The sequence below is a fragment of the Streptomyces sp. Isolate_45 genome, assembly GCF_024721315.2.
GTDB lineage: Bacteria > Actinomycetota > Actinomycetes > Streptomycetales > Streptomycetaceae > Streptomyces.
The window spans coordinates 1-90,871 of the sequence record NZ_JANFAK020000015.1 but is presented as its reverse complement, the minus strand read 5'-3'; the positions used below and the strand labels follow the sequence as shown (position 1 = coordinate 90,871).

Here is a 90,871-nt window from a genome sequence, read left to right as displayed (position 1 = left end):
CGGCCTCGGGGCCGGCGGTGCGCGGGTCGAGCGCCTCACGGGGGAGGAGGCCGAAGGCCGTCGGGTCGAAGCGCGTACGGGCCCAGCGGGTGGCGAGCGCGCGTGCGGCGCGTTTGACGATCACGGCCGGAATCATGCGGCCTGATCATCACTCACGGCAACTCCATTGGCCAACGCTCCGGGGTCGGGTGCCGGGTTCCCCGGCACCCGACGGGACATTTCCGCCGACGGCCGGAGAATCCGGGTTCCCGCGGCGCCCCGACCCTGCCCGCCTGCCCCCCGCCTCGTCGCCGGGGCCGGGTCAGTGCGGCAGCGTCGCCGGGGAGCCGCCGTTCGCCTCGTACCCGGCGACCGCCAGTGCCCGGTACACCGCGTACGTCGCGGCCGGGTCCGGCGCCGTCGACCAGGGGAGCGCGCCGACGTACCCGTCCACGTGCCGCACCTGCTCCATCGCCTCCGCCCAGCGCTCCATGTTCACCAGGAACACCAGCAGCAGGTGCCGTACGTGCGCCAGCATCGGGTCGTCCTGCCGCGCCGTGCGCACCGCGTACATCGCGCCCTCCACCGCCCGCGTCACGACCGCGCTCCGGTAGAAGGTCTGCACCAGGTTGACCTCGGGCAGGTGCTCGTACACCGCGAACAGCGGCAGCGCCGCCAGCAGCGAGCCCTGCGGGGCGCGGGCGGCCGCCGCGTGCGCGAAGGCGTCGGCCTTCTCCCGCGAACCGTGCCACTTCTCGCACCAGTAGTGCAGCGCCGCCAGGTGCGCGCCCATGTGCTGGGGCGCCAGGTCGATGATCCGCGCCCACAGGACGTCGAAGTCCGCCTCCGTGTACCCGAGCGCCCGCGCGACCGCCAGCTCGGTGATGTACGGAACCGGGTCGCCCGGGGCCAGCAGCGTCGCCCGGCGGCACGCGTCGCGGGCCTCCTCCAGGATGATCCGGTGATCGGTGGAACCCACGCCGCCCGAGTGCCGCCACGCCTGCTGCACCAGCAGCTCCGCGTGCACCTGGGCGCCGCCCGCGTCCTTCTCCGCCTCCAGCCGCCAGGCCTTCAACCACCGAGCCCCGGCCCCGGGCTCCCGTACGAGCTCCAGCGCCGCCGCCCCGCCGAAGGACTGCACCCGCTGCCAGCGCTGCTCGCCCTCCTTCGGGGTCCCCGCGAGCAGGGCCGACGCGGCCTGCCAGTGGCCGCTGCGCTGGACGTTGCCCAGAGCGTCCATCAGGTCCTGGTCGGGGCCGGGCACCCGGATGTCCAGCTGCTCCTCCCGTACGAAGCCGTAGTCGGCGGGGTCGGCGGCGTCGGGGCTGCCGGGCGCCACCTGGCGGATGCCGCCGGCGAAACCACCCCGCCTGCGGCGCACGTACGGCATCACGACGGCCACCAGCAGGACCACGGCCATCAGGACCAAGAGAATCTCCATGCCGCCAAGCGAACCAGACACACCGGGCCCAAGGCCAATGGTCTGCGTTCCGCTCGGCGGTCCAGGTCAGGAGGCCAGGTCAGCGGCCCGTCGCCCACCGGTCAGGCCAGAAGAGGACCGCGGCCCGGACGGGGCATAGCATCTGCCCATGAGCGACGACAGCCACGAGCACCAGAGCTTCGAGACCCGTGCGATCCACGCGGGCAACACGGCGGACCCGCAGACCGGCGCGGTCGTACCCCCGATCTACCAGGTGTCCACGTACAAGCAGGACGGCGTGGGCGGTCTGCGCGGCGGTTACGAGTACAGCCGCAGCGCCAACCCCACCCGGACCGCGCTGGAGGAGAACCTCGCGGCGCTGGAGGGCGGCCGCCGCGGCCTCGCCTTCGCGTCCGGGCTCGCCGCCGAGGACTGCCTGCTGCGCACCCTGCTCGCGCCGGGCGACCACGTGGTCATCCCCAACGACGCCTATGGCGGCACCTTCCGGCTCTTCGCGAAGGTCGTCTCCCGCTGGGGCGTGGAGTGGTCGGTGGCCGACACCTCCGACCCGGCGTCCGTGCGCGCCGCCCTCACCCCGAAGACGAAGGTCATCTGGGTCGAGACCCCGTCCAACCCGCTGCTCGGCATCACCGACATCGCCGTGGTCGCCGACATCGCGCGCACGGCCGGCGCCAAGCTGGTCGTCGACAACACCTTCGCCTCCCCCTACCTCCAGCAGCCGCTCGCGCTCGGCGCGGACGTGGTCGTGCACTCCCTGACGAAGTACATGGGCGGCCACTCCGACGTCGTCGGTGGCGCCCTGGTCACCGCCGACCCGGCCCTGGGCGAGGAACTGGCCTACCACCAGAACGCGATGGGCGCGGTCGCCGGACCCTTCGACTCCTGGATCGTGCTGCGCGGCATCAAGACGCTGGCCGTGCGCATGGACCGGCACGCGGAGAACGCCGCCAAGATCGTGGAGGTGCTCACCCGGCACCCGAAGGTCAGCCAGGTCCTCTACCCGGGCCTGCCCGAGCACCCGGGCCACGAGGTCGCCGCGAAGCAGATGCGCAACTTCGGCGGGATGATCTCCTTCCGCGTCGTGGGCGGCGAGGAGGAGGCCGTCGCGGTCTGCGGCCGCACCGAGATCTTCACCCTCGCCGAGTCCCTGGGCGGCGTCGAGTCCCTCATCGAGCACCCGGGCCGGATGACCCACGCCTCGGTGGCCGGCTCGGCCCTGGAGGTCCCGGCGGACCTGATCCGCCTCTCCGTCGGCATCGAGAACGCCGACGACCTCATCGCGGACCTGACCCGCGCCCTCGGCTAGAACCCGCCGGACCGGCCGTCGTCACCCGCCCCCGGAGCGCTACCAGCCTTCCAGGGGCGGGGAGACGCCGCTCGACGGAGTCACCCACGGTCGGGTCAGCGAGGCCCACACCGTGAAGGCCACGGCCGCCGCGAACAGCACCGACCAGCCCAGCCGGCGCAGGGCCCGCCTGCGGCGCAGCAGCCGCCTTCCGTGCGTGGCGGCGGCCGCCGCGAGCCCGGCCGGCACCGCCGGGTGCGGGCCCTCCATCAGCTTCCTGACCTGGTCCTCCTTGCGGTCGAGGGGGCTCACGCCGCCCCCCGCCCGGAGCCGGCACCAGGTGCCGGGCCCGCGGCTCGCCCGGCCTCCGTGCCCCGCCCGGTCCTCGACGCCGCCCGCATGGTGGCGACGGCCCGGTTGCACACGGCCTCGACCCGCTCGGGCGGCAACCCCAGCTGCGCGGCCGTGACCTCCTCGGCGACGCCCTCGTGGACCCGCATGACCAGCACGAGCCGCTCCAACGGGCTCAGCCGCGCGAGCACCCCCGTACCGCCCGGGTGCCGCCAGGCCGTGCGGGCGTAAGCCGCGCACAGCTCCTGCCGGGTGTGGTCGTACGGGTCGTCGTCGCGCAGCCGGCTCCAGTGCGCGTACGTACGGGCCAGCGCGCCGGCGAGCAGCCGGCGCGCGGCGTCGGCCTCGGACGGGGGCTCGGCCGTCAGCAGGACCGCGACGTGCAGGAGCCGCCCCGCCGCGCCCGCGACGAAGGCCTCGAACTCCGGGTCGCGCCCCGAACGCCGGTCCACAGCCCACATCTTGCGGCCGGTGCCACCACCCCGGTCAAGGGGTCGGACGGGCCGGGATCAGCGCGTGGGGGTCAGGAGGCGGGGCCGCCCTCGGCGGCGGCCGCCATCAGCTCCGACAGGGAGAGGTTGAAGCGGGTCAGCAGGGTCGTGAAGGACTCGCGCTCCTCCTCCGCCCAGTGCTCGGTCACCCGTGCCATCAGCTCGCGGCGCGAGGACCGCACCTCCTCCAGGCGGGCCAGCCCGCGCGGGGACAGCGCGAGGACCACGGCCCGGCCGTCCTCGGGGTGCGAGGTCCGCCTGACGAGGCCGCTGTCGACGAGCGGGGCGACCTGTCGGGTGACCGTGGACGAGTCGATGCCCATCCCGCCGGCCAGCGCCTTGACGCCCATCGGGCCTTCCAGGTCGAGCCGGTTCAGGAGCAGGTACGCGGCGCGGTCCATCGAGTTGCGCGCCTGGCCGACGCCGCCGAGGCGGGTCTGCTCGGCCCGGCGGGCGAACACCGCGACCTGGTGCTGGAGCGAGTCGAGGAGACCGGCTCCGGCGGGCGCTTCGGCCGCCGTGGGCAGGTCGGAACTGGCCGGGATGGAGGGCATGGCCGTGGGCTCTCTTCGCGTGGGGCCGACAAGGATGGGGGACAGAGTACGCGGCCGTGCGGCGGCCCGTACGCCGCGTTCGAGAACTGGTGCGGCCCATCGGTCCGGCCGCCCCGGGGTCGTCCCGGATGGCGAGATCTCGCCCCTGTCGGCGTGGACTGCGATCCCCGGGCGGAGCGGGCGGGCCGGCTGTCCGCCCGCTGGTCGTCCCTGCGCCGTGACCTGCGGGGGCTGCGAGACTGGCGGTATGAACTACCGCGTGCCCCAGCCCGTCCCCCAGGTCATCCTCGACGACGTCCGGGGGGCCCAGAAGATGCTGTCCGGCGTTTCCCGGGTCACGCCGATGGAGGGCAGCCGGCACCTCTCCTCGCTCACCGGCTCCCCGGTCCACCTCAAGTGCGAGAACCTCCAGCGGACCGGCTCCTTCAAGCTGCGCGGCGCGTACGTGCGCATCGCCGGCCTGCGCCCCGAGCAGCGGGCGGCCGGCGTGGTCGCGGCGAGCGCAGGCAACCACGCGCAGGGCGTGGCGCTGGCCTCCTCGCTCCTCGGGGTCCGCTCCACGGTGTTCATGCCCGTCGGGGCGCCGCTGCCGAAGGTGGCCGCGACCCAGGAGTACGGCGCCGAGGTGCGCCTGCACGGCGAGGTCGTCGACGAGACCCTGGCCGCCGCCCAGGAGTACGCGGAGCGTACGGGTGCGGAGTTCATCCACCCCTTCGACCACCGCGACATCATCGCCGGCCAGGGCACGGTGGGCCTGGAGATCCTGGAGCAGTGCCCCGAGGTCCGCACGATCCTCGTCGGCATCGGCGGCGGCGGGCTCGCCGCGGGAGTCGCGGTCGCGGTGAAGGCCCTGCGCCCCGACGTCAAGGTCATCGGGGTGCAGGCGGCGGGCGCGGCCGCCTACCCGCCCTCGCTCAAGGTCGGCCACCCGGTGTCGGTGGACAACCCGACCACGATGGCGGACGGCATCAAGGTGGGCCGCCCCGGCGACGTCCCCTTCAAAATCATTGGCGAACTCCTCGACGACGTGCGTACGGTCTCCGAGGACGCGCTCTCCAGCGCCCTGCTGCTGTGCCTGGAGCGGGCGAAGCTGGTCGTCGAGCCCGCCGGGTGCAGCCCGGTGGCGGCGTTGCTGAGCGAGCCCGAACTGTACGGCGCGGGCCCCGTGGTCGCCGTTCTGTCCGGAGGGAACGTCGACCCGCTGCTCCTGCAGCGGATCCTGCGCCACGGCATGGCCGCCGCGGGCCGCTACCTGTCGCTGCGGCTGCGGGTCACCGACCGTCCGGGCGCGCTGGCGGGACTGCTCGGGGTGCTGTCCGGGCTGGACGCGAACGTGCTGGACGTCAGCCACGTACGCACCGACCCGCGGCTGGGGCTCACCGAGGTCGAGGTGGAACTGCACCTGGAGACCAAGGGGCCCAAACACTGTGCGGAGGTGGCGCGTTCCCTGCACAGTGCGGGGTACGCGGTCATCGGCTGAACGCGAGGCCGCCGCCCGCTCACGGTCCGGGGAAAAGCATGGCGGGACGCGATATAACGCGATAGGGTGACGGCCGTCGGGATACCGACCATCCGATGTCACCTCAGGAATTGTGCAGGAAAGTCCTGATTCTTCTGGCCTGAAACCATCCGGCCTGAATTGCTCTGGGAGAATCCGTATGCCAGGCGCCATCTATGCCGAAGGACTCGTCAAGACCTTCGGCGACGTAAGGGCTCTGGACGGCGTGGACCTCGATGTCCCCGAAGGCACCGTGCTGGGCCTCCTCGGCCCCAACGGCGCGGGCAAGACCACGACCGTTCGTGTCCTGACCACCCTCCTCCAGCCCGACAGCGGCAGGGCCGTCGTCGCCGGGATCGACGTGCTCAAGCAGCCCAACGAAGTCCGCCGGGCCATCGGGCTGTCCGGCCAGTTCGCCGCCGTCGACGAATACCTGACCGGCCGCGAGAACCTCCAGATGGTGGGCCGGCTCTACCAGATGAAGGCCAGGGCCGCGAAGGCCAGGGCCGACGAGCTCCTCGAACGCTTCAACCTCGCCGACGCGGCCGACCGCACCGCCAAGACCTACTCCGGCGGCATGCGCAGGCGCCTCGACCTCGCGGCCGCCCTCGTCGTCAGCCCGCCCGTGATGTTCATGGACGAGCCGACCACCGGACTCGACCCGCGCAACCGCCAGCAGCTGTGGGGGATCATCCAGGAACTGGTCGCCGGCGGCACCACCCTGCTGCTCACCACCCAGTACCTGGAGGAGGCCGACCACCTCGCGCACGACATCTGCGTGGTGGACCACGGCAAGGTCATCGCCCGCGGCACCTCCGACCAGCTCAAGGCCCGCACGGGCGGCGAGCGCGTCGAGGTCGTCGTCCACGAGCGCGAGCACATCACCACCGCCCGCGAGGTCCTGGCGGGCTTCGGCAAGGGCGAGGCCACGGTCGAGGAGCACACCCGCAAGCTCACCGTGCCCGTCGCGGGCGGCGCCAAGCTGCTCGCCGAGGTCATCCGCGAACTCGACGGGCGCGGCATCGAGATCGACGACATCGGCCTGCGCCGTCCCACCCTCGACGACGTGTTCATCTCCCTGACCGGCCACGCGGCCGAACTCGCCGCGGAGGAGAACGGCGGGGCGCCGACCGACGGCGAGGCCAAGGGCGACGCCAAGGCGAAGGGCCGCAAGGCGCGTAAGGAGACGGCGCAGTGACCCTCACCTCCCCGAACCCGGGCACCTCCCCGACCCCGGACACCTCCCCGACCCCGCAGCTCGCGGCGCCGCGGCCGCGGGGCGGCATCGTCCAGGGCGTCAACGACTCCCTGGTGATAGCCAAGCGGAACCTCATCCGGATGTCCCGCATCCCCGAGATGATCATCTTCGGCGTGATCCAGCCGGTGATGTTCGTCGTGCTCTTCAGCTACGTGTTCGGCGGCTCGATCAGCGTCGGCGGCAGCACCTCCCCGGCGGACTACCGCGAGTTCCTGATGGCGGGCATCTTCGCCCAGACCGTCACCTTCGCCACGGCCGGCGCGGGCGCGGGCATCGCCGACGACATGCACAAGGGCCTGATCGACCGCTTCCGGTCGCTGCCCATGGCCCGCGGCGCGGTCCTCACCGGCCGCACCCTCGCCGACCTCGTCCAGACCACGCTCACCCTCGTCGTCCTGGCGGTCGTGGCCCTGCTGGTCGGCTGGCGCACCCACACCAGCATCGGCGAGGTCCTCGCCGGCTTCGGCCTGCTGCTCCTGCTCGGCTACGCCTTCTCCTGGATCGGCGCCCTGATCGGCCTGTCGGTGCGCACCCCGGAAGCGGCCACCTCGGGCGGGCTGATCTGGCTCTTCCCGTTGACGTTCATCTCGAACGCCTTCGTCCCCTCCGACAACATGCCGACCTTCCTGCGGCACATCGCGGAGTGGAACCCCTTCAGCGCCACCGTCCAGGCGTCCCGGGAACTCTTCGGCAACCTGCCGGAGGGCTACCCCGTCGCGGACGCCTGGCCGATGCAGAACCCGGTACTGGCGTCCGTGCTCTGGTCGGTGCTGATCATCGTGGTCTTCCGCAGCCTCGCGGTCCGCAAGTACCGCTCGGCGACCGTCTGAGACCGCTCCGCACGTGCGAGAGCCCCCGTCCGGAGCGGTCCGGGACGGGGGCTCTCGCGCGCGTGCGCGTGAGGGGGATCAGCCGTTGAAGGGCTTGACGGCCAGGACCTTGACGGTCGCCTGCTTGCCGTTCGGCAGCTCGTACTGGGCGTCCTCGCCGATCTTCTTGCCGTTCACGCCGCTGCCCAGCGGGGACTGCGGGGAGTAGGTCTCGAAGTCCGACGACGCGTACTCGCGGGAGGCGAGGAGGAACTCCAGGGTGTCGTCCTCGTCACCGTCGAAGGCGATGGTGATCAGGGTGCCGGGGGCGGCCACGCCGTCGGACGCGGGCGCGGTGCCGACCTTCGCCTTCTCCAGGAGCTGCGTGAGCTGGCGCACGCGCAGCTCCTGCTTGCCCTGCTCCTCCTTGGCCGCGTGGTAACCGCCGTTCTCGCGCAGGTCGCCCTCCTCACGGGCGGCTGCGATCTTCGTGGCGATCTCCGTGCGTGCGGGACCAGAGAGGTAGTCCAGCTCGGCCTTCAGCTGGTCATACGCCGCCTGCGTCAGCCAGGTGACGTTATCGCTCGTCTGGGTCACGGGTGCTCCTCGTCGGTACAGGGGTATGCAAAGCCGCCGGCGGCGGGCGAAACCACGAGCCTAACAATTCGGGAAGAAAAGGGGGAGGACACCCGATGGGTGAAGTGTGTCATCGCGTTCCGGATACCCGCCGGGGATCCGGTCCCGAAGGGGAGGGCGTTCGAGCGGTCCGGGGTCAGCCGGCCGGGGTCGAGGCGGTCTGGCAACCGACCAGTTCGACCGCCGTCGCGCGACCCGTCGTCCGCAGGGTGACGACCTCGTCCACGCGCGTGTCGCGCTGCGCGAACGTGAAGTCCGCGCGGCCCACCTCGCCGTGCTGCTCGTCCTGGGAGCTGAGGGTGCAGACACCGGTCACACCGGCGTCCTTGCGGACCTCCAGGTGCACCTTGACCTCGGTGTCCGACAGGATCTGGAACTTGATCATCTCGGCGCTCACGCTCTGCCCGCCGACGTAGTCCCAGCCGATCCAACCGACCACGGCCAGCAGGCCTACGCCCAGCACCGAACCGACCACTTTGAGCCTGCGGTCCGCACGCTCGTCCTCGGACCGTCCGTACCGGCCTTCGGGGAGCCCTTCGCGCACCGCGCCCATGATCGTTCCTCTCAGTGGGGAGGGTGAGGCACCCGTTGGAATTTTCCGACCCCCCGTTCGGTCACTATAGAAGCCGACCGTCGCGCCGAATCACAGAGGATCCCGCCTTGACCGAGCAGCTCCGACTGATGGCCGTCCACGCCCACCCCGACGACGAGTCGAGCAAGGGCGCGGCCACCATGGCCAAGTACGTGTCCGAGGGGGTGCCCGTCCTCGTCGTGACCTGCACCGGCGGCGAGCGCGGTTCCGTCCTGAACCCCAAGCTCCAGGGCGACAAGTACATCGAGGAGAACATCCACGAGGTGCGCGCCAAGGAGATGGACGAGGCCCGCGAGATCCTCGGCGTCGACCAGGCGTGGCTCGGCTACGTCGACTCCGGCCTCCCCGAGGGCGACCCGCTGCCGCCGCTCCCCGAGGGCTGCTTCGCCCTCGCGGACGTGGAGGAGGCCGCCGGCGAGCTGGTGAAGAAGATCCGCGCCTTCAAGCCGCAGGTCATCACCACCTACGACGAGAACGGCGGATACCCGCACCCCGACCACATCATGACCCACAAGATCACGATGGTGGCCTTCGACGGCGCGGCCGACACCGAGAAGTTCCCGGAGGCCGAGTACGGCGCCGCCTACCAGCCGCAGAAGCTCTACTACAACCAGGGCTTCAACAAGCCGCGCACCGTCGCCCTCCACGAGGCCCTCCTCTCGCGCGGCCTGGAATCGCCGTACGGGGAGTGGCTGGAGCGCTGGAAGGAGTTCGAGCGCACGGAGCGGACCCTGACCACGCACGTGCCCTGCGCGGACTTCTTCGAGATCCGCGACAAGGCCCTCATCGCGCACGCCACCCAGATCGACCCGGACGGCGGCTGGTTCCGGGTCCCGATGGAGATCCAGAAGGAGGTCTGGCCCACCGAGGAGTACGAGCTGGCGAAGTCGTTCGTCGACACATCCCTCCCCGAGTCCGACCTCTTCGCGGGCATCCGGGAGAATGCGTAGCTATGAGCGCTACGCAGTCAGCCCTGACCCAGCTCCTCCCCCTGGCCGGCGACACCTTCGACAAGAACAAGGTGACCCCCGGAATCCTGGGCTTCATCGTGTTCGCGGCCCTCGCGCTCGGCGTGTGGTTCCTGATGAAGTCGATGAACCGGCACATGGGCCGGGTGGACTTCCAGGAGGCCCCGGAGCCGGCCGCCGCGGGCCCGAAGGCAACGCCGACGGCCAAGCCGGACAGCACGGGCTGACACCCGCACGCGAACGCCGCCCCGCCCGAGAACCCGACGGGGCGGCTGTTCCGGCGCGGCTACGACCGACCGCCCGGGGCGCCGGGACGGACCGGTGCGCGGGGACGGACCGGGGCGCCGGGACGGGCCGGAAGCGGAGGACGGCCGCTCACGCAGGTGGTGGGACCCGTACCCCCATGACCTCCCGCGAGCGCAGGTTCGGGACCATGCCCAACCGCCACGCCTGCCAGCCCTCCGCGGGGTCCACGCCCCGCCCCAGGATCACCCCGTACGTCTCCAGGCAGTCGTCCAGCCGCCCGTCGCGCAGTGGATGCGGGGCCGCCACCAGCCGGGACAGCTCGGCCCGCGCCTCGTCCGGGTCCGCGGGGTCCGCGTACGGCAGCAGCGTGCACCGCAGGAAGCGGGCCCAGTCCTCGCCGCGCAGGTCCCCGTACGAGGCGAACAGGCGCGCCGCCTCCTCGCACAGACCCAGCGCCTGCGAGGTCCGCGCGTTGCCCGCGTCCACCACCGCCAGCTCCAGGCAGGTCCACGCCTCGCCGTGGGCGAGCCCGATCCGCCGGAAATCGGCCCGCGCGTCCATCAGCAGCTGACGGGCGAAGCCGGAGTTCCGCAGGTTCCCCGTCTGCGCCGCCCGCTGGTCGCGGGTGACCCGGCCCGAGTGGTGCCGGGCGTGCGCCAGCCCGTACACGTCCCGCATCCGCGAGAACATCGTCCGCGCCCGCTCCAGCTCCCGGACCGCCCGGTCCCGCTCGCCGCCCTCCTCCAGCGCCTGCCCGAGGTAGTACAGCGTCCACGCCTCCCCGCGGGTGTCCTCCGCCAGCCGGTGCCGGGCCAGGGCGTCGCTCAGCCGCTCCCGCGCCGGACCCGGATCCCCGTCCACCACCCGGGCCCGGCCCAGCTGGGTCAGCGCCCACGCCCGGCCGCGGTCGTCCCGCGTGCGCCCGTACAGGTCCAGGGCCCGGCCCAGCTCCGCCTCGGCCCGCGGCACGTCACCGAGCCGCAGGTACACCTGACCCAGCTGGAAGTGCGCCCACGCCTCGCCGTGCACGCTCTCGTTCTCCCGGTGCAGCACCAGCGAACGCTCCAGCAGGGCCAGCGCCTCCGCCAGGTGCGCCCGGTCGCGTTCCACCGCCGCCAGCGCGTGCAGTCCCCACGCCCGGTCGCCCGCCAGCTCCGGCGCCTCCTGCAGGGCCAGCGCCTCCCGGATGCGGGTCGCCGCCTCCGGCAGGTTGCCCTGGTGGTGCAGGGTGATCCCGAGCGAGACCAGGGCCATCCCCGCCCCCGCCTCCTGCCGGGCCTCCCGGTACTGGTCGACCAGGGAGGTCAGCGTCGTGCGCGACTTGTCCAGCTCGCCGAGCTGACGTGCCGCGATACCGGTGCGCCACTGCACCGAACGCGCCATCCGCCCCTCGTCCACGGCCCGCGTCAGCTCGTTGATCTCCCCCAGCCGGTACAGGTCCCCGCGCAGCAGACAGAAGTCGCAGAGCGCGCCCAACAGGTCCAGGACCGCCTGCTGGTCCACGTCCTCCGCGTGCCGCAGGGCCGCCGTGATGAAGCTGGACTCCTCGTCCAGCCAGCGCAGCGCCGCGTCCAGAGAGGCGAAACCGTGCCCGCCGAAGTGGTTGGCCCGGGTCGACATCTTCCCGTCGACCATCCGGATCACCGAGTCCGCGAGCTGCGCGTAGTCCCGGATCAGCCGCTCCTGGGCGGCGGCCGCCTCCGCCCGGTCCTCGTCCGCCGCCAGCCGCGCCGCCGCGAACGCGCGCACCGCGTCGTGCATCCGGTACCGCTCCCCGCGTACGAGGTCCAGCAGGCCCGCCTGCGCCAGGTCGCGCAGCAGCCGCCCGGCCTCCGCCCGGTCCGAGCCCGTCAGCGCCGCCGCGGCGGACGCGCCGAGCGAGGTCCGCCCGGCCAGTGTGAGTCGCCGCAGCAGCCGCCGCCGCTCCTGCGGCAGCCGTACGTACGCCAGGTCCAGGGCGTGCTCCAGCGAGCCGTCCCCGCCGTCGGAGGCCCGCGCCGCCCCCAGCGGCGCCAGCACGCGCAGCGCCAGCGGCAGCCCGGCCCCCAGCTCCAACAGCCCCGCCTCGGCCTCCGGGCCCGGAGCGGCCGCGCCCGCCGCCCGGGCGCCCTCCCGCAGCACCTGGGCCGCCTCCGGCTCCGCCAGCCGCTCCACCGGCAGCTGGTGCACCCACGCCGACAGGTCCTCGGGCAGCTCCAGCGGCTCCCGCGCCGTGACCAGCACCAGGCTCTCGGAGCGCTCCGGCACGAGCGTGCGCACCTGCGCCGCGTCCACCGCGTCGTCCAGCACCACCGTCACCGGCAGCCCGCGCAGGTGCTGGTGGTACAGCTCGCCGAGCCGGCGCACCTGCTGGTCCGCCGAGGCCCCCTCCCGGAACAGCAGCTGCTCGCGCGGGGCGCCGAGCCGGTTCAGCAGGTGCAGCAGCGCCTCCCGGGTGGGCAGCGGGGCCTCCGGCGCCGCCGATCCTCCCCGCAGGTCCACCAGGCACGCCCCCCGGAACTGGTCCCGCAGCGCGTGCGCCGCCCGCAGCGCCAGGGCCGTGCGGCCGGATCCCGGCTCGCCGTGCAGCACCACGACCACCGGCCGGGTCTCGGTGCTCGCGCGGGCCGCCTGCACCCACTGCGCGATCCGGGTCAGCTCCGCGCGCCGGCCCGTGAACAGGGCGCCGGCGTCGGGGAGCTGCCCGAACGACTGCTCCAGCATGCTGCGCCGACGGGCCTCCGCGCTGCGGTCCGTGCCGCGCAGCGGGGCGACCCCGCCGGAGGGCTGCTTGCCGAGGACCGCCCCGGCCCCGGGGGCCGTGCGGGCGGCTCCTGTTCCGGCTCCCGTACCTGTTCCCGTTCCTGACGCCGGTCCTGTTCCCGTTCCGGCGCTCGGGCCGGCCCCGGAGCCGTTCACCCCGGATCCCGTCCCCGAGCCGGCTCCCGCCCCGGCCGCGGCCCCGCCGCCGATCGTGGCCCGGCCGCGCGGGGGGACCCGTACGGCCGCCGCCGCGGCGCGCTCCCGCTCCAGGAAGGGCCGTATCCCGCGCACCTCCAGCACCGACAGCCACTGGAGCCGAAGCTGTTCAGGCCCGCCCGGGCGGCCCGCGGCACCGGCGCGCCGGTTCGCGGCCGGTACGTGCAGGGCGGTCACCTTCGCCACGGTCGTGGCCGCCCCCGCGACGCCCACGACGATGCCCGCGCTGACCGCCGTACCCGCGTCGACACCGAACGCCAGGTCCGCGCCCGCCGCGGCGACGGCGGCGACGGCCGTCACCAGCAGGGCCGTCGAGGTGTTCCCCCGCCGGAAGGCCTCCCCGAGGGACTGGTCACCGGCCGCGGCCTCGTCCAGCGCGCGGACGTACGCCCCGTACTCCTCGGCCGCCGCCGCGGCCATCCCGTCCAGGGCCTCCAGCCCGCGCGCCAGCAGTGCCTCCTTGACGGCCGGGGGCAGGGGCGCGCCCGCCACGCCGCGCCGGGCCTCCTCGTCGACGGCCCGGGCCAGCAGGCGTTCGGCCTCGACACGATGGCTGTCCCGCATCGGCATCCTCCTCGGAGAGCTCCGCAAACGTGCGCCAAGTGTCCTGCGGGACGATCCCGAACGCGAGTGAATCTGAGCTAGTTCAGAGGGAGTTGGCGTGCAACCGATCACACCGGTGGGCAGCCGCACCACCCGCACCGCCCGTCCCCCGCGCCCCGCCGTCCCCTCGTGGCACCCGCGCGGGGCGCGGTGGCGTGCGTAAGGATGTGCACATGTCCAACCGACTCGCGCACGCCACGTCCCCGTACCTCCTCCAGCACGCCGACAACCCCGTCGACTGGCGGCCCTGGGAGCCGGAGGCGTTCGAAGAAGCCCGCCGGCGCGACGTGCCCGTGTTCCTGAGCGTGGGCTACAGCTCCTGCCACTGGTGCCACGTGATGGCGCACGAGTCCTTCGAGGACGAGCTGACGGCCGCCTACATGAACGAGCACTTCGTGAACATCAAGGTCGACCGGGAGGAGCGCCCCGACGTCGACTCCGTCTACATGGAGGCCGTGCAGGCGGCCACCGGGCAGGGCGGCTGGCCCATGTCCGTCTTCATGACGGCCGACGGCGAGCCCTTCTACTTCGGCACCTACTTCCCGCCCGAGCCCCGCCACGGCATGGCCTCCTTCACGCAGGTCCTCGAAGGGGTGCGGGCCGCCTGGACCGGCCGCCGCGACGAGGTCGCCGAGGTCGCGCAGAAGATCACCCGTGACCTGGCGGGCCGCGAACTCGGCTCGGGCGCCGGATCCGGACTGCCGACCGCCGAGTCCCAGGCCAACGCCCTGCTCCAGCTCTCCCGGGACTACGACCCGGCGAGCGGCTGGTTCGGGAGCGGCGACACGAAGTTCCCGCCGAGCATGGTCGTCGAGTTCCTGCTGCGCCACCACGCCCGGACCGGTTCGGACGGCGCCCGCGAGATGGCGGAGGGCGCCTGCTGGGCCATGGTCCGCTCCAGCCTGTTCGACCAGGTGGGAGGCGGCTTCCACCGCTACGTGCTGCGCCCGAGGCCGGGCGCGGCCCTGGTCCCGCACTTCGAGAAGATGCTCTACGACAACGCCCTGCTGTGCCGCGCGTACGCGCACCTGTGGCGCAGCACCGGATCCGACCTGGCCCGCCGCGTCGCGTTGGCGACCGCCGACTTCATGGTCCGTGAACTGCGCACCGACCAGGGCGGTTTCGCCTCGGCGCTCGACGCGGACAGCGCGGATCCGGTCACCGGGAAGCACGTCGAGGGGGCGTACTACGCCTGGACGCCGGCCCAGTTGACGGAGGTGCTCGGCGAGGAGGACGGGGCGCTGGCACGGGCGTACTTCGGGGTGACCGAGGAGGGCACCTTCGAACACGGCACCTCGGTCCTGCAGTTCCCCGAGGGCGGCCCCGACGTGGACGCCGACCGGCTGGCCGGCATCGAGGAGCGGCTGCTCGCCGCCCGCGCCGCACGGCCCGCGCCCGGACGGGACGACAAGGTCGTGGCCGCCTGGAACGGCCTGGCGATCGCGGCCCTCGCCGAGTGCGGGGCGTACTTCGAGCGCCCGGACCTGATCGAGCGGGCCACCGAGGCAGCCGACCTGCTCGTACGGGTCCACATGGACGGCAAGGCCCGGCTCGCCCGCACCAGCCGGGACGGGGAGGTCGGTCCGAACGCCGGGGTGCTGGAGGACTACGGCGACGTCGCCGAGGGCTTCCTGACGCTGGCCGCCGTCACCGGTGAGGGGGTGTGGCTGGAATTCGCCGGCTTCCTCGTCGACCTGGTCCTGGACCGGTTCACCGCCGAGGACGGCTCGCTCTACGACACCGCGCACGACGCCGAGCAGCTCATCAGGCGTCCGCAGGACCCCACCGACACGGCCGCCCCGTCCGGTTGGACCGCCGCCGCGGGGGCGCTGCTGTCCTACGCCGCGCACACCGGCTCGGTGGCCCACCGCACGGCGGCCGAGCGGGCGCTCGGGGTGGTGCACGCCCTCGGGCCGCGCGCCCCGCGCTTCATCGGGCACGGCCTGGCGGTCGCCGAGGCGCTCGTCGACGGGCCGCGCGAGGTGGCCGTCGTCGGGCATCCGGAGGATCCGGCGCGGGCCGCCCTGCACCGGACGGCGTTGCTGGGGACGGCTCCCGGGGCGGTCGTGGCGATGGGTCCGCCGCGCGCGGCGGACGGCAGCGGCGGCGAGTTCCCCCTTCTGGCCGAGCGCACACTCGTGCGCGACCTTCCGACGGCGTATGTGTGCCGACACTTCGTCTGCGCGCGACCTACGACCGAACCGGGCGAGCTTGCCGAGCAGTTGGGCACGATTCGCCCCTGAAGCACCCGGAGTACCGTCAATTCCGGTTGTCGCACATCGACTCGGAAACGTGGTTTTTATCCGGGCGGCGCCTCAGCTTCATCTTGGCTGCCTAATCTCAAGGCTTCGGGAGTGACCGAGACCGCGCACTGGGGGGTGCGCACCGGGGGGAAGCGGAGGCGGCGGGCCGGGGGGCCCGCACCGCCTCCGGGGGTTCACCGATCGCCGCCTGGGGTTGCGGCATGTCTGTGGGGGACGTTTTGTACACTTCTGTGTTCATCTGCTCCATATCCTTCGCGCTGTTCTGGATGGCCGCGTTCACCCTGTGGTGGCAGATGCACGCGTGGCGCACGCCCGAGACGCTGGCCTCGACACGGTTCGACCGTCCGGACGGGGGCGGCCGGCTGGCCTTCTCGCTCCTGCTGCCGGCCCGTCACGAACAGGCCGTCCTGGAGCACACCATCGACCGGCTGCTCGAATCGAGCCACGCCGACTACGAGATCATCGTCATCGTCGGTCACGACGACCCGGAGACGGCCGCCGTCGCCGAGCGGGCCGAGGCCGGCGCGCCGGGACGCGCGCGCGTCGTCGTCGACCACCACGAGACCAAGAACAAGCCGAAGGCCCTCAACACCGCCCTCCCGCACTGCCGGGGCGACATCGTCGGGGTCTTCGACGCCGAGGACCAGGTCCACCCGGAGCTGCTCTCCCACGTCGACCACGCGTTCCGCGCCACCGGCGCGGACGTGGTGCAGGGCGGGGTCCAGCTCATCAACTTCCACTCCAGCTGGTACAGCCTGCGCAACTGCCTGGAGTACTTCTTCTGGTTCCGTTCCCGGCTGCACCTGCACGCCGAGAAGGGCTTCATCCCGCTCGGCGGCAACACCGTCTTCGTGCGGACGGAGGTGCTGCGCGAGGCCGGGGGATGGGACCAGAACTGCCTCGCCGAGGACTGCGACCTGGGGGTGCGGCTCTCCTCGGTAGGCAAGAAGGTCGTCGTCGCCTACGACTCCGACATGGTCACCCGGGAGGAGACGCCGGGCTCCCTGATGAGCCTGCTCAAGCAGCGGACCCGCTGGAACCAGGGCTTCCTCCAGGTCTACCGCAAGAAGGACTGGCAGCAGCTGCCCGGGCGCGGACAGCGCTGGCTGGCCCGCTACACGCTGATGACCCCGTTCATGCAGGCGGCCTCCGGGGTGATCATCCCGATCAACTTCGCCGTCGCGGTCTTCCTCGACGTACCGGTCGGCGTCGCGATCATCACCTTCCTCCCCATGATCACGGCGATGGTGACCTTCGTGTTCGAGATCGTCGGGCTGCACGATTTCGGCCGCCAGTACGGCCTGCGGGTGCGGTTCGTGCACTACCTCAAGCTCGTCGTCGGCGGCCCCTTCTACCAGGTGATGCTCGCCGGCGCCGCGATCCGCGCGGTCTGGCGCGAGCAGCGCGGCCGCAACGAGTGGGAACTCACCAGCCACACCGGCGCCCACCTGACCGGGGCGACGGCCTCCACCGTGATCCGAGAGGACAGCCACCGGTGACCGCCACCCTGCCCACGGCCACTGATCCCCAGCCCGGCACCGCCGCCGCCGCCACCGCCACCGCCGTCGTCGAGCCGCGCGTCCCCGCCCAACGCGGTCGCGGCGGCCTGGGCGTCCGTCCGCCCGCCCCGGCCCGCCCGCTCGTCCGCTTCCGCTCCTCCCGCCCCGACCTGCTGCTGTGCGGGACGCTGCTGCTGGCGATCCTCCTCGTCCAGGGCTGGAACATCACCAACTTCCCCACCCTGAGCGACGACGAGGGCACCTACCTCGCCCAGGCCTGGGCCGTCCAGCAGGGCGAGGGCCTCGCCCATTACACGTACTGGTACGACCACCCGCCGCTGGGCTGGATCCAGGTCGCGGGGCTGACGTACCTGCCCTCCCTGCTCGTTCCCGAGTCGATGACCGTCGCGCCGATGCGGTTCTCGATGCTCGCCGTCTCCGCGGTCAGCTCCGTACTGATCTACGTCCTCGCCCGCCGCCTGTGGCTGCCGCGTTGGGCGGCCGGACTGGCGATGGGGCTGTTCGGGCTGTCCCCGCTCTCCGTGGTGCTCCAGCGGGAGATCTTCCTCGACAACCTCGCCGTCATGTGGATGCTGCTGGCCTTCTGCCTCGCCGCGTCCCCCAGCCGCCACCTGTGGCACCACTTCGGGTCGGGACTGGCGGCCGCCACCGCCGTCCTGACCAAGGAGACGATGCTGGTGGTGCTCCCGGCGCTGCTGGTGACGATGTGGCGCCACAGCCACCGCGACACCCGCAAGTTCGCCGTCACCGGAGCCGTCACCGCCTGCGCCCTGATCGGGCTCTCGTACCCGCTGTTCGCCCTCCTCAACGGCGAACTGCTACCCGGCGCCGGACACGTCTCCCTGATCGACGGCATCACCTACCAGATGGGCCGACCCGGCTCCGGATTCATCCTCGACCCCGGCTCCGGCTCGCACGGGGTCTTCCGGTCCTGGCTCTACTACGACACCGTCCTGCCGCTGGGCGGACTGGCCGGCGCCGTTCTCCTGTTGGCCACCACACGGTGGTCCGTCACCGCCCGCGCGCTCGCCGGACCGGCCCTGGCCGTCGTGATCCTCGCGGTCGTCGCGATGCGCCCCTCCGGCTACCTTCCCGCGATGTACGTGATCCAGGCCCTGCCCTTCCTCGCCCTGGTCCTCGCCGCCGCGGCGGCGAGCGTCACGCACGCCGTCCTGCGCCGCCACCGCGCGCCGGGGGAGCGCCGAGCGCTGGTCCACACCCGAAGGGTGCTGATCGGCATCCTCGCCACGGCCGCCGCCCTCTACGTGCTCCCGCGCTGGTACGAGGGCAACCGCACCGCGCTGACCGTCGACGCCAACGCCCCCTACCGCCAGGCCGCCGCCTGGCTCGGCAGCGAGGTCGCCGACCCGGCGAACACCCGCGTCCTCGTCGACGACGCGCTCTGGCTCGACGCCGTCCACCACGGGTTCGAACCCGGACCGGGCGCCATCTGGTTCTACAAGGCCGACCTCGACCCGGCCGTCAGCAAGACCCTGCCGGGCGGCTGGCGGGACATCGACTACGTCGTCTCCTCGCCGACCGTGCGTCGTGACGCCGCGGACCTGCCCACCGTGAAGGCTGCACTGGAGCACTCGACCCCGGTGGCCGTCTTCGGCACCGGGGAGGACCGCATCGAGATCCGCCGCACCGACGCCGAGAGTGGGAGCTGAAGCACCATGAGCGAGGACCTGTGGCCCCCGCACGCCCTGGATGATCCGGAAGCCCCTGCTCCACGGGCTTCCGGGGACGGCGGCGTCACCCTGATCATCCCGACCTTCAACGAGTCCGCGAACATCGCGGAGCTACTGGGCCGGCTCACCGACTCCCTGCCCGCCCACCCGCCCTGCGAGGTCCTGTTCGTCGACGACTCCACCGACGACACCCCCGCCGTGATCGAGAAGGCCGCCGCCGACTGCCCCTTCCCCGTCACCGTCCTGCACCGCGCGAGCCCCGACGGCGGCCTCGGCGGAGCCGTCGTCGCCGGGATCGGACGCGCCGCCTCCGACTGGATCGTCGTCATGGACGCGGACCTCCAACACCCGCCGCACCTGGTCCCCGAACTCGTCGGCGAGGGCAACCGCACCGGCGCCGACCTCGTCGTCGCCTCCCGCTACCTCCCCGGCGGTAGCCGCGCCGGCCTCGCCGGCGGCTACCGCGTCGCCGTCTCCCGGGGCGCGACGTGGCTGACCAAGGGCCTCTTCCCGCGTGCCCTGCGCGGCATCAGCGACCCGATGAGCGGCTTCTTCGCGATGCGCCGCACGGCCGTGACCGCCGACGCCCTGCGCCCCCTCGGCTACAAGATCCTGCTGGAGCTCGCCGTCCGCTGCCGGCCCGCGCGGACCGCCGAGGTGCCCTTCGTCTTCCAGGACCGGTACGCGGGGGAGTCCAAGTCCACCGCCCGCGAAGGCCTGCGGTTCCTCACGCACCTGGCCGCCCTGCGCTCGGCGGCACCCCTCGCCCGGATGATCGGCTTCGGCCTCATCGGACTCACCGGGTTCGTCCCCAACCTGCTCGCCCTGTGGCTGCTGACCCACGCCGGCATGCACTACCTCCCGGCCGAGATCGTCGCCAACCAGGCCGGAGTCCTGTGGAACTTCGTCCTCATCGAGCAACTCCTCTTCCGCGACCGCCGCCACCGCCACCGGGCGGACCGGCTGGGCCGGTTCGCCCTCCTCGCCAACGCCGACCTGCTGCTGCGCATCCCGCTGATCGCGCTCTTCGTCGGCAAGCTCGGCCTGGAGGTCCTGCCCGCCACCGCCCTCGCCCTCGTCACCACCTTCGTCCTGCGCTTCGTCGCCACCGAGGCGCTCGTCTACCTGCCGCGCGGATCCCGCGCGGCGGCCCCCACCAGGAGCTGAGCCGCAACGAAAGGACACTCCATGCGAAGGAAGATCCGACGGAGGGCGGGGCGCCGGGCCGCCCTCCTGGCCGTCGGGGCGATGACCGCCGGCCTGTTGCTCACCGCACCCCAGCAGGCCACGGCCGGACCGCCCAACCTGCTCAGCAATCCGGGGTTCGAGACCGCGGGCGCGGCCGGCTCCGACATGCCCTCCTGCTGGTCGAAATCGGGCTGGGGCGACAACGACTTCACCTTCGCCACCGTCGCCGACGCGCACACCGGCACCAAGGCGATGAAGGTCTCCCTCACCCGCCGCGTGGACGGCGACCGCAAGGCCCTCGTCACCGAGAACACCACCTGTGCCCCGACGGTCGTCCCGGGCCGCCAGTACGACCTGTCCGCCTGGTACAAGTCGAACACCCCGGACGTGTCGGTGACCGTCTTCCGGCACGACACCACCGCGGGCTGGCAGTACTGGACCGACCTGCAGAACCCGCCGGTCAGCGCCGCCTGGGCGCGCACGGAGGTCCGCACGCCCGCCGTCCCGCCCAACACCGACAAGATCGCCTGGGGGCTGTCCGTCTACGGCGTGGGCTCCCTCACCACCGACGACTACGCGCTGGAGGAGGTCGGCGTCGTCCCGCCGCAGCCCACCTGCACGGGCACGGCCGAGCAGTGCGCCAAGGGCGCCTGGCAGGTGATACCGGCCCAGAACCCCGTGCGTTCGATGCACGCCGTCGTCCTGCGCAACGGCAAGGTGCTGCTGATCGCCGGTTCGGGCAACGACATCGACCGGTTCAACGCGGGCAGCTTCACCTCCGCCGTGTACGACCCGGTGGCCGGCACGTTCCGGACCATCCCGACGCCCGTGGACATGTTCTGCTCCGGGCACGTGCAGCTCTCGGACGGCCGGGTGCTGGTGATGAGCGGCAACAAGGGATACCCGTCCGCGGACGGCACGGTCGGCTACCAGGGCCTGAAGGACAGTTACGTCTTCGACCCGGCCACCGAGCAGTACACCCGGACCAACGACATGAACGGCGGCCACTGGTACCCGTCCGCCACCATCCTCGGCAACGGCGACGTCATCTCCTTCGGCGGCCTCAAGGAGGACTCCACGGGCAACGTCACCGCGGAGAAGTTCTCGGCCGCGCAGAACAAGTGGCTGCCGATGAACCAGGTCAACCAGACCTGGTCGTACTGGGGCCTGTACCCGTCGATGATCCTCATGCAGGACGGTCGGCTCTTCTACTCGGGCAGCCACACCTTCGGCAACGGCACCCCGGGCACCGGCGCCTCCGTCTACGACTACGACGCCAACACCATCACCGACGTACCGGGCCTGCGCGACAAGGACCGGCGGGACGAGTCGGCGAGCGTCCTGCTGCCCCCCGCCCAGGACCAGCGGGTCCTCACCGTCGGCGGCGGCAACAACGAGACCAACCCGGCGGCCAACCGGCTCACCGACATCATCGACCTGAAGCAGCCCGCACCCGCCTACACGGCCGGCCCCGACCTCCCGCAGGGCCTGGTCGACACCGGCACGGGCAAGCGCCCGCAGACCGGCGCCGAGGGCAAGATGTACGTCTCCGCCGTCCTGCTGCCCGACGGCAAGGTGCTGGAGACCGGCGGCGGCCTCCACGACCGCGCCGACCCGGTCTTCGAGGCCTCCTTCTTCGACCCCACCAGCAACACCTACCAGGCGGGCCTGGCCACCGACCCGATCCCGCGCACCTACCACTCGGGCGCGTTCCTGTTGCCCGACGGTCGGGTCATGTCCGTCGGCGACAACCCGGGCAACGGCACCTACAACCACGCCGTCTCGATCTACACCCCGCCCTACCTGTTCAAGGGCCCGCGCCCGCAGCTCACTTCGGTGATCGACACGCAGTGGGTGTACGGGGACACGCAGCGGATCACCGTCGACCGCCCCATCGCCAAGGCCGAACTGATCCGCCCCGCGGCGGTCACCCACTCCTCCGACCCCAACCAGCGGTTCGTCGACCTCCCCATGACCGTGGTCAACGGCACCACCATCGACCTCAACGTCACCAGCAACCCCAACCTGGCGCCGCCCGGCTGGTACATGCTGTTCGGGGTCGACGCGGCCGGCGTCCCCTCCGTCGCCACCTGGGTCCACCTGGGCGGCGCCCCGCTCCTCGCGGCCCGCGACGAGCAGCCCGCCGCACACGAGCACACCTTCGCGAACGAGCTGGCCGCCCCGAAGAAGAACCCCGCCCCGCGGGACTCGGCGCCCGTCGCGCCGAGCGTGGCCGGCTGCGACCGGCACTACGGGACGGCGACCGTCTGCGTACCGACCCGCTTCCCGGCGGAGGTGAAACCGACGACGAAGGCCCGCTGCGAGTGGCTGGCCTCCCACCGCTACCCGAAGCGCATGAAGGTCAACGGCAGCGACCCCCTGCGCCTCGACCAGGACGGTGACGGCCGCACCTGCTGAGCCCGCGGCCCGCAACGAGGGGGCCCGCAACGAGGGGGCCCGCAACGAGGGGGCCCGCAACGAGGGGGCCCGCAACGACGGGGCCCGCAACGACGGGGGCCCGGCCGCGTCACCGCGACCGGGCCCCCGCACGCGCCGCGCGTCAGTGCTGGTAGGCGGCCATGGAGATGCCGACGTAGTGCGCGACGAAGGCGGCCAGGGTCAGTGAGTGGAAGACCTCGTGGAAGCCGAAGAAGCGGGGGGAGGGGTTGGGGCGCTTCATGCCGTAGATGACGCCGCCCACGCTGTAGAGCAGTCCGCCGACGATCACCAGGACGAGCACGGCGATGCCGCCGGTCCGCATGAAGTCCGGCAGGAAGAAGACCGCCGCCCAGCCCATCGCGATGTAGCAGGGGGTGTAGAGCCAGCGCGGGGCGCCGACCCAGAAGACGCGGAAGGCGATGCCGGCCGCGGCCGCGATCCACACCGCCCACAGCAGGGTCCGCCCCGTGGAGGGCGGCAGCAGCAGGACGGTGAGCGGGGTGTAGGTGCCCGCGATGATCAGGAAGATGTTGGCGTGGTCGAGGCGTCGCAGGATGGCCTCGCCGCGCGGGCCCCACGTACCGCGGTGGTAGACGGCGCTGACGCCGAACAGCAGGCAGGCCGTGAGGATGTACACCCCGCAGGCCACCCGGGCCTCGGTCGTGTCGGTGAAGGCCATCAGCACCAGCCCCGCCACGATCACGGCGGGGAACATGCCCAGGTGGAGCCAGCCGCGCAGCAACGGCTTGGCCTCCAGGGCGGACTCGACCGCCTCGACGGCCTCGACGACCGGGGAGGGCTCGGCGGCCGGAACGGCGGCGTCAGAAGTCATGGCCAACATGCTACCTACGGGTCCGTAGGTCACCGGTAGCCGTCTTCACGCGATCTTCGGAAGGCCGTCTTTACGGAAGATTGACGGGAGTGGCCATGCTCACGTGAGAGGCCCCCTGGACATATGCGCACATCCACCGGATGATCAGATGAGTGCGGTCGGCACCGGATGAGCGGAGCGCGAAGCGTCCGGGTCGCAGCCCCCACGGGGCAAACACCAAACAAACCCCTCAACAAGGAGCAATCGTGGCGCGCGACAACGCGGCTCCCACTTCCGTACCGACGAATCACGAGGCGCTGATCTCCTGGGTGGACGAGATCGCAGCCCTCACCCAGCCGGACCGCGTCGTCTGGTGTGACGGCTCCGAGGCCGAGTACGAGCGCCTGTGCGAGGAGCTCGTCGCCAAGGGCACGTTCAAGAAGCTCGACGGGACCAAGCGCCCCAACTCGTACTACGCCGCCTCCGACCCCTCCGACGTCGCGCGCGTCGAGGACCGGACCTTCATCTGCTCCGAGAAGGAGGAGGACGCGGGCCCGACCAACCACTGGAAGGCCCCCGCCGAGATGAAGGAACTCTTCATCGGCGCGGAGGGCGGCCAGGGCGAGCAGGGCATCTTCCGCGGCTCCATGAAGGGCCGCACGATGTACGTCGTCCCCTTCTGCATGGGTCCCCTCGGCTCCGAGCTCTCCGCGATCGGCGTCGAGATCACCGACTCCGCCTACGTCGCGGTCGCCATGCGCACCATGACCCGCATGGGCAAGGCCGTCCTCGACGAACTCGGCACCGACGGCTTCTTCGTCAAGGCCGTCCACACCCTCGGCGCTCCGCTCGCCGAGGGCCAGGACGACGTGCCGTGGCCCTGCAACACCACCAAGTACATCTCGCACTTCCCCGAGACCCGCGAGATCTGGTCGTACGGCTCCGGCTACGGCGGCAACGCCCTGCTCGGCAAGAAGTGCTACGCCCTGCGCATCGCGTCCGTCATGGCCCGCGACGAGGGCTGGCTCGCCGAGCACATGCTGATCCTCAAGCTCACCCCGCCGGCCGGCGAGGGCGGGGCCGAGGCCGCCAAGTACCTGGCCGCCGCCTTCCCCTCCGCCTGCGGCAAGACGAACCTCGCCATGCTGGAGCCCACGATCCCCGGCTGGACCGTCGAGACCGTCGGTGACGACATCGCCTGGATGCGCTTCGGCGAGGACGGCCGGCTCTACGCGATCAACCCCGAGGCCGGCTTCTTCGGCGTCGCCCCCGGCACCGGCGAGCACACCAACGCCAACGCCATGAGGACGATGTACGCCAACACCGTCTTCACCAACGTCGCGCTCACCCCGGACGGCTCCGACGTCTGGTGGGAGGGCATGACCGAGGAGGCCCCGGCCGAGCTCATCGACTGGAAGGGCAACCGCTGGACCCCGGAGTCCGACGCCCCGGCGGCCCACCCCAACGCCCGCTTCGCCGTCCCCGCCTCCCAGTGCCCGACGATCGCCCCCGAGTGGGAGGACCCCAAGGGCGTCCCGATCTCCGCGATCCTCTTCGGCGGCCGCCGCGCCTCCGCCGTCCCGCTGGTCACCGAGTCCTTCGACTGGAACCACGGCGTCTTCATCGGCTCGAACATCGCCTCCGAGAAGACCGCCGCCGCCGAGGGCAAGGTCGGCGAACTGCGCCGCGACCCCTTCGCCATGCTGCCGTTCTGCGGTTACAACATGGGCGACTACATGGGCCACTGGGTCGACGTCGCCAAGGACAAGGACCAGTCCAAGCTCCCGAAGATCTACTACGTGAACTGGTTCCGCAAGAACGACGCGGGCAAGTTCGTGTGGCCCGGCTTCGGCGAGAACAGCCGCGTCCTGAAGTGGATCGTCGGCCGCCTCGACGGCACCGCCGAAGGCGTCGAGACCCCGATCGGCGTCCTGCCGACCGTCGACTCCCTCGACACCGACGGCCTGGACCTGCCCGCCGCCGACCTGGAGTTCCTCCTCACGGTCGACAAGGACATCTGGCGCGACGAGGCCGCCCTGGTCCCCGAGCACCTGAACACCTACGGCGACCACACCCCCAAGGAACTGTGGGACCAGTACCACGCGCTCGTCGAGCGCCTGGGCTGACCGCCCCGCCCCGCCACTGCCGGGGCCACGAACGTGGGAGCCCCCGACCAAGCGGTTCCCACCGCTGCACACCGACCTGCCTGGTCTGTCAGGAGCGTCCGCGCTCTTCCAGATAGGTCGTGTGCGTCTGCTGACGGCGGGCCTCTGCTTCGCGGAGGTCCGCCGTCAGGCGTTCCGCCTCGTCGAGCAGCACCGACAGCTGCCGCTCCAGGTGCCGCTCCGGCGGCTCGCCCCCCGCCGCCAGCCGCGTCCACCACCGCGTCCGGTTGTAGGTGTCCACGCACTCCGGGACGTCCGTGCGGATCGCCCGCGACAACGCGTGCACGGCCTCCGGATCACCGGCCAACACCTCGGTCACCCAGCCCGGCGCGAGCAGCGCCCCGTACAACTCCGTCAGCTCCGACAGCCTTCCCCCGGCCCCGGCCGGCAGCTCCACCTCCGCCAGGTACTCCCGCAGACGCCCGAAGTCCCCGCGCAGCACGCCCAGTTGCTCCGCCGGATCCGGGACCGTCGGCAGCGGCACCCGCTCCGGCGGGGCGAGCAGCGCACCCGCCCCGTACAACCCGGCGACCACCACCGGCCAGTACGGCCCGGCCACCCCGACCAGCGCGAGCCCCACCCCGAGCACCCCACAGGCCGAGCCGGCCAGGTTCTTCCTCGACTCCAGGTAGCCGAGCGCCCTACTGGTAGCCACGGATCTCCTCGAAGGCTCCGTCGAGCGAGCCGTTGCCGTCGGTCGCGTCGAACAGCCGCCCGCCGGTCAGCTCCGTGATGTGGGTCAGTTCCTTGCGGTCCGAGTCACCGAACAGCACCGCGAAGACCGGCGTGTGCTTGCGGCCTTCGGGAAGGCCGGCGTAGAAGGAGTCGAAGTCCTGCACCTTGTCACCGCTCTGCCCGTCCGTCATCAGGACGATCGAGGTGAACGCGTCCGCGTTCCCCTGCCCCAGGTGCTGGTACGCGGCCTTCAGACTGCCGTACACGGCCGTGCCCCCCTCCGGCCGGAGGGACGCCACGTCACCACGGATCGCGTCCAGGGAGGCCCCCGGGCTCCCGGGCTCGACGACGTGCGTCAACACCTTCTTCACCTTGTCACCGAAGGGCAGCAACGTCACCTCCTCGCGGTCCCTGAATCTGTGACCCGGCCCCGAACTCCCGCTCCCCGTAAGGTCGGTGAGCGCCGCCTTCAGCCGCCCGATCCGGTCCTCCTCCGCCATCGACCCCGAGGTGTCGAGCACGTACACCGTCCGCGAGGGACGCCGCAGCTCGTTCTCGTACGAGGCCAGCAGCCCGTCCGCGACCGCCCGCGAACCGGGGAACGGCAACTCCCGCCGCACCGCGGGGTCCAACCCCGCCGCCGGAGCCACCCCGGCCGCCACCGGCCGCCGGAACGTCCCCGTCGTGATCGCCTTCTGCGCGTCGGCGCCCCGCAGGTACTCCGTCAGCGCCCGCCCCGACTCCCGCGCCCCGGCCGGGGCCGACGTCAGCAGCGTCAGCGGATAGTGCGCCGTGACCACGCCGTCCTTCGGCCGGATCACCGTCAGCGGCTCCTTCGCCCGGTCGTTCATCGACAGCAGCACCGACTCGTAGTTCACCAGCGCGTCCACGTCGCCGCGCTTCGCGTACGCCGTCACCAGCCAGCCCGAGGAACCCGACGTCAGTTTCTGCCCGTTGAAGAACCCCTTCAGCCTCGGCTGCGCCGTGCGCACGTCCTCCTCCGTCAGCGCCGCCTGCGCCCCCGACAGCCCCGAGGCCACCGAGACCAGCGCGGAGAACCCCGAGTTGGAGCGCACCGGGTCCGTCATCCCGTACGTCAACTTCCCGGCGGCCACGGCCTCCTCGACCGCCGACCAGGTCACCTCCTGCGGCTTCCACCCCAGCCGTGCCAACGCCTGCGGCTTCACCCCGACCGCCACCGGCGAGGACATCACCGGGGTCTCGTTGGCGAGCTTCGCGGAGGCCTCCGGGCGCAGCCTCAGGTAGTCGTTGGAGGACAGCCAGATCGCGTCGTACCGCCCGTCGGCCTTCCCCGACGCGACCTGCTCGACCGCGTCCAGCGTCCCCGACCAGGTGAAGTCCACCGACACCCCGGTCGCCGTCTTCGCCGCCTTCAGGACCGGCTCCATGTCGGTCAGCTCGCTGGAGGCCAGTACCCGCAGCCGGCCCTCCTTGTACGCCGTCGGCTTCGCCTCCCCGGAACCGCCGGGGCCGCCGGAGGAATCGTCCGAGGTGCAGGCCGTTCCCCCGAGCAGGGTCGCGGCGAGCGCGACCGCCGCCGCCATCCGCCTACGCAGGAGCGCCGCACGCAGGTGCGCGGCACGCGGTCGTCCCGTACGGCCGTTCATCGGTCCCCGCCTTCCAGTGCGCTCGTCGTACGGGTACGGGCCAGGTACGCCGACGCCGACTGCAACTCCCCGGTCAGGGACTCCACCGTCGCCGCCATGTTCTCCGTCGCCCGCACCTTGTAGGAGTCGATCGCGTCGAGCGTCCGGTAGATCTGGGCGAAGGCCGTCCGCAGCGTCTCCGCCCCGACCGCCGGATCCGCGGCGATCCGCTGGATCTCCCCGCTCTGGGTCGCCAGCATGTCCGCGTTGCCGCGGATCAGGTCCTCGGTCGTCCCGCGCAGCGCGTCGACCTGCTCGGTCACCCGACGCTGGTTGTCCAGGGCGGACGCCAGCATCACCGCGATCCGCAGCGCCGAGACCGTCGTCGTCGCGGCCCGGTCGACGCCCTTGATCAGCTCGTCGTTGTTGCGCCGCACCACGTCCATCGCGAGGTAGCCCTGCGCGCACACGGCCAGCTGGGTCAGCAGGTCCTGGTGCTTCTGCCGCACCGGGAACAACACGTCCGCCCGCAGTACGTCCGCGGCCTGCGGATCCGTGTGCCCGGTCTCGGCGATCCGCTGCTCGACGGCCGCGTCCAGGGCCTCGGTGAGGACGGCGTACTCCTGGAGCTTGCCCATGGTCTCCCAGAGCCGGGCCCGCTCGGTGTGCAGGGCCGCGTTGTCGCGCCGCAGCTCGTCCTGACCGCCGCGCAGCGCGCCGACGATCCGGTTGAGGGACGTCTGCGAGGAGGCGTACCGGGCCACGTGGTCGCGCAGCTTGTTGCCGCCCGGAAGCTTGGCGAGCAGCCGGCGGGCCCCCTTGACGGGCGCGTCCCGCGGGTCGAGGTCCTCGACGGTGCGGCGCAGCTCGACGAGCGAGGAGGCGACCCGGGCCTGGGCGTCGCCGTCGCCGTCCCGGCCGAGCGAGCGCACGGCCCGCTCCAGCATCCGGTTCGACTGCTGGGCGGCGCTGCGGACGTCGGCGGAACCGAGCCCGGCGATCTCCCCGATCCGCCCCGCGAACTCGGGGGAGCGGGCGTCGATCGCGGCGAGCGAGTCGACGTACTCCCCGGCCCGGCGGGCCATCTCCTCGCGGACCCCGTCCTGCAGCGGGACGAGGCCGGCGGCCTGCTCCCGGCGGACGGGGGCGACGGGCTCGGGCGCGGTGAGGACGAGCGGGGCGTCCTCGCCGCCGGTGGGTGGTGTCGGTGTCACGGTGCGTCCCCCTGCCCCTTGGCGCGGGCGGCCAGCGCCATCAGGACCTTGACGGTCGGCGCGCCGACCTGCCGGATGCCGGTCAGCCCCGCGTTGAGGTAGCCGGAGTGCGGCGCGGTCGCGGCGGTGAACTCGGCGACGCCCTCCTGCGGGCGGAACCCGTGGCGCACCGCCAGCTCGCGCAGCTTCGGATCGTCGACCAGGAGCGTCCCGAGGTCCTTGGCCGCCTCGCTGATCGGTACGAAGGTGTGCGGGGAGTTGACCGTGGTGTCCGGGTAGAGGACGACCATGTCGGCGGCGTTCCCCACGGCCTGCTTCTGCAGCATGAGCGAGGCGACCTGCGACTCGTACGCCAGGATCAACGGCTCCCCGCTGCCGCTGATGAACGCCCGGAACGGGTCGTCGGTGCTCTGCTCCAGGGCGCCCTGTACGGAGATCAGCTTCCGCATCAGCGGGGCGGTCCGGGCGATGCCCGCGTCGTCGGCGACGACGGTGTTGCCGTTGGCGACGTTGGAGGCGGCGGCGATGAAGAGCGCGCCCGAGTTCGAGGTGGCCGGATCGGTGGTCTTGATGAACACCGTGCCGGTCAGCTCGGCGTGGGCGGCGGAGCCCGGCAGCTGCTGCCAGGTCCGGTCCTCGCCGGCGGCCTTCAGGTAGGGGGCCATCAGGAGGGTGCCGGAGTTCTTCCCGGTCATCCTCGCGAGCCCGTTGTCGGTCAGTACCCGGGCGACGTTGGCGCGGGCGATGACGACGAGCGGGGAGAAGAAGGGCTTGCTGGTCTGCGCGCCCTTGACGCCGGCCGCGGCCTCGATCTCCTTCGCGGGTTCACTGCTGCTGGGGAAGGCGAAGTCGAACTCCTTGAGGGCCAGTTGGTCCATGGCCCAGGAGCCCGAGGTCTCCGTCTTCACGGTGTAGCCCTTGTCGGCAAGGGCTTTGACGACGTCCGGATCGCGGAAGAAGTCGGACTTCTCCGATCCGATGACGCCACGCACGGTCTTCGTTGCCGTGCCCTCTGCTTCGCGGCCCCCGATGGCGATGACGGCGATAACGCCGCCGATCAGGAGGACCGCCAGAGCGATTCCCAGGATGCGTCTCACGGGTGCAGCGTGCTCGCGGAAACCCACATTCCGCGCGGCGTTGAATGAACGTCAGGTGTCCAGGCGGTCCCACTTCGAAATGCTGTGTGGGCCCGCGGGTGCTGGTGGGCGGGGCGGGCTGCCGGGAGGATCGTCCCATGGGCGTGACGGCATTGAAGTGGCAGGGCTGGCTCGTCGGTCTGGTGGGGCTGGCCGGGCTGCTGGTGTTCGCCCCACTGGGGCTCTACGTATGGGCCAGCGGCGAGGACCGCCCCGCCGCGCCGCCGCCGGGCCCGGTCCTCCAGGACGTACGGGTCACCGCGTGCCGCGTCGACCCGGTGAGTCGGCGCGTGGTGGGCGTGGTCGAGGTGACGGGCCGCCGGGACGCCGGCGCGGGCGGGTACGTCGTCACGGTGGAGTTCCGCGACCGGGAGGAGCCCGGCGGCCGGGCGGCCCAGGCCCTGGTGAAGATCCCCGGGGTGGCCCCCGGCGCGACGGAACGCGGCGAGGCCCTCGGCCCGGTCTGGCCCCCGGCCACGGTTCCCTGGTGCGGGGTCGCGGCGACGGAACCCGTTCCGGAGCCCCGCTAGGGGGCTTGTGACAAACTCTGCTTCCCGCTCGGCTCCGGCCGCGCCCGAGGCCGCAGGATCACCTGTATGGACAGCCAGACCTTGCACATCGAAATCCGGGCCCTGACCGACCGCGCCGAGATCACCGACCTGTTCGACCGCTACCTGCGTTCCCTCGACGAACGGAAGTTCGACGGAGTGTGGGCGGCATCGCTGTTCACCGAGGACGCGAGCATCGAGACCCCCGCGGGACTCGTGCGCGGGCGCGACGCCGTCCTTGAGAACGTGCGCACCGCGATGCGCGCCTTCGACCGGACCGTGCACTTCGGGAGCAATTACGTCATCGAGGTGGACGGCGACCGCGCGACCCTGCGCGGGAACCAGCTCAGCACCCATGTGCTCGCCGGTGACGGCGGCCTGTTCCTCTCCGGTGGCCGCACGGACAACGAGCTGGTGCGGACCTCAGCCGGCTGGCGGCTCCACCGCGCCGACCTGCACATCACCTGGACGCAGGGCAACCCGCCGGTACTGCCGCCCGGGCTCGACGGGGCCGCCGTGCTCTGAGCGACGGCGGTCGAGTTCGTGGCACCCGGTCCGGAGCCTCCGCGGCCCCGGACCGGGGCCGTCAGTGGGCGCCGGCCAGGTCGACGGAGTCGAGGGCGGCGGCGTGCGCGTCCATCCGCTGGGCGGCGAGGATCGCGGCGGTGGTGTCGGCGCGGGACGCGGCGACGACGAGGGCGCGGGCGGCGAGGTCGTGGGCCCGGCGGTGCAGCGCGACGGAGTCCTCGGGGGAACCGTGTGCGGCCCGGGTGGGCCGGGACCCGCGCAGGCGTGCCACCTGGTCGGCGATGCGCGTGGCGCTCTCGTCGAGGCCGAGCTCGTCGGTGACGGCGAGCAGGGCGGCGAGGTGGCCCGCCAGCTGCGTGTCGAGGGCTTCGCCCCGGCTGCTGTGCGGGTAGTCGGACCGGTTGCCGCCCATGCGGTGGACGACCGGCTTCGTGCGGATCGGCTCGTACATGAGGAGGCCTCCTGCGTGGTCAGGAGACCATCCTACATTGGATCCGTTCTAAAGTTGAGCTGAATCCGGGACCAGGTCCGGGAGGTCGGCTACGGCTGGCCGTAGCCGTCCAGGAAGTTGCCGATCCGGGTCACCGCGTCCGCCAGGTCCTTCGCGTTCGGCAGCGTCACGATCCGGAAGTGGTCGGGCTCCGGCCAGTTGAAGCCCGTGCCGTGCACGACCATGATCTTCTCGGCCCGGAGCAGGTCCAGGACCATCTGCCGGTCGTCCTTGATCTTGTAGACGGACGGGTCGAGCTTCGGGAACGCGTACAGCGCGCCCTTCGGCTTGACGCAGGTCACGCCCGGGATCTGCGTCAGCAGGTCGTAGGCGACGTTGCGCTGCTCCAGGATCCGCCCGCCCGGCAGGACCAGGTCCTCGATCGACTGCCGGCCACCGAGCGCGGTGGCCACGGCGTGCTGGGACGGCATGTTCGCGCACAGGCGCATGTTCGCGAGGATCGTGAGGCCCTCGATGTACGAGGAGGCGTGCTTCTTGGGCCCGCAGACCGCCAGCCAGCCGGACCGGAAGCCGGCGACGCGGTAGTTCTTCGACAGCCCGTTGAAGGTCAGCGTCAGCAGGTCCGGCGCGATGGCGGCCGTGTTCGTGTGCGTGACGCCGTCGTAGAGGATCCGGTCGTAGATCTCGTCCGAGCAGACGACCAGGTTGTGGCGGCGCGCGATGTCCGTCAGCCCGCGCAGCATCTCGTCGTCATAGACGGCGCCGGTCGGGTTGTTCGGGTTGATGATCACGATGGCGCGGGTGCGGTCGGTGATCTTGCGCTCGATGTCGGCGAGGTCGGGCATCCAGTCGGACTGCTCGTCGCACCGGTAGTGCACGGCCGTACCGCCGGCGAGCGAGACGGAGGCGGTCCACAGCGGGTAGTCCGGCGCGGGGACCAGCACCTCGTCGCCGTCGTCGAGCAGCGCCTGCATCGACATCTGGATCAGCTCGGAGACGCCGTTGCCGAGGTAGATGTCCTCGACGTCCAGCTCGATGCCCTTGGTCTGGTAGTGCTGCATGACCGCGCGGCGCGCGGAGAGCAGCCCCTTCGCGTCCCCGTAGCCGTGGGCGGTGCCCAGGTTGCGGAGCATGTCCTCAAGGATCTCCGGCGGGCACTCGAAGCCGAAGGCCGCGGGGTTGCCGGTGTTCAACTTGAGGATGCGATGACCTGCCGCTTCGAGCCGCATCGCCTCTTCGAGGACGGGTCCGCGGATCTCGTAGCAGACATTGGCGAGTTTCGTTGACTGGATCACCTGCATGACGGGAGCTTACGGGGCCCCGCGCCACACCGCTCGGCCTTTCGGGCGGGGATCGGTGGCGGTAATTGTCCCGTTTCGCGTGATGGGAGGGTGGCACCCCGCTCCCCCCTTGGAAACGGCGACCGGGCGACGGGTACGGCCTACGGAATGGAAGCAGGGGGGAGGGGGAGCGGCGGGGGTGTTGCGCTCGTCACCTTGGGGGGTGGGGGCTTCGGTGAGGGGTGGGTTGGGTGGGGGGGGTGTGTTCCCTCGGTCGGGGTCGGGTGTGGTCCGGGGGCTGCCCGCCGGTCCACTGTCCTTCCGTGTCGGGCCGGTCCCTCAAGGGCGCTCCCTGCGGTCGCGTGGCTTCGCGATGGCCTTCGGCCACCCTTGACCGACCGGCCCGCCCCGGAATGCCGAAGACTGTCGGGAAGCCCCCGAAGGAACGGCATGGGGGATCCATGGCCAGGAGCGGGTCCGTCAGGACGAGACGAGGCGCCGGGGGTCGGTAGGCCGGGCATGCGGGCTCGCCCGGAGGGCCTGCGGCCGGGCCACGGGCGCGGCAAAGGGCCCCGGGCCCTACCTGACCGTCAGAACGACGACATCGGCCTGGGGCGCAGGTGGGCGGGGACACGCGCCGGATCTACTCCGTGCATCGCTCGGTTCGGCGTCCGACGACCGCCTTGAGCAGGGGGAATGGGTTCAGCGGGTGCGTGAGGGAAGGGGCTGCTCTAGCGTCGAATGCAGGAGGGGGAGTCCTGTCGAGCCGGATCCGGCGCCTCCAGGTCCCGGGCCGCTCAACGATCCCGGAGAGCAGGTGCGTCCATGCGCACGTCCACCCGTATCGCAGGTGTCCTCAGCGGTCTGGCCCTCGCGGTCGGCGGCGTGGCCTTCACGGCTCCCGCCGCCCACGCGGACGTCACGGCCTGCATCAACCAGGTCGAGCGGGAGCTACAGGGCGGCGAGGCCCCCGACTCCATTCGCATGGCGTGTTACGTCGGCCTGACCGGCGACCATGCGAAGTGCGTGACAGGCCTGACCGAAGGCGGCGTGACCAACGGAACCGCAGTGACCGCCTGTCGAGTGGCCCCCAACTAGCCCGACCTCCCCGTAAAACACCCCAGGACGACCGCCGGACGCCGAACCGAGCGACGACCCATTGGCGATCCGGCGCGTCGCCCCGCTCGATCGCATTCCCGGTCGGCGTCGTCGTGGTGGGTGAGTAGGGTCCTCGGTCGGGCCCCCGGCCCTGCCAACAGGGCCTGTGACGTGCCCGTATGCCCGGTGGTCCGATCCCCGGCCCCTCGTCTCGTCGCTGAGAGACCCACTCCCGCCCCCCACCCCCCACCCCGCGAACTGCGCCCGCTTGACGCCGAGATGACACTCCACAGCCATGGCCCTTGACCTCAACTCGACTTGAGGTAAGAGGATTCGGTCATGACTACGGAAGCCACGTCGCGCGCGACGGAAATCGATGCGATCCACCAGCTCGTCGCCACCGTTGAGCACTCCCAGCGGAACAAGGACCCCGAGGAGTTCCTCTCCCTCTTCCACCCGGAGGCGATCTGGACGACGGCCCACGGCAAGATCCTCCTCGGCTTCGACGCCATCGCGGAGTTCACCCGCAGCGTCCTTCCCGCCGCCAGTTGGGACGGCGAGGTCAGCTACGAGGTCGCCCACGTGCTGTTCATCCGCCCGGACGTGGCGGCCGTCAAGGTCAGCCAGATCTACCGGTCGGCGGACGGCGAGAGCCGGGGCGCCCCGCTGTACGTGGTCTCGAAGCAGGACGACGGCCGCTGGTTGCTGACCGCCTGCCAGAACACGGGTGTCGTCGCCGACTAGCCCCTCACGGCGGTGGGAGCATCGGCCCATGCGCTACCGATACGCCACCGAGGCCGACGCGCCCGCCATGGCCGCGCTGTTCGCGGCCAATCACCACGACGCACTGACGCCCGAGCAGCGCTCCCGTCAGGGCTTCGTGCAGGGGGCCTTCGGAGTCGATGCCCTGCGGGACATGGCCGCGGGCGGGGAACTGCTCGTCGCGGACGACGGCGACGGGACGGTCGTGGGGCTTCTTGCCCTGTCGGTGGCCGCGGACCTGCCCGCCCCTCCGCCCGCGGTCCGGGGGTTGCTGGCGGCCCAGGACGTGCTGCGGTGGGAGGGGCGTCCGCTGCGCGAGGTGCGGTGGCTGCTGTACGGGCCGGTGGTGGTCGACGCCGCGCACCGCGGCCGCGGCGTCGCGCGGGGGCTGTTCACGATGGCCGTCGCGGCGGCGGCGGAGCGCGCCGAGGCGGTGGTGGCGTTCATCGAGGCGGGCAACGTGCCGTCCTGGAAGGTGCACGTCGACGGGTTCGGGATGACGCCGCTGGGCGACTACGTCGCGGAGGGCCGTACCTACGGCGCGGTGGCCACCGCGGCGGGCGTGTGACCCCGCCGGGGCGGGCGAGCCGGTAACCCCGCCCGCCCCCGCGCCCGGTCCCGGCCGAACGGGTGGTGGTGCGCGGACGCGCCGGTGGGTGCCCGCGGCGGATCGATTCGTCGCGGGTCGGGCCTCCTAGGGTCGGGCCCGCAGCAACCCCTCGACCGCCCGCTCGTCCCCGGAAGGGATCCACCCGTCATGAAGCTCCGCAACACCGTCGCCGCCACCCTCGGCGCCCTCACGCTGGTCCTCTCACTGCCCGGCTCGGCCCTCGCCGCCACGGGAGAGTTCAGCTACAAGTACGTCACCGACCTCGGCCACGAGGAGCGCATCACCCTGAACGACCCGCACAGCGGCAAGTGCATCAACCTCTTCGCCGTCGGCGACGACGAAGTGCCGCCCGGCTACGGCCCGCACAACCGGACGAACACCCCGGTGACCGTCTACTCGGGCGCGCTCTGCACGGGTCGCGAGTGGCGGCTCCGGGCGAACGGCAGCCCGGCCACGGACCAGCTGGAGGTGCGCTCGGTGCGCTTCGACGCCCCGGCCGCCTAAAGCCCCGGCCGCCCAAAAGCCCCGGCCGCCCGGAACCTGTCGTCGCGCGCCCCGCCCCCCTCGACGATCACCAGCGGCAGCTCGCGCGGCCACGCCGAGGCCTGGTGGTCGTCGAAGAGGGGCCACAGGGCCGTCATCGCCTCCCAGTACGTCTCCCGCTCCGCCCGGTCCGCCGTGCGGGCCCGGCCGGCGAGGACGCGCGGGCCCACCTGGAGGCGGACCTCCGGGTGGGCGGTGAGGTTCTCGTACCAGGCGGGGTGGTGCGGACCGCCCGAGGCGGCGGCCACGAGGAGGTGCCGGCCGGCGTCCCGGCCGTAGATCAGCGGGGTGCGCACGGTCCGACCGGTGGCACGGTCGACGGTGGTCAGCAGGAGGGTGGGGACGCCGCGCCAGAGGTGGCCGTCGGCGCCGCCGCTGCTCACGTAGGTGCGTACGTGGTCGAGCCGCGGTCCGGGGCGCGGGTCCGTGGGGTGGTCCCAGTCGACGGCGACGGTGACGCTGTTCATCTTTCCTGACCTCCGTAGGGCGGCCCCCCGGACGGCTAACGAGCCTCCCTCGATTCTGGATGCGGCACACCCGTAGCGCATGCGCACAGGTCTGGACCAAGCTCGGACCATGGATCTGGAGTTGAGGCACCTCAAGATCGTCAGGGCCGTCGCCGACGCCGGGAGCCTGACCCGCGCCGCCACCGCGCTCGGGCTCGCGCAGCCCGCGCTGAGCGCGCAGCTCAAGCGGATCGAGCGGGCCCTGGGCGGGGCGCTGTTCCTGCGCGGGCGGGACGGCGTACGGGCCACCGCGCTCGGGGAGTTGGTGCTGGAGCGGGCCCGGGTAGTGCTGCCCGCGGTGTGCGAGTTGCAGGAGGAGGCGGTGCGCTTCGCCCGGCAGGGGGCGGCCGGCTACCGGCTCGGGGGGACGCACGGGCCGCTGCTCGGCGGCCTCGTCGACCGGATCGCCGGGCAGGAGCCCGGGGTCTCCGTGACGACGTACACGTCCTGGTCGGAGCGCGAGGTCGCGGCGGGCGTCGCCGCCGGGCGGTTGGACTTCGCCCTGGTCGGGGTGTGCGGCGAGAGCCCGCCGCCGGAGCCGGGCCGGCTGGCCTGGATGGAGGTGGCGCGGGACCCGGTGCACGTGATGCTGGCCGAGGACCACCCCCTGGCCCACCGGGCGGAGATCGAGCTGGCGGAGCTCGCCGCCGAGGCCTGGACCGACGTACCGGGCGACGGCTGCTTCGGGGACTGCTTCGCGGCGGCGTGCGTGCGCGCCGGGTTCGCGCCGGCCTGCGTGTACGAGACGGACACCGCCTCGTGCGTGCACCTCGTCCAGGTGGGGCGGGCCGTGGGGCTGTGCCGGGCGACGTTCCCCGTGACCCCGGGGGTGCTGACCCGGCCGCTCGCCGGGAGCCCGCTGGTGTGGCGGCACCTGCTGGGCTGGCATCCGGCGGCGCCGGTCGCCGCCCGGGCGGCGACCGTGCTGGAGCACGCCCGGACCGCGCACGCGGACGCCCTGGCCAGGTCGGCCTCGGCCGTGCCGCCCGTACCGCCCCCGGCTCCCGCGGTCCCCGCCCCCGCCGCCGGGCGGGGGGTCGGGGGCGGGGGTCAGCCCAGCGGGGCGGCCTTCTCGATCACGACCGGGACCAGCGGGACGTCCCCGTGCCCGCCCGCCCGGCCGGTGCGGACCGCGGCGATCGAATCCACCACGTCCTGGCCCTCCGTGACCACGCCGAAGACCGCGTAGCCGTACCCGCCGGGGGTGGTCGAGGTGTGGTCCAGCGCCGGATTGTCGGCGGTGTTGACGAAGAACTGCGAGGTCGCCGAGTGCGGCGCGCTCGTCCGGGCCATGGCGACCGTGTACCGGGTGTTCCGCAGCCCGTTGTCCGCCTCGTTGCGGACGGGTTCACGGGTCGGCTTCTGCCGCATGTCCGCGGTGAGCCCGCCGCCCTGGTTCATGAAGCCGGGGATCACCCGGTGGAAGACCGTGCCGTCGTAGTGGCCGCTCTCCACGTACGCGAGGAAGTTCGCGACCGAGGCCGGGGCCTGCTCGGCGTGGAGGTCGATGACGAAGGCGCCGAGGCTGGTGGTCAGCTTCACCTGAGGCATGCGGGTCGGGTCCCTTCTGGGGCTGGAACGTGCCACACAGCATCGCAGAGGGTGACCGGAAGGCCACGGCCCGGGGTGTGCGCCCCGGGCCGGGCCCACAGCAGCGTCATCGGCCGCCCGCGGGGGCGGGGCCGGCTACGGCAGGTAGCGCTCGATGACCTGCGGACCCTCCTTCTCGATCATCTGGCGCGCCTTCTCGATCCGCTCCGGAGTCGGGTCGTGGCCGGTCGCCATCACAAGGTCCTCAGGGTCGTACGGCCGCTCCCCACCGGTGAAGAGCCGGTCCGACCGGGTGGGCTGCTGGTCCGATTCACTGTCCATCGCGTACCCCTTCCACTGCCCCCTTGGCCCCCATCGTGCGGCGGCCGCTCCATGAACGCACCTCGGCCGGCCCGTGGCCGGCCCACGACCGGGCCCCGGATGCCGGCGCGGACCGGCCATACCACCGGGGGAGGGGCCAACCGACGGCTCCCGCAAGGCGGTTCGGATTCCTACGGTGTCGAGGACCCCCACCGAACCGAGGAGATCCCCCATGCTCAAGCGACACGCCCGCACGGCGTGTACCGCCCTGGCCGCCGCCGGGCTGCTGCTGGCCGCCACCGGCGGGGCCACCGCCGCGGACGCGCCGAGTCCGCCCGCCGCCTCGGCCGCCGAGACCCTGCGCACCGCCGACGCCCAACCCGAACTGCTCGCCGCCATGCAGCGCGACCTCGGCCTGACCCCCACCCAGGCCAGGACGCGGCTCGCCCACGAGGCCGAGGCCGGGGCCACCGCCGCCCGGCTCCGGGACCGGCTCGGCGCCGCCTTCGCCGGGGCCTGGCTGGACGGGGCCGACGCGGGCACCCTGACGGTCGCCACCACCCGCGCCGCCGACACCGCCGCGATACGCGCGGCCGGAGCCGAGGCGAGGCTCGTCGGCCGTTCGCTGGCCGACCTGGACGCGGCGAAGGCCGCCCTGGACCGGGCCGCCACCGCCGAAACGCCGGTGCGCTACGTCGACACCCGCACCAACGCCCTGGTCATCGAGGAGACCCGGCCCGGCGCCGCCGCACGGCTGCTCGCCGCCACCGGGACCGACTCCGCCCTGGCCACGGTCGTCCGTACCGCCGAGGCGCCCCGGCCGCTGTACGACCTGCGGGGCGGGGACGCGTACTACATGAACGGCAGCGGCCGCTGCTCGGTCGGCTTCCCCGTCACCAAGGGCACCACGCAGGGCTTCGCGACGGCCGGCCACTGCGGCCGGGCCGGGACCACCACCAGCGGCTTCAACCAGGTCGCGCAGGGTTCCTTCCAGGCGTCCGTCTTCCCCGGCAACGACATGGCCTGGGTCGCCGCGAACGGCAACTGGACCTCGACCCCCTTCGTCAAGGGCAGCGGCGGGGCGAACGTCCAGGTCACCGGCTCGGTGCTGCAACCCGTCGGGTCCTCCGTGTGCCGCTCCGGCTCGACCACCGGCTGGCACTGCGGGACCGTCCAGCAGCACAACACGAGCGTCACCTACCCCGAGGGCACCATCTCGGGCGTGACCCGGACGACCGTCTGCGCCGAGCCCGGCGACTCCGGCGGCTCCTACATCTCCGGCAGCCAGGCCCAGGGCGTGACCTCCGGAGGCTCCGGCAACTGCTCCAGCGGCGGGACCACCTTCTTCCAGCCGCTGAACCCGATCCTGTCCGCGTACGGGCTCACCCTGAAGACCGCCGGCAGCGACCCGGGCCCCGGCCCCGGCGACCCCGAGCCCGGCGGCACCTGGAAGGCCGGCGGCGTCTACGCCACCGGAGCCACCGTCACCTACGGCGGCGCGACGTACCGCTGCCTCCAGGGCCACCAGGCGCAGACGGGTTGGGAGCCGCCGGCGGTCCCGGCGCTGTGGCAACGGCTGTAGCCGCCGCGCGACCCGCGTGAACAGGAGGCGCCGTGACTGCCGAGGGGGGAGTCACGGCGCCTCCGCCGTGCGCCGCGACCCGTCCGTCGGCCCGTCAGAACGTGAGCAGCGCCGCGACCGAGACCACCGCGCCGAAGGCGGTCAGCGCACCGCAGATGGCCAGGTTCACCCTGCGGTGCTCCCAGAACACGGCGACGAACTCGCGCAGCGTGGCGGTCGGCAGGAAGTAGCGGGCGGTCGGCGAACCCACGACCTGCCCGTTCACCCCGGACTTGCGGGCCATCATCGCGGCCCGGAACGCGTGGAAGTTGTTGGTGACCACCACGCACCGGTAGCCGGGCACCTCCGCCTCCATGATCTCCCGGCTGAACAGCATGTTCTCCTCGGTCGTGCGCGACCGGTCCTCCAGCCGTACGTGCTCGGCCGGCGCGCCCTGCCCGATCAGCCAGTCCGCCATCGCACGGGCCTCGGAGACCCTCTCGTCGGACCCCTTGCCGCCCGACACCAGCAGCACCGGCGGCCTGCCGCCGCGCGCCACCTGGGCGTCGTGGATCTGCTGCCCCTTGCGCAGGCGCGAGGCCAGCAGCGGCGGCACCCGGTCCCCGCCGATCAGGCCCGAACCGAGCATCACCACGTGGTCGACGTCGCCGCGCACCTTGATCCGGCCGTAGAGGAAGGCGTACCCGATGAAGGACAGGAACACGAAGGAGACGTACCCGACGACCAGGGCGAGGGTGGCGACCGCCCCCGTGAGGGCCGCCGAGTCGGAGACGCCGACGGAGACCAGCAGCGCGATCATCGCGAAGATCCCGAGGCCGGCGAGCAGGGACAGCAGGTTGGGCAGCCGCGTGCCCTCCTTGCGGACCATCGTCACGCCGTTGCCGATGAGGAAGACCCCGGCGGCCACCAGACCGAAGGTGGGCACGGTGAGGACGAGCAGCAGGGCGGCGACCGCCACCCAGCCCGGCAGCGCCGCGACTTGCAGCAGCACGGCGAAGGAGAGCGCCACGCCGGTCAGCCCGAGCAGGACGGCGTTGCGGAAGCGGCGGCGGTCCCTCCGGGCGCTTATGCCGAAGGCGACGAAGAGGAGGGCGGCGAGGACGAAGGCGACCATGGCGCCATCGTAGGTGTCAGCCGGGAGGCGTCGTCCGGCGCACGGCGCGCCCGGCCAGCACGTCCGTCCTGCGCCCGTCCCGCATGACGAAACGCCCGTCGATCAGCACGTACGGGATGCCGGTCGGCAGCGTCCGGGGCCGCTCGTACGTGGAGCCGGCGGCGACCGTGTCCGGATCGAACAGCACCAGGTCCGCGCGGTGGCCGACGCGGACCAGGCCCCGGTCGGGCAGCCGCAGCCGGGCCGCCGGGCGGCCGGAGAGGTGGGCCACGCACTCCTCCAGCCCGAGGACGCCGAGCTCGCGGACGTACCGGCCGAGGTAGTGCGGGAAGGTGCCGTACGCCCGGGGGTGGGGTTTGGCGCCCTGGAGGATGCCGTCGGAGCCGCCGGTGTGGACGCGGTGGCGCATGATCGCGCGGACGTTGTCCTCGTGGCCGACGTGCTGGAGGACGGTCGGTGCGAGCCGGTCGTCGAGCAGCAGCCCGCGGGCGGTGTCCCAGCCGTCGAGGCGGGTGCCGACGTACCCGGCGAGGGCGGGGTCGCCGACTCCGGATATCTCGATCGTCGACCAGTCGACGGGGACGCCGTGGCAGCCGTCGGCGCCCTCGACCTCCAGCGCGTGGCGGATCCGTTCGGCCCCGGTGTCGTCGCGCAGGCGGGCCAGGACGGCCTGCGGGCCGCCCTCGTTGGCCCAGCTGGGCAGCAGCGCGACGAGGGTGGTGCAGCCGGGGGTGTACGGATAGGTGTCGAGGGTGATGTCGGCGCCCGCGTCGAGCGCCGCGTCCAGCAGGGCGAGGAGTTCGGGGGCCCGGCCCTCGTTCTCGGCGAAGTTCATGGTGGCGTGCGCGAGGTGCAGGGCGCAGCCGGCCCGCCGGGTCAGCTCCACCATCTCGGCGTAGGCGGCGAGGGCGCCGTGGCCGTAACTGCGGTGGTGGGGGCAGTAGTAGCCGCCGTACCGGGCCACGACCCGGCACAGTTCGGTGAGTTCGGACCCGGAGGCGTACATGCCGGGGGTGTAGGTCAGGCCGGAGGACATGCCGACGGCGCCCTGTTCGAGGCCCTCGGCGACGAGCCGGCGCATCCGGTCCAGTTCGGCGGGGGTCGCGGGCCGGTCGTCCCAGCCGAGGGCGAGGGCGCGGACGGTGCCCTGGGGGACGAGGTAGGCGGCGTTGACGGCGATGCCCCGTCCGCCGTGGGCCCGGTCCAGGCGGTCGAGGTAGCCGCCGACGGTGCGCCAGTCGAAGTCGACGTCGTCGCCGGGGCCGTTCCAGCCGGTGATGGCGGCCCGTACGCCTTCGAGGGTGCGGTCGTCGACGGGCGCGTACGACAGGCCGTCCTGGCCGAGGACTTCGAGGGTGACGCCCTGGGCGGCCTTCGCGCCGTGGTCCGGGTCGCGGAGCAGCGCGAGGTCGCTGTGGGCGTGCATGTCGATGAAGCCGGGGGCCAGGACGAGGCCGTGGGCGTCGAGGGTGCGTCGGCCGCCGCCGGGGATCCGGCCGATCCCGGCGATGCGGCCCTCGTGCACGGAGACGTCCGCGGTGTACGAGGGTCCGCCCGTGCCGTCGGCGACGCGGGCCCCGCGGATGACCAGGTCCACGGCCGGCGCCTAGAAGAAGGTGCGGACGTAGTCGGTGACCGTTCCGTCCGCCCGGACGACCGGGATCAGCGGCCACTTCTCGAAGATCGTGCAGGGGTGGGACATGCCGAGCGCCACCCAGTCGCCGACCTGTACGTCCTCGGCCGAGTCGGTCTCCAGCCAGGCGTGCTGGTCGGAGAGCTTGACGATCCGGACCCCGGTCGCGGGCCTTTCCTCGCCGGTGAGGGCGTCGCGGACCAGTTCGGCCTCGGGCAGACCGAGGTCGTAGGCGACGTCGCGCTTGCCCGCGTTGACGAACGCCTGGGTGGGCGAGGGGCGGGAGACGACCTGGGTCCACAGCCGGAAGGCGGGGCGCAGGCCGCCCTCCTCCGGGATCCGGTTGAAGGGGGTCAGGCGGCCGTACCAGCCGTGGTCGTGGGAGACGTACGCGCCGGACCGCAGCAGCCTCAGGACCGGCCGGGAGAGCTCCGGGAGCTCGGCGAAGACGTCGGCGACGGAGTCGAACCAGGCGGAGCCGCCGGCGCTGACGACGATCTCGCGGACGTCGGGGGAGTACCGTCCGGCCTTGTCGAACTCGACGGCGAGGGCGGTCAGCCGGCGCAGGTAGGCGTGGACGTTCGACGGGTCGGCGCCGGGGACCTCGGCCTCGTAGCCGGCGACGCCGACGAGGCGCAGGGTGTCCGTGGCGGCGACGGCGTCGGCGACGGCCCGGCAGTCCTCGTCGCTGCGGGCGCCGGTGCGGGCGCCCTCACCGGCGCCGAGCTCGACGACGACGTCGATGACGGCCGGCTGCCCGGCCAGCGCCCGGTCCATGAGCTGGACGCCGCGCACGGAGTCGACGTAGCAGACGAAGCGGAAGTCGGGGTCGGCGGTGAGTTCGGCGGCGACCCAGCGCAGGGCGGCGGGGTCGACGAGCTCGTTGGCGAGGAAGATCCGCCCGATGCCGAAGGCGCGGTAGACGCGGGCCTGGTGGGGGACGGCCGCGGTGATGCCCCACGCGCCGTGTTCCAGCTGGCGCCGGAAGAGCTGCGGCGACATGCAGGTCTTGCCGTGCGGGGCGAAGGCCAGCCCGTGGCGCTTCGAGTATTCCCCGAGTGCGGTGAGGTTGTGTTCCAGCGCGTCCGCGTCGAGGGTGAGCACGGGCGTGGTGAACCCGCCCGTGTGCAGGTTGCGGGCCTCGGCGGCGAGGGCGCCGACGGTCAGGCCGGCGCGCTCGGCGTCCGGGGGGAGGCCCTTGAACCGGTGGTCGACCGGTTCGTCGGCGAGGGCCTGGACGGGGTCGCTGGGCATGTGCGGGTGCCTCCCGGGCGTGTTGCGCGTACCGCAACGGTCGTTGCGTATGTCGCTGCATGCTGTCTAACATCCCGGATGACGGCGGGTCAACGGGCGAAGCCCGGTGCGGCGCCGGAACCCGCCGCCGCGCGGGCGGACGGAGGAGAGGACACGGCGTGAGCCAGTCGGTGGAGCGTGCGCTGCGGATCCTGCCGGCGCTCGCGAAGGGCCCCGCCGGGCTCGGGGACGTCGCCGACGGGCTCGGCGTGCACAAGAGCACCGCGCTGCGGCTGCTGCGGACCCTGCACGCGCAGGGGTTCGTGTACCGGCAGCCGGACGGCCGCTACCGACTCGGCGCGGGCCTGTTCGCGCTGGCGGCGGAGGCGGTGGAGAACCTGGACGTGCGCGAGGTCGCGCACCCGCACCTGGTCGAGCTGAACCGGCTCACCGGGCACACCGTCCACCTGGCGCTGCACCAGGACGACGAGGTCGTCTACATCGACAAGGTCGACAGCCGCTACCCGGTGCGGATGTACTCCCGCATCGGCCGGCCCGTCCCGCTGACCGTGGCCGCCGTCGCCAAGGTGATCCTGGCCGACCTGCCGGAGGCCGACCGGCGGAGTCTGGCCGCGCGCATCGAATACCCCCGCTACACCGCCCGCTCCACGCCGGACGCGGACGCCTTCCTGACCGAGCTGGCCCTCGTGCGCCGGCAGGGCTGGGCCGCCGACCTGGGCGGCCACGAGGAGGCGCTCAACTGCGTGGGCGCGCCCGTGCGCGGCCCGGGCGGGCGGGTCGTCGCCGCCATGTCCGTCTCGGCGCCCGGTGTGGTCGCGGGCCCCGACGAACTGCTCGAACTGCTGCCCCTGGTACGCCGTACCGCCGACACCATCAGCCGGGAGTACTCCGGCTCCGAACCCAGCGAGGACGCTCCGTGACCGAGAAGACCGCCATCGCCCCCGACACCCACACCGCGCCGCCCGCGAGGTTCTCGCACGGTGTGCGCAAGGGCAACATCCTCCAGGTCGCCGGCCAGGTCGGCTTCCTGCCCGCGGTGGCGGGGCAGGCGCCGACGCCGGCCGGGCCGACGCTGCGCGCGCAGACCCTGCAGACGCTGGAGAACGTCCGGTCCGTGCTGGAGGCGGGCGGGGCGACCTGGGACGACGCGATGATGATCCGCGTCTACCTGACGGACACCGCGCACTTCGCCGAGATGAACGAGATCTACAACGCCTACTTCGAGGAGCAGGGCCTCAAGGAGGCGCCGGCCGCCCGCACCACGGTCTACGTGGGCCTGCCGGCCGGGCTGCTGGTCGAGATCGACGCGCTGGCCGTCCTGGGCTGAGCGCGCCGAGGGGGCGCCCCCTGGCGGCGGGGCGCCCCCTCGGGCCGTACGGCCGGCAACCCGTCAGGTGCAGTACTGGGCTTCCTTGCCGATCGAGCGGTACATGCAGTCCGCGTTCTCCAGGAGTTGGAGCACGGCCTCCTTGTTGCGGGAGGTCTCGCGGTCGATCACCTCGTCGGGCGGGTAGAAGCCGCCGCCGCCCGAGCTCGACGGGTACAACTCGAAGGTGTAGGCGAAGATCTTCTGGCTGCCCCACAGCCAGTCGTCGATCGTGCCGTCGGTGATGTAGAGGTCGCTGGACTGCTCGGGCGTGTAGCCGTTGCTGGCCGCCATGCCGGTGCCGACCTTCTTGAAGGCGGCGAGGTCGTCGGCGGTCAGGCCGGGCGCGGTGTCGTTGTACGTCCAGCCGAAGGGCCAGAGCACGAGCTGGCTGTACGTGTGGAAGTCGATCGAGGCCTTGATCTGCTGCTTGCCGCCGACGACGCGGCTGCGGACGAAGTCGGAGACCACCTTCACCTCGGGGGCGGACTCGGCGGCCGGGCCCCGGTAGGTCTCGGAACTCTTGCTGCTGCTGGAGCCGCCGCAGCAGCCCCACTTGTAGTTCCAGTTCCGGTTCTGGTCCGTGCCGACGTAGGAGGAGCCGGAGTTCGGCTGCCGGTTCTTGCGCCAGGAGCGGTAGGAGCCGGTGGCGATGTCGTACTCGCCGCCGTCGGGGTTGAGGTCCGGCACGATCCAGATCTCGCGGTTGTTGACCGTGTTGGTGATCCGGGACTCCGTGCCGTACTTGGAGCCGAACTCCTTCAGCAGGTACAGGGCCATCTCGACGGTGAGGTGCTCGCGGGCGTGCTGGTGCGCGGTGAAGAGCACCTCGGGCTCGGCCTCGTCGGTGGCGACGTTGTCGCTGATCTTGATCGCGAACATGTCCCGGCCCTGGTACGACTTGCCGATGACGCGCTTGCTCATGATCCCGGGGTACTGGGCGATGCGCTGGTCGATCTCCGCGGTCGCCTCGGCGTAGTTGTGGTACTTCGAGTCGGCGGACGGGAAGTCCATGGTCCCGGAGGCGATGCCGGGCTCGGAGCGGTCCGGGGGGCCGGGCAGGGCGGTCAGTTGGTAGCCGCGCTTGCGGAGGTCCTTGGCCTGCATGGTGTCGGCGCTGACGACCACGGTGTGGTCGTCCACCTCGTCGATCGACACTCCGGTGCGCAGCAGGGCCGTCCGGTCGGCGACGGTGGACGGCCCGTGGATCCGGTACTGGACGATGGCCTCGTCCTGGGTGGCGGTGGACGGGGTGGGTGGCGGGGCTGCCGTCGCGCTCATGCCGTAGGCGGGTGCGCCGAGCGCGAGCGCCAGCAGGGCCGCCGTGACGGCGGACCTCCGGCGGGTGTGGAGCCGCATGCGTTCTCCTGGGTCGGGAGTGTGGGGGTAGCCGTGCGGACGCGCACAGCGTGCTCTCATGGCATGTCCGGGTCAAGAACCTGCCGGGTGCGCCGACCTGAATCGGCCACCCCCACTCGTACCGCCTACGGGAGTGCGTGGACCTTGGGACCCACCGCGTTGGACCAGGCGCTACCCGCCTTGGCGTCCCAGTTGGTCGACCAGGTCATCGCCCCGCGCAGACCCGGGTAGGTCTTCGACGGCTTGAAGGATCCGCAGTTCGTCCCGCGGGCCAGGCAGTCCAGGGCGTTGTTGACGATGGTCGGCGACACGTAGCCGCTGCCGGCGCCGCTGGGCGAGGCCGGGACGCCGATGCCCACCTGGGACGGGTCGAGGCCGCCCTCCAGCTGGATGCAGGCCAGGGCGGTCAGGAAGTCCACCGAGCCCTGCGAGTAGACCTTGCCGTCGCAGCCGTTCATCGCGCCGCTGTTGTAGTACTGCATGTTGACGACGGTCAGGATGTCCTTCACGTTGAGCGCCGTCCTGAAGTAGCCGCCCTGCGTGGACTGCATGTCGATCGTCTGCGGCGCCATGGTCAGCACCATGGACGGGCCGGCCTTGGCCGACAGGGCGCGCAGCGCCTGCGTCATGTAGGTCGGGTTGAGGCCGTTCTCCAGGTCGATGTCGATGCCGTTGAAGCCGTACTCCTGCATCAGCGCCCAGGCCGAGTTCGCCAGATTGTTGGCCGATGCCGAGTCGTTGACCGAGATCGTGCCCTTCTCGCCGCCGATGGAGAGGATGACCGACTTGCCCGCGGTCTTCTTCGCGGCGATGTCCGCCTTGAACTGGGGCACGGTGTAGCCGTTCAGGCCCGCCGAGTCGAGGTTGAAGGTGATGGCGCCGGGCGTGGTCGTGGCGTCGGCGAAGGAGACGGCGATGATGTCGTACTCGTTCGAGACGTCGGAGAGCTTCTGGACGGTCGCGCCGTTGTTGAAGTTCTGCCAGTAGCCGGTCAGCGCGTGCTTGGGGACGGACGGGTTCGGGCCGGGACCGGGGCCGCCGCCCGTCGTCGTACCGGTCACCGGCGCCGACCTGGTGCCCTCGCCGGCCGCGTTGTACGCGCTGACCTGGAAGGAGTACGAGGTCGCCGCCGCGAGCCCGGTGATCTGGGCGGAGGCGTCCGTCACGGACTTCACCCGGACCCCGTCCTGGTAGACGTGGTAGCCGGCCGCGCCACCGACCGCGTTCCACGAAAGGGTGAGCGCGCTCGCGCTCTGGCCGGAAACGGCGGTCCCGGCGGGGGCGCCCGGGATGCTCGGGCCGGGGTCGGTGCCACCGCCACCGTCGGGGCCGACGACGCTGAACTCATCGATCACGTAAGGGGTTTGGCCGTACCAGCCGTGGGTCCAGACGCTGACCTGGGTGGTGTTCGGGCCGGTGGAGAAGGTCGTGGAGAGCTTCTGCCAGCCGGCGCCCGACCCCGGGGTCCAGGTGGAGACGTCCTGGGTGCCGGTGCCGGTCGCGCCGAGGTACACGTAGCTGCCCTGGACCTGGGTGCTCAGGGTGTACGTCGAATTCGGCTTGACCGTGACGGTCTGGCTGCAGCGGGCGTTGTCCTGGCCCGCGGGGGCGGCGCGCAGCGCGCCCGCACCGGCGAAGACCGGGGAGGAGACGGAGGCGCCGCTGCCACCGGAACAGGACCAGTTGGCCAGGCCGGATTCGAAGCCGCCGTTGCGCACGACGTTGACGTCGGCCGCCTGGGCGATGCCGGGGGCGAGGGCCGTGAGGCCGCCCGCGGCGAGGGTGGCCGCGCCCAACAGGGCAAGGGAGCGTATGCGGTTCACGTGGGCTCCGTGGGGGGAGGAAGGGATAAGCGGAATGAGGGGGAGTGGGGGGTCCCCGCGACCAAGTGCTGGCGCAGCCAAGTTGGTCCAGACCAATCCCCGTGTCAAGGGTCTTTGCGAAGTGGCTTGAAATGAACGGGCCCCGAATCCCGGTTGTCCGGGTTTCCCGCCACCTGTGACACCTGCTCAGGGCACGGGAATCCGCAAGCCCCTGCCTCACCAGGGAGGTCGCGGATATGGTGCTGGGGCAAGGGGGAAGCACGTCGGGAGTTTGCGGTCGCGCAGTACGTGCGCGTACGTGACGGCCACGGGAACGTGCGTGGTGTACCGGGTGAACGGGGGGATTCGGGTGCCGACCGCCATCGCTGTCACCAGCGCCGACCTGGTACTGCCGGCCCCTGACCGGCACACCCCGGGCGCCGCCGTCCTGCGCCCGCCCGGCGAGGCGGACCTGGAGGGCGCCCTCGCCGAGACCACCGCCCTGCTGGACCGGCACGGCCACCTCGTGGTCGTCGTACCGTCCTGGCTGCCGCCGGCCACCGCGCGCCGCCTGCACACCGTCCGGGCCATCCTGGAGACCGACCGGATCGCGCTCCTCGACATCGACCTCCCGCCGCTGGGCACCGCCGTGCTGGTCCGTCAGCTGCGCCAGCTCAGCGTCTGCGACTTCAGCCCCGGCGTCCTCGCCTCGGCCGCCCGCCTGCTCTCCCACTACATCTGGGCGGGCGCCCTGCTCGGTACGGTCGCCAAGCTCGACCGGGTTCCCGTCGGCCTCAAGGCGCACGCCAGGTCCTGGTCACCGAGCGCCCGGTTCGCCGTACTGGCCCACCCGACGCCGCACCTCGCGAAGCTCGGCCCCCAGGGGGCGGCGGGCGCGCGCGAGGGCGTGCTGCCGCCGGGACCCGGCTTCGCCACCCACCTCACCTTCGCCCGCGGGCAGTCGTCCTCCGACTGGGTCGCGGCCGAACTGGCCCCCGCCTGGCAGGTGCAGGGCGTCATGGAGAACCCGCTGCCGGCCGACTCGCCGGGCTGGTGGGCCACCCCCAAGCTCGTCGAGTTCGCCGCGGCCATCCCCGACCCCTCCGTGCTCTACCAACTGGTGTCCTCCGTACGCCGCGAGGAGTGCCGGTGGTGCGGCTTCGAGCTCATCGGCGACCGCTGCGGATTCTGCGCCGCCCCGCTCGCGGCGCCGCCGCCCGAAGCGGGCGCCCGCTCCAGATCCTGACCGGCCCGAACGAACGAAGAACGGCGAGGTAGTACGGCTCATGAACTCACGCCAGCGCCGCGGCGTCATCCTGCTCCTGCTGTCGGTCCTGTGCGCCCTCGCGGCGTTCGGCGGGGTCCTCGTGGTCATCGGCGACGTCAATTCGAAGGTCGGGTCCGAGGTCGTCGCCTACCGGGTCAAGGGCGACATCGCCCCCTACAGCGCCCTCGGCGCCGGCCAGTTCGAGGAGGTCACGGTCCCCAAGCGCTGGCTGTCCGACACGGCCGTCACCGACCTCGGCGCCCTCAAGGACAAGATCGCGCTCACCACCCTGAAGAAGGGCTCGCTGCTCCAGACGGACATGTTCGTCGACAAACCGCAGCTCCAGACCGGTGAGCAGGAGATCGCCATCATGATCGACGCGGCCACGGGCGTGGCCGGCAAGATCACCTCCGGCGCCAAGGTCAACATCCTCGCCACCTTCAAGGGCGCCAAGGACACCGACCCGTCCCGGTCGGTCATCATCGTCGCCAACGCCCGCGTCCTCGGCGTCGGCAAGCTCACCGCCCTGGAGAAGAACAGCGACCGCACCGGCCCGACCGAGGCCGTACCGATCACCTTCGCCCTGACCACCAAGGACACCCAGCGCGTCGCCTACGCCGAATCCTTCGCGGAGCACGTACGCCTGGCCCTGGTGGCCCCCGGCACCGACTCGGCGCCCGGCCCGAGCGAGCGCACGTACACCCTCGAAGGGGACAAGTGAGGCGCGGATGACCACTCGGATCCTGCCCGCCGCCGGTGACGCGGACGCCGCCCGCGCCATCGTGGCCCTGCTCAGCCAGCTCCCGGACGCCGAGCCGGCCGCTCCCGTACCCGATTCCACCTCCCTCCTCGACACCCTCGGCCGGATGGCCGCCGAATCCGTCGACGAACTCCCCGAGGTCGTCCTCGTCCACGAACGGATCGGCCCCGTCCCCGCCCTGGAACTCATCCGCGAGGTCGCCCTGCGCTTCCCGGCGGTCGGCGTGGTCCTGCTCTCCTCCGACGCCGGGCCCGGGGTCTTCTCCGCCGCGATGGACTCCGGCGCGCGCGGCCTCGTCGGGCTGCCGCTGGGCTACGAGGAACTCGCCACCCGCGTCCAGGCCGCCGCCCAGTGGTCCGCGGGCGTACGCCGCCACCTGGGCCGGGGAGCCGACGCGCCCACCGGCCCCGGCGGCCGGCTCGTCACCGTCACCGGCGCCAAGGGCGGCGTCGGCACCACCTTCACCGCCGTCCAGTTCGCCCTCGCCGCGGCCGCCTCCGGCCGCCGCACCGCCCTCGTGGACCTCGACCTCCAGGCCGGGGACGTCGGTTCGTACCTCGACGTCCAGTTCCGACGCTCCGTCGCCGACCTCGCCGGGATCCAGGACATCTCCCCGCGCGTCCTCCAGGACGCCGTCTACGAGGACCGCACCGGCCTGGCCCTGCTGCTGGCCCCCGCCGAGGGCGAACGCGGCGAGGAGGTCGACGACCGCGCCGCCCGCCACGTCATCGCCGCCCTGCGGGCCCGCTACGAACTCGTCGTCGTCGACTGCGGGACCCAGGTGACCGGCGCCAACGCCACCGCCGTGGAGATGGCCGACGTGGCGGTCCTGGTCGTCACCCCGGACGTGGTCTCCGTACGGGCCGCCAAGCGGATGGTCCGCATGTGGGAACGGCTCCAGGTGCGCAAGGCCGAGGACACCACCGTGGTCGTCAACCGCTGGAGCAAGCACACCGAGATCCAGCCCGCCCTGATAGAGAAGATCACCAAGACCCGGGTCGCCCGCACCCCCGTCCCGGCCGCCTTCAAGGAACTCCAGGGCGTCGTCGACGCGGGCCGCGTCCAGGACCTCGACAACCGCTCCACCGTCAAACAGGCCCTGTGGACCCTGGCCGGCGAACTGGGCCTGCTCGCCGTCCCCGACGAACCCAAGGCCGGCCCCGGCCACGCCCTCGCCGTCCGCCCGTCGGGCCCGGTGGCCCGGCTGCGCCGCGGCCGGGAGGGCTGACGGATGGCCGCCCGGCGGTCCGTGCGCACCGGCTCCGACCGCGGGCAGGTCGCCGTCGAGTTCGTCGGCATGGTCCCGCTGATCCTGCTGCTCGTCGCGGCGGTGTGGGAATGCGTACTGATCGGCTACGCCTTCTCCCTGGTCGGCAACGCGGCCGACGAGGCGGCGCGGGCGGGGGCGGTCAAGGGGGACGGGGCCTGTCGGGCGGCGGCGGGCGAGCACATCGGCTCCGCCTGGTCCATGGAAGTGGACTGCGAACCGGCCGGGGACGTCTTCAAGGCGACGGTGAAGCTCAAGATCCCCGTGTTCCACCCCGCCCTGAACTTCGGCACCATCACGGGCACGGGCGGCGCAGCTACGGAGAAGGAGGCGAACTGACTTGGACCGCCGGCGCATCCGCTCCGACCGGGGCCAAGTGGCCCTGGAGTACATCGGCTTCGTACCGATCCTGCTGTTCGTCGCGCTCTGCGCGATCCAGCTGGGCTGGATCGCCTACGCGGAGGAGCAGGCGGGCACCGCCGCCCGCACGGCCGCCCGTGTCGAGGCCCGCAACCCGGACCGCGGGGAGGCGGCCGGAAGGGCCGCGATCAGCGGCGGCCTGGCCTCCGGCGCCACGTTCGCCTGGAGCACGTCGGCGGACGCGGTCAGCGTGACCGTCACCCTCACCGCCAATTCGATCATCCCCGGGATCGGCCCCCACCAGGCACGGAGTACCGCCGTGATGCCCAACGACGACCCGAACCCGATCGGAGCCCGCCCATGAGCCTGCGCTCCCGGGTCAACACCCCCGACGACCGCCACAGCCCCCGCGAGGACGGCCGGCTGGTCTCCTCGTACCGCGCCAAGCTGCTCGAAGAGATCGACCTCGCCGAGATGTCCGCGCTCGCGCCCGCCGAGCGCCGCGCCCGCCTGGAGCGCGTGCTCGGGCACATCATCAGCCGCGAGGGCCCGGTCCTGTCCACCGCCGAGCGGGCCCAGCTGGTGCGCCGCGTCGTCGACGAGGCCCTCGGCCTCGGCGTGCTCGAACCGCTCCTCGAAGACGCCTCGATCTCCGAGATCATGGTCAACGGCCCGGACCAGATCTTCGTCGAGCGGGCCGGCCGCGTCGAGCAGCTCCCCATCCGCTTCGCCTCGCACGAGCAGCTCATGCAGACCATCGAGCGCATCGTCTCCACCGTCAACCGCCGCGTCGACGAGGCCAACCCGATGGTCGACGCCCGCCTCCCCAGCGGCGAGCGCGTCAACGTCATCATCCCGCCGCTCTCCCTGACCGGCGCCACCCTCACCATCCGCCGCTTCCCGCGCGCCTTCACCCTGCACGAGATGATCGGCCTCGGCTCCCTCGACGAGCAGATGCTCCTGCTGCTGTCCGGGCTGGTCCAGGCGAAGATGAACGTGATCGTCTCCGGCGCCACCGGCACCGGCAAGACCACCCTCCTCAACGCCCTCTCCGGACTCATCCCGGAAGGCGAACGGGTCATCACCATCGAGGACTCCGCCGAGCTCCAGCTCCAACAGGCGCACGTCATCCGCCTCGAATCCCGGCCCCCGAACGTGGAGGGCAAGGGCCAGATCACCATCCGCGACCTCGTACGCAACTCCCTGCGCATGCGCCCCGACCGCATCATCGTCGGCGAGGTCCGCGGCGGCGAGACCCTCGACATGCTCCAGGCCATGTCCACCGGCCACGACGGCTCCCTCGCCACCGTCCACGCCAACAGCTCCCAGGACGCGCTGATGCGCCTGCAGACCCTCGCCTCCATGTCGGAGGTGGAGATCCCCTTCGAAGCCCTCCAGGACCAGATCAACAGCGCGGTCAACGTCATCGTCCAGCTGACCCGCTTCGGCGACGGCTCGCGCCGCATCACGGAGATCTCCATCCTCGACTCCCACGGCCGCGAGCCCTTCCGCATCACCACCGTCTGCCGCTACGTCGCCCAGCCCATGGGCGCCGACGGGCGCGTCCACGGCCACTTCACGTACCACCCGCTGCCGCGCCGGATCGCGGAACGCCTCTACATGAACAGCCAGCCGATTCCCCAGGCCTTCGGGGTCGCCCTGTCGGACGAGCGGTACGAGCCGTTCGACCCGCTCACCTCTCGGACCGTCCTGTGAACAACCTCGTCCTCCTCACCCTCGGCGCCACCCTGCTGGCCGGCCTCTTCGTGGCCCTCGGCGTACACGCCTACGCGTCCGGACACGCCCAGCGCGCCGCCCTCATCGAGCGCCTCTCGGCGAGCGGAGCACCCGAACCGACGGGCCGCCGACGCCGCTTCCCCGCCGTGGACCGCCGACTGCGCGGAACCCGGTTCGGACGCCGCCTCGAACTGAAGCTGGCCACCACCGGCATGGACCTCACCCCCGGCGAGTTCTTCGTCTACATGCTGATGGCCGTCGCGGGCGTCTGGCTGGTCTCCGCCTCCCTGCTGGCGCCCTTCTTCGGCCCCCTCGCCGGCCTGATCGGCATCTGGGCCGCCAACGCCTTCCTCAACTGGCAGCGCGCCCGCCGCACCGAACGCTTCATCAACCAGCTCCCCGAACTCGCCCGCATCCTCGCCAACGCCACCCAGGCCGGCCTGGCCCTGCGCACCGCCATCGGCATCGCGGCCGAGGAACTGGAGGCGCCGGCCGGCGAGGAACTCTCCCGCGTCGCCGACCGCCTCGCCGTCGGCCACTCCATCGAGGAGGCCCTGGGCGAGATCGTCGACCGGCTGCCGTCGCGCGAACTCGTCGTACTCGTCTCCACCCTCGTCCTGTCGGCGCGGGCGGGCGGCGCCATCGTCGGAAGCCTGCGGAACCTCACCGTCACCCTGGAACAGCGCAAGGAGACCCGCCGGGAGATCCGTACGCAGCTCTCCCAGGTCACCGTCACCGCCTACCTCGTCCCCGCGATCGGCCTGGGCTCGCTGCTCCTGGTGAACGCGATGATGCCCGGCGCCCTCGACCGCATGACGGGCGCCTTCATCGGGCAGGTGGCGGTGCTGGTCTCCCTCGGCCTCTTCGCCCTCGGCTTCGTCCTCATCCGCCGCCTCTCGAAGATCGACGTGTGAGGCGGACGACCACATGACCTCGCTGCTTCCCCTCGCCCTCGCCCTGGCCCTCGGCCTCGCCGTCTTCGGCATCCTCCACGGCATCCGCCTCTACCGCGCCGACGTCAAACTCCCCACCGACCTCGCGCTCGCCCTGGAGGTCGGCGCCACCCGCGCCACCGCCGTCGGCTCCCTCGTCGACCGCCTCGGCATCCGCTGGGCCCCGCTCGTCCTGCGCCTCATGGGCCCCAAACAGGTCGCCCGCAAACGCCGCCAGATCGACATGGCCGGCAACCCGTCCGGCCTGACCATCGACCGCTACGCCGCCCGCCGCGCCGTGTACGGATTCCTCGGCGGCCTCGGCGCCCTGGCCATGCTGATGAACGGTCGGCTCGTGCCGGCCCTCCTCATGGTCGCCTTCGGCCTGTTCTGGGTCGAGGCCGGCCTGTGGTCCGCGATCCGCGTCCGCCGCGACAACATCGAGCGGACCCTGCCCGACTTCCTCGACGTCCTGGCCGTCGTCGTCAGCGCGGGCCTCGGCTTCCGGCAGGCACTGGAGCGGGTGTCGCACAAGTACGAGGGCCCCTGGGCCGACGAGGTCCGCATCACCCTCCAACAGATGGACATGGGCGTCAGCCGCCGCCAGGCCTTCGACGAACTGCGCCGCCGCAACGACTCCGAGCAGGTCGCCCAGTTCGTCACCGCCCTCCAGCAGGGCGAGGAACTCGGCTCCCCGATCGTCGAGACCCTCATCGCCATCGCCGAGGACATGCGGCGCACCGACGCCCAGAACGCCCGCCGGCGCGCCGCCCGCGCCGTCCCCAAGGCCACCTTCGCGGTCACCATGTTCATGCTGCCGGGCACGCTGATCCTGCTGGTCTGCGGCTTCGTCTACGGCGCGGACGTCGACTTCGGCGCCCTGCTGGGAGGCGGCTGAGCCATGATGCCGATCCGCGTCCTCATCGCCGACGACAACCCGGTCGTCCGGGCCGGCCTCGCCGCCCTGCTGGCCGCCACCGACGACCTCCACGTGGTGGCCGAGGCCCGCGACGGCCGGGAGGCCCTGAGCCTGACCCGCATGCACACCCCGGACGTGATCCTGCTGGACGTCCGCATGCCGGGCGTCGACGGCATCTCCGCCCTCCCGCACCTGGTGCCGCTGGCCCCCGTCCTGATGCTGACGCACAGCCGCGAAGCCGACACGATCCGCGAGACCCTGCTCCTGGGCGCGGGCGGCTACCTGGTCCACGGCGAGTTCACGGCGGACGACCTGATCCGCGCGGTCCGCGACGTCCGCGCAGGCCGCGCCCACTTCTCGACGTCGGTGGCGACGACCTTGCTGGAAGACCTCCGAACCTCTTCGCAACCGCAACGAAATGTGGCATCCTCTACGGAGCGCATGCACAACTCCGTTCCGTATGGGCTGAGTTCGCGGGAGACAGAGATCATGGACTTGATCGCGTCCGGAATGAACAATCAGCAGATCGCCGGCGCCTGCTTCATCAGCGAGAAGACGGTCAAGAACCACATCAACCGCATCTTCGCGAAGCTCAGGACCACCACCCGCAGCGAAGCCATAGCCCGCTGGCTGGGAACCGCCCGTCCGGGAGTGAGCGGCCATGGCTAGCCGCAGGACGCAGTGGGTCCGCATTTGGGCCCCGGGACCCTTGGTTATCACCCGTAACTCCCCGTACCGTCCGCCCATCAACAGTGGCACCGGCCCGGGAGGGGACCCCCATGTCACACAACTCGCTGCTGAAGGCCACGATTCGCCTGAACACCTGGACGGACACGGCGATCACCCGACTCCGCAAGCGCTACGCCAACCAGGACCGGGGCCAAACGGCATTCGAATACCTGGGCATCATCCTGGTGGTCGTAGTGATCATCGGCGCGATCGTCGGCTCGGGCATCGGCACGTCCATCACGAACCGTATTGCCCAGGCGGTCGAGGACATCACAGCGGGGTGATTCGGAGCAGGTCGTCTGATGGGGGGCAGGCGTTTCCCATCTACGTCGTGACTGTGGCCTGTCTGCTCTTCGCTGCGCTCGCCTTCTTCGTGATCGGTCAGGCCTCGGTGACGCGCAGCAATGGGCAGGGTGCGGCGGACGCGGCGGCGCTGGCAGCCGCCCGCGATCTGAGGGATCAATTGGCCCCCGGGCTAGATCTCGAGAGCCTCACGGCTGCTGACTGGGAGGCCCTTCTCGCGGGAAACCGGTTCGACGTGGAGGGGGCGTGTGGAGGCGCCGAGAGTTTCGCAGCGCAGAACGATGCGGTGGCGACATGCGTACGTCGTGGCCTGACGTTCAAGGTCGAGGTCACCACGAACGGCACCGTTGGCGATTCGATCATCCCCGGAACGTCTGGTGTGCATGGCAAGGCGAAGGCTACTGCTGTGGTGGAGCCCTTGTGTCGTCTCGGCTCGGTGGTTGTTCCGCCCGAGGTTGAGCCGACCCCCACTGGGTCACCGACCCGTGAGCCGGCCCCCAGCGCGTCGGCGCCTGAGCCGGAGCGTCCGGGACCGATCACCATCGATTGCGGCGGCGACGACATCAGCTTCGACCCGTCAAAGCCCGAACGGTGGGACAAGCTGGCCAGGCGCCTGTTCAAGGTCCGTTTGGACAGCTGATAGTGGACGACAGAGATAAGGAAGCGGCTCAGATGAGGATTCGGCACGTGGTGAAGGTGCGTTCGGGGGCTGGCGCTGCTGCGGCAGCCATGGTTCTTGCCTTGGCCGGGTGTGGTGCTGATGGAGGGGATGGCAAGGCGCCGGCATCCTCGCCTCCGCCGGCTTCCTCGGGCGGCTCTCCGGGGTCTTCTCCCAGTGCTGGTCAGAGCACGGCTCCTGTCGAAGTGATCGCGACGTCGGCAGGCCCGGACGGCATCGTTCTCACGTTGAACTCCGCGGTTCGGGATCAGGGCGGATTCCTCACGGTCAGTGGTCAGATCAAGAACGGTGGATCGGCTGCCTTCGTGCAAACGGCAGCTTGGCGCGGAGACGAGAAGAGCGCGAGTGCGGCTTCAGTGGCTGGCGCCACGCTGACCGATAAGGCAGGAAAGAAGCGTTACTACGTTCTCAGGGATACCGAGAGCCGGTGCCTTTGCACGGTCGGTATCACTCGCATCGGGGCTGGAGAAACCATCCCGTTCTTTGCTCAGTTCCCGGCTCCGCCGGCCAGTAGTACCGAGGTGGAGTTCAACCTGCCCACGTTTGCCACGGCTACCGTCAAACTCTCCGGGTGACGTCATGACAACACGCAATCGAGTCGCTGCAGTTACAGCCATTTCGGCTCTGGTGATCGCTGGCGCTCACGTCATCGGTGCTACCAGCGCTCATGCCGATGACGTGAAGCCGTCCGTTCCCCCCGGTACGGAGCCGTCCGCCGCCGCGCCCGTGGCGATCGACTCAGCGTCCCCCGGGCTCAAGATCCCGCAAGGCGGGACGCTCGCGCCCGTCAAGGTGCTCGACATCGCCGAGGTCGTCGAGGACCTCGGTGGGGAGCAGCGGCGGCAGGAGACGAATCAGACCGTCATGATGGCGTTGCAGTCCGAGGTGCTGTTCCCCGAGAACAGTGCGGTCTTCAACGCGCAGGCGGCGGCCCGGATACAGGCCATCGCCAACGAGATCAACCAGCAGAAGGCCACCCGCGTGCGCGTCTTCGGCTTCACCGACGACCAGGGCAGCTACGAGCACGGCAAGGAACTGTCCAAGCAGCGGGCCGACGCCGTGCAGACGGAGCTGGTGAAGACCGTCACGAATCCCTCGGTCACCTTCGACGTGCGGGGTTACAGCGAGGACTACCCCATCGCGGACAACGGCACCGAGGAAGGCCGCAAGAAGAACCGTCGCGTCGAGATCACCTTCCCGCGCGGCGCGAGCTAGGCGCGGGCGGCGCCGGTGGATCGGCCCAGGAGGGTGCGGGCCGCCGCCGCGGCGTGGTGGGCCGGGGCCGGCCCGGGGTCGAGGGCGGCCACCACCGTCGCGCCCTCGACCAGGATCAGCAGCTGGTCGGCGAGGCCGGGCGGGTCGGCCGGGACGGTCAGGCCGGCCAGGACGTTGCGTAGCTCCGCCTTGTGGCGGTGGACGACGTCCAGCACGCCGGCCGGGCCCGCGCCCAGTTCCCCGTAGGCGTTGAGGAACGCGCAGCCGCGGAAGTCCGGCTCCGAGAACCAGGCCGCGAGCCAGTCGAAGACCGCCGCCACCGGGTCGGGGGCCCCGTCGACCGCTTCGCGCAGTCCGGCGATCCAGCGCCGGTCCCGCCGTTCCAGGTAGGCCGTGACCAGGGCCTCCTTGGCGGGGAAGATCCGGTACAGCCGCTTCAGCGGGACGCCGGATTCGGCGCGGATGCGGTCCATGCCGACGGCCTGGATGCCCTCCGCGTAGAAGAGGGACTCCGCGGCGTCCAGCAGCCGGGTCCGTGCCTCGTCATCGTTCGCGGGGGAGTCCATGCGGGCAGCGTAGTGCAGATTCACTTGCGGAGAAAACGATCGTTCTCTACGGTGAGAACGATCGTTCTCGCCATTCGGATCGCCTTCGAGAGGTCTTGTCATGGGTACTGCCGCCGTACGCCCACCCCTGCCCCCGTTCACCGAGGAGTCCGCCCGGGCGAAGGTCCGGGCGGCGGAGGACGCCTGGAACAGTCGTGACCCGGAACGGGTCGCGCTCGCCTACACCGAGGACTCGGTCTGGCGGAACCGCGACCGATTCCTCACCGGACGGGACGAGATCCGGGCCTTCCTCGCCGACAAGTGGGAGCGGGAACTGGACTACCGGCTTCGCAAGGAGCTCTGGGCGTACACCGGCAACCGGATCTCCGTCCGCTTCGAGTACGAGTGGCACGACGCCTCCGGCCAGTGGTGGCGCAGCCACGGCAACGAGCAGTGGGAGTTCGACGAGGCCGGCCTGATGCGCCGCCGGGAGGCCAGCATCAACGACGTCCCGATCACCGCCTCGGAACGCCGTCTCGACCGGCCCGCCTGACCGCCCCTACGCCGCGCCGGGCGCCCCCGCGTGCCGTCGGGGGCGCGGGCGTCAGTCGGTGAGGAGGTGGTCGGCCTTGCCGGCCTTGATGTCCCGGATCAGTTGGCGCAGCGACTCCGTCGAGTCGGTGAGGTACGCGGATTCCGCTCCCGCGACGGCGATGTAGCTCTTGCCGTCCCCGTCCACGCCGATCCGGTAGCAGCTCGCCCCCTCGCCGCAGAACGCCTCTTCCCAGGTGATGTCGGCCATCGGATTCCTCTCAGAGCTGGCGGGCCACGGTGTGGATGAAGTCCCGCGACGCCTCGGGGGAGAGGCTCAGCTTTTCCATCCAGTCCAGCTGGGCCCGGTACTTGGCCAGTTGGGCTTCCGTGTGCAGGAAGTCGGGTCCGTGCGTGCTGTCCACCTGGACCGTGTCGAGCCGTGGGACCGCCCCTTCGAGGTAGTTGACGGTCTGGCCCGCTCCCGGGAACCCACCCGCCTCGAAGGTCAGCACGCGCAGGACGACATTGTCTCGTTCGGCGGCGGTGTTCAAGTGTTCCAATTGGGCCCGGGCCACCTTGCGGCCGCCGAACTGCATCCGGAGCGCCGCTTCGTGAATGACCGTGACGTACTGCGGCGCGGCCTCGCCCTCCAGTACCTGCTGGCGCTCCAGCCGGTGGGCGAGTCGCAGGGCGATCTCGTGGTCCGGCAGGGCGGGGAGGACGAGTCGAAACAGGGCGAGGGCGTGGTCGCTGGTCTGGAGCAGCCCGGGGACGTGTACCGAATGGGCGCACCGCATGCGTGTCGCGTGGGCCTCCAATTCGGCGATGTCGAGCACCGGGGCCGACAGTGAGCCCCGGTAGCGCTCCCACCAACCGCGCTTGCGGGGCTGTGTCATGGCGGCGAGGGCGTCCAGGTACTCCTCGTCCACACAGTCGCAGTGGCAGGCCAGGGTGCGCAGCCGCTCCTCGCTGATGGCGCGGATGCCCTGCTCGATGGCGGAGACCTTCGATCGGTCGACGCCGAGGAGTCCGGCCGCGGATTCGGCCGTCACGTCGGCGGCCAGCCTCATCCTGCGCAGCTCGGCGCCCAGTCGCTTCTGCCGTTCGGTCGGTGCGGTGCGTGGCGGCATGGATGCAGTCTGCCGTGTGCCGACCTCGCGAAGCCACGTGTGGGCTAACTCCACAGTGAAGGTGGCTAAATGGCCACCATCGCCGCTACCTTTAGTGACGTACCGCTCACGCAAGGGAGTTGAAGTGCATCGCCGCGCCATGCCCCCGAACGCGGGGTCGGTCCGGTGACGAGCCACACCCCGCTTCGCGTCAGTCGTCCGTGCGCGTCGAACTCGCCTCCTGCGAAACCGACTTAAGGGAGCCTGCGATGTCCAGCCCGTTCCTGTCCTGCCCTCCGCCTCCGGTCGTGTCCGCCTCCGGCGAGCCGCCCGCGCTCGACACCCTCTCGTGCAGCCTCACCGTCCCCGGGGCCCCGTCCAGTGCCCGGATCGCGCGGGCAGCCGTACGGTCCGTCCTGCATGCCTACCGGCTCGATCCCCTCGTCCCCTGCGCCGAGCAGGTCGCCGGGGAACTGATCGCCACCGCCTGGCAGTTGGATCCCGGGCGGAGCCTCTACCTCGCCGTTCGCTTCCGCGAGGACATCCTGCGGCTCAGCGTCTACGACGGTCACCCGCCGCACCCGCACCCCCGCCTCGCCGCCCACTGCGAAGCCCGTCGGCGGGCCTCCCTGCGGGTCATGGCGGCCGTCGTGCGGGACTGTGGCGGGTCCTGGGGGTTCGGGGAGTCGCGGGAGCCCGGCGGTGGGACGCGGACCTGGGCCGGGTTGCCCCGGGCCGGCGCCTCCGGGTACCTGAGCGAATAGGCGGGACGTGCGAACGGCCCCCGCGCGGAGGGTGCTTCGGCGGCCCGCCGGTGGCCGCCGGCATCGGGACCGGACGGGCCGGCCCCGGCGGCGGGCCCCCGTGGCAGCCGTCGACCGAGCTTCGGGCCCGGCCGGTGCCGGGTCGGGTCAGCCCAACTGCTCCGCCAGGGCCTCGGCCAGGGCGCCGACCTGCTTGCCGTTCAGCGCGGACCGGCCGTCGGAACCCGCGCCGAGGAGCAGGACCGCGTCCCCGTCCCCGTCGAGCTCCAGCCGGACAGTGGCCACGTTGCCGCTCCCGGTCGCGACGGGCTCGCCGATCCGGGCCTTGCCCACCTGGTCGATGTAGGACTTCAGCGCGTCCACGGAGGAACCGGAGGTCTGCTGCACGATCGGCGCGAGGGGCGCCACGGCCGTCGGCTGACGCGTCACCGCGGTGTGGGCGACCACGTCCTCCTGCCCTATGTGGAAGGTGCAGCTCACCAGCGCGCCCGGATTCTGCGCGAGCGGCGTGCCCGCTTCGGCCCGCTTGCCGCCCTCGGCCGTGGCCGCCGGCGACCCGGGGTCCTTCGCCGAACCCGGCGCCGCGTCCCCGTCCACGCCGGCGGCCTTCGCGGCCTTGGCGATGTCGAAGGCGAGCGGGCACTTCGCCGCCCCCTCCGCGGGGACGGCGTCGGCGGTCCCGGTCAGGCCGCTCAGGCTCAGCGCCGCGGCGCCGCCGCTCTGGCACCCGGCCAACAACGCCGCCGCTGCCGCCGCGACGACCAACGCCCCGTACCTGCCGTGCCCGCCGTGCTGCCTCATGTGTCCTCGCCGCCCATCGTGTCCACCGGGGTCCCGCGCGTCCGCGCGGAGCGCGACCGCGTGAACGATCATGCGGCAAGGGGTGCGGTGGAAGCGACGGGCGACCGAGGGACGGGACGCCCCGCAGAGCCGGTTGCTCAGCGGGCCGAGGGCCTGCCGAGGGCGCGCCCGCATCCCCGCCGAAGGCCCACCGAGCCGCGCGTCGCGCCCGTCCCGGCCCTCGCCGAGCCGCGCTACCGACTACTCGCCCTCGTGGTGCGCCTGCGTGATCAGGTCCGTCGCGACCTGTAGCGCCGCCTGCCGGGTCTCCTCCGGGTCGCCCTCCACGTGCTGGAGGAACATCATCCCCGCGTGCAGCGTGAACAGGGCGCTCACGCAGCGGACCTGGTCCGTCAGCGGGCCCTCCTCCGTGCGCAGCAGTTCCACCAGGGTGAACAGGCGCCGCTTCACGGTCTCGCCGATGCTCAGCTCCCGCATCGTCGCCTGGTTCTCCTGCATGAAGCGGTACAGCTGCGCGCCCGCCGCCATCGCCTCGCTGTAGCGGCGCAGCACCTCACGCTTCGTCTCCAGCGTCGGCGGCTGCTCCTGCGCCCACTCGATCAGCTCGTCGATCGGCCGCGTCGTGTCGTCGAAGACGCTGATGATGATGTCTTCCTTGGTCTTGAAGTGGTAGTACAGCGCCGCCTTCGTGACCTCCAGCCGCTCCGCGATCTCGCGCAGCGACGTCTTCTCGTACCCCTGCTCGGCGAACAGCTCCAGCGCGACGTCCTGGATGCGCTGGCGCGTGTTGCCGCGCCGCTGCTGCGGACCGCCGCTGGAGCTGTTGGACATGGCTCTCCCCACACTTACGTACGACACATGTACTTACTTGACGACCGGCTAGTGACACGTCTACCTTCCCCAGTGTAGTGAACTAGCCGGGCGGCAAGTAAGTTCCCGGCGGGTGTGAGTCGAAGTGTCGGTGCCAGGGGAGTGGCCATGAGCGAGACAGTCAAGACGGCCGTACCCGTGGAGGAGGTGGAAACGGGACCGAAGCCGCGCAGCGTGCGCGTCGTCCTCATGGCCCTCATGATCGCGATGTTGCTCGCGATGCTCGACAACATGATCATCGGTACCGCGATGCCGACCATCGTCGGCGAGCTCGGCGGCCTGGAGCACCTTTCCTGGGTGGTCACCGCCTACACCCTCGCGACCGCCGCCTCCACCCCCATCTGGGGCAAGATCGGCGACATGTACGGGCGGAAGGGTTCCTTCCTCGCCTCGATCGTCATCTTCCTGATCGGCTCCGTGCTCAGCGGCATGGCACAGGACATGGGTCAGCTCATCGGCTTCCGCGCCATCCAGGGTCTGGGTGCCGGCGGCCTGGTGGTCGGCGTCATGGCGATCATCGGTGACCTGATACCGCCCCGTGAGCGCGGCAAGTACCAGGGCATGATGGCCGGCGTGATGGCCCTCGCCATGATCGGCGGTCCGCTGGTCGGCGGCACCATCACCGACCACATGGGCTGGCGCTGGTCCTTCTACATCAACCTGCCGCTCGGCGCCGTGGCCCTCGCCATGGTCTCCGCCGTGCTGCACCTGCCCAAGAAGCGGTCCAAGAGCAAGATCGACTACCTGGGCGCGGCGCTGCTGACCATCGCCATCACCTCGACGGTCCTCGTCACCACCTGGGGCGGCACCGAGTACGCCTGGGGCTCCGTCGAGGTCCTCGGTCTGATCGCCGTCGGCATCGCGTCGACCGCGGCCTTCCTCTTCGTCGAGACCAAGGCCGCCGAGCCGATCATGCCGCTGCACATCTTCCGCAGCCGCAACTTCGCCCTCATGTCCGTGATCGGCTTCCTCGTCGGCTTCGCGATGTTCGGCGGCGTGTTCTACCTCCCGCTCTTCCAGCAGGCGGTCCAGGGCGCCTCCGCCACCAACTCGGGCCTGCTGCTCCTGCCCATGCTGCTCTCGATGATGCTCGTCTCGCTCATCGCGGGCCGGGTCACCACCAACAGCGGCAAGTACAAGATCTTCCCGATCGTCGGCGGAGCCCTCATGGTCGTCGGCCTGTTCCTCCTCGCGACGATGGACACCGACACCTCGCGCCTGGTCTCCGGCGTCTACATGGCCGTCCTGGGCGCCGGCCTCGGCTTCCTGATGCAGATCACCATGCTCGTCGCCCAGAACAGCGTCGAGATGAAGGACATGGGCGTGGCCTCGTCCTCGGCCACCCTCTTCCGCACCCTCGGCGGCTCCTTCGGCGTCGCCCTCATGGGCTCCCTGTTCACCACCCAGGTCACCGACACCATGGTCGAGCGCCAGGGCGCCCAGGCCGCCGCCGCGGCGGGGTCGGCCCAGTTGGACGCGGCGAGCCTCGCCAAGCTCCCGGAGGCCGTGCGCGACGCCTACCAGCACGCGGTGGCCGCCGGTACCCACTCGGCGTTCCTGCTCGGCGCGGGCGTCGCCGTACTGGGCTTCGTGGCGGCCTGGTTCGTCAAGGAGGTCCCGCTGCGGGGCGCGGGCCCGGCCCCCCAGGACCCTCCGGCGCACTGACGCGCTGACGCACCGACCCACCCGGCGCGCATCACGCGCATCACGCGCCTCGCACCACACACCACGGACACCGGAACGGCGGGTCCGGCACGGGGATCAACCCCCGCGCCGGACCCGCCGTTCGCGTGTGGTCGTGATGGCGAAGGGGTTGCCGGGGTGTCCGGGTCCACCGGGATCACCGTGGCTGTCGAGTCCGGAGCGTCTGTCGTGTCATCTGCGGCTATGAAGGACGAAAGTCCTTATTACCTGCAATTTATAGGGCAATTGGGTGGAACCCAATCAAGTCCGAAGGCGTCATGACCCACGTAACCCTTTCAAGGGCGGATGGGGAGTGGACACATGACGCATACGCAGAAGCTCGGTCTCCGGGGCCGGATAGCCGTCGCGGCTTCGGCCGCGGCCGTCGGCGCGACCGTCTGGGGAGTCACCGCACTCGTCGGAACGGACGGCCACCACACCGACCCCATCGCGGCCCCCGGCGCCCCCGCGGCCCCCGGATCCCCCGGCCCGGTGGTCCCCGAGAGCATCGCGCACGCCTCGGAGGGCGGCGGCAACGCCGTCAACATCACCATCGACGACGGCCCCGATCCCCGCTGGACCCCCAAGGTCCTCGACGTCCTGGCCGCGCACGACGTGAAGGCGACCTTCTGTATGGTCGGCCCCCAGGCCAAAGCCCACCCGGACCTCGTGAAGAAGGTCGTCGCGGGCGGCCACCGGCTCTGCGACCACTCCATGGACCACGACACGAAGATGGACAAGAAGCCCGTCGCCTATCAGCAGGCGCAGATCCTCGACGCGAAGAGGCTGATCGAGGAAGCGGCCGGAGCGGGCGCGAAGGTCGAGTACTACCGGGCCCCGGGCGGGGCCTTCACCCCCGACAGCCGACGCATCGCCGCGGCCAACGGGATGCGCCCGCTCGGCTGGAACGTCGACACCAAGGACTTCGGCAAGCCCGGCGCGGCCGCCATCGTCGCGGCCGTGAAGCGTGAGATCGGCAACGGTCCGACGGTGCTGTTCCACGACGGGGGCGGCGACCGCCGGCAGACCGTCGACGCCCTCGACCAGGTGCTGACCTGGCTGAAGGAACAGGGCCGCCCCACCGGCTTCCCGGTCCGCACCGCCCCCGACCCGTCCTGACGTCCGCCCGTCCCGACGACCGCCCCCGGCCGCCCCGCCCCTGACATGCCGTCCGGTGGCGAACGGGTGAGGGTCGGCGCCCCGGAGCCGCCCCCGGTGTTCCCTGGTCGCGCGCAGCGGACCCGTACGAGGTCCCGTACGCACGACCAGGAGGCTCCCGTGATCGACCCGGCCCAGCTCACCGACCCCACCGTCCGCGCCTTCGTCGCCGCCGTCAACGCCGGTGACCGGGCCGCCTTCGAGGCGGTCCTCGCCCCCGGCGCGACCATGTCCGACGACGGCTCGGACCGCGACCCCGCCCAGTGGAGCGACCGCGAGATCTTCTCCTCCGGCGGCCACATGGCAGTGACGTCCGAGGCCGACGGCGGCCGCTCCCTCGTCGTCGACTACCGCAACGACACCTGGGGCGAGATGCGCACCGCCTGGCGCTTCGACGTCACCGCCGACGGCCACGTCAGCCGCTTCGAGACCGGCCAGGCCTGACCACACCGACCTGACCTGACCCGACCCGACCCGGCCCGCTTCGACCCGACCCGATCGCTCCTCCCCGCACACCGGGGATCATGTGCGTGGACCGATCCGGCACCACAGGGGTAGGGGAACCATGGTCGCGTTTCACTCATCCGCGCTGGACGGAGTCGCGGCCAACCCGGCGCTGCCGACACCGTTGCTACTGAGGCTGCTGCGCTCAGGCGTCGGCGAGGGCCCCGGGGGCAGCGGCGAAGGCCCCGGCCCCGGCGGCATCGACGGTCCGCCCCGCCAAGCCGTCCAGCGCGCCGGGCTCCCCGGGACGGCCGTGGCGCTGATCCTGGCCCATCCCGATCCGCGCGTCCGGATCGACTTCGCGCTGAGCGCCGGGGCCGAGCCCGGACAGCGGGCCCGGCTCGCGGACGATCCGGTACCCAAGGTGCGGGCCGCCCTCGCGTACGGCCCCGAGTGGCACGACCCGCGTACGACCGTCCCGCCGCTGCCGTACGCCGTGTGCGCCCGGCTGCTCGACGACCCCGAGCCTTCCGTACGGACCGCCCTGCTGGAATCCCCCCACCTGCCGCCCCCGTTCACGGCGTCACTGGCCACCCACCACGAACCGGCGGCGCGCTTGCGCGCGGTGCGTACGTGGGAGCGGCTGACGCCGGGCCGGCGGTCGGCGCTGTCGACCGATCCCGACCCCGGGGTGCGGCGGGCCGCCGCCCTGCGGGAGTGCGGGCGGGACGCCCGCCTCACCACCGAACTCCTCCAGGACCCGAAGTCCGCCGCCGAGGCGCTGCGCCGCGGGCTCCTCGTCCGGGCCGACGCCGAACGGTACGTCGCCGAGCGGACGCACCTCGCAGCCCTCGCCGAGAACCCGTCGCTGCCGCCCGACCTCGTGGAGCGGCTCGCCGTCGACCCCGACGAGGACGTCCGGCTCGCGGTCTCCCTCAGACCCGAACTGGAGGAGGAGCGGCGCACGGCGATCGACTTCACGGTCGGCGCCCTGGACCGGTGGGACGTGCAATGGGTACGGGACGGCCTCGCCGACCCCGACGTGCTGCGGCGGGCCGCGACCTCCGCCCACCCGGTGCTCCGCCGCGCCGCCGCCCGGAGCCCGCACCTGCCGCCCGACCTCCTGCGCCTCCTCGTGCGCGGCGAGGACCCCGTGGTGGAGGCCAACCTGGGCATCCACCACCCCGACACCCCGCAGGACGTCCTGATGCGCGTGTACGCGCGGCTCGGCGGGACGTTCTCCGCGTGGATGGCGGAGACGCACCCCCGCTTTCCCCGCGAGGGACTCGCCGCGCGCTACGCCGACCACCCGGACGGGCACCACCGTCGGCTGGCGCTCCGGGACCCCGCCGCCCCGCCCGCACTGGTCGAACGGCTCAGCCACGACCCCGAGGTCTGGACGCGTCAGGCGGCGGCCCGCGACCCGCGACTGCCGCTCCACCGACTCCGCGAGGCCCTCCACCTCCGCGAACTGGCCGCCGCCGCGGGCGGGAACCCGGCGCTCCCCGTGAACGAGATGGCCGCCGTCCTGAGCCGGGCCGGCGTCCCCGCCTGATCAGCCCCACCGAGGGGCAAGGGCTTCTCCGGAGGCGGCTCAAGGTGATCACCGACGCCCAACAGGGGTCGCCCGAGGGAGGATCTGCTTGCCGTTGCCGTTGCCGTCGCCCCCGGGCGCGGGCAGCTCGGGCATCGGCCGCGGCTACGCCCCGCGCGCGACCTTCAGCACCGCCGCCGTCAGCGGGCCGTTCTCCGGGGCCTTGCCGCCCGGGAAGCCGTAACGGCGGCGGGTGTACCCGTACGCGATGCCCGTGACCGGGTCGGCGAAGCCCAACCCGCCCGCCGCGCCGCAGTGCCCGAACGCCTCCGGGCCCACCGCGTGCTGCCGCTCGAAGCCGAACCCGAAGTGGTCGACCTCCGAGGTCACCCGGTCCACGCCCGGTGTGTGCGGGCGGGCGACGTCGGCGGCCGTCGCCGGCTCCAGCAGCGCGGGCCGGTCCTCCGCCCCGCTGATGGCCGCCGCGTACAGGGCGGCCACGCCGCGCGCCGTACCGACGCCGCCCGCCGAGGCCGGGCCCAGCGCCAGCACCCGCGGATGGTTGGCGTACGTCACCGGGTCCATCGGCGTCCCCCCGTTCGCGTTGAAGCCGACCCGCATCAACTCCGGCATCGGTCCGCCCGCCGCGAGGACGGCCACCTGCGCGGGCGTCGGCAGCATCTCCAGGACCGGCTTCCACCGACCCTCGGACTCCCGCGGCAGCCCCATGTACAGGTCCAGCCCGTACGGGGCCCGCACGCGCTCCTCGTAGATCTCCCGGAGGGCCCTGCCCGTCACCCGCCGCACCACCTCACCGGTCAGCGCGCCGATGACGAAGGCGTGGTAGCCGTACGCCGTACCCGGTTCCCAGTACGGCTTCTGCCCGACCAGCCGGGCGGCGATGGCGGCGTCGTCCGCGATCTCCTCGTAGGCGAAGCCCCCGTCGACACCGATCAGTCCGGAGCCGTGCGCGACCAGCTGCCGCAGGGTCAGCCCCTCCTTGCCGTGCCCGGTGAACTCCGGCCAGTACGAGGACACCGGACGCTCCGGGTCCAGTACGCCCTCCTGTGCCAGCAGCGCCACCACCAGGTGGGTGGCGCCCTTGATGAGGGAGAAGACCCCGCTCAGGGTGTCCCCGTCGGTGTCCTCGCCGCCCCACAGGTCGACCACGGTGCGCCCGTGGTGACGTACCGCCAACTGGGCCTCCGGCGAGTGCGGTTCCGCCGTCACGAACGCCTCGAAGGCTTCCCGGACCGGCTCCCAGCCCGCGGCCACCGTGCCGCCCACCGTCACACCCATGACATCCCCCTATCGGTGGCGCTTCGTTCCGCGCCCTCAACGGCAGCCAACCAGGTCCGCCGGGGTCGCCCTCCCGCCCGGCCCGGAGTTCGTCACCTGCGGGTGTCGTGCCCGCTCCGTACGGGTGAACGCGCCCGGGGCGTCGTTCCGGCCCGCCGCGGCGCCCCGTTGGGCGGGGCATGAACCGCACCCGTACCGCCGCCCTCGCCCTCGCCGCCGCCGTGGCGGCCCTCGCGCCCGCCCTCGGACAGGGCGCCGCCACGGCCGCCCCGAGCAGCCCGTACCTACAGGACCCGGCCGGCGGTGAGAAGGCCATGAAGTCGATGTGGACCAAGGACGACATGCACAAGGTGGAGGGCCGACTCCGGTTCCACCCGGGCGTCCAGTACAGGACGGTCACCGGCCCGGGCCCCGAGGGCGCCCGCGAGTACGAACGGCAGGTCCCCGACCCGAAGACGCTGGCCTGGCTGCCCTCGTACGAGTTCGCCTGGTCGGTGTCCGACTCGAAGCTGCTGAAGAAGGCGCTGACCACCAAGGACGGCAAGCACCCGATCGTCGTGCACGCGGTGCTGCGCACCGCGAAGGGCGCCAAGGCGGGGGAGGTGCGCCGGGAACTGACCGAACAGCCGGCGACGGGGAGCCAGAGGGTCGAGGGGGGCAAGCGGATCGCCTGCGACACCGGCGAGTACACGGTGGAATGGTCGCTCACCCGGTCGGGCTACGGAACGCTCACGGGCACGCTGCGCTGGGACTCCGACTGCGGTCAGTACCGGACGGCGTTCTCCACCGAGAACGGGCAGCGCTGAACCGGCCCCGGACGGGGGGAGGGGGAGCGGGAGGGGGAGCGGAGGCAGGAGGCCGGTCGCCCCGCGCACCTTGTGGGTGCTCGGCGGGCGACTGGGCCACGGCCTTGGATCAAGAGCCGTCAGCCATTCTGCCGCACGGGATGCGGTGGGGCAGGGAGGCGAAGGTCCCGTCTTCGATGGGTCCTTCGGGTCCTTCGGGTCCTTCGGTCCTTCAGTGCTTCTTGCCGGCCTCGTTCGCCTTCGTGGCGATCTCGTCGAGCACGGTCTTCGGGTCGACGGAGGGCTCCACGGCGCGGCCGATGTTCCGCTTGATGGAGTCGCTGACGGTCACCCACGACGGGTCGTTCACCGGGTAGAGCTGCGCGCCGCGCAGGGCCGTCAGGAACGCCTCGTCGGTGGAGGCGAGTCCGCCGCCCGCCGGGGTGCGCGAGGCCGTGACCGTCGACGGCAGCAGGTGGTAGCGGCCGGCGAAGTCCGACAGGGTCTTGTCCTGGTAGATGAAGTCCAGGAACTTGCCGATCTGGTCGCGCTTGCCGTTCTGCTTGAACCCCATCATCCAGTCCGCCACGCCCACGGTCGGGGTGCTCTCCCCGGAACCCAGGTCGTCCGACACCGGCATCGGCACGGCCTTGACGCCGATGCCCTTCGCGCTCGCCTCGTGCAGGAGGGACGGGTAGCCGTTGACCATGCCGACCTCGCCCCGCAGGAAGGCGGCGAAGGCGTCGGCGCGGTTGAGCTGCGCGGGCGGCGTCGGGCCGACCAGACCCGGGACGATCAGGTTCTCCTTGATCCAGCGGAACGTCTCGACGTTCTGCTCGGAGGCCAGGCTGTAGTTGCCGCTGCTGTCGGCGAACCCGCCACCGTTGCTCAGTTCCCAGATCATCGCCTCCGCGTGCGCCTCCTCCGGGCCAAGCGGCATCGCGTACGGGTACTTGACGCCCTTGTCCTTGAGCGCCTTGGCGTTGGCCTTCAGCTCCGTCCAGGTCTTGGGGGCGGACTGGATTCCGGCTTTGGTGAAAAGGGACTCGTTGTAGAACAGGAGGCGGCTGCTCGCCACGAACGGCAGGCCGTAGAGGGTGCTGCCGACCGTGCCGGCCTCGGCGAGCGGCTGGAGGAAGTTCGCCTCCGCGGAGATGGGGAGGAGCTCGTCGGCGGCATACAGCTTCCCCTGCGCGGCGAAGTCCGAGTACGAGCCCATGAGGGCCATGTCGGGAGCCTTGCCGGCGCCCACCATGCGGGTGACCTCGCGGTCGATGTCCGCCCACGGGAGGAGCTGGACCTCGACCTTGATGTCCGGGTTGGCGGCCGTGAAATCGCGGGTGGCCTTGTCCCAGAAGGCCTTGGAGCTGGTGGCCGGCGTCGTGCCGTACTCGGCGGCGACCAGGTGCAGGGTGTCGTCGTCGCCCGAACCGCCGCCCGAACCTCCGCAGCCGGACAGCGGTAGCAGGAGGCCGAGCACGGCGGCCGAGGCGGCCGGGCCGAACATTCTTCTTCGCACGGTGGGTTCCCCTGATTTTCTTTTGAGTCCCGTTATTACTTATGAGTTGCTCGGGGCCGGGGTGTCCCGCCGTGGCCCGTTGGCCGGAATTCTCTCCTGCCGACGGGGTGGCTGATTCCATTGGGTCGGAAGTTATGTCCAATGCTCCAAATGCTGGTTTTCCCGCTGGTGTTTTCCGATAAATGATCGAGAAATTGGACGCGCGTAGACACACCAAAAAGCCCGTTTCCGGCCACGGAAACGGGCTGTGGGTGTCCTGAAAGAATCAGTCGGCGAACTCGCCCGCGTACGGGTCGGGCTCGCCCGTCTCGGGATTGCGGCCCTCCTGCCAACGCCGCTGGGCCTTGCGCCAGTGCACGAAGCTCAGGTGCCCCGCGTCCCAGAAGGTGATGCTGACGGGGCTCACGTCGAACTCGTCGGAGCACAGCAGCAGCAGGAATTCGGCCATGCCGTACGGGTGCACCGCGAAGGAGTCGGCCGTGTGCCGCCCCACCACCAGCACCGGCCAGCGGTCCGGATCGGGGTCGGAGGTCAGCCAGCACAGGATGTCGGACCCGCCCGTGACCCCCCAGGCGATGATCGACTCGGGATCCACGTCGAAGGCGGCCCGGCCGCCCTCGACCTCCCACACCTGACGCGCGTTGCCGGTCTCCTCGGCCATCTCCGCCGGGTCCCACTGCAACCCCGGCTTGGGCAGCGGCAGCAGCACGCTGGCCTCACCGTTGATGGAACCCGCGCCGAACCGCCCCATGAAGGCCACGTAATCGGCCGGGAACCGGGTCCCCCAGACGGCCTCCGCCGCCTGCCAATCGATGTCCTCGTCGGCGCCGTGCGTCGCCGGCATGATCTGCTCCAGCGCCTTGATGTGCGCGTTCTCCGTCATGCCGCTCATGCCGCTCCCCTGCCACCCCAGCTCAACCGCCCCAACCTACCGCCCGTGAGCCCCGGGCCCCCGATCGTGTCGGCAAAGTCCCGCCCGTCGGACGCCGGCTCCGCCCGCGCTCAGGCGCCGTTCAGCTCCACGCGGCCGCCCGGCCGGACGCCCCACCGTGCCATGGCGCCCGCCTCCGCCTCCAGGACGTACCGGGCGCGCGGGCGCGGCAGGCCGAGCCGCCCCGGGACCATCGTGCGGACGGCGAGGACCCCGAAGTGCCGGTCCAGGTACGCCACGTCGATCGGGAAGCGCATCCGGAACGTGTGCACGCTCGCCGCCGGGGTGAGCAGCAGGGCCCCCTCGATCCCGTCGCGCCCCAGCAGCCCCCGCGTGCGCGCCCCGTACGAGGCGGCCACCTCCAGCGCCACCGTCACGTCCCCGGCCCGCAGCGTCCCGTAGCCGTCCGCCCACTTCCCCATGCGGCCACCTTGCCGGGTCCCGGGCCGCGGGGCCAGGGTGCGCGGGGCCCGGGTGCGCGGACCGGGCGCGCGGACCGGGCGCGCGGGGCACCGGGCCCCTCCACGCGGCCCGACGCCACCGCCTACCGTCACGGCATGGGCATCCTCGCGGCCATCCTCGCCGCCTCCTACGGCGCCGCCACGGGGCTCCTGCTGCCCCGCGCCGCGTACCGGCTCTCCGTGCCGCCGGAGACGCCCTGGCGGGCGCACTGCCCCGACGGGCACCCGATCCCCGGCTGGCTCGGGTCCGCCCGGTGCGGCCCCGACCGACGCCGGGGACACCGGTACGGGCCCACCCGGCTCGGTGCCGCCACGGCCGCCGCCGTCACCGCCGCGGCTTGCGCCGCCCTCGCCGCCGCCGGGGCGCCCCGCCCCGAGGCGGCCGTCTTCGTCGCCCTCGCGCCCGTCCTCGTCCTGCTGGCCCTCGTCGACCTCGCCGTGCACCGGCTCCCCGACGTACTGACCCTCCCCCTCGCCGCCGCCACCGCCGGCCTCCTCGGCTGCGCGGCCCTGCTCCCCGGCGCGGCGGGCTCGTGGCGGCTCGCACTGCTGGGCGGGGGCGCGCTCGGGGCGGCGTACCTCGTGCTGTTCCTGATCAACCCCGCCGGCATGGGCCTCGGCGACGTCAAGCTGGCGCTCCCGCTGGGGGTCGCTCTTGGGTGGTACGGGTGGGGGGTATGGACGGCCGGTGCGTTCCTGGGCTTCCTCTACGGCGCCCTGTACGGGCTCGGCCTGCTGCTGAGCGGCCGCGCCAACCGCAAGCAGGGATTCGCCTTCGGACCCTTCATGGCGGCCGGAGCGCTCACCGGAGTGCTGCTGGGCGGATTCGGAGCGTAATCATTTCGCGCCGATGCACGCAGCATGCTTTACGAAGGGTTATGGTGGAACCCCCCCCTCGGGCCGGTCCGTATCCCCCCCACGGACCGGCCCGTTTTTTGTTTTCCGCGCCCGCACCGCAGTGGTGCGTCATCGCCGCAGGTCAGCCGCGCTGGGCCCAGATGTTGGTGCCGGGGGTGGAGACGGCGAAGGAGTCGATCTCCTTCAACTCCTGCTCCGACAAAGGCGCCGCCGCCAACGCGGCCACGTTCTCCTCCAACTGCCTGACGCTCGACGCGCCGATCAGGGCCGACGTCATCCGGTCGTCCCGCAGCACCCACTTGAGCGCCAGCTGCGCCAACGACTGCCCGCGCCGCGCGGCGATCTCGTTCAGCCCGTTCAGGCGCCGGACGACGTCCTCCGAGAGGAGCGCCGGGTTCAGGGACTTGCCCTGGGTGGCCCGCGAGCCCGCCGGGATGTCCTTCAGGTACTTGCCCGTCAGGAGCCCCTGGGCGAGCGGCGCGAAGGAGATGCAGCCCATGCCGGCCTCCTCCAGGGTGTCCAGCAGCGCGTCCTCCTCCGTCCAGCGGTTGATCATGGAGTACGAGGGCTGGTGGATCAGCGGCCGCACGCCCATGTCCGTCAGGATCCGGGCCGCCTCGGCCGTCTGCTCGGCGGTGTACGAGGAGACGCCCACGTACAGCGCCTTGCCCTGCCGGACCGCGGACGCGAGCGCGCCCATGGTCTCCTCCAGCGGGGTCTCCGGGTCGAAGCGGTGCGAGTAGAAGACGTCGACGTAGTCCACGCCCATCCGCTTCAGGGAGGCGTCGAGCGAGCCGAGCAGGTACTTGCGGCTGCCCCACTCCCCGTACGGGCCGGGGTGCATGAAGTAGCCGGCCTTGGTGGAGAGCACCAGCTCCTCGCGGTGCGCCGCGAAGTCCTGCGCGAAGATCTTGCCGAAGTTGAGCTCGGCCGAGCCCGGGGGCGGGCCGTAGTTGTTGGCCAGGTCGAAGTGGGTCACGCCGAGGTCGAAGGCCCGACGCAGGATCGCCCGCTGGTTCTCCAGGGACGCGTCGTCGCCGAAGTTGTGCCAGAGGCCGAGGGAGACGGCGGGGAGCTTGAGGCCGCTGCGGCCGGTGCGGCGGTACTCCATGGAGTCGTAGCGCGAAGGCTCTGCCCGATAGGGATTGGTATCAGTCACGATGTCCTCCCTATCACGGACTTGTGACAGACCGAGTTGGGTACCCGATCCCACCGCGCAGTAATGTGGCGGACTCGGGGGAGACCGCAATTCGCTCGGGGGCATTGCACGGAGGGGCTCGAAGATCGTGAAGCTGCGCGACCTGGTGTACAGGCTCTACGCACGCCGGGTGGAAGGCCGCCTCGACCATGACGCGTCGCCGAAGCACATCGGCGTCATCCTGGACGGGAACCGGCGCTGGGCCAAGGCGTCGGGAGGCACGACGGAGCAGGGCCACCAGGCCGGGGCCGACAAGATCTCGGAGATGCTGGGCTGGTGCACCGAGACGGACGTCGAGGTCGTCACCCTGTGGATGCTCTCCACGGACAACCTGGACCGGCCCGAGGTCGAGCTCCGCCCGCTGCTCAACATCATCGAGAACACGGTCCGGGGCCTCGCGGCGGACGGCCGCTGGCGCGTCCACCACGTCGGGAACCTCGACATTCTGCCCTCGCGGACGCAGTCCGTGCTCAAGGAGGCCGAGCAGGCCACGCACGACGTCGACGGGATACTCGTCAACGTCGCGGTCGGCTACGGCGGCCGCCAGGAGATCGCCGACGCGGTCCGCTCCCTGCTGCTGGAGCACCACGAGAAGGGCACCTCCATCGAGGAGCTCGCCGAGATCCTGGACATCGACCACATCTCCGAGCACCTCTACACCCGGGGCCAGCCCGACCCGGACCTGGTGATCCGCACCAGCGGTGAGCAGCGACTGTCCGGATTCATGCTGTGGCAGAGCGCGCACTCCGAGTACTACTTCTGCGAGGTCTTCTGGCCGGCCTTCCGCAAGGTCGACTTCCTGCGCGCGCTGCGCGACTACGCGGCCCGGCACCGGCGCTACGGCAGCTGATTTCCCGGGGCCGGAATTCCGGCGGCCGGCGCCCCCCTCGGAGTGCCGGTATCCCCTCTGCCCCCGTTCGTCCCCCGCGCAAGGCCTTCACCAGGGGTTCACCGAGCGTCCGTCATATGCCATGGCATGGCCGCGCATGTTCGAGGGCATAACCCTGGCAGGTCGACGTCCGATCCACGGGTGTCGAGTCTCAGCGGACGGCACAGGGCCGTCCGCCCGGGAGGCCCTTTGCACCAGGACGCGCGTGCGGTTCGCACGGTCGGATTGGAGGGCCGGAATGCGGCCCTTGCATTGGCGCCGTTGACCGGTCCGGTCTTCATGGCCCGACCTCTTCCGAGGGGGTACGTCCTTCCGTGGTGACCAGCACAAAGCGCCGCCTGCCCGACAGGCGCACCTACGTCCTCGACACCAGCGTCCTGCTGGCAGACCCCAACGCGATCTCCCGCTTCGACGAGCACGAGGTCGTGCTCCCGATCGTGGTGATCACCGAGCTGGAGGCAAAGAGGCACCATCCCGAACTCGGCTACTTCGCGCGCCAGGCCCTGCGCCTGCTCGACGACTTCCGGGTCCGGTACGGACGTCTCGACGCCCCCATCCCGCTGGGCGATCTGGGCGGCACGCTGCGCGTCGAGCTCAACCACTCCGACCCGGGCGTCCTGCCGGCCGGCTTCCGGCTGGGGGACAACGACTCGCGGATCCTCGCGGTCGCCCGCAACCTCCAGGCCGAGGGCTACGACGTCACGGTCGTGTCGAAGGATCTTCCCCTGCGCATCAAGGCCTCCTCCGTGGGGCTGCTGGCGGAGGAATACCGCGCCGAACTCGCCATCACCGACGGCGGCTGGACCGGCATGAGCGAGCTCGCCCTCTCCGGCGAACAGGTGGACCTCCTCTTCTCCGAGGAGCGCCTCTACGTTCCCGAGGCGGCCGAGCTGCCCGTCCACACCGGACTGGTCCTCCAGTCCGAGCGCGGCAAGGCGCTGGGCCGGGTCACGGCCGACGGCAACGTGAAGCTCGTACGGGGCGACCGCGAGGCCTTCGGGCTGCACGGACGCAGCGCCGAGCAGCGCATCGCCCTCGACCTGCTGCTCGATCCGGAGATCGGGATCCTCTCCATGGGCGGCCGGGCGGGCACCGGGAAGTCCGCGCTCGCCCTGTGCGCCGGCCTGGAGGCCGTCCTGGAACGGAGGCAGCACCAGAAGGTGATGGTCTTCCGGCCGTTGTACGCGGTCGGCGGCCAGGACCTCGGCTACCTGCCGGGCGACGCCTCCGAGAAGATGAGCCCCTGGGCGCAGGCGGTCTTCGACACCCTCTCGGCCGTCGCCGGTCGTGAGGTCATCGAGGAAGTGCTGAACCGCGGCATGCTGGAGGTCCTGCCGCTCACGCACATCCGCGGCCGTTCGCTGCACGACGCCTTCGTGATCGTGGACGAGGCGCAGTCCCTGGAACGCAACGTGCTCCTGACGGTGCTCTCCCGGATCGGCGCCAACTCGCGGGTCGTACTGACCCACGACGTCGCACAGCGGGACAACCTGAGGGTCGGCCGGTACGACGGAGTCGTCGCCGTCGTCGAGAAGCTGAAGGGGCATCCGCTGTTCGCGCACATCACGCTGACCCGCTCCGAGCGCTCCCCGATCGCCGCGCTGGTCACCGAGATGCTGGAGACACTCTGATCCGCAACGGGCCAAAAGCCCCATAACCGCAGCACGAGTTGGCGCCGCCCGGCAAAAGGCTCAGAGCCTAGCCGGGCGGCGTCGTGCTGCACAGCCCTTTGTCGCAAACAGCTGCCGCATGCCAGGTGTGACCTTTCCCACGCAACGCGGAATTGCCCTGCGGCGTCGGGGTCCGGCAGAGTCTGTTTCCCGTCAGGCCCCGCATACGGCACACCTGTACCTCCCGTGAGGTACGCGCAGCACCACAACTCCAGAACCGTTGGCCGTATGCCGCCCGAGCTTCACGCGGCGATTCCCGCAGGGGAGTTGCCCACGGGCCCGCGCCTCCAGTGACCGCACCACCGCGGAGGCCAGTGTCGAGGGCACTCTTGCGCCCGCGCGGTCACTGCGGACGCTGCTGGAAGGACACCGTGTGAGCCGGATCTCGGTTCGGGGTTTCGCAGTGGCTTCGGCCACCGCGGTCACCACCGTCGGCGCAGTCGTGGGCGTTGCCACCGGCGACCCCTCCTCGAACGACCTTGAGACGACCGCTTCCGGCGCGACTCTCCTCGCTGAAATCCCGGTCGACGAGCAGGCCCAGGTCCAGAGCGCCACCCTCGCGCAGCAGGCCGACGCCATCGCCCACGCCGCCGACACCGACGCCAAGCGCTCGACGGAGGAAGCCGCTCGCGTCCAGGCCGCCGAGGACGCCAAGTCCAAGAAGGCCGAGGCCGAGAAGGCCGACAAGGCGAAGAAGGACAAGGAAAAGGCCGACCTGGAGGCCAAGGCCAAGGCCGAGCGCGAGGAGGAGGGCGAGATCGCGAGCCGGTCCGCGGCCCGTGACTCCGCGGACTTCCCCGTCCAGGGCTCCTACACGGTCGCCCAGGTCAAGGCCATGGCCCAGCAGATGGTCCCGGCCGGGCAGTTCCAGTGCTTCTCCAACATCATCAACCACGAGTCGACCTGGAACTACAAGGCCGTCAACGCCTCCTCGGGCGCGTACGGTCTGGTCCAGGCGCTGCCCGGTACGAAGATGGCCTCGGCCGGCGCCGACTGGCGCACCAACCCGGCCACCCAGATCAAGTGGGGCCTGAACTACATGAACGAGCGCTACGGCAGCCCGTGTGGCGCCTGGAGCTTCTGGCAGGCCAACAACTGGTACTAGTCGGCCCGCCCGACCCCGAGCAGCCCCGCACCGTCCTACGGTGCGGGGCTGCTCGCGTGTACGGTCGTGCGGGGCGCGGCCGCACGGGGCACGCCGACGCGGTGGGCGGGGGGAAAGGAACGACATGGCGAAGACGGCAGGCTGGCTCGGCCGGCTCGGGAGCAGACTCAGCCGGATGGAGGCGCGCCTGGACGAGCGGCGCGCCGAGGTCCAGGCCGAGGCCGAGGGCGCCGGCGAACCGCCGCTGCCCGCCCCCGCGGTGACCGCCGAGGCGCAGACCGCGGCCGCGCGCGCCGGCACGGGCCCGGGCGGGGCGCCGGAGCGGCCCGATCCGGTCAGCGTCATCCCCTGGGGGGTGCGCGTCGCCGCGGAGGCCAGCTGGCGGCTGCTGCTGCTCGCCGGACTGCTGTGGGTGCTGATGAGGGTGATCAGCGAAGTGCGCCTGGTCGTCCTCGCCTTCGCCGCCGCCATGCTGGTGACCGCCCTGCTCCAGCCGTTCGTGGTCCGGCTCCGCCGGCTGGGGCTGCCGCGCGGACTGGCCACCGCCGTCACCGCGATCCTCGGGTTCGTCGTGATCGGGCTGGTCGGCTGGTTCGTCGTCTGGCAGGTCATGGACAACCTCGACGACCTCTCGAACCGTCTTCGCGAAGGCATCAACGAGCTCAAGACCTGGGCACTGGACAGTCCGTTCCACGTGACCGAGAAGCAGATCAACGACATCGCGAAGAACCTCAGCGAGACCATCGGCACCAACACCGAGGAGATCACCTCCGCCGGCCTGCAAGGCGTGACGGTGCTCGTCGAGGTGCTGACGGGCATGCTGCTCGCGATGTTCTCCACCCTCTTCCTGCTCTACGACGGCAAGAAGATCTGGACCTGGGCCCTCGGCCTGGTTCCCGCCGCGGCCCGTCCCGGGGTCGCGGGCGCCGGTCCGCGCGCCTGGCGCACGCTGACGGCGTACGTGCGCGGCACCGTGCTCGTCGCGCTCATCGACGCCGTCTTCATCGGCCTCGGGCTCTACTTCCTCAACGTGACGATGGCCGTGCCCCTGGCCGTCTTCATCTTCCTGTTCGCCTTCATCCCGCTGGTCGGCGCCGTGATCTCCGGGGCGCTGGCGGTGGTCGTGGCGCTGGTGACCGAGGGGCCGTTCACCGCGCTGATGGTCGTCCTCGTGGTGCTGGCGGTGCAGCAGATCGAGGGCCACGTCCTGCAGCCCTTCATCCTCGGCAGGGCCGTACGGGTCCACCCGCTCGCGGTGGTGCTGGCGGTGGCCGCCGGCGGGATGGTCGCGGGCATCGGCGGAGCGGTGGTCGCCGTGCCGCTGGCCGCCGTCACCAACACGGTGGTCGGCTACCTGCGGGCGTACTCCCGCGAACAGCGCGGGATCCCCGCCCTGAGCGGACCCGGGCCGCACGGGGCGACCGCGGTGGAAGTGGCCGTACGGGAGGCCGGGGATGATCAGCGAGCCTGAGCTCGAAGGGGAGTGGACCTCCGAGCGCCCGGCCGAGGCCGCGCGGCTCCTGGAGGTCGAGGACGGAGCCGGGCCGAAGGGGCCCCGCAGGGCGTGGTGGTGGGCCCTGGGCGGGGCGGTGGTGGCCTCTGCCGTGTGGGCGGGGGTCCTGGCCGTGCAGGATCGATTCGCCGACGGTCCGCCGCTCGCCTACCGGCACACCGAGGACCTGTGCCAGGACGCCGAGCTGAAGGCCCTCTCCGGGTTCGCGGGGAACCTGGACCGCGGGCCGAAGCGGCAGGGGCGGAGCCCGGCGTTGGACTGGTCGTTCTGCTCGTTCTCCAGCGGCTGGGAGGACGAGAGGACCAGCTACTTCGGCCACGTGCTCGTCGAACTGCACAAGCGGACCGACCCGGCGACCGAGTTCGGAGCGGGGCCCGCGCTCGACGCGCGGACGGCGACCGATCCCACCGACGCGCAGGAGGTGCCGGGGCTGGGGGAGCGGGCGCTGCTCTTCCGGCACGTCATGGCTCCCCGCATCCAGGTCCTCGCCGGGGGCGCGGTCTTCACGATCGCGCTTGAATGGCACACCGCCGGGACCGACGTCGCCCCCGACTCGGAACCCGACGAGGACGCCCTCGCCGCGGCCCTGATCGAGGACGCCCGGGCCCTGATGAGCCGGCTCGAGAAGTGAACGAAGGGGCCCCCGCGGCCGGGAACGGCGGCGGGGGCCCCTCACGTGTGAGGCGTGCGGTCACTCGGCGGCGAGGGTCGCTTCCGCGTCGAGGGTGACGGCGACGGCCTGGATCACCGAGGCGACCTTGAAGGCCTCCTGGACCGTCTCGCGGTCGACGCCGGCCTTGCGCAGGACCTGCTCGTGCGAGTCCAGGCACTGGCCGCAGCCGTTGATCGCGGAGACCGCGAGGGACCACAGCTCGAAGTCGACCTTCTCGACACCGGGGTTGCCGATGACGTTCATCCGCAGGCCCGCGCGCATCGTCCCGTACTCCGGGTCGGAGAGCAGGTGGCGCGTGCGGTAGAAGACGTTGTTCATCGCCATGATGGCGGCGGCCGACTTGGCGGCGGAGTACGCCTCCGGGGTCAGCGCCGCCTTCGCCTCGGGCTCCAGCTCACGCAGGACGCGCGGGGAGCGGGCCGCGATGGCGCAGGCCAGCACGGTGCCCCACAGCTGCTGCTGCGAGAGGGTGTCCTGATTGCCGATGACCGAACCGAGGTTCAGCTTCAGGTCCTTGGCGAAGTCCGGTATGGCCGACTTCAGGGTGTCGAGGGACATCCGTCACTCACCGGCCAGCAGCGCGCCGGCGTCGAGGGTGGTCTCGCCCTTGGTCCAGTTGCAGGGGCACAGCTCGTCGGTCTGCAGGGCGTCGAGGACCCGCAGGACCTCCTTGGGGTTACGGCCCACGGAGCCGGCGGTCACCATCGTGAACTGGATCTCGTTGTTCTGGTCGACGATGAAGACGGCGCGCTGCGCGAAGCCGTCGGCGCCCTGGACGCCGCAGTCGCGCATCAGCTCGTGCTTGGAGTCGGCCAGCATCGGGAAGGGCAGGTCACGCAGGTCGGCGTGGTCCTTGCGCCAGGCGTGGTGGACGAACTCGGAGTCGCCGGAAACGCCGAGGATCTGGGCGTCGCGGTCCAGGAACTCGTCGTTCAGCTTGCCGAAGGCGGCGATCTCGGTCGGGCAGACGAAGGTGAAGTCCTTCGGCCAGAAGAACACCACGCGCCACTTGCCCTCGTAGGTCTTGTGGTCGATCTGAGCGAACTCGCTGCCCGCTTCGAGCGAGACGCAGGCGGTCAGATCGTAGGTGGGGAACTTGTCACCGACAGTGAGCACGAACTCTCCTTGCGAAATGGAAAGTGACCCTTTTGGGGGCTTTCCGAAGGGGTTGGACGGATCTCACATGCTGACACAGCTGCATTGATTACGGAAATAGCTAGTCTTGTGCCGGGTGATCGGAGGTACCTATCAGTGGCTGTCAGTAGTAGAGGACCGAAGCAGCCGACGCTGGCGCAGCTGCGCGCCTTCGCGGCGGTGGCGGAGCACCTGCACTTCCGGGACGCCGCCGCGGCGATCGGAATGAGCCAGCCCGCACTGTCCGGGGCCGTTTCCGCGCTGGAGGAGGCCCTCGGGGTGCGGCTGCTGGAACGCACCACGCGCAAGGTGCTGCTGTCCCCGGCGGGCGAGCGGATCGCCCTGCGGGCGCGGGGCGTCCTCGACGCGATGGGCGGGCTGCTGGAGGAGGCCGAGGCGGTACGGGCCCCCTTCACCGGGGTCCTGCGGCTCGGCGTGATCCCCACGGTGGCGCCGTACCTGCTGCCCACCGTCCTCGGGCTGTTCCAGCGCCGCTACCCCGGGATGGACCTCCAGGTGCACGAGGAGCAGACGGCCTCGCTGCTGGAGGGGCTCTCGGGCGGCCGGCTGGACCTGCTGCTGCTCGCGGTCCCGCTGGGCGTCCCCGGGGTCACCGAACTGCCCGTATTCGACGAGGACTTCGTCCTGCTCGCGCCCCGCGACCACCCGCTCGCCGGGCGCCGGGACATCCCCCGCGAGGAGCTGCGCGGCCTCCAGCTGCTGCTGCTCGACGAGGGGCACTGCCTGCGGGACCAGGCCCTGGACATCTGCCGCGACGCCGGGCGGACCGTCGGGGCGGACGTCACCACGACCGCCGCCGGACTGTCCACGCTCGTACAACTGGTCGCCGGGGGACTCGGGGTCACCCTGCTGCCGCGCACCGCGCTGCGACTGGAGACCGCCCGCAACGAGCACCTGTCCACCGGGTACTTCGCCGAGCCGGCCCCCTCCCGCCGGATCGCCCTGGCCATCCGTACCGGCACGGCCCGGGGGGAGGAGTTCCGGGCCATCGCGGGAGCCCTGCGCGAGGCGGTGCGCCCGCTCCCGGTGTGGCCCACCGACTGACGGCCCGCGCCCCGGGGGCAACCCGCCGGGGCGCGGACCGTCGGGGCTCCGGAACGGGGGCCCTCAGGGCTCCGGGGTGTTGCGCGGGCGGCCGCGCGGTCTGATCGGGGCGGCCCCGCCCGGCAGTCGGCCGGAGTCGGACAGGGCCCTGCGGAGCAGGAACTCGATCTGCGCGTTCGCGCTGCGCAGTTCCTCCCCCGCCCAGCGGGCGAGGGCGTCGTACACCTGGGGGTCGAGGCGCAGCAGCACCTGCTTGCGCGCCTGCTTCCCGGCCCGGGGCTGCCGGCCCCGCGCCGCGGCGTCCGGCGCGGGGGCGCCCCGGTCCGGCTCCGGGGCGTCCGCCTCGCCGCCGGGCCGCGCGCCGCCTGCGGGGCTCACTGGTAGAGGGTGCCCGTGTTGATGACGGGCTGGGCCGCGCGGTCACCGCAGAGCACCACCATCAGGTTCGACACCATCGAGGCCTTCCGCTCGGCGTCCAGGTCCACGATGTCCTCCTCGGCGAGGCGGGTGAGGGCGAGTTCCACCATCCCGACCGCGCCCTCGACGATCTGCTTGCGGGCTGCCACGACGGCCCCGGCCTGCTGGCGCTGGAGCATCGCGGAGGCGATCTCCGGAGCGTACGCGAGGTGCGTGAAGCGGGACTCGATGATGTGCACGCCCGCCGCCTCGACGCGGGTCGCCAGCTCGACGGCGAGCTTCTCGGTGATCTCCTCCGCGTTGCCGCGCAGGGAGAGGCCGGCCTCGTCGTGGGAGTCGTAGGGGTACTCGATCGCGATGTGCCGGACCGCCGCCTCGGTCTGCGTCTCGACGAACTCGGTGAAGTCGTCGACCTCGAACACGGCCCGCGCGGTGTCGGCGACGCGCCACACCACGACCGCCGCCAGCTCGATCGGGTTGCCGTAGGCGTCGTTCACCTTCAGGACGGCCGTCTCGTGGTTGCGCACCCGGGTGGAGATCTTCTCGCGGGAGGTGAGCGGGTTGACCCAGCGCAGTCCGTCCGCGCGGATCGTGCCCCGGTAGCGGCCGAACAGCTGGACGACCCGGGCCTCGCCCGGCGCCACGGTGTTGAGCCCGCTCATGGCGACGATCGAGAGGAGGGTCAGGAGGATGCCCAGCAGGATCAGGGAGACCTGGACGGCGACGGTCGAGGCGTTCGCGCCGACGACGATCACCGCCGCCCCCGCGACCACCCCCAGCAGTCCGCCCAGCAGGGCCAGTCCGCCGCCGACGCTGCGCGCCGCGAACTCCCGTACCTCGCTCGGTCGCGTGCCCTCTGTCGCTGTCATGGAATACCCCCGTTTGTTGCTCGGCGTCCGGTCGGAACGGACCGGAGCGTCTAGCAAAGTGATATCAGTTTTTGCGGAGTCCGCAACCCTTCAGGCATCGTGAGCGTCGGTTCCATTGGAGTGGGTGCTGATTCTCACGTCCGAATTGACCGGTATTGATCAGGGATGACCAATCTTTGACACAGCCTGCGGTGTTAGTTTTCTGAGCTGACGTCGGGGGGGTAATCGAGCGGAGCGGGAGCGATGGGCCGAGCAGAATCGCGACGAGCGCAGCAGCGCAGCGGTGCGCGGAATACGCCGCGCGGGCGCGCCACTGGTGGCGCCGGCAAACCAACCGGCATACGCCGCTTCTTCACCTGGAAGAAGATCCTCGGCGCCTTCTTCGTGATGATCCTGCTCGGCATAGGCACGGTCGTCCTCCTCTACTTCCTCGTGGACGAGCCCACCGACCCGAACAAGACGGCGACGCTCCAGAGCAACACGTACAAGTACGCCGACGGCTCGGTCATGGCCCGCACCGGCGAGGTCAACCGCGAGAATCTCCCGATCGACAAGATCCCGGAGGACGTGCGCAACGCGTTCATCGCGATCGAGAACAAGTCCTTCTACAAGGACCGCGGCATCGACCTGATGGGCGTGGGCCGAGGCCTCTTCAACACCCTCCGGGGCAAGGGCACCGCCGGTGGCTCGACGATCACCCAGCAGTACGTCAAGAACTACTACCTGACGCAGGACCAGTCGCCCACCCGCAAGGTCCGGGAGCTGATCATCTCCCTCAAGGTCGACCAGCGGATGGAGAAGGACGACATCCTCGCCGGTTACCTCAACACCAACTTCTACGGCCGCAACGCCTACGGCATCCAGGCCGCGGCCCAGGCCTTCTACGGCGTCGACGCCGAGAAGCTGACCCTGGAGCAGGGCGCCTACCTCGCCGCCGTCATCCAGGCCCCCAGCCAGTACGACTGGGCGACCGCCGGACCGAACGGCAAGAACCTCGTCATGATCCGCTTCAACGCGGTCCTCGACAACATGGTCGAGATGGGCGAGCTGGACGAGGCCAAGCGCAAGACCCTGAAGTTCCAGGAGCCGATCAAGCCGAAGCCCCGCCCGGGTATGGAGGGGCAGAAGGGCTACCTGGTCCAGGCTGCCGAGATCGAGCTGAACAAGCAGAAGATCACCGACGCCGACATCGCGGCCGGCGGCTGGACGATCGTCCTCAACATCGACAAGAAGAAGCAGGCCGCGCTGGAGAAGGCGGTCCAGGACGAGCTGGAGTCCAAGCTCGACCGGAAGAACACCAAGGAACGGCCCGTCGACCAGAACGTCCAGGCCGGCGCCACCTCGGTCGACCCCAAGACGGGCGCGATCGTCGCGATGTACGGCGGCCAGGGCCTCACGGAGAAGTCCGCGAGCAACGCGCTGCGCACCGACTACCAGCCCGGCTCGACCTTCAAGCCGATCGTGCTGGCCTCCGCCCTGGAGACCGATGCGACCACGCAGGACGGCAAGGAGATCTCGCCGAACGCCCTGTACGACGGCACGAGCAAGCGCAAGGTCGTCGGCAGCGACATCCCGTTCAACCCGCAGAACCAGGACGACTTCAACTACGGCGACCCGATGATGACGGTCCAGGACGCCACGAACGCCTCCGTCAACTCGGTGTACGCGCAGATGATCGTCGACACGAAGCCGAAGAACGTGAAGAAGACCGCGCTCCAGCTCGGCATGGTGGACCGCAAGGGCTGGGACGAGAACCAGCCGGCCATGTCGCTGGGCACCATGAGCGCCAACACCGTCGAGATGGCCGCCGTCTACGCCACACTCGACAACCACGGCAAGAAGGTCACCCCGACCATCATCAAGTCGGCCGAGCACAAGGACGGCGAGTTCACCCCGGTCAACCCGATCGGCGGACAGGCCATCTCCCGCCAGACCGCCGACACCGTCACCAAGGTGCTCACCGGGGTCGTCGCCGAGGGCTCCGGCCAGGCCGTGCGCAGCGGCGCCTACCAGGCCGCGGGCAAGACCGGCACCGCCGAACTCAACGTCGCCGCCTGGTTCACCGGCTACACCCCGGAACTGGTCACCATCGTCGCGATGTTCGGTGAGGACCCCGTCTCGCACAAGCAGGTCACCCTGACCGGCACCGCCGGCAAGGGCCGAGCGGGCGGTTCCAGCTTCCCCGCCGAGATCTGGAAGGCCTACACCCTCGCCGCGCTCAAGGGCGTCGACACGGCCGAGTTCAACCTGACCGAGGCGAGGATGGGCGTCCCCGTCGCGCCCAGCCGCAGCACGTCCCCGTCGGCCCCCTCGACCTCGGCCTCGACCAGCCCGTCGCCGAGCGCCAGCTCCAGCCGGCCGTCGACCTCGCCGACCTCGTCGCAGAGCAGCACCAAGCCCGACCCGACGAAGTCGACCGGCCCGACGAAGTCGACGGACCCGACGAAGTCGACGGACCCGACGAAGACGGCCGACCCGACGAAGTCGTTCATCTTCCCCCGGCCGAACCCGCCGCAGGAGGAGTAGCCGACGGTACGGCCCGCCCGTACCGGCTCGGACGCACCACCGCCCCGCGGCGTGATCGCCGCGGGGCGGTGGTGCGTCCGGATCCTCCTCGGCGGCCTCGGCGGCCGGTCAGGAGCCGGTCAGGCCTGCTCGAACCGCGCGGCGATCCGGTCGCCGACGCCCTTGTCGACGGCGCGCCAGTACTGGAGGGCCCGCGCCAGCACCGGGGCGCTCACCCCGTCCGCCAGGTGCCCGGCCACGTTCGACACCAGCCGGTCCCGGGCCGCGTCGTCCATCACCTGACGCACCAGCGTGCCCGGCTGACCCCAGTCGTCGTCCTCGGCGCGCAGGCTGTACGCCTCCCGCACCATCTCGCCCGCCGCCGCCCAGCCCGCCGGCTCGCCGGAGCGGGCCGGATCGGCCGCCGGACCGCCGTAGGAGTTGGGCGCGTACGGGCGGGCCGCCGCCGAGGCGTCGTAGCGCATCGCGCCGTCCTTCGCGTACGAGGACACCGGCGACCGGGGCCGGTTCGGCGGCAGCTGCGTGTAGTTCGCGCCGATCCGGTAGCGGTGCGCGTCCGGGTACGAGAACAGTCGGCCGAGCAGCATCTTGTCGGGCGACGGGCCGATGCCCGGCACCAGGTTCGAGGGCTCGAAGGCGGCCTGCTCGATGTGGACGAAGTAGTCCTCGGGGTTGCGGTCCAGCGTCATCCGCCCGACCTCGATCAGCGGGTAGTCCGCGTGCGGCCACACCTTCGTCAGGTCGAACGGGTTGAACCGGTAGTCCGGGGCGTCCTCGAACGGCATGACCTGGACCTTCAGGGTCCAGCCCGGCGCCTCCCCGCCCGAGATCGAGTCGAACAGGTCCCGCCGGTGGAAGTCCGGGTCCTCACCCGCGATCCGGTCGGCGTCGGCCTGCGTCAGGAACTCGATGCCCTGGTCGGTCTCGAAGTGGTACTTCACCCAGAACCGCTGACCGCCCTCGTTGACCCACATGTAGGTGTGCGAGCCGTAGCCGTTCATGTGCCGGTAGCCCCGGGGAATGCCCCGGTCGCCCATCAGCAGCGTCACCTGGTGCGCCGACTCGGGGGACAGGGTCCAGAAGTCCCACTGCATGTCGTGGTCGCGCAGCCCGTTGTCGGGGCGGCGCTTCTGCGAGCGGATGAAGTCCTGGAACTTGCTCGGGTCACGGACGAAGAAGACCGGGGTGTTGTTGCCGACCAGGTCGTAGTTCCCGTGCTCCGTGTAGAACTTCAGCGCGAACCCGCGCGGGTCGCGCCAGGTGTCCGGGGAACCCTGCTCCCCGGCGACGGTCGAGAACCGGGCCAGCATCGGCGTGCGCCGTCCGGGCTGGAAGAGGTCCGCCCGGGTGAACTGGCTGACGTCGTTGGTCACCCGGAAGTCGCCGTACGCGCCCGCGCCCTTGGCGTGGACCACCCGTTCGGGAACCCGTTCGCGGTTGAACTGGGCCATCTTCTCGATCAGGTAGTGGTCCTGGAGCAGAACGGGACCGTCCGGGCCGATGGTGAGCGAGTGCTCGTCGCTCTCCACCGGGATTCCGGCGTTGTTCGTCGTGTGCGGGACCTTCGGCGCGTCCTGGGTCACGAGCGGCCTCCCCTGGGGTCGGTGGGATCACTGGCAGCCCCCCGACTCACGCCGGATGGGGCACCCTCCCGCGCGTACCCAGTCAACGCCGCTCATGCGCACCCGGCAACGGGAGCTCGAACCAGACCACCTTTCCGCTGCTCAGGCGGGTGGCGCCCCAGCGCCGTGCCAGCCGGTTGACCAGGAACAGGCCGCGCCCGCCCTCGTCGGTGTCCCGGGCCCGCCGCTGCCGGGGCAGCTGCGGGGAGTCGTCGCCGACCTCGCAGCGCAGCACGTCCGTGCGCAGCAGCCGCAGCGTCACGGGCCGCTCGGCGTACCGCACGGCGTTCGTGACGACCTCGCTGACCAGCAGCTCCAGGGAGTCGCTGAGCTCCTCCAGACCCCACCGGGTCAGGGCCCGGCGGGCGAAACGGCGGGCCCGGCCCGGAGCGGTCTCCTCCGGGTCCAGGAACCAGTACGCGACGTCGCTCGGCGCGATCCCGTCGAACCGGGCCGCCAGCAGGGCGATGTCGTCGTCCCGGTCGCCCGGGCCCAGCATGTCCAGCACGTCGTCGCAGAGGGCCTCCAGCGGCGGCGGGTGGTCCAGCCCGGTCAGCTGGGCGGTGGTCGCCAGCCGTTCGCGGAGCTGCTCGATGCCGGTCCACACGTCCCGCAGCCGGGACTCCACCAGCCCGTCCGTGTACAGCAGCAGGGTCGCCCCGGCCGGGGCGTCCAGCTCCACGGCCTCGAAGTCGACGCCGCCCACGCCGATCGGGGCGCCGGGCGGCACCCGCAGCACCTCGGCGCGGCCGCCCAGGTGCAGCAGCACCGGCGGCGGATGGCCGGCGTTGGCGATGGTGATCCGGTGCGAGACCGGGTCGTAGACCGCGTAGAGGCAGGTGGCCATCCGGTCGGAGCCCAGCCGCTGGGCCTGCTCGTCCAGGTGGTGCAGGACCTCCGCGGGCGGCAGGTCCAGCTGCGCCAGGGTCTGCGCCGTGGTGCGCAGCTGGCCCATGATCGCGGCGGAGGTCATGGAGTGGCCCATCACGTCGCCGACGACCAGCGCGACCCGGCTGCCGGGCAGCGGTATGGCGTCGTACCAGTCCCCGCCGACCCGGGCCGTCTCGGCGGCCGGCAGGTAGCGCGAGGCGAGCCGGACCCCGGTGGGCTGGGGCAGGCTGTCGGGCAGCATCGTGCGCTGGAGCTCGTCGGCGATGTACGCCTCGCGGCCGTACAGCACCGCCTTGTCGATGCCGAGCGCGGTGTGGGTGGCCAGCTGCGCGGCGACCAGCAGGTCGTTCTGCTCGAAGGCGTCCCGGTCGGGCGTGCGCAGGAACACCGCCGCGCCGATCACCCGCCGGCGGCCCCGCAGCGGGGCCAGGATGGCCCGCTGGCCGCGCGGCACGGGATGCTCGGAGCCCAGGAGCTCCGGCAGCGCGTCCTTGGCGCCGGCGGCCGACCCGAAGACGGGCCGTACGCCGCGCAGCACCTCGGCGAGGGCCCCGCCGGGGCGGATCTCGCACAGCTCGGCGGCCGGCAGGTCACCCTGCGGGCCGACGAGCGGGAGCTGGCTGAAGTCGAGCTCCCCGGCGGCCCCCGGGGCCCCCGCGGCCCCGGCGGTCGCCGCGGGCTCGCCGGCCCCGCTGTCGGTGAGGTCGTCGATCGGCCGGAGCCGGTCGGTCCGCCGGAGCCTCAGGACGACCGGCCCGACGGGCCGCTCGTCACCGACGGGCAGCGGATCGCGCAGGTAGACGAGGATCGCGTCGGAGAAGGTCGGCACCGTCGCCCGGCACAGGCCGAGCACGATCTCGTCCAGGTCGATGCCGCGGGCGATGCGCCGGGTCGCGGCGCCGACGAAGCGCAGCCGGTCGCCCTCGCGGCGCGCCGCCGTCACCTCCCCGGTCCCGGAACCCGCCGGCGGCGCCCCGCCGACGGGGGAGAGGCCGCCGGCGCCCGACAGCGGCTCGGGAGCGCCCGAGGGGAGCAGAGGGGCCGTTCCGAGGGGAACGCGGGGACCGGGCGGCCCGGCGCGCCCCGGTCCGGAAGCTCGCGTCCAAGATGCGCTTCGTCTCCGTCCAACTGGAGGCGCTGCTCGCCAAGGACCTGTGGCTGCGCAACGCC

86 protein-coding genes and 2 pseudogenes are annotated in these 90,871 nt (G+C 71.9%); 50 read left to right on the top strand and 38 right to left on the bottom strand.

Features of this window, described 5'->3' with window-relative positions; all coding sequences use genetic code 11:
- Window positions 1-301: 301 nt before the first annotated feature.
- Window positions 302-1,420: a hypothetical protein gene (locus NOD94_RS08090; protein WP_281205059.1), complete on the bottom strand. Its 1,119-nt coding sequence runs from the start codon at window positions 1,418-1,420 to the stop codon at window positions 302-304.
- A 148-nt stretch (window positions 1,421-1,568) separates the two neighbouring features.
- On the opposite strand from NOD94_RS08090, the gene NOD94_RS08085 reads away from it, so the two are divergent.
- Window positions 1,569-2,726: a cystathionine gamma-synthase gene (locus tag NOD94_RS08085; RefSeq protein WP_281205058.1), complete on the top strand. Its 1,158-nt coding sequence runs from the start codon at window positions 1,569-1,571 to the stop codon at window positions 2,724-2,726.
- A 39-nt stretch (window positions 2,727-2,765) separates the two neighbouring features.
- Here the strand turns inward: NOD94_RS08085 and NOD94_RS08080 are convergent, their stop codons facing one another.
- From NOD94_RS08080 to NOD94_RS08070, 3 genes are all read right to left on the bottom strand, one after another.
- Complete coding sequence (locus NOD94_RS08080) at window positions 2,766-3,017, bottom strand: hypothetical protein (RefSeq protein WP_281205057.1); 252 nt, start codon at window positions 3,015-3,017, stop codon at window positions 2,766-2,768.
- The gene (locus tag NOD94_RS08075; RefSeq protein ID WP_281205056.1) at window positions 3,014-3,517 is read right to left on the bottom strand and encodes a sigma factor-like helix-turn-helix DNA-binding protein; all 504 of its coding nucleotides are present in this window, start codon (window positions 3,515-3,517) and stop codon (window positions 3,014-3,016) included. Before NOD94_RS08075 ends, NOD94_RS08080 begins: the two co-directional genes overlap by 4 nt.
- Window positions 3,518-3,579: 62 nt before the next feature.
- Window positions 3,580-4,101 carry a MarR family transcriptional regulator gene (locus tag NOD94_RS08070; RefSeq protein ID WP_281205055.1) on the bottom strand — a complete coding sequence of 174 codons (522 nt, stop codon included), beginning with the start codon at window positions 4,099-4,101 and terminating at the stop codon, window positions 3,580-3,582.
- Window positions 4,102-4,348: 247 nt separating this feature from the next.
- On the opposite strand from NOD94_RS08070, the gene ilvA reads away from it, so the two are divergent.
- The 3 genes from ilvA to NOD94_RS08055 all read left to right on the top strand — a co-directional run bounded on the left by ilvA (window position 4,349) and on the right by NOD94_RS08055 (window position 7,687).
- Window positions 4,349-5,581 (top strand): threonine ammonia-lyase, encoded by a 1,233-nt coding sequence (gene ilvA / locus NOD94_RS08065; protein ID WP_281205054.1) that lies wholly within the window; start codon window positions 4,349-4,351, stop codon window positions 5,579-5,581.
- A gap of 178 nt (window positions 5,582-5,759) precedes the next feature.
- A complete protein-coding gene (locus NOD94_RS08060) occupies window positions 5,760-6,797 on the top strand; it encodes an ATP-binding cassette domain-containing protein (protein WP_281205053.1) in 1,038 nt (345 codons plus the stop codon).
- 86 nt (window positions 6,798-6,883) lie between these two features.
- A complete protein-coding gene (locus NOD94_RS08055) occupies window positions 6,884-7,687 on the top strand; it encodes an ABC transporter permease (RefSeq protein ID WP_281205066.1) in 804 nt (267 codons plus the stop codon).
- A 78-nt stretch (window positions 7,688-7,765) separates the two neighbouring features.
- On the opposite strand, the gene greA is transcribed toward NOD94_RS08055, so the two are convergent.
- Both greA and NOD94_RS08045 read right to left on the bottom strand, forming a co-directional pair.
- A complete protein-coding gene (gene greA / locus NOD94_RS08050) occupies window positions 7,766-8,263 on the bottom strand; it encodes a transcription elongation factor GreA (RefSeq protein ID WP_281205052.1) in 498 nt (165 codons plus the stop codon).
- Window positions 8,264-8,438: 175 nt separating this feature from the next.
- On the bottom strand, window positions 8,439-8,855 hold the full coding sequence (locus NOD94_RS08045) for a DUF4307 domain-containing protein (RefSeq protein ID WP_281205051.1): 417 nt from the start codon (window positions 8,853-8,855) through the stop codon (window positions 8,439-8,441).
- 107 nt (window positions 8,856-8,962) lie between these two features.
- On the opposite strand from NOD94_RS08045, the gene mca reads away from it, so the two are divergent.
- Both mca and NOD94_RS08035 read left to right on the top strand, forming a co-directional pair.
- Window positions 8,963-9,844, top strand: coding sequence for a mycothiol conjugate amidase Mca (gene mca / locus NOD94_RS08040; RefSeq protein WP_281205050.1), 882 nt, complete (start codon window positions 8,963-8,965; stop codon window positions 9,842-9,844).
- A 2-nt stretch (window positions 9,845-9,846) separates the two neighbouring features.
- Window positions 9,847-10,089 carry a hypothetical protein gene (locus NOD94_RS08035; RefSeq protein ID WP_281205049.1) on the top strand — a complete coding sequence of 81 codons (243 nt, stop codon included), beginning with the start codon at window positions 9,847-9,849 and terminating at the stop codon, window positions 10,087-10,089.
- 148 nt (window positions 10,090-10,237) lie between these two features.
- On the opposite strand, the gene NOD94_RS08030 is transcribed toward NOD94_RS08035, so the two are convergent.
- Window positions 10,238-13,630: a tetratricopeptide repeat protein gene (locus NOD94_RS08030; protein WP_281205048.1), complete on the bottom strand. Its 3,393-nt coding sequence runs from the start codon at window positions 13,628-13,630 to the stop codon at window positions 10,238-10,240.
- A gap of 212 nt (window positions 13,631-13,842) precedes the next feature.
- Between NOD94_RS08030 and NOD94_RS08025 the strand changes: the two genes are divergently transcribed.
- From NOD94_RS08025 to NOD94_RS08005, 5 genes are all read left to right on the top strand, one after another.
- Window positions 13,843-15,912, top strand: a complete 2,070-nt coding sequence (locus NOD94_RS08025; protein WP_281205046.1) for a thioredoxin domain-containing protein — start codon at window positions 13,843-13,845, stop codon at window positions 15,910-15,912.
- A 239-nt stretch (window positions 15,913-16,151) separates the two neighbouring features.
- The gene (locus tag NOD94_RS08020; RefSeq protein WP_281205045.1) at window positions 16,152-17,432 is read left to right on the top strand and encodes a glycosyltransferase; all 1,281 of its coding nucleotides are present in this window, start codon (window positions 16,152-16,154) and stop codon (window positions 17,430-17,432) included.
- Window positions 17,433-17,539: 107 nt separating this feature from the next.
- Window positions 17,540-19,123: a phospholipid carrier-dependent glycosyltransferase gene (locus NOD94_RS08015; RefSeq protein ID WP_281205065.1), complete on the top strand. Its 1,584-nt coding sequence runs from the start codon at window positions 17,540-17,542 to the stop codon at window positions 19,121-19,123.
- Between the two features lie 6 nt (window positions 19,124-19,129).
- Window positions 19,130-20,311: a glycosyltransferase family 2 protein gene (locus NOD94_RS08010; protein WP_281205044.1), complete on the top strand. Its 1,182-nt coding sequence runs from the start codon at window positions 19,130-19,132 to the stop codon at window positions 20,309-20,311.
- A 21-nt stretch (window positions 20,312-20,332) separates the two neighbouring features.
- The gene (locus NOD94_RS08005) at window positions 20,333-22,750 is read left to right on the top strand and encodes a galactose oxidase-like domain-containing protein (RefSeq protein WP_281205043.1); all 2,418 of its coding nucleotides are present in this window, start codon (window positions 20,333-20,335) and stop codon (window positions 22,748-22,750) included.
- A 142-nt stretch (window positions 22,751-22,892) separates the two neighbouring features.
- Here the strand turns inward: NOD94_RS08005 and NOD94_RS08000 are convergent, their stop codons facing one another.
- Window positions 22,893-23,609 carry a hemolysin III family protein gene (locus NOD94_RS08000; protein WP_281205042.1) on the bottom strand — a complete coding sequence of 239 codons (717 nt, stop codon included), beginning with the start codon at window positions 23,607-23,609 and terminating at the stop codon, window positions 22,893-22,895.
- A gap of 239 nt (window positions 23,610-23,848) precedes the next feature.
- Here NOD94_RS08000 and NOD94_RS07995 point away from each other — a divergent pair, with 239 nt between their 5' ends.
- Window positions 23,849-25,708, top strand: coding sequence for a phosphoenolpyruvate carboxykinase (GTP) (locus NOD94_RS07995; RefSeq protein WP_281205041.1), 1,860 nt, complete (start codon window positions 23,849-23,851; stop codon window positions 25,706-25,708).
- 88 nt (window positions 25,709-25,796) lie between these two features.
- On the opposite strand, the gene NOD94_RS07990 is transcribed toward NOD94_RS07995, so the two are convergent.
- From NOD94_RS07990 to NOD94_RS07975, 4 genes are read right to left on the bottom strand one after another with little or no spacing between them, the layout of a single operon-like run.
- Complete coding sequence (locus NOD94_RS07990) at window positions 25,797-26,402, bottom strand: hypothetical protein (RefSeq protein WP_281205040.1); 606 nt, start codon at window positions 26,400-26,402, stop codon at window positions 25,797-25,799.
- Window positions 26,389-27,987 (bottom strand): VWA domain-containing protein, encoded by a 1,599-nt coding sequence (locus tag NOD94_RS07985; RefSeq protein WP_281205064.1) that lies wholly within the window; start codon window positions 27,985-27,987, stop codon window positions 26,389-26,391. Before NOD94_RS07985 ends, NOD94_RS07990 begins: the two co-directional genes overlap by 14 nt.
- A gap of 59 nt (window positions 27,988-28,046) precedes the next feature.
- Window positions 28,047-29,243 (bottom strand): toxic anion resistance protein, encoded by a 1,197-nt coding sequence (locus tag NOD94_RS07980; protein WP_281205038.1) that lies wholly within the window; start codon window positions 29,241-29,243, stop codon window positions 28,047-28,049.
- Entirely contained in the window at window positions 29,240-30,340 is a 1,101-nt protein-coding gene (locus NOD94_RS07975) for a substrate-binding domain-containing protein (protein WP_281205037.1), read from the bottom strand. The genes NOD94_RS07980 and NOD94_RS07975 overlap by 4 nt, the downstream gene beginning before the upstream one ends.
- A gap of 137 nt (window positions 30,341-30,477) precedes the next feature.
- Between NOD94_RS07975 and NOD94_RS07970 the strand changes: the two genes are divergently transcribed.
- Both NOD94_RS07970 and NOD94_RS07965 read left to right on the top strand, forming a co-directional pair.
- Window positions 30,478-30,909, top strand: coding sequence for a hypothetical protein (locus tag NOD94_RS07970; RefSeq protein ID WP_281205036.1), 432 nt, complete (start codon window positions 30,478-30,480; stop codon window positions 30,907-30,909).
- A gap of 66 nt (window positions 30,910-30,975) precedes the next feature.
- Window positions 30,976-31,452 (top strand): nuclear transport factor 2 family protein, encoded by a 477-nt coding sequence (locus NOD94_RS07965; protein ID WP_281205035.1) that lies wholly within the window; start codon window positions 30,976-30,978, stop codon window positions 31,450-31,452.
- 61 nt (window positions 31,453-31,513) lie between these two features.
- Here NOD94_RS07965 and NOD94_RS07960 read toward each other — a convergent pair whose 3' ends face one another.
- Window positions 31,514-31,906 (bottom strand): hypothetical protein, encoded by a 393-nt coding sequence (locus NOD94_RS07960; protein ID WP_281205034.1) that lies wholly within the window; start codon window positions 31,904-31,906, stop codon window positions 31,514-31,516.
- Window positions 31,907-31,995: 89 nt separating this feature from the next.
- Window positions 31,996-33,207 carry a pyridoxal phosphate-dependent aminotransferase gene (locus NOD94_RS07955; RefSeq protein ID WP_281205033.1) on the bottom strand — a complete coding sequence of 404 codons (1,212 nt, stop codon included), beginning with the start codon at window positions 33,205-33,207 and terminating at the stop codon, window positions 31,996-31,998.
- A gap of 804 nt (window positions 33,208-34,011) precedes the next feature.
- Here NOD94_RS07955 and NOD94_RS07950 point away from each other — a divergent pair.
- From NOD94_RS07950 to NOD94_RS07935, 4 genes are all read left to right on the top strand, one after another.
- Window positions 34,012-34,284: a hypothetical protein gene (locus tag NOD94_RS07950; RefSeq protein WP_281205032.1), complete on the top strand. Its 273-nt coding sequence runs from the start codon at window positions 34,012-34,014 to the stop codon at window positions 34,282-34,284.
- Between the two features lie 339 nt (window positions 34,285-34,623).
- Window positions 34,624-35,028, top strand: coding sequence for an SgcJ/EcaC family oxidoreductase (locus NOD94_RS07945; RefSeq protein WP_281205031.1), 405 nt, complete (start codon window positions 34,624-34,626; stop codon window positions 35,026-35,028).
- Between the two features lie 28 nt (window positions 35,029-35,056).
- Window positions 35,057-35,614 carry a GNAT family N-acetyltransferase gene (locus NOD94_RS07940; protein WP_281205030.1) on the top strand — a complete coding sequence of 186 codons (558 nt, stop codon included), beginning with the start codon at window positions 35,057-35,059 and terminating at the stop codon, window positions 35,612-35,614.
- Window positions 35,615-35,803: 189 nt separating this feature from the next.
- Window positions 35,804-36,160, top strand: a complete 357-nt coding sequence (locus NOD94_RS07935) for a hypothetical protein (RefSeq protein ID WP_281205029.1) — start codon at window positions 35,804-35,806, stop codon at window positions 36,158-36,160.
- On the opposite strand, the gene NOD94_RS07930 is transcribed toward NOD94_RS07935, so the two are convergent.
- Entirely contained in the window at window positions 36,157-36,666 is a 510-nt protein-coding gene (locus NOD94_RS07930; protein WP_281205028.1) for a nitroreductase/quinone reductase family protein, read from the bottom strand. The two genes, NOD94_RS07935 and NOD94_RS07930, sit on opposite strands and share 4 nt — an antisense overlap.
- A gap of 109 nt (window positions 36,667-36,775) precedes the next feature.
- Here NOD94_RS07930 and NOD94_RS07925 point away from each other — a divergent pair.
- Window positions 36,776-37,681: pseudogene (locus NOD94_RS07925) on the top strand (LysR family transcriptional regulator); the annotation flags it as partial.
- Window positions 37,682-37,755: 74 nt separating this feature from the next.
- Here NOD94_RS07925 and NOD94_RS07920 read toward each other — a convergent pair.
- The gene (locus tag NOD94_RS07920) at window positions 37,756-38,256 is read right to left on the bottom strand and encodes a peptidylprolyl isomerase (RefSeq protein ID WP_348652321.1); all 501 of its coding nucleotides are present in this window, start codon (window positions 38,254-38,256) and stop codon (window positions 37,756-37,758) included.
- Between the two features lie 135 nt (window positions 38,257-38,391).
- Entirely contained in the window at window positions 38,392-38,577 is a 186-nt protein-coding gene (locus NOD94_RS07915) for a hypothetical protein (protein ID WP_281205026.1), read from the bottom strand.
- Window positions 38,578-38,788: 211 nt separating this feature from the next.
- Here NOD94_RS07915 and NOD94_RS07910 point away from each other — a divergent pair, with 211 nt between their 5' ends.
- Window positions 38,789-40,138: a carbohydrate-binding protein gene (locus NOD94_RS07910; RefSeq protein WP_281205025.1), complete on the top strand. Its 1,350-nt coding sequence runs from the start codon at window positions 38,789-38,791 to the stop codon at window positions 40,136-40,138.
- A gap of 94 nt (window positions 40,139-40,232) precedes the next feature.
- On the opposite strand, the gene NOD94_RS07905 is transcribed toward NOD94_RS07910, so the two are convergent.
- Genes NOD94_RS07905 through NOD94_RS07895 form a run of 3 tightly spaced genes read right to left on the bottom strand, consistent with a single transcriptional unit; the run spans window position 40,233 to window position 44,139 of the window.
- Window positions 40,233-41,252 carry a YdcF family protein gene (locus tag NOD94_RS07905; protein ID WP_281205024.1) on the bottom strand — a complete coding sequence of 340 codons (1,020 nt, stop codon included), beginning with the start codon at window positions 41,250-41,252 and terminating at the stop codon, window positions 40,233-40,235.
- Window positions 41,253-41,268: 16 nt separating this feature from the next.
- On the bottom strand, window positions 41,269-42,849 hold the full coding sequence (locus NOD94_RS07900) for a D-aminoacylase (RefSeq protein WP_281205023.1): 1,581 nt from the start codon (window positions 42,847-42,849) through the stop codon (window positions 41,269-41,271).
- A 9-nt stretch (window positions 42,850-42,858) separates the two neighbouring features.
- On the bottom strand, window positions 42,859-44,139 hold the full coding sequence (locus tag NOD94_RS07895; protein ID WP_281205022.1) for an amino acid deaminase: 1,281 nt from the start codon (window positions 44,137-44,139) through the stop codon (window positions 42,859-42,861).
- A 158-nt stretch (window positions 44,140-44,297) separates the two neighbouring features.
- Between NOD94_RS07895 and NOD94_RS07890 the strand changes: the two genes are divergently transcribed.
- Entirely contained in the window at window positions 44,298-45,059 is a 762-nt protein-coding gene (locus NOD94_RS07890; protein WP_281205021.1) for an IclR family transcriptional regulator, read from the top strand.
- The gene (locus tag NOD94_RS07885) at window positions 45,056-45,466 is read left to right on the top strand and encodes a RidA family protein (protein ID WP_281205020.1); all 411 of its coding nucleotides are present in this window, start codon (window positions 45,056-45,058) and stop codon (window positions 45,464-45,466) included. Before NOD94_RS07890 ends, NOD94_RS07885 begins: the two co-directional genes overlap by 4 nt.
- Window positions 45,467-45,529: 63 nt before the next feature.
- Here NOD94_RS07885 and NOD94_RS07880 read toward each other — a convergent pair whose 3' ends face one another.
- Both NOD94_RS07880 and NOD94_RS07875 read right to left on the bottom strand, forming a co-directional pair.
- Entirely contained in the window at window positions 45,530-46,864 is a 1,335-nt protein-coding gene (locus NOD94_RS07880; protein ID WP_281205019.1) for a M14 family metallopeptidase, read from the bottom strand.
- A gap of 125 nt (window positions 46,865-46,989) precedes the next feature.
- Entirely contained in the window at window positions 46,990-48,660 is a 1,671-nt protein-coding gene (locus NOD94_RS07875) for a glycosyl hydrolase family 18 protein (protein WP_281205063.1), read from the bottom strand.
- Between the two features lie 376 nt (window positions 48,661-49,036).
- Here NOD94_RS07875 and NOD94_RS07870 point away from each other — a divergent pair, with 376 nt between their 5' ends.
- From NOD94_RS07870 to NOD94_RS07810, 13 genes are all read left to right on the top strand, one after another.
- Window positions 49,037-49,912, top strand: coding sequence for a hypothetical protein (locus NOD94_RS07870; protein ID WP_281205018.1), 876 nt, complete (start codon window positions 49,037-49,039; stop codon window positions 49,910-49,912).
- A 40-nt stretch (window positions 49,913-49,952) separates the two neighbouring features.
- Complete coding sequence (cpaB, locus tag NOD94_RS07865; protein WP_281205017.1) at window positions 49,953-50,654, top strand: Flp pilus assembly protein CpaB; 702 nt, start codon at window positions 49,953-49,955, stop codon at window positions 50,652-50,654.
- Between the two features lie 7 nt (window positions 50,655-50,661).
- A complete protein-coding gene (locus tag NOD94_RS07860) occupies window positions 50,662-51,921 on the top strand; it encodes an AAA family ATPase (RefSeq protein ID WP_281205016.1) in 1,260 nt (419 codons plus the stop codon).
- A 3-nt stretch (window positions 51,922-51,924) separates the two neighbouring features.
- Entirely contained in the window at window positions 51,925-52,299 is a 375-nt protein-coding gene (locus tag NOD94_RS07855; RefSeq protein WP_281205015.1) for a TadE/TadG family type IV pilus assembly protein, read from the top strand.
- A 1-nt stretch (window position 52,300) separates the two neighbouring features.
- Window positions 52,301-52,684, top strand: a complete 384-nt coding sequence (locus tag NOD94_RS07850; protein WP_281205014.1) for a TadE/TadG family type IV pilus assembly protein — start codon at window positions 52,301-52,303, stop codon at window positions 52,682-52,684.
- Window positions 52,681-54,036, top strand: coding sequence for a CpaF family protein (locus NOD94_RS07845; RefSeq protein ID WP_281205013.1), 1,356 nt, complete (start codon window positions 52,681-52,683; stop codon window positions 54,034-54,036). Before NOD94_RS07850 ends, NOD94_RS07845 begins: the two co-directional genes overlap by 4 nt.
- Window positions 54,033-54,971 (top strand): type II secretion system F family protein, encoded by a 939-nt coding sequence (locus tag NOD94_RS07840; RefSeq protein ID WP_281205012.1) that lies wholly within the window; start codon window positions 54,033-54,035, stop codon window positions 54,969-54,971. The genes NOD94_RS07845 and NOD94_RS07840 overlap by 4 nt, the downstream gene beginning before the upstream one ends.
- Window positions 54,972-54,984: 13 nt before the next feature.
- Complete coding sequence (locus tag NOD94_RS07835; protein WP_281205010.1) at window positions 54,985-55,887, top strand: DUF5936 domain-containing protein; 903 nt, start codon at window positions 54,985-54,987, stop codon at window positions 55,885-55,887.
- Between the two features lie 3 nt (window positions 55,888-55,890).
- Window positions 55,891-56,577 (top strand): response regulator transcription factor, encoded by a 687-nt coding sequence (locus NOD94_RS07830; protein ID WP_281205009.1) that lies wholly within the window; start codon window positions 55,891-55,893, stop codon window positions 56,575-56,577.
- 110 nt (window positions 56,578-56,687) lie between these two features.
- On the top strand, window positions 56,688-56,921 hold the full coding sequence (locus NOD94_RS07825) for a hypothetical protein (protein WP_281205008.1): 234 nt from the start codon (window positions 56,688-56,690) through the stop codon (window positions 56,919-56,921).
- Complete coding sequence (locus NOD94_RS07820) at window positions 56,918-57,580, top strand: pilus assembly protein TadG-related protein (protein WP_281205007.1); 663 nt, start codon at window positions 56,918-56,920, stop codon at window positions 57,578-57,580. Before NOD94_RS07825 ends, NOD94_RS07820 begins: the two co-directional genes overlap by 4 nt.
- 224 nt (window positions 57,581-57,804) lie before the next feature.
- Window positions 57,805-58,194 (top strand): hypothetical protein, encoded by a 390-nt coding sequence (locus NOD94_RS07815; RefSeq protein ID WP_348652320.1) that lies wholly within the window; start codon window positions 57,805-57,807, stop codon window positions 58,192-58,194.
- 4 nt (window positions 58,195-58,198) lie between these two features.
- Window positions 58,199-58,834, top strand: a complete 636-nt coding sequence (locus tag NOD94_RS07810; RefSeq protein WP_281205006.1) for an OmpA family protein — start codon at window positions 58,199-58,201, stop codon at window positions 58,832-58,834.
- Here NOD94_RS07810 and NOD94_RS07805 read toward each other — a convergent pair.
- Window positions 58,831-59,400: a TetR/AcrR family transcriptional regulator gene (locus NOD94_RS07805; RefSeq protein ID WP_281205005.1), complete on the bottom strand. Its 570-nt coding sequence runs from the start codon at window positions 59,398-59,400 to the stop codon at window positions 58,831-58,833. The genes NOD94_RS07810 and NOD94_RS07805 overlap by 4 nt on opposite strands.
- 100 nt (window positions 59,401-59,500) lie before the next feature.
- On the opposite strand from NOD94_RS07805, the gene NOD94_RS07800 reads away from it, so the two are divergent.
- On the top strand, window positions 59,501-59,932 hold the full coding sequence (locus tag NOD94_RS07800) for a nuclear transport factor 2 family protein (RefSeq protein ID WP_281205004.1): 432 nt from the start codon (window positions 59,501-59,503) through the stop codon (window positions 59,930-59,932).
- Window positions 59,933-59,983: 51 nt separating this feature from the next.
- Here NOD94_RS07800 and NOD94_RS07795 read toward each other — a convergent pair whose 3' ends face one another.
- Both NOD94_RS07795 and NOD94_RS07790 read right to left on the bottom strand, forming a co-directional pair.
- Window positions 59,984-60,181, bottom strand: coding sequence for a hypothetical protein (locus tag NOD94_RS07795; protein ID WP_281205003.1), 198 nt, complete (start codon window positions 60,179-60,181; stop codon window positions 59,984-59,986).
- A gap of 10 nt (window positions 60,182-60,191) precedes the next feature.
- Entirely contained in the window at window positions 60,192-61,043 is an 852-nt protein-coding gene (locus tag NOD94_RS07790; RefSeq protein ID WP_281205002.1) for a helix-turn-helix transcriptional regulator, read from the bottom strand.
- Between the two features lie 248 nt (window positions 61,044-61,291).
- Between NOD94_RS07790 and NOD94_RS07785 the strand changes: the two genes are divergently transcribed.
- Entirely contained in the window at window positions 61,292-61,786 is a 495-nt protein-coding gene (locus NOD94_RS07785) for an ATP-binding protein (protein WP_281205001.1), read from the top strand.
- Between the two features lie 147 nt (window positions 61,787-61,933).
- Here the strand turns inward: NOD94_RS07785 and NOD94_RS07780 are convergent, their stop codons facing one another.
- Together NOD94_RS07780 and NOD94_RS07775 are read right to left on the bottom strand one after the other, a co-directional pair.
- Window positions 61,934-62,587, bottom strand: a complete 654-nt coding sequence (locus NOD94_RS07780; protein WP_281205000.1) for a hypothetical protein — start codon at window positions 62,585-62,587, stop codon at window positions 61,934-61,936.
- 240 nt (window positions 62,588-62,827) lie between these two features.
- Entirely contained in the window at window positions 62,828-63,418 is a 591-nt protein-coding gene (locus tag NOD94_RS07775) for a TetR/AcrR family transcriptional regulator (protein WP_281204999.1), read from the bottom strand.
- Window positions 63,419-63,565: 147 nt separating this feature from the next.
- On the opposite strand from NOD94_RS07775, the gene NOD94_RS07770 reads away from it, so the two are divergent.
- The 4 genes from NOD94_RS07770 to NOD94_RS07755 all read left to right on the top strand — a co-directional run bounded on the left by NOD94_RS07770 (window position 63,566) and on the right by NOD94_RS07755 (window position 68,297).
- Entirely contained in the window at window positions 63,566-65,122 is a 1,557-nt protein-coding gene (locus NOD94_RS07770; RefSeq protein ID WP_281204998.1) for an MDR family MFS transporter, read from the top strand.
- 339 nt (window positions 65,123-65,461) lie between these two features.
- Entirely contained in the window at window positions 65,462-66,259 is a 798-nt protein-coding gene (locus NOD94_RS07765; protein WP_281204997.1) for a polysaccharide deacetylase family protein, read from the top strand.
- Between the two features lie 159 nt (window positions 66,260-66,418).
- Complete coding sequence (locus NOD94_RS07760) at window positions 66,419-66,742, top strand: nuclear transport factor 2 family protein (RefSeq protein WP_281204996.1); 324 nt, start codon at window positions 66,419-66,421, stop codon at window positions 66,740-66,742.
- Between the two features lie 121 nt (window positions 66,743-66,863).
- The gene (locus NOD94_RS07755; protein ID WP_281204995.1) at window positions 66,864-68,297 is read left to right on the top strand and encodes a Mucin-2; all 1,434 of its coding nucleotides are present in this window, start codon (window positions 66,864-66,866) and stop codon (window positions 68,295-68,297) included.
- Between the two features lie 144 nt (window positions 68,298-68,441).
- Here NOD94_RS07755 and NOD94_RS07750 read toward each other — a convergent pair whose 3' ends face one another.
- Window positions 68,442-69,575 carry a serine hydrolase domain-containing protein gene (locus NOD94_RS07750; RefSeq protein ID WP_281204994.1) on the bottom strand — a complete coding sequence of 378 codons (1,134 nt, stop codon included), beginning with the start codon at window positions 69,573-69,575 and terminating at the stop codon, window positions 68,442-68,444.
- 179 nt (window positions 69,576-69,754) lie between these two features.
- Between NOD94_RS07750 and NOD94_RS07745 the strand changes: the two genes are divergently transcribed.
- Entirely contained in the window at window positions 69,755-70,381 is a 627-nt protein-coding gene (locus NOD94_RS07745) for a hypothetical protein (protein WP_281204993.1), read from the top strand.
- Between the two features lie 211 nt (window positions 70,382-70,592).
- On the opposite strand, the gene NOD94_RS07740 is transcribed toward NOD94_RS07745, so the two are convergent.
- The 3 genes from NOD94_RS07740 to NOD94_RS07730 form a co-directional block, all read right to left on the bottom strand.
- On the bottom strand, window positions 70,593-71,867 hold the full coding sequence (locus tag NOD94_RS07740) for an extracellular solute-binding protein (RefSeq protein WP_281205061.1): 1,275 nt from the start codon (window positions 71,865-71,867) through the stop codon (window positions 70,593-70,595).
- A gap of 277 nt (window positions 71,868-72,144) precedes the next feature.
- Entirely contained in the window at window positions 72,145-72,771 is a 627-nt protein-coding gene (locus tag NOD94_RS07735; protein WP_281204992.1) for an SMI1/KNR4 family protein, read from the bottom strand.
- Between the two features lie 110 nt (window positions 72,772-72,881).
- Window positions 72,882-73,232, bottom strand: a complete 351-nt coding sequence (locus NOD94_RS07730) for a DUF192 domain-containing protein (protein WP_281204991.1) — start codon at window positions 73,230-73,232, stop codon at window positions 72,882-72,884.
- Window positions 73,233-73,367: 135 nt separating this feature from the next.
- On the opposite strand from NOD94_RS07730, the gene NOD94_RS07725 reads away from it, so the two are divergent.
- A complete protein-coding gene (locus tag NOD94_RS07725; protein ID WP_281204990.1) occupies window positions 73,368-74,108 on the top strand; it encodes an A24 family peptidase in 741 nt (246 codons plus the stop codon).
- A 142-nt stretch (window positions 74,109-74,250) separates the two neighbouring features.
- Here the strand turns inward: NOD94_RS07725 and mgrA are convergent, their stop codons facing one another.
- On the bottom strand, window positions 74,251-75,288 hold the full coding sequence (mgrA, locus tag NOD94_RS07720) for an L-glyceraldehyde 3-phosphate reductase (protein WP_281204989.1): 1,038 nt from the start codon (window positions 75,286-75,288) through the stop codon (window positions 74,251-74,253).
- 127 nt (window positions 75,289-75,415) lie between these two features.
- On the opposite strand from mgrA, the gene NOD94_RS07715 reads away from it, so the two are divergent.
- From NOD94_RS07715 to NOD94_RS07695, 5 genes are all read left to right on the top strand, one after another.
- Entirely contained in the window at window positions 75,416-76,177 is a 762-nt protein-coding gene (locus tag NOD94_RS07715; protein ID WP_281204988.1) for an isoprenyl transferase, read from the top strand.
- Between the two features lie 353 nt (window positions 76,178-76,530).
- On the top strand, window positions 76,531-77,847 hold the full coding sequence (locus NOD94_RS07710) for a PhoH family protein (protein WP_281204987.1): 1,317 nt from the start codon (window positions 76,531-76,533) through the stop codon (window positions 77,845-77,847).
- A gap of 394 nt (window positions 77,848-78,241) precedes the next feature.
- Window positions 78,242-78,991: a transglycosylase SLT domain-containing protein gene (locus tag NOD94_RS07705; RefSeq protein ID WP_281205060.1), complete on the top strand. Its 750-nt coding sequence runs from the start codon at window positions 78,242-78,244 to the stop codon at window positions 78,989-78,991.
- A 124-nt stretch (window positions 78,992-79,115) separates the two neighbouring features.
- The gene (locus tag NOD94_RS07700) at window positions 79,116-80,462 is read left to right on the top strand and encodes an AI-2E family transporter (RefSeq protein ID WP_281204986.1); all 1,347 of its coding nucleotides are present in this window, start codon (window positions 79,116-79,118) and stop codon (window positions 80,460-80,462) included.
- Window positions 80,446-81,135 carry a hypothetical protein gene (locus NOD94_RS07695; RefSeq protein WP_281204985.1) on the top strand — a complete coding sequence of 230 codons (690 nt, stop codon included), beginning with the start codon at window positions 80,446-80,448 and terminating at the stop codon, window positions 81,133-81,135. Before NOD94_RS07700 ends, NOD94_RS07695 begins: the two co-directional genes overlap by 17 nt.
- Window positions 81,136-81,195: 60 nt before the next feature.
- Here NOD94_RS07695 and NOD94_RS07690 read toward each other — a convergent pair whose 3' ends face one another.
- Both NOD94_RS07690 and NOD94_RS07685 read right to left on the bottom strand, forming a co-directional pair.
- The gene (locus NOD94_RS07690; RefSeq protein ID WP_281204984.1) at window positions 81,196-81,735 is read right to left on the bottom strand and encodes an alkyl hydroperoxide reductase; all 540 of its coding nucleotides are present in this window, start codon (window positions 81,733-81,735) and stop codon (window positions 81,196-81,198) included.
- A 3-nt stretch (window positions 81,736-81,738) separates the two neighbouring features.
- Window positions 81,739-82,293: a peroxiredoxin gene (locus NOD94_RS07685; protein ID WP_281204983.1), complete on the bottom strand. Its 555-nt coding sequence runs from the start codon at window positions 82,291-82,293 to the stop codon at window positions 81,739-81,741.
- Between the two features lie 135 nt (window positions 82,294-82,428).
- Here NOD94_RS07685 and NOD94_RS07680 point away from each other — a divergent pair, with 135 nt between their 5' ends.
- A complete protein-coding gene (locus NOD94_RS07680) occupies window positions 82,429-83,376 on the top strand; it encodes a hydrogen peroxide-inducible genes activator (protein WP_281204982.1) in 948 nt (315 codons plus the stop codon).
- 63 nt (window positions 83,377-83,439) lie between these two features.
- On the opposite strand, the gene NOD94_RS07675 is transcribed toward NOD94_RS07680, so the two are convergent.
- Both NOD94_RS07675 and NOD94_RS07670 read right to left on the bottom strand, forming a co-directional pair.
- Window positions 83,440-83,754: an AT hook motif protein gene (locus NOD94_RS07675; protein WP_281204981.1), complete on the bottom strand. Its 315-nt coding sequence runs from the start codon at window positions 83,752-83,754 to the stop codon at window positions 83,440-83,442.
- Entirely contained in the window at window positions 83,751-84,662 is a 912-nt protein-coding gene (locus NOD94_RS07670) for an SPFH domain-containing protein (protein ID WP_281204980.1), read from the bottom strand. Before NOD94_RS07670 ends, NOD94_RS07675 begins: the two co-directional genes overlap by 4 nt.
- A 243-nt stretch (window positions 84,663-84,905) precedes the next feature.
- Between NOD94_RS07670 and NOD94_RS07665 the strand changes: the two genes are divergently transcribed.
- Window positions 84,906-87,188 carry a transglycosylase domain-containing protein gene (locus NOD94_RS07665; protein WP_281204979.1) on the top strand — a complete coding sequence of 761 codons (2,283 nt, stop codon included), beginning with the start codon at window positions 84,906-84,908 and terminating at the stop codon, window positions 87,186-87,188.
- A gap of 119 nt (window positions 87,189-87,307) precedes the next feature.
- On the opposite strand, the gene NOD94_RS07660 is transcribed toward NOD94_RS07665, so the two are convergent.
- Together NOD94_RS07660 and NOD94_RS07655 are read right to left on the bottom strand one after the other, a co-directional pair.
- Window positions 87,308-88,771 carry a catalase gene (locus NOD94_RS07660; protein ID WP_281204978.1) on the bottom strand — a complete coding sequence of 488 codons (1,464 nt, stop codon included), beginning with the start codon at window positions 88,769-88,771 and terminating at the stop codon, window positions 87,308-87,310.
- 82 nt (window positions 88,772-88,853) lie between these two features.
- Window positions 88,854-90,635, bottom strand: a pseudogene (locus tag NOD94_RS07655) (ATP-binding SpoIIE family protein phosphatase); the annotation flags it as partial.
- Window positions 90,636-90,871 lie beyond the last annotated feature (236 nt).

Excerpts from the sequence above, each read along its gene's own strand:
- NOD94_RS08090 (WP_281205059.1), bottom strand. The coding sequence starts at position 1,420 with ATGGAGATTCTCTTGGTCCTGATGGCCGTGGTCCTGCTGGTGGCCGTC.
- NOD94_RS08085 (WP_281205058.1), top strand. The coding sequence starts at position 1,569 with ATGAGCGACGACAGCCACGAGCACCAGAGCTTCGAGACCCGTGCGATC.
- NOD94_RS08075 (WP_281205056.1), bottom strand. The coding sequence starts at position 3,517 with ATGTGGGCTGTGGACCGGCGTTCGGGGCGCGACCCGGAGTTCGAGGCC.
- NOD94_RS08070 (WP_281205055.1), bottom strand. The coding sequence starts at position 4,101 with ATGCCCTCCATCCCGGCCAGTTCCGACCTGCCCACGGCGGCCGAAGCG.
- ilvA (WP_281205054.1), top strand. The coding sequence starts at position 4,349 with ATGAACTACCGCGTGCCCCAGCCCGTCCCCCAGGTCATCCTCGACGAC.
- NOD94_RS08060 (WP_281205053.1), top strand. The coding sequence starts at position 5,760 with ATGCCAGGCGCCATCTATGCCGAAGGACTCGTCAAGACCTTCGGCGAC.
- NOD94_RS08045 (WP_281205051.1), bottom strand. The coding sequence starts at position 8,855 with ATGGGCGCGGTGCGCGAAGGGCTCCCCGAAGGCCGGTACGGACGGTCC.
- NOD94_RS08035 (WP_281205049.1), top strand. The coding sequence starts at position 9,847 with ATGAGCGCTACGCAGTCAGCCCTGACCCAGCTCCTCCCCCTGGCCGGC.
- NOD94_RS08030 (WP_281205048.1), bottom strand. The coding sequence starts at position 13,630 with ATGCGGGACAGCCATCGTGTCGAGGCCGAACGCCTGCTGGCCCGGGCC.
- NOD94_RS08025 (WP_281205046.1), top strand. The coding sequence starts at position 13,843 with ATGTCCAACCGACTCGCGCACGCCACGTCCCCGTACCTCCTCCAGCAC.
- NOD94_RS08010 (WP_281205044.1), top strand. The coding sequence starts at position 19,130 with ATGAGCGAGGACCTGTGGCCCCCGCACGCCCTGGATGATCCGGAAGCC.
- NOD94_RS08005 (WP_281205043.1), top strand. The coding sequence starts at position 20,333 with ATGCGAAGGAAGATCCGACGGAGGGCGGGGCGCCGGGCCGCCCTCCTG.
- NOD94_RS07985 (WP_281205064.1), bottom strand. The coding sequence starts at position 27,987 with ATGGCGGCGGCGGTCGCGCTCGCCGCGACCCTGCTCGGGGGAACGGCC.
- NOD94_RS07970 (WP_281205036.1), top strand. The coding sequence starts at position 30,478 with ATGGGCGTGACGGCATTGAAGTGGCAGGGCTGGCTCGTCGGTCTGGTG.
- NOD94_RS07965 (WP_281205035.1), top strand. The coding sequence starts at position 30,976 with ATGGACAGCCAGACCTTGCACATCGAAATCCGGGCCCTGACCGACCGC.
- NOD94_RS07960 (WP_281205034.1), bottom strand. The coding sequence starts at position 31,906 with ATGTACGAGCCGATCCGCACGAAGCCGGTCGTCCACCGCATGGGCGGC.
- NOD94_RS07955 (WP_281205033.1), bottom strand. The coding sequence starts at position 33,207 with ATGCAGGTGATCCAGTCAACGAAACTCGCCAATGTCTGCTACGAGATC.
- NOD94_RS07950 (WP_281205032.1), top strand. The coding sequence starts at position 34,012 with ATGCGCACGTCCACCCGTATCGCAGGTGTCCTCAGCGGTCTGGCCCTC.
- NOD94_RS07945 (WP_281205031.1), top strand. The coding sequence starts at position 34,624 with ATGACTACGGAAGCCACGTCGCGCGCGACGGAAATCGATGCGATCCAC.
- NOD94_RS07940 (WP_281205030.1), top strand. The coding sequence starts at position 35,057 with ATGCGCTACCGATACGCCACCGAGGCCGACGCGCCCGCCATGGCCGCG.
- NOD94_RS07935 (WP_281205029.1), top strand. The coding sequence starts at position 35,804 with ATGAAGCTCCGCAACACCGTCGCCGCCACCCTCGGCGCCCTCACGCTG.
- NOD94_RS07930 (WP_281205028.1), bottom strand. The coding sequence starts at position 36,666 with ATGAACAGCGTCACCGTCGCCGTCGACTGGGACCACCCCACGGACCCG.
- NOD94_RS07920 (WP_348652321.1), bottom strand. The coding sequence starts at position 38,256 with ATGCCTCAGGTGAAGCTGACCACCAGCCTCGGCGCCTTCGTCATCGAC.
- NOD94_RS07915 (WP_281205026.1), bottom strand. The coding sequence starts at position 38,577 with ATGGACAGTGAATCGGACCAGCAGCCCACCCGGTCGGACCGGCTCTTC.
- NOD94_RS07910 (WP_281205025.1), top strand. The coding sequence starts at position 38,789 with ATGCTCAAGCGACACGCCCGCACGGCGTGTACCGCCCTGGCCGCCGCC.
- NOD94_RS07905 (WP_281205024.1), bottom strand. The coding sequence starts at position 41,252 with ATGGTCGCCTTCGTCCTCGCCGCCCTCCTCTTCGTCGCCTTCGGCATA.
- NOD94_RS07895 (WP_281205022.1), bottom strand. The coding sequence starts at position 44,139 with ATGCCCAGCGACCCCGTCCAGGCCCTCGCCGACGAACCGGTCGACCAC.
- NOD94_RS07880 (WP_281205019.1), bottom strand. The coding sequence starts at position 46,864 with ATGCGGCTCCACACCCGCCGGAGGTCCGCCGTCACGGCGGCCCTGCTG.
- cpaB (WP_281205017.1), top strand. The coding sequence starts at position 49,953 with ATGAACTCACGCCAGCGCCGCGGCGTCATCCTGCTCCTGCTGTCGGTC.
- NOD94_RS07860 (WP_281205016.1), top strand. The coding sequence starts at position 50,662 with ATGACCACTCGGATCCTGCCCGCCGCCGGTGACGCGGACGCCGCCCGC.
- NOD94_RS07855 (WP_281205015.1), top strand. The coding sequence starts at position 51,925 with ATGGCCGCCCGGCGGTCCGTGCGCACCGGCTCCGACCGCGGGCAGGTC.
- NOD94_RS07845 (WP_281205013.1), top strand. The coding sequence starts at position 52,681 with ATGAGCCTGCGCTCCCGGGTCAACACCCCCGACGACCGCCACAGCCCC.
- NOD94_RS07835 (WP_281205010.1), top strand. The coding sequence starts at position 54,985 with ATGACCTCGCTGCTTCCCCTCGCCCTCGCCCTGGCCCTCGGCCTCGCC.
- NOD94_RS07830 (WP_281205009.1), top strand. The coding sequence starts at position 55,891 with ATGATGCCGATCCGCGTCCTCATCGCCGACGACAACCCGGTCGTCCGG.
- NOD94_RS07825 (WP_281205008.1), top strand. The coding sequence starts at position 56,688 with ATGTCACACAACTCGCTGCTGAAGGCCACGATTCGCCTGAACACCTGG.
- NOD94_RS07810 (WP_281205006.1), top strand. The coding sequence starts at position 58,199 with ATGACAACACGCAATCGAGTCGCTGCAGTTACAGCCATTTCGGCTCTG.
- NOD94_RS07805 (WP_281205005.1), bottom strand. The coding sequence starts at position 59,400 with ATGGACTCCCCCGCGAACGATGACGAGGCACGGACCCGGCTGCTGGAC.
- NOD94_RS07800 (WP_281205004.1), top strand. The coding sequence starts at position 59,501 with ATGGGTACTGCCGCCGTACGCCCACCCCTGCCCCCGTTCACCGAGGAG.
- NOD94_RS07795 (WP_281205003.1), bottom strand. The coding sequence starts at position 60,181 with ATGGCCGACATCACCTGGGAAGAGGCGTTCTGCGGCGAGGGGGCGAGC.
- NOD94_RS07790 (WP_281205002.1), bottom strand. The coding sequence starts at position 61,043 with ATGCCGCCACGCACCGCACCGACCGAACGGCAGAAGCGACTGGGCGCC.
- NOD94_RS07785 (WP_281205001.1), top strand. The coding sequence starts at position 61,292 with ATGTCCAGCCCGTTCCTGTCCTGCCCTCCGCCTCCGGTCGTGTCCGCC.
- NOD94_RS07780 (WP_281205000.1), bottom strand. The coding sequence starts at position 62,587 with ATGAGGCAGCACGGCGGGCACGGCAGGTACGGGGCGTTGGTCGTCGCG.
- NOD94_RS07775 (WP_281204999.1), bottom strand. The coding sequence starts at position 63,418 with ATGTCCAACAGCTCCAGCGGCGGTCCGCAGCAGCGGCGCGGCAACACG.
- NOD94_RS07770 (WP_281204998.1), top strand. The coding sequence starts at position 63,566 with ATGAGCGAGACAGTCAAGACGGCCGTACCCGTGGAGGAGGTGGAAACG.
- NOD94_RS07765 (WP_281204997.1), top strand. The coding sequence starts at position 65,462 with ATGACGCATACGCAGAAGCTCGGTCTCCGGGGCCGGATAGCCGTCGCG.
- NOD94_RS07755 (WP_281204995.1), top strand. The coding sequence starts at position 66,864 with ATGGTCGCGTTTCACTCATCCGCGCTGGACGGAGTCGCGGCCAACCCG.
- NOD94_RS07750 (WP_281204994.1), bottom strand. The coding sequence starts at position 69,575 with ATGGGTGTGACGGTGGGCGGCACGGTGGCCGCGGGCTGGGAGCCGGTC.
- NOD94_RS07745 (WP_281204993.1), top strand. The coding sequence starts at position 69,755 with ATGAACCGCACCCGTACCGCCGCCCTCGCCCTCGCCGCCGCCGTGGCG.
- NOD94_RS07740 (WP_281205061.1), bottom strand. The coding sequence starts at position 71,867 with ATGTTCGGCCCGGCCGCCTCGGCCGCCGTGCTCGGCCTCCTGCTACCG.
- NOD94_RS07735 (WP_281204992.1), bottom strand. The coding sequence starts at position 72,771 with ATGAGCGGCATGACGGAGAACGCGCACATCAAGGCGCTGGAGCAGATC.
- NOD94_RS07730 (WP_281204991.1), bottom strand. The coding sequence starts at position 73,232 with ATGGGGAAGTGGGCGGACGGCTACGGGACGCTGCGGGCCGGGGACGTG.
- NOD94_RS07725 (WP_281204990.1), top strand. The coding sequence starts at position 73,368 with ATGGGCATCCTCGCGGCCATCCTCGCCGCCTCCTACGGCGCCGCCACG.
- NOD94_RS07700 (WP_281204986.1), top strand. The coding sequence starts at position 79,116 with ATGGCGAAGACGGCAGGCTGGCTCGGCCGGCTCGGGAGCAGACTCAGC.
- NOD94_RS07695 (WP_281204985.1), top strand. The coding sequence starts at position 80,446 with ATGATCAGCGAGCCTGAGCTCGAAGGGGAGTGGACCTCCGAGCGCCCG.
- NOD94_RS07690 (WP_281204984.1), bottom strand. The coding sequence starts at position 81,735 with ATGTCCCTCGACACCCTGAAGTCGGCCATACCGGACTTCGCCAAGGAC.
- NOD94_RS07670 (WP_281204980.1), bottom strand. The coding sequence starts at position 84,662 with ATGACAGCGACAGAGGGCACGCGACCGAGCGAGGTACGGGAGTTCGCG.
- NOD94_RS07665 (WP_281204979.1), top strand. The coding sequence starts at position 84,906 with ATGGGCCGAGCAGAATCGCGACGAGCGCAGCAGCGCAGCGGTGCGCGG.